Annotated in this window: 90 protein-coding genes and 2 pseudogenes (2 of these 92 only partly in view); 44 read left to right on the forward strand and 48 right to left on the reverse strand. The window is 65.8% G+C overall.

From position 1 onward, the window contains the following. The 3 genes from ACEN9G_RS25435 to ACEN9G_RS25445 form a co-directional block, all read right to left on the reverse strand. Positions 1 to 2,976: the 5' portion of an OmpL47-type beta-barrel domain-containing protein gene (locus tag ACEN9G_RS25435; protein WP_483127150.1), read on the reverse strand. 1,737 nt of this gene lie to the left of the window's left edge; 2,976 of the gene's 4,713 nt are visible here — the first part of the coding sequence; the start codon lies at positions 2,974 to 2,976; its stop codon lies off the left edge, out of view. Positions 2,977 to 3,382: 406 nt separating this feature from the next. Then, positions 3,383 to 3,985 (reverse strand): NF038129 family PEP-CTERM protein, encoded by a 603-nt coding sequence (locus tag ACEN9G_RS25440; protein WP_483127151.1) that lies wholly within the window; start codon positions 3,983 to 3,985, stop codon positions 3,383 to 3,385. Positions 3,986 to 3,996: 11 nt separating this feature from the next. Beyond that, entirely contained in the window at positions 3,997 to 8,007 is a 4,011-nt protein-coding gene (locus ACEN9G_RS25445; protein ID WP_413339573.1) for an OmpL47-type beta-barrel domain-containing protein, read from the reverse strand. 268 nt (positions 8,008 to 8,275) lie between these two features. Here ACEN9G_RS25445 and ACEN9G_RS25450 point away from each other — a divergent pair, with 268 nt between their 5' ends. Together ACEN9G_RS25450 and ACEN9G_RS25455 are read left to right on the forward strand one after the other, a co-directional pair. Next, positions 8,276 to 9,934 carry a glycoside hydrolase family 43 protein gene (locus ACEN9G_RS25450; RefSeq protein ID WP_413339572.1) on the forward strand — a complete coding sequence of 553 codons (1,659 nt, stop codon included), beginning with the start codon at positions 8,276 to 8,278 and terminating at the stop codon, positions 9,932 to 9,934. A 69-nt stretch (positions 9,935 to 10,003) separates the two neighbouring features. Continuing rightward, on the forward strand, positions 10,004 to 11,017 hold the full coding sequence (locus ACEN9G_RS25455; RefSeq protein ID WP_413339570.1) for a diguanylate cyclase domain-containing protein: 1,014 nt from the start codon (positions 10,004 to 10,006) through the stop codon (positions 11,015 to 11,017). A 273-nt stretch (positions 11,018 to 11,290) separates the two neighbouring features. On the opposite strand, the gene ACEN9G_RS25460 is transcribed toward ACEN9G_RS25455, so the two are convergent. After that, a complete protein-coding gene (locus ACEN9G_RS25460) occupies positions 11,291 to 11,776 on the reverse strand; it encodes a hypothetical protein (RefSeq protein WP_413339568.1) in 486 nt (161 codons plus the stop codon). Positions 11,777 to 12,262: 486 nt separating this feature from the next. Further along, complete coding sequence (locus tag ACEN9G_RS25465) at positions 12,263 to 13,066, reverse strand: hypothetical protein (protein WP_413339566.1); 804 nt, start codon at positions 13,064 to 13,066, stop codon at positions 12,263 to 12,265. Between the two features lie 154 nt (positions 13,067 to 13,220). Here ACEN9G_RS25465 and ACEN9G_RS25470 point away from each other — a divergent pair. Then, positions 13,221 to 14,216: pseudogene (locus ACEN9G_RS25470) on the forward strand (IS481 family transposase). A 102-nt stretch (positions 14,217 to 14,318) separates the two neighbouring features. Here ACEN9G_RS25470 and ACEN9G_RS25475 read toward each other — a convergent pair. The 15 genes from ACEN9G_RS25475 to ACEN9G_RS25545 form a co-directional block, all read right to left on the reverse strand. After that, positions 14,319 to 14,900, reverse strand: coding sequence for a hypothetical protein (locus tag ACEN9G_RS25475; protein WP_413339564.1), 582 nt, complete (start codon positions 14,898 to 14,900; stop codon positions 14,319 to 14,321). A 17-nt stretch (positions 14,901 to 14,917) separates the two neighbouring features. Further along, positions 14,918 to 16,450, reverse strand: coding sequence for a LysM peptidoglycan-binding domain-containing protein (locus ACEN9G_RS25480; protein ID WP_413339562.1), 1,533 nt, complete (start codon positions 16,448 to 16,450; stop codon positions 14,918 to 14,920). Between the two features lie 14 nt (positions 16,451 to 16,464). Then, entirely contained in the window at positions 16,465 to 19,329 is a 2,865-nt protein-coding gene (locus tag ACEN9G_RS25485) for a type VI secretion system Vgr family protein (protein WP_483127152.1), read from the reverse strand. A gap of 12 nt (positions 19,330 to 19,341) precedes the next feature. Then, positions 19,342 to 20,268: a hypothetical protein gene (locus tag ACEN9G_RS25490; protein WP_413341647.1), complete on the reverse strand. Its 927-nt coding sequence runs from the start codon at positions 20,266 to 20,268 to the stop codon at positions 19,342 to 19,344. A 15-nt stretch (positions 20,269 to 20,283) separates the two neighbouring features. Next, positions 20,284 to 20,889, reverse strand: coding sequence for a hypothetical protein (locus tag ACEN9G_RS25495; protein WP_413341646.1), 606 nt, complete (start codon positions 20,887 to 20,889; stop codon positions 20,284 to 20,286). Continuing rightward, on the reverse strand, positions 20,886 to 21,110 hold the full coding sequence (locus ACEN9G_RS25500; RefSeq protein WP_413341644.1) for a hypothetical protein: 225 nt from the start codon (positions 21,108 to 21,110) through the stop codon (positions 20,886 to 20,888). Before ACEN9G_RS25500 ends, ACEN9G_RS25495 begins: the two co-directional genes overlap by 4 nt. Positions 21,111 to 21,120: 10 nt before the next feature. After that, positions 21,121 to 21,669, reverse strand: coding sequence for a hypothetical protein (locus ACEN9G_RS25505; RefSeq protein WP_483127153.1), 549 nt, complete (start codon positions 21,667 to 21,669; stop codon positions 21,121 to 21,123). A gap of 33 nt (positions 21,670 to 21,702) precedes the next feature. Then, positions 21,703 to 22,713: a PoNe immunity protein domain-containing protein gene (locus ACEN9G_RS25510; protein WP_483127154.1), complete on the reverse strand. Its 1,011-nt coding sequence runs from the start codon at positions 22,711 to 22,713 to the stop codon at positions 21,703 to 21,705. 80 nt (positions 22,714 to 22,793) lie between these two features. Further along, entirely contained in the window at positions 22,794 to 23,735 is a 942-nt protein-coding gene (locus ACEN9G_RS25515; protein ID WP_413341639.1) for a hypothetical protein, read from the reverse strand. Further along, positions 23,725 to 25,851 carry a hypothetical protein gene (locus ACEN9G_RS25520; protein WP_413341637.1) on the reverse strand — a complete coding sequence of 709 codons (2,127 nt, stop codon included), beginning with the start codon at positions 25,849 to 25,851 and terminating at the stop codon, positions 23,725 to 23,727. The genes ACEN9G_RS25515 and ACEN9G_RS25520 overlap by 11 nt, the downstream gene beginning before the upstream one ends. After that, the gene (locus ACEN9G_RS25525) at positions 25,851 to 26,384 is read right to left on the reverse strand and encodes a carbapenem self-resistance protein CarG family protein (RefSeq protein WP_413341636.1); all 534 of its coding nucleotides are present in this window, start codon (positions 26,382 to 26,384) and stop codon (positions 25,851 to 25,853) included. The genes ACEN9G_RS25520 and ACEN9G_RS25525 overlap by 1 nt, the downstream gene beginning before the upstream one ends. After that, a complete protein-coding gene (locus ACEN9G_RS25530) occupies positions 26,356 to 29,313 on the reverse strand; it encodes a type VI secretion system Vgr family protein (protein WP_483127155.1) in 2,958 nt (985 codons plus the stop codon). Before ACEN9G_RS25530 ends, ACEN9G_RS25525 begins: the two co-directional genes overlap by 29 nt. Before the next feature lie 26 nt (positions 29,314 to 29,339). Next, a complete protein-coding gene (gene tagF, locus ACEN9G_RS25535; protein ID WP_413342329.1) occupies positions 29,340 to 30,326 on the reverse strand; it encodes a type VI secretion system-associated protein TagF in 987 nt (328 codons plus the stop codon). After that, positions 30,326 to 31,675 carry a hypothetical protein gene (locus ACEN9G_RS25540; protein WP_483127156.1) on the reverse strand — a complete coding sequence of 450 codons (1,350 nt, stop codon included), beginning with the start codon at positions 31,673 to 31,675 and terminating at the stop codon, positions 30,326 to 30,328. Before ACEN9G_RS25540 ends, tagF begins: the two co-directional genes overlap by 1 nt. Positions 31,676 to 31,711: 36 nt before the next feature. Further along, on the reverse strand, positions 31,712 to 31,975 hold the full coding sequence (locus tag ACEN9G_RS25545; protein WP_259449561.1) for a PAAR domain-containing protein: 264 nt from the start codon (positions 31,973 to 31,975) through the stop codon (positions 31,712 to 31,714). A 211-nt stretch (positions 31,976 to 32,186) separates the two neighbouring features. Between ACEN9G_RS25545 and ACEN9G_RS25550 the strand changes: the two genes are divergently transcribed. The 14 genes from ACEN9G_RS25550 (at position 32,187) to ACEN9G_RS25615 (ending at position 50,755) form a co-directional block, all read left to right on the forward strand. Continuing rightward, entirely contained in the window at positions 32,187 to 34,991 is a 2,805-nt protein-coding gene (locus tag ACEN9G_RS25550; RefSeq protein WP_483127749.1) for a type VI secretion system Vgr family protein, read from the forward strand. After that, complete coding sequence (locus ACEN9G_RS25555) at positions 34,988 to 35,869, forward strand: DUF4123 domain-containing protein (protein ID WP_413341427.1); 882 nt, start codon at positions 34,988 to 34,990, stop codon at positions 35,867 to 35,869. Before ACEN9G_RS25550 ends, ACEN9G_RS25555 begins: the two co-directional genes overlap by 4 nt. After that, positions 35,866 to 36,441 carry a DUF3304 domain-containing protein gene (locus ACEN9G_RS25560; RefSeq protein ID WP_413341425.1) on the forward strand — a complete coding sequence of 192 codons (576 nt, stop codon included), beginning with the start codon at positions 35,866 to 35,868 and terminating at the stop codon, positions 36,439 to 36,441. Before ACEN9G_RS25555 ends, ACEN9G_RS25560 begins: the two co-directional genes overlap by 4 nt. Then, the gene (locus ACEN9G_RS25565) at positions 36,422 to 38,425 is read left to right on the forward strand and encodes a phospholipase effector Tle1 domain-containing protein (protein ID WP_413341423.1); all 2,004 of its coding nucleotides are present in this window, start codon (positions 36,422 to 36,424) and stop codon (positions 38,423 to 38,425) included. Before ACEN9G_RS25560 ends, ACEN9G_RS25565 begins: the two co-directional genes overlap by 20 nt. A 109-nt stretch (positions 38,426 to 38,534) precedes the next feature. Further along, complete coding sequence (locus ACEN9G_RS25570; protein WP_483127158.1) at positions 38,535 to 39,119, forward strand: hypothetical protein; 585 nt, start codon at positions 38,535 to 38,537, stop codon at positions 39,117 to 39,119. Beyond that, entirely contained in the window at positions 39,116 to 40,144 is a 1,029-nt protein-coding gene (locus tag ACEN9G_RS25575; RefSeq protein ID WP_413341419.1) for a hypothetical protein, read from the forward strand. The genes ACEN9G_RS25570 and ACEN9G_RS25575 overlap by 4 nt, the downstream gene beginning before the upstream one ends. Positions 40,145 to 40,321: 177 nt before the next feature. Then, entirely contained in the window at positions 40,322 to 41,374 is a 1,053-nt protein-coding gene (locus ACEN9G_RS25580; protein WP_413341418.1) for an acyl-CoA dehydrogenase family protein, read from the forward strand. A gap of 131 nt (positions 41,375 to 41,505) precedes the next feature. Continuing rightward, on the forward strand, positions 41,506 to 43,110 hold the full coding sequence (locus ACEN9G_RS25585) for a methyl-accepting chemotaxis protein (protein WP_440962579.1): 1,605 nt from the start codon (positions 41,506 to 41,508) through the stop codon (positions 43,108 to 43,110). Between the two features lie 31 nt (positions 43,111 to 43,141). Continuing rightward, the gene (locus ACEN9G_RS25590) at positions 43,142 to 43,552 is read left to right on the forward strand and encodes a hypothetical protein (RefSeq protein WP_413338366.1); all 411 of its coding nucleotides are present in this window, start codon (positions 43,142 to 43,144) and stop codon (positions 43,550 to 43,552) included. 12 nt (positions 43,553 to 43,564) lie between these two features. Beyond that, entirely contained in the window at positions 43,565 to 44,659 is a 1,095-nt protein-coding gene (locus ACEN9G_RS25595) for a hypothetical protein (RefSeq protein WP_413338364.1), read from the forward strand. Positions 44,660 to 44,739: 80 nt separating this feature from the next. After that, positions 44,740 to 46,152 carry a DUF3943 domain-containing protein gene (locus ACEN9G_RS25600; RefSeq protein WP_483127159.1) on the forward strand — a complete coding sequence of 471 codons (1,413 nt, stop codon included), beginning with the start codon at positions 44,740 to 44,742 and terminating at the stop codon, positions 46,150 to 46,152. Between the two features lie 70 nt (positions 46,153 to 46,222). Then, on the forward strand, positions 46,223 to 48,454 hold the full coding sequence (locus ACEN9G_RS25605) for a glycoside hydrolase family 3 N-terminal domain-containing protein (protein WP_413338360.1): 2,232 nt from the start codon (positions 46,223 to 46,225) through the stop codon (positions 48,452 to 48,454). A 185-nt stretch (positions 48,455 to 48,639) separates the two neighbouring features. Continuing rightward, entirely contained in the window at positions 48,640 to 50,172 is a 1,533-nt protein-coding gene (locus tag ACEN9G_RS25610; protein ID WP_413338358.1) for a sensor domain-containing diguanylate cyclase, read from the forward strand. Between the two features lie 16 nt (positions 50,173 to 50,188). Further along, complete coding sequence (locus ACEN9G_RS25615) at positions 50,189 to 50,755, forward strand: nitroreductase family protein (RefSeq protein WP_413338356.1); 567 nt, start codon at positions 50,189 to 50,191, stop codon at positions 50,753 to 50,755. A 3-nt stretch (positions 50,756 to 50,758) separates the two neighbouring features. Here the strand turns inward: ACEN9G_RS25615 and ACEN9G_RS25620 are convergent, their stop codons facing one another. The 7 genes from ACEN9G_RS25620 to ACEN9G_RS25650 all read right to left on the reverse strand — a co-directional run bounded on the left by ACEN9G_RS25620 (position 50,759) and on the right by ACEN9G_RS25650 (position 61,041). Next, positions 50,759 to 51,505 (reverse strand): peptidylprolyl isomerase, encoded by a 747-nt coding sequence (locus tag ACEN9G_RS25620; RefSeq protein WP_413338354.1) that lies wholly within the window; start codon positions 51,503 to 51,505, stop codon positions 50,759 to 50,761. A 9-nt stretch (positions 51,506 to 51,514) separates the two neighbouring features. Then, on the reverse strand, positions 51,515 to 52,198 hold the full coding sequence (gene narI, locus ACEN9G_RS25625; protein WP_413338352.1) for a respiratory nitrate reductase subunit gamma: 684 nt from the start codon (positions 52,196 to 52,198) through the stop codon (positions 51,515 to 51,517). Beyond that, positions 52,195 to 52,854, reverse strand: coding sequence for a nitrate reductase molybdenum cofactor assembly chaperone (gene narJ, locus ACEN9G_RS25630; protein ID WP_413338350.1), 660 nt, complete (start codon positions 52,852 to 52,854; stop codon positions 52,195 to 52,197). The genes narI and narJ overlap by 4 nt, the downstream gene beginning before the upstream one ends. 1 nt (position 52,855) lies before the next feature. Then, positions 52,856 to 54,412 (reverse strand): nitrate reductase subunit beta, encoded by a 1,557-nt coding sequence (narH, locus tag ACEN9G_RS25635; RefSeq protein WP_413338348.1) that lies wholly within the window; start codon positions 54,410 to 54,412, stop codon positions 52,856 to 52,858. Between the two features lie 20 nt (positions 54,413 to 54,432). Continuing rightward, positions 54,433 to 58,242, reverse strand: a complete 3,810-nt coding sequence (locus tag ACEN9G_RS25640) for a nitrate reductase subunit alpha (RefSeq protein ID WP_413338346.1) — start codon at positions 58,240 to 58,242, stop codon at positions 54,433 to 54,435. A gap of 146 nt (positions 58,243 to 58,388) precedes the next feature. Beyond that, on the reverse strand, positions 58,389 to 59,753 hold the full coding sequence (locus ACEN9G_RS25645; protein WP_413338344.1) for a NarK family nitrate/nitrite MFS transporter: 1,365 nt from the start codon (positions 59,751 to 59,753) through the stop codon (positions 58,389 to 58,391). Positions 59,754 to 59,781: 28 nt separating this feature from the next. Beyond that, on the reverse strand, positions 59,782 to 61,041 hold the full coding sequence (locus tag ACEN9G_RS25650) for an MFS transporter (protein ID WP_413338342.1): 1,260 nt from the start codon (positions 61,039 to 61,041) through the stop codon (positions 59,782 to 59,784). A 185-nt stretch (positions 61,042 to 61,226) separates the two neighbouring features. Between ACEN9G_RS25650 and ACEN9G_RS25655 the strand changes: the two genes are divergently transcribed. Then, positions 61,227 to 63,542, forward strand: coding sequence for a response regulator (locus ACEN9G_RS25655; RefSeq protein ID WP_483127160.1), 2,316 nt, complete (start codon positions 61,227 to 61,229; stop codon positions 63,540 to 63,542). Here the strand turns inward: ACEN9G_RS25655 and ACEN9G_RS25660 are convergent, their stop codons facing one another. Genes ACEN9G_RS25660 through moaA form a run of 4 tightly spaced genes read right to left on the reverse strand, consistent with a single transcriptional unit; the run spans position 63,543 to position 67,414 of the window. Next, positions 63,543 to 64,241, reverse strand: coding sequence for a response regulator (locus ACEN9G_RS25660; RefSeq protein ID WP_413343862.1), 699 nt, complete (start codon positions 64,239 to 64,241; stop codon positions 63,543 to 63,545). A gap of 17 nt (positions 64,242 to 64,258) precedes the next feature. After that, positions 64,259 to 66,211 (reverse strand): type IV pili methyl-accepting chemotaxis transducer N-terminal domain-containing protein, encoded by a 1,953-nt coding sequence (locus ACEN9G_RS25665; RefSeq protein WP_483127161.1) that lies wholly within the window; start codon positions 66,209 to 66,211, stop codon positions 64,259 to 64,261. Further along, positions 66,208 to 66,438 carry a carbonic anhydrase gene (locus ACEN9G_RS25670; RefSeq protein ID WP_495605468.1) on the reverse strand — a complete coding sequence of 77 codons (231 nt, stop codon included), beginning with the start codon at positions 66,436 to 66,438 and terminating at the stop codon, positions 66,208 to 66,210. The genes ACEN9G_RS25665 and ACEN9G_RS25670 overlap by 4 nt, the downstream gene beginning before the upstream one ends. Position 66,439: 1 nt before the next feature. After that, positions 66,440 to 67,414 carry a GTP 3',8-cyclase MoaA gene (gene moaA, locus ACEN9G_RS25675; RefSeq protein WP_413343868.1) on the reverse strand — a complete coding sequence of 325 codons (975 nt, stop codon included), beginning with the start codon at positions 67,412 to 67,414 and terminating at the stop codon, positions 66,440 to 66,442. A gap of 170 nt (positions 67,415 to 67,584) precedes the next feature. Between moaA and ACEN9G_RS25680 the strand changes: the two genes are divergently transcribed. Next, a complete protein-coding gene (locus ACEN9G_RS25680) occupies positions 67,585 to 69,135 on the forward strand; it encodes a methyl-accepting chemotaxis protein (protein WP_483127162.1) in 1,551 nt (516 codons plus the stop codon). Between the two features lie 117 nt (positions 69,136 to 69,252). After that, positions 69,253 to 69,480 carry a hypothetical protein gene (locus tag ACEN9G_RS25685; protein WP_413346684.1) on the forward strand — a complete coding sequence of 76 codons (228 nt, stop codon included), beginning with the start codon at positions 69,253 to 69,255 and terminating at the stop codon, positions 69,478 to 69,480. Between the two features lie 35 nt (positions 69,481 to 69,515). On the opposite strand, the gene ACEN9G_RS25690 is transcribed toward ACEN9G_RS25685, so the two are convergent. The 8 genes and pseudogenes from ACEN9G_RS25690 to ACEN9G_RS25725 all read right to left on the reverse strand — a co-directional run bounded on the left by ACEN9G_RS25690 (position 69,516) and on the right by ACEN9G_RS25725 (position 75,762). Next, positions 69,516 to 69,728: a hypothetical protein gene (locus tag ACEN9G_RS25690; protein ID WP_483127163.1), complete on the reverse strand. Its 213-nt coding sequence runs from the start codon at positions 69,726 to 69,728 to the stop codon at positions 69,516 to 69,518. Next, positions 69,721 to 69,969: a heavy-metal-associated domain-containing protein gene (locus ACEN9G_RS25695; protein WP_056125087.1), complete on the reverse strand. Its 249-nt coding sequence runs from the start codon at positions 69,967 to 69,969 to the stop codon at positions 69,721 to 69,723. The genes ACEN9G_RS25690 and ACEN9G_RS25695 overlap by 8 nt, the downstream gene beginning before the upstream one ends. A gap of 89 nt (positions 69,970 to 70,058) precedes the next feature. Further along, on the reverse strand, positions 70,059 to 72,521 hold the full coding sequence (locus tag ACEN9G_RS25700; protein ID WP_413344547.1) for an adenosylcobalamin-dependent ribonucleoside-diphosphate reductase: 2,463 nt from the start codon (positions 72,519 to 72,521) through the stop codon (positions 70,059 to 70,061). 55 nt (positions 72,522 to 72,576) lie between these two features. After that, positions 72,577 to 72,975, reverse strand: a complete 399-nt coding sequence (locus ACEN9G_RS25705; RefSeq protein WP_483127164.1) for a putative zinc-binding protein — start codon at positions 72,973 to 72,975, stop codon at positions 72,577 to 72,579. Between the two features lie 18 nt (positions 72,976 to 72,993). Beyond that, positions 72,994 to 73,389: pseudogene (gene ubiT, locus ACEN9G_RS25710) on the reverse strand (ubiquinone anaerobic biosynthesis accessory factor UbiT); the annotation flags it as partial. Then, the gene (ubiV, locus tag ACEN9G_RS25715) at positions 73,386 to 74,273 is read right to left on the reverse strand and encodes a ubiquinone anaerobic biosynthesis protein UbiV (protein ID WP_483127165.1); all 888 of its coding nucleotides are present in this window, start codon (positions 74,271 to 74,273) and stop codon (positions 73,386 to 73,388) included. The pseudogene ubiT and the gene ubiV, both read right to left, overlap by 4 nt. Before the next feature lie 20 nt (positions 74,274 to 74,293). Beyond that, complete coding sequence (ubiU, locus tag ACEN9G_RS25720; RefSeq protein ID WP_483127166.1) at positions 74,294 to 75,304, reverse strand: ubiquinone anaerobic biosynthesis protein UbiU; 1,011 nt, start codon at positions 75,302 to 75,304, stop codon at positions 74,294 to 74,296. Positions 75,305 to 75,369: 65 nt separating this feature from the next. Continuing rightward, the gene (locus tag ACEN9G_RS25725; protein WP_413345504.1) at positions 75,370 to 75,762 is read right to left on the reverse strand and encodes a ribonucleotide reductase subunit alpha; all 393 of its coding nucleotides are present in this window, start codon (positions 75,760 to 75,762) and stop codon (positions 75,370 to 75,372) included. Between the two features lie 166 nt (positions 75,763 to 75,928). Between ACEN9G_RS25725 and ACEN9G_RS25730 the strand changes: the two genes are divergently transcribed. After that, positions 75,929 to 76,600: a Crp/Fnr family transcriptional regulator gene (locus ACEN9G_RS25730; protein WP_413345502.1), complete on the forward strand. Its 672-nt coding sequence runs from the start codon at positions 75,929 to 75,931 to the stop codon at positions 76,598 to 76,600. On the opposite strand, the gene ACEN9G_RS25735 is transcribed toward ACEN9G_RS25730, so the two are convergent. The 4 genes from ACEN9G_RS25735 to ACEN9G_RS25750 are packed head-to-tail and all read right to left on the reverse strand — an operon-like array spanning position 76,588 to position 81,633. Further along, on the reverse strand, positions 76,588 to 77,691 hold the full coding sequence (locus tag ACEN9G_RS25735) for an acetate/propionate family kinase (protein ID WP_483127167.1): 1,104 nt from the start codon (positions 77,689 to 77,691) through the stop codon (positions 76,588 to 76,590). The genes ACEN9G_RS25730 and ACEN9G_RS25735 overlap by 13 nt on opposite strands. Beyond that, positions 77,688 to 79,094, reverse strand: a complete 1,407-nt coding sequence (locus tag ACEN9G_RS25740) for a bifunctional enoyl-CoA hydratase/phosphate acetyltransferase (protein ID WP_483127168.1) — start codon at positions 79,092 to 79,094, stop codon at positions 77,688 to 77,690. Before ACEN9G_RS25740 ends, ACEN9G_RS25735 begins: the two co-directional genes overlap by 4 nt. A gap of 3 nt (positions 79,095 to 79,097) precedes the next feature. Next, the gene (gene fabI, locus ACEN9G_RS25745; protein ID WP_413346180.1) at positions 79,098 to 79,859 is read right to left on the reverse strand and encodes an enoyl-ACP reductase FabI; all 762 of its coding nucleotides are present in this window, start codon (positions 79,857 to 79,859) and stop codon (positions 79,098 to 79,100) included. Positions 79,860 to 79,893: 34 nt separating this feature from the next. Next, positions 79,894 to 81,633: a PHA/PHB synthase family protein gene (locus ACEN9G_RS25750; RefSeq protein WP_483127169.1), complete on the reverse strand. Its 1,740-nt coding sequence runs from the start codon at positions 81,631 to 81,633 to the stop codon at positions 79,894 to 79,896. A 197-nt stretch (positions 81,634 to 81,830) separates the two neighbouring features. On the opposite strand from ACEN9G_RS25750, the gene ACEN9G_RS25755 reads away from it, so the two are divergent. Both ACEN9G_RS25755 and ACEN9G_RS25760 read left to right on the forward strand, forming a co-directional pair. Then, positions 81,831 to 84,002: a phosphocholine-specific phospholipase C gene (locus tag ACEN9G_RS25755; RefSeq protein ID WP_413343938.1), complete on the forward strand. Its 2,172-nt coding sequence runs from the start codon at positions 81,831 to 81,833 to the stop codon at positions 84,000 to 84,002. Between the two features lie 13 nt (positions 84,003 to 84,015). Further along, on the forward strand, positions 84,016 to 84,762 hold the full coding sequence (locus tag ACEN9G_RS25760; protein ID WP_483127170.1) for a PEP-CTERM sorting domain-containing protein: 747 nt from the start codon (positions 84,016 to 84,018) through the stop codon (positions 84,760 to 84,762). Here ACEN9G_RS25760 and ACEN9G_RS25765 read toward each other — a convergent pair. The 4 genes from ACEN9G_RS25765 to ACEN9G_RS25780 are packed head-to-tail and all read right to left on the reverse strand — an operon-like array spanning position 84,673 to position 88,876. Further along, complete coding sequence (locus ACEN9G_RS25765; protein ID WP_495605469.1) at positions 84,673 to 85,923, reverse strand: hypothetical protein; 1,251 nt, start codon at positions 85,921 to 85,923, stop codon at positions 84,673 to 84,675. The genes ACEN9G_RS25760 and ACEN9G_RS25765 overlap by 90 nt on opposite strands. Then, entirely contained in the window at positions 85,923 to 86,138 is a 216-nt protein-coding gene (locus tag ACEN9G_RS25770; protein WP_483127172.1) for a DUF2249 domain-containing protein, read from the reverse strand. The genes ACEN9G_RS25765 and ACEN9G_RS25770 overlap by 1 nt, the downstream gene beginning before the upstream one ends. Beyond that, entirely contained in the window at positions 86,135 to 86,539 is a 405-nt protein-coding gene (locus ACEN9G_RS25775; RefSeq protein WP_413385704.1) for an RrF2 family transcriptional regulator, read from the reverse strand. The genes ACEN9G_RS25770 and ACEN9G_RS25775 overlap by 4 nt, the downstream gene beginning before the upstream one ends. Positions 86,540 to 86,560: 21 nt before the next feature. Then, positions 86,561 to 88,876: a nitric-oxide reductase large subunit gene (locus tag ACEN9G_RS25780; protein ID WP_483127173.1), complete on the reverse strand. Its 2,316-nt coding sequence runs from the start codon at positions 88,874 to 88,876 to the stop codon at positions 86,561 to 86,563. Between the two features lie 239 nt (positions 88,877 to 89,115). On the opposite strand from ACEN9G_RS25780, the gene ACEN9G_RS25785 reads away from it, so the two are divergent. The 17 genes from ACEN9G_RS25785 (at position 89,116) to ACEN9G_RS25865 (ending at position 112,975) form a co-directional block, all read left to right on the forward strand. After that, positions 89,116 to 90,303: an NnrS family protein gene (locus ACEN9G_RS25785; protein WP_483127174.1), complete on the forward strand. Its 1,188-nt coding sequence runs from the start codon at positions 89,116 to 89,118 to the stop codon at positions 90,301 to 90,303. A gap of 12 nt (positions 90,304 to 90,315) precedes the next feature. Beyond that, the gene (hemN, locus tag ACEN9G_RS25790; RefSeq protein WP_483127175.1) at positions 90,316 to 91,701 is read left to right on the forward strand and encodes an oxygen-independent coproporphyrinogen III oxidase; all 1,386 of its coding nucleotides are present in this window, start codon (positions 90,316 to 90,318) and stop codon (positions 91,699 to 91,701) included. 135 nt (positions 91,702 to 91,836) lie between these two features. Continuing rightward, positions 91,837 to 94,401 (forward strand): EAL domain-containing protein, encoded by a 2,565-nt coding sequence (locus tag ACEN9G_RS25795; RefSeq protein ID WP_483127176.1) that lies wholly within the window; start codon positions 91,837 to 91,839, stop codon positions 94,399 to 94,401. Continuing rightward, positions 94,398 to 95,222 carry an HDOD domain-containing protein gene (locus tag ACEN9G_RS25800; RefSeq protein WP_483127177.1) on the forward strand — a complete coding sequence of 275 codons (825 nt, stop codon included), beginning with the start codon at positions 94,398 to 94,400 and terminating at the stop codon, positions 95,220 to 95,222. Before ACEN9G_RS25795 ends, ACEN9G_RS25800 begins: the two co-directional genes overlap by 4 nt. A 46-nt stretch (positions 95,223 to 95,268) precedes the next feature. Beyond that, on the forward strand, positions 95,269 to 96,618 hold the full coding sequence (nosR, locus tag ACEN9G_RS25805; protein WP_413345701.1) for a response regulator c-di-GMP phosphodiesterase, NosR family: 1,350 nt from the start codon (positions 95,269 to 95,271) through the stop codon (positions 96,616 to 96,618). Further along, positions 96,596 to 97,117 carry a response regulator gene (locus ACEN9G_RS25810; RefSeq protein ID WP_483127178.1) on the forward strand — a complete coding sequence of 174 codons (522 nt, stop codon included), beginning with the start codon at positions 96,596 to 96,598 and terminating at the stop codon, positions 97,115 to 97,117. Before nosR ends, ACEN9G_RS25810 begins: the two co-directional genes overlap by 23 nt. Before the next feature lie 142 nt (positions 97,118 to 97,259). Beyond that, positions 97,260 to 98,231, forward strand: a complete 972-nt coding sequence (locus ACEN9G_RS25815; RefSeq protein ID WP_413345899.1) for an HDOD domain-containing protein — start codon at positions 97,260 to 97,262, stop codon at positions 98,229 to 98,231. Positions 98,232 to 98,631: 400 nt separating this feature from the next. Continuing rightward, positions 98,632 to 99,042, forward strand: a complete 411-nt coding sequence (locus ACEN9G_RS25820; protein ID WP_495605470.1) for a chemotaxis protein CheW — start codon at positions 98,632 to 98,634, stop codon at positions 99,040 to 99,042. Further along, on the forward strand, positions 99,029 to 100,327 hold the full coding sequence (locus ACEN9G_RS25825; RefSeq protein WP_483127180.1) for a CheR family methyltransferase: 1,299 nt from the start codon (positions 99,029 to 99,031) through the stop codon (positions 100,325 to 100,327). The genes ACEN9G_RS25820 and ACEN9G_RS25825 overlap by 14 nt, the downstream gene beginning before the upstream one ends. Continuing rightward, a complete protein-coding gene (locus ACEN9G_RS25830) occupies positions 100,324 to 100,929 on the forward strand; it encodes a chemotaxis protein CheW (RefSeq protein ID WP_483127181.1) in 606 nt (201 codons plus the stop codon). The genes ACEN9G_RS25825 and ACEN9G_RS25830 overlap by 4 nt, the downstream gene beginning before the upstream one ends. Before the next feature lie 15 nt (positions 100,930 to 100,944). Beyond that, positions 100,945 to 102,579, forward strand: coding sequence for a methyl-accepting chemotaxis protein (locus ACEN9G_RS25835; protein ID WP_483127182.1), 1,635 nt, complete (start codon positions 100,945 to 100,947; stop codon positions 102,577 to 102,579). A gap of 7 nt (positions 102,580 to 102,586) precedes the next feature. Continuing rightward, entirely contained in the window at positions 102,587 to 103,048 is a 462-nt protein-coding gene (locus tag ACEN9G_RS25840; protein ID WP_495605471.1) for an Hpt domain-containing protein, read from the forward strand. After that, complete coding sequence (locus ACEN9G_RS25845) at positions 102,948 to 104,753, forward strand: hybrid sensor histidine kinase/response regulator (protein ID WP_495605472.1); 1,806 nt, start codon at positions 102,948 to 102,950, stop codon at positions 104,751 to 104,753. The genes ACEN9G_RS25840 and ACEN9G_RS25845 overlap by 101 nt, the downstream gene beginning before the upstream one ends. Next, the gene (locus ACEN9G_RS25850; protein ID WP_483127184.1) at positions 104,750 to 105,808 is read left to right on the forward strand and encodes a chemotaxis protein CheB; all 1,059 of its coding nucleotides are present in this window, start codon (positions 104,750 to 104,752) and stop codon (positions 105,806 to 105,808) included. The genes ACEN9G_RS25845 and ACEN9G_RS25850 overlap by 4 nt, the downstream gene beginning before the upstream one ends. Next, entirely contained in the window at positions 105,805 to 108,939 is a 3,135-nt protein-coding gene (locus tag ACEN9G_RS25855) for an EAL domain-containing protein (protein ID WP_495605473.1), read from the forward strand. Before ACEN9G_RS25850 ends, ACEN9G_RS25855 begins: the two co-directional genes overlap by 4 nt. Positions 108,940 to 109,054: 115 nt before the next feature. Beyond that, complete coding sequence (gene galB, locus ACEN9G_RS25860) at positions 109,055 to 111,580, forward strand: beta-galactosidase GalB (protein WP_483127186.1); 2,526 nt, start codon at positions 109,055 to 109,057, stop codon at positions 111,578 to 111,580. A 123-nt stretch (positions 111,581 to 111,703) separates the two neighbouring features. Further along, complete coding sequence (locus ACEN9G_RS25865; RefSeq protein WP_413343254.1) at positions 111,704 to 112,975, forward strand: ATP-binding protein; 1,272 nt, start codon at positions 111,704 to 111,706, stop codon at positions 112,973 to 112,975. A 3-nt stretch (positions 112,976 to 112,978) separates the two neighbouring features. Here the strand turns inward: ACEN9G_RS25865 and ACEN9G_RS25870 are convergent, their stop codons facing one another. After that, a complete protein-coding gene (locus ACEN9G_RS25870) occupies positions 112,979 to 113,293 on the reverse strand; it encodes an MgtC/SapB family protein (RefSeq protein ID WP_413343252.1) in 315 nt (104 codons plus the stop codon). A 226-nt stretch (positions 113,294 to 113,519) separates the two neighbouring features. Between ACEN9G_RS25870 and ACEN9G_RS25875 the strand changes: the two genes are divergently transcribed. The 4 genes in view from ACEN9G_RS25875 to ACEN9G_RS25890 are tightly spaced (each overlapping or abutting the next) and all read left to right on the forward strand, a layout consistent with a single transcriptional unit that may run on beyond the window. Next, a complete protein-coding gene (locus ACEN9G_RS25875; RefSeq protein WP_413343250.1) occupies positions 113,520 to 113,960 on the forward strand; it encodes a type IV pilin protein in 441 nt (146 codons plus the stop codon). Continuing rightward, positions 113,948 to 114,583 carry a pilus assembly FimT family protein gene (locus tag ACEN9G_RS25880; protein ID WP_495605474.1) on the forward strand — a complete coding sequence of 212 codons (636 nt, stop codon included), beginning with the start codon at positions 113,948 to 113,950 and terminating at the stop codon, positions 114,581 to 114,583. The genes ACEN9G_RS25875 and ACEN9G_RS25880 overlap by 13 nt, the downstream gene beginning before the upstream one ends. Further along, complete coding sequence (locus tag ACEN9G_RS25885) at positions 114,580 to 114,993, forward strand: prepilin-type N-terminal cleavage/methylation domain-containing protein (protein WP_413385725.1); 414 nt, start codon at positions 114,580 to 114,582, stop codon at positions 114,991 to 114,993. The genes ACEN9G_RS25880 and ACEN9G_RS25885 overlap by 4 nt, the downstream gene beginning before the upstream one ends. Next, positions 114,990 to 115,343, forward strand: the 5' end (the start) of a protein-coding gene (locus tag ACEN9G_RS25890; RefSeq protein WP_413385726.1) for a PilW family protein. Its footprint extends 816 nt past the window's final position; only the first 354 of its 1,170 coding nucleotides appear in the window; it begins with the start codon at positions 114,990 to 114,992; its stop codon lies off the right edge, out of view. Before ACEN9G_RS25885 ends, ACEN9G_RS25890 begins: the two co-directional genes overlap by 4 nt.

Genomic DNA, 115,343 nt, shown 5'->3' on the forward strand with positions numbered 1-115,343 from the left:
GATGTCGAGCAGGTTGCCGATGTAATCCTTCTGGTCGGCGATGAACAGGGTCGACGAATCGGTCGTGAACAGCACGGGTTCGGCGGCGGTGCCGTCGGCGGTGTTGTAGTTGAGCAGGAACTTCACCGGGCCCGGTGCCGTCGTGGCCTTGACGACCGTCGTCGCCGTCCAGTTCAGGTTGTCCGTGGTGGTGACGGTGGCCGGCTCGCCCTGGATCATGGCGCTCACGTTGTTGATCGGCTCGGTCGACTGGAACGACACCTTGATCGTGTTGCCGGGCACGACCCGGTTCCTCAGCGCCTGGTCGGAACCCAGCGACACACCGGCCAGCTTGTTGACCGTTTCATAGCGGGTGCCGAAGATCCGGAATTCGGTCATCTCGAGGATGTTGTATGACCACAGCAGATCGATCATGGAGATCTTGAAGAAGCGGTAGCGCTGGGTGCGGAACTCGTCCGCCACATTCAGCGTCTGCATCTCCTCGACCATGCGCGTCTCGTCGGGCGTGATCCGCGTCCAGTTCACGAGGTCGTTGGATGCGAAGACGGTCGTGCCGCCGATCCGTTCCGGGAAGCTGCCGGGCGGCTGGAACTGGAACGCGGTCGCCGCCACCTTGAAGCTGGGGCCGAAGTCTATCGTCTGCGTGCGATTGCTGTCCGTGGCCGTGCCGAACGGGATGTTGGTGCCGTCGGTGTTGTCGATCCCGTTGGCGGCAAAGCCGCCGAAGTTCGTCACCAGGTTCGTCTTGAAGAACAGATTGGGGTAATTGATGCTGCCGTCCGGTAGCAGCGGGGTCAGTTCCTGCAGGCCCGAGACCGCGGTGCGCAATGCCGCCAGCTTCTGGAAGTAGGTGTCGTCGGTGCCCGAGCCGATCGTGGCTTGCATGTCCGCGTAGACGCCATCGTAGGCCGCCTTCGTCGACGTGACGTACAGCGTGTCCGGCTTGACCGCCGCCGTCACGGCCGTCACCACCGCCTGCCGGTCGGCACCCACGACGACGATCACGCGCTTCGTGGTCACCGTGGTCCCGTCCGAGGCCTCGACGATGAGCGTGTACGTGCCGGCCTGCGTCGGCTTCCACGAGAATGCGCCCGTGCTGGTGTCGAACGATGCGCCCTGCGGCAGGTTGTCGATGTTGTAGGTCACGACGTCGCCCGCGGCCGGGTCGGTGGCGGACAGGTCGAGCGTCACCGGGATGGTGGCGCCGGCATACGTGTACGCGGTCGTGTCGCCGTTGCCGGACTTGAAGGCCGGCGGGCTCAGCAGGGTGCTGGACTGGATATTGATGTGGTCGACGTCGACCGTGGTACCGTTGCCGGTGACGGTGAGCGTCAGGAAGTCGGGCATGTTGAACGGCACCACCACGTAGCGCCACTGGCCCCGCGTGTTCGGCAACGTGATCGACGTGCCGTTGAGGTCCATCGTCGCCTGGCCGTTGGTACGCACGCGCAACCCGATCGACGTGGTGGGCCAGCCGTACGTGTACACGGCGTAGCGCGTGCCTTCCGGTGTGGCCGTGGTGCGCACGAAACCGGTCGAGCCTTCGGTCTGCGCCACTGAATTGCCGTCGTACGCCGTGAACCGGTCTTCCACTTCGCGATAGGGATCGACGATGGGGATGCCCAGGTATTTGCTGCCTTCCGCTTCGGCGGCCTTGGGAATCGTCAGCCAGAAGTCGCCGCCGCCGTCGGTGCCATCCCAGTTGTAGGCCTTGCGCTTGGCGAAGATCGTCGTGTAGTTCGGGACGAGGTGTTCCACATCGAGACCGCGCACGTATTTGTAGTAGTAGAAGGCTTCCCAGGTGTTCTGGGAGAGCCGGCCGCGATACGCCGCCGACACGCCGTCGTACATCGCGCGGATGCTGCCGTCCGGGTTGACGCTCATGGCGACAGGCACCCACGGGATGTCGTAGCCGACCATGTACGTGCCCCACAGCTCATGGACAGCCAGCAGGCGGTCATCCATGAACTCGTACGGGCCGACGGCGTTGGATGCCGTCGACGGCGTGCCCGCCACGGGATCGACCTTGGTACCCTGCGCCAGCATCAGGCGCGCGAGGATTTCCGAGTTCGTGAGGTCGCCCGCGCCGTGCGCCTGGTCGCGGCCCATTTCGACGTGCTGGATCTGCGGCGGAATCGCTTCGCCGGTGGCGTCGTTTTTCGTCACCGTCCGGAACAATTGCTTGATCGATCCGGTCCATGCAGGGTCGGGGGCATCCTTGTTGACCATGAACCACTCGACGGCCTGGTTGTACCCGTCCCGGTCGCCCATGAAGATGGAACCCGACATCTTGGCGATCGTCGTGTACAGGTGCTGGTTCATGAAGCGGCAGTTACAGTTGTCGAAGGTCTCGATCACCGGCGTGATCAGGTTCCTCGAAAAGTTGACCGTGTCGTCGTCCGTCCATGCGAGCGCAGGCGTCTGCGTGCTGGTGGCGCGCAGGATTTCGGCCGCGGTCGTCATCCGCTGCAGTGGAATGCCGGTATGAATGTGCGAATCCGTGTAATACGCGTATTGGGCGGGATCCATCTGCGAATACAGGCGGATGATGTGCATGGCGTTGCTGCGATAGGTGTCGTCGCCGGTCACGAGATACAGGACGGCCTGGGTATACACGGTACCCGCATCCGCGATGAAGTTGCCTTCCAGCCCTTGCGACGTCAGGCCGTAAAACGCCGGCTTGGTGGGATCATTGCCGTTCATGTTCCTGATCCGCGGCGTACGCGAGGCGGAGGCCGAACCGAGCATCATGTTGAAATGCGTGTACCACGGCTCCTTCTTCGCCAGGATCTGGGCCCGTGCGTTCTCCAGCATCTCCTTGGTCAGCCCGACCCCGGGATGCTTGAAGCCGTTCGCGTCGATCGTTTTCGTGATCACCGGCTGGTAGCTGGTCACCAGCGTATCGATCGGATCCGCCATCGCGACCTGGCCCGGTAAAGGTACCAGCGTCGTCGCGATGCCGACTGAAAATGCCATGGCGACGATGCGCCTCAGCGCATTGTCGAATCTATTTGTTCTCATGTCTGTCCCCCCATTTTTAACCTCTTCGTATTTAGGTTACCGATAACATCTTTGACCGGAGGCGGACCGGAAAAGCAGGGCGTGGCAGCGCCGACTGCATACCCGAACCGGGCTCCAGGGGTTTTTAATAAATGAAGTACTTCTTGGTCACAGCTGTATCGACGGTTGTGCCAGTCCCGTCCCGTGCTGGATGGTGATCGCGCTGCCGCCCCGCACTGGATGGGATTGTACGTTATCGATACCATAAAATTGTAGACCTAATTTCAACAGGTGCGTTCATATTTTTCGCCGCGCTGGACAATGAAAAAACCCCAAAAGCCGGACGGAGGCTTTTGGGGTTCGGTGACGAAGTCAGGACGGATCAGAGCCGGCGCGCTCCTTGCCGGCGCCAGGCGACCAGCGCCAGCATGGCAACCAGCATCAGCGCCGCCGTCGACGGTTCCGGAACCTTCGTCACGCTGCTGACCGGGGTCGAGTGCGCCGCCACGAGGACCTGTTCGCCGACCGGAGCGAACGGCTGCAGGAACAGGTTGCCCAGGTCGCCGTCGGCGCCCAGGTAGTGCGTCGCATCGAACAGGGCCCAGCCGAACGCCGTGCCGATGTCGCCCGGCAGCATGGTGAAGCTGACGTCGAAGCCGAACTTGCCGCCCAGCTGGATGGCCTGGACCAGGTCACCGCCGCCGCCGGCATTGCCGAACACGAAGGAACCGGGCGCGGTGCCCGTGACCGTGCCCGTCAGGTCCGCCGCGCCGTCCAGCGCGCCCGCCAGGTTGCTCACGATGGCGGTCGCGGCCGGCGCGCCGTCCAGTCCCAGGAAGTACAGCTCCAGGAAAGCGGGCCCCGAACCCAGCGACGCCGTGTCGATGTCGACGTGATAGAGCGGGGTGGCCGCTGCCTGGCCGCAGGTGCCGGTCAGCGCGGCCGCGAGTGTGAGCCAGGATAAGAAGTGCTTGAAGCGAAACATGGCGATGTCCTTTACTGGATGCTGACGAGGGCCGGCGTATACGCGATGCCGGCTTTGTTCGGGTTGGAGAAAGTGGTCGTCAAGGTGACGCTCTGGCCCGGGGCCAGGCCGGCGACCGGCAGCGCCATGTACGGCACGCCATCCTTCACGCCGGTTTGCGTGTCCAGCGTGACGCCGGCCGTCAGTGCCTGCAGGCGGAAATGCAGCGGACCCGTCAGCGTCTGGCCACCGGTGTTCGTGATCGTCACCGTGCCCGTGTACTTGTTGGTGAAGCGGTTCACCGTCAGGCCCGAGCGCGCGATCGATGCGAAGGAGGTCACGTCCGCCGATTTGTCGATCGACACCGTCACCGCGTGCGCCTGTTCGGTGTTGCCCGCCCAGTCCTTGCTCCAGTAGCTCACCGTGTGCGTGCCGCTCGTGGTCAACGTGACGGAGTTGCCCGTCTGCTGCGCGCCGCCGTCGACCGTGTAATAGGTCGCCGAGACACCGGAACCGCCCTGGTTGTCCGCGGCCGTAAAGGTGATCGTCGCGTCCGTGGTCACCGTGCCTTGCGGCGCGGTGGCCGTGGTGCCAGGCGCGGTCGTGTCCGCGGCGTTCACCGTACCGTACAGGCGCAGTTCCGTCATGTTGCCGAACCAGGCGTTGGCGTTGGTCATGCGGATGTAACGGTATGGCGTGGTGCCGGTGATCTTCAGCGACTGCCACTCCGGCGTGTTCCCGGCGAAGGTCGAGATGTTGGTCCACGTCGCATTGTCATTGGAACCCTGGACGACGGTGCCGTTGATCCGGCCCGAGTACTGGTTCTGGGGACCGATGACGTCGACGCGGGACAGCACCGTGGTGACGCCGGGCCGGAAGTCGAACTTGACCCAGCCATTGTTGCCGCTGCCGTTGAGGCGCAAGTCGGTGTTCGTCGTCAGGTTGCTGTCGAACAGTAATTTTGCGTTCTTGATCACATCGGTTGCATTGCGGCCGTTGGAATCGGTGACGGTCGCGATGTCGAGCACGTTGTCGATGTAATCCTTCTGGTCCGCGATGAACAGGGTCGACGAATCGGTCGGGAACAGGACGGGTTCGGCGGCGGTACCGTCGGCCGTCCTGTAGTTGAGGAGCAGCTTCACCGGTCCCGGTGCCATGGTGGCCTTGACGACTGTCGTCGCCGTCCAGTTCAGATTGTCCGTGGTGGTGACGGTGGCCGGTTCGCCCTGGATCGTCGCACTCGCGTTGTTGATCGGCTCGGACGACTGGAACGTCAGCCTGATCGTGTTCCCCGGCACGACCCGGTTCTTCAGCGCCTGGTCGGAACCCAGCGACACGCTGGTCAGCTTGTTCACGGTTTCATAGCGGGTGCCGAAGATCCGGAATTCGCCGAGTTCGAGGATGTTATACGACCAGAGATCATGGATCATCGAGAGCTTGAAGAAGCGATAGCGCTTCGTGCGGAACTCGTCCGCCACGTGCAGCGTCTGCCAGCCCTCGATCCCGAGCGTCTCGTCGGGCGAGATCCGGGTCCAGTTCTCGTTGTCGTTGGAACCGAAGATGGTCACGCCGCCGACGCGTTCCGGGAAGCTGGTGCGCGGCTGGAGCTGGAACTTGTTCGCGGCGACCTTGAAGCTGGGACCGAAGTCCAGCGTGAACGTGTGATTGGTATCGCGGGCGATCGTGAACGCGATGAAGCTGTCGGTATTGTTGTCGACCCCGTTCGCCGCCCAGTCGCCGAAATTCGTCACCAGGTTGGTCTTGAAGAACAGGTTCGTGTAGTCCATGCTGCCGTCCTTCAGCAGCGGGGTCAGTTCACGCAGGCCGGCGACCGCGTTGCGCAACGCTCCAAGCTTCTGGAAGTAGGTGTCGTCGGTGCCCGAGCCTATCGTGTTCTGCATGTCGGCATAGGCGCTCTCGTAGGCCGTCTTCGTCGCGGTAACGTACAGGGTGTCCGGCTTGAACGGCGCGGCGACGGTCGCCACGGCGGCCTGCCGGTCCGCGGCAACTTCGACGATGACACGCCTGGTGGTCACCGAGGTGCCGTCCGATGCTTCGGCGAGGAACGTGTAGGTGCCGGCCTGCGTGGGTAGCCACGAGAACGCGCCCGTACTGGTATCGAACGTGGCGCCCTGCGGCAGGTCGTCCATGTTGTAGGTCACCACGTCGCCGGCCGCCGGGTCGGTCGCCGACAGGTCGAGCGTCACGGGGATGGTGGCGCCGGCATACGTGTACGCCGTCGTGTCGCCGGTGCCGGACTTGAAGACTGGCGGGCTCAGCAAGGTGCTGGACTTGACGTTGATGTGGTCGATGTCGACCGTCGTACCGGCACCGGTGATCTTGAGCGGCAGGAAATCGCCCAGGTTCATCGGCACCACGACGTAACGCCACTGGCCCCGCGTATTCGGCAACGCGACCGACATGCCGTCGACCTCCATCATGGCCTGGCCATTGGTGCGGATGCGGAAGCCCATGTTGGGGATGGCGGCCCCGTTATAGCTGTACACGGCGATGCGCGTGCCTTCCGGTGTGGCCGTGCTTCTCACGAAGCCGGTCGTTCCTTCGGCCTGCGCGACCGCATTGCTGTCGTATGCCGTGAACCGGTCTTCCACTTCGCGATAGGGATCGACGATCGGGATGCCCAGGTATTTGCTGCCTTCCGCTTCGGCGGCCTTGGGAAGCGTCAGCCAGAAGTCGCCGCCGCCGTCGACGCCATCCCAGTTGTAGGCCTTGCGCTTGGCGTAGATCGTGGTATAGCCCGGCGCGATCTGTTCCAGGTCGAGGCCGCGCACGTATTTGTAATAATAGAAGGCTTCCCAGTTGTTCTGGGTGAGCCGGCCGCGGTACGACGGATTCACGTTGTTGTACATCGCGCGGATGCTGCCATCCGGATTGACGCTCATGGCGACAGGCACCCATGGGATGTCATAGCCGATCATGTATTTGCCGAACAGTTCGTGGACGGCCAGCAGGCGGTCGTCCATGAATTCGTACGGGCCGACGGCGTTGGATGCCGTCGACGGCGTGCCCGCCACCGGATCGACCTTGGTACCCTGTGCCATCATCAGGCGCGCGAGGATCTCCGAGTTCGTGAGGTCGCCGGCGCCGTGCGCCTGGTCGCGGCCCATTTCGACGTGCTGGATCTGCGGCGGAATCTCTTCGCCGGTGGCGTCGTTTTTCGTGACCGTCCGGAACAACTGCTTGATCGATCCGGTCCAGGCCGGATCGGGGGCATCCTTGTTGACGGTGAACCACTCGACGGCCGTGTCATAGCCGTCGCGGTCGCCCATGAAGATCGAACCGGACATCTTGGCGATGGTCGTGTACAGGTGCTGGTTCATGAACCGGCAGTTGCAGTTGTCGAAGGTCTGGATCACCGGCGTGACCAGGTTCCTCGAGAAGTTGACCGTATCGTCGTCCGTCCATGCGAGCGCCGGCGTCTGGGTGCTCGTGTAGCGCAGGATTTCCGCCGCCGCCGTCATGCGGCTCAGCGGGATCCCGGTATGGATGTGCGAGTCGACGAAGTACACGTACTTCGACGGATCCATTTTCCCGTACAGGCGGATGATCCGCATGGCGTTGGCGCGATAGACGTCGTCGCCGGTCACGTAGTACAGGATCGCCTGCGTGTAGGCGGTCAGTGCGTCGTTGATGAACAGGCCGTTGGCGCCCTGGGAATCGATCCCCAGGATACGCGGCTGCGTCGGGTCGGCGCCGTTGACGTTCGAGATGCCCACTGTCCGCGACGCTTTGCCCGACTTGAGCATCATGTTGAAGTGGGTATTCCAGGGCTCCTTCTTCGCCAGGACCTGGGCCCGCATGGTTTCCAGGGTCTCCTTCGTGAGCCCGACCCCGGGATGCTTGAAGCCGTTCGCATCGATGGATTCGCTGATGACGGGCTGGTAGCTGGTCACCATCGTGTCGATCGGGTCTGCGGCCATGGCGACCTGGCCCGGGTAGGGCACCAGCGTCGCGGCGATACCGATTGACACCGCCATGCAGGCGATGCGCCTCGCCGCACGGTCGAATTTAATTGCCCTCATGTTTGTTCCCCCATTTTTCCACCTCTTCTCGTGTTTAGGTTACCGATAACATCTTTTGCCGGAGCCAGAGTCGGGAAAGGCCTAAATCTGCCTCCAGAGGTTTTTAATGTATGAAAAACGTCCGCGTCCGGACGGTATCGACAGCTCCAGCCTGTAAAATTGCCGCACTGGCTAGACAGAAATGTACGTTATCGATACCATACAATTGTAGACCTAATCCCCGCCAGCGGACACAAATTTTTAACGATCAGGACCATTTGCAACGGACATGCCAACCTTTCCCGAACATAAATTCTCCCGCTGGTGCGCCGTCGCACTGTCCGGCCTGCTGGCCGCCGCCGTCACGACCGGCCCCTGCCAGGCCGGGGAGGCCGTGGCCTGGGGTGATTGGGCCAAGTGGGGCGATCTCGGCAACGGCCGCTATCGCAATCCCGTCCTGCCGGCCGATTACAGCGACCTGGATGCGATCCGCGTCGGCGACGACTTCTACGCGATTACATCGACGTTCCAGTTTTCTCCGGGGATGGCGGTGCTGCATTCGCGCGACCTGGTCAACTGGCGCACGGTGGGCCACGCGGTGCCCGACCTCACGCAGATCTCGCCGGAACTGGACTGGACGCGGATGAACCGCTACGGCCGTGGCATCTGGGCCGGCGCCATCCGCCACCATGCGGGCCGGTTCTGGATTTATTTCGGCACCCCGGAAGAAGGCTATTTCATGACCAGCGCGGAACGGCCGGAAGGGCCGTGGACGCCGCTGCAGCACGTGTTGCGTGCAACAGGATGGGACGACTGCGCGCCGTTCTGGGACGATGACGGCAAGGGCTACCTGGTCGGCACGCACTTCAGCGACGGCTACAAGATCCATCTGTGGGAACTGAGCGCGGACAACCGCAGCCTCGTGCCGGGGACCGACCAGGTGATCTACCAGTCGAAGGGCAGCGAGGCCAGCAAACTGTACAAGTTCAACGGCACCTATTACCACTTCTTCAGCGAAGTGCAGGGCGACGCGCGCGTGATGATGATGCGGCGGGCGCCGTCGATCCGCGGACCGTGGTCCGAGAAGCGCCAGCTGATGCAGGCGGACCGCGCCGCCATGGAGCCGAACCAGGGCGGGATCGTCCAGGGCCCGGACGGCAACTGGTATTTCTTCACCCACCACGGCAGCGGCGACTGGGCGGGACGGGCCGCGAGCCTGCTGCCGGTCCACTGGATCGACGGCTGGCCGGTGATCGGGCAGCCCGACCGCGCCGGCATCGGCACCATGGTGTGGGAAGGACGGATGCCGGGCACGCCGTCCGTCCGCCGGTTCCCGCAAGGCGGCGACGACTTCGATGCCGGCGCGCTCGCGCCCGTCTGGGAATGGAATTACCAGCCGCGCATGGACAAGTGGTCGCTGTCGGCCCGTCCCGGCCATCTGCGCCTGCACGCCTTTCCCGGCCTGGACGGCGCCAACCTGCTCAAGGTGGGCAATGTGCTGACCCAGCGCGTCGTGCGGACGGGCAGCCAGTCGTTCGCAGCGCGGATAGAACTGGCGGGGATGGCCGAGGGCCAGCATGCCGGCCTCGTCCACTTCGCGGCGCAGCCGCGCGCCGCCAATCCCGCCGAATCCACGGCGTCCGCGGGCATCGTGATGGTGGAGGGCAAGCGTTACCTGGAAGTGTCCCGGGACGGCAGTTACACCCGATTGCAGCCGTGGAAGCACGATGCGATCTGGCTGCGCTCGACGTGGGGGCTGGATGGCAAGACCACCCTGGCCGTCAGCGCGGATGGAGCAAGGTACGAGACCGTGCTGCCCGACTTTTCGTTGACGTGGGGCGCGTATCGCGGCAGCCGTGTGGGCGTGTTCACGTTCAATCCGGCCGGAGAACATGGCTACGTGGACGTGGACAAGGTGGATTATCGCATCGACAACCGTCAGTATTAACTTGTCAACAAGAGGCAAATGGTCCACACTGGTTGTGTGATTATTTGTGATATTTCTCTTTGACTAGACATGAGCACCATCACGCTGGACGCGGCCGTACTGCTGGACATCATCGACATCCAGACCGAGATCGCCTGCCAGGGCCTGGATCTGGGCGGCGTCATGCAGTTGGTCAGCCAGCGCGCCGCGACGCTGTGTCGGGCCGAGGGTGCTGCGTTGGAATTGGCCGAGGGCAATGAGATGGTGTACCGCGCGGCAGCCGGGCTCGCCCGGGCGCAGTTGGGGTTGCGCCTGCGGCGCGAAGGCAGTCTGTCCGGCCTGTGCGTGGACAGGAATGAAATCCTGCGTTGCGACGACGCCGAGCTCGACCCGCGCGTGGACCGTGCAGCGTGCCGCAAGGTCGGCCTGCGCTCGATGCTCGTCGTGCCGCTACGCCATGACGAGCATTCGGTGGGCGTGCTGAAAATCGTGTCGTCGTCGGTGAACGCCTTCGGCACCTGGCATGCGCAGGTGCTCGGCCTGCTGTCGACGCTCGTCGGCGCGGCGATCTACCACGCGGTGCAGAATGCGTCGAACGACCTGTACTACCGCGCGACGCACGATGCCCTGACGAGCCTCGCCAACCGGGCCCAGTTCTACGACAGCCTGCGCCAGCAGCTGGCGCGGGCGGCACGGTGCCATGGACACATCGCCGTCCTGAACATCGACATGGATGGGCTGAAAGCGATCAACGACAACCTCGGCCACCGCGCCGGCGACGCGGCGCTGTGCGAAGTGGCCAGCCGCATCGGCGCCGAACTGCGCGCGGACGACATGGCGGCGCGCGTCGGCGGCGACGAGTTCGGCGTGATTCTCGTCGGCGTGCGCGACCGCTGCAGCGTCGCGAACAAATGCCAGGCATTGACGACGGCGATCGGCGCGCCGTTCGAGTTCGAAGGGCGCGCGCTGCCGCTGGGGGCGAGCGTCGGGTTTGCGCTGTGGCCGGAGGATGGGGACGACATGGAGCGGCTGATCGAACTGGCCGATCAGGCCATGTACCGGGTCAAGCATGGGCGCCGTGCGGGTGTGGGCGCGGGCGCCTGAGTGTCATTTGTCGTCGAGTTCGGCCCTGTCGCGTCCGATAATCCGGAACGACGTGCTTGCATTGTTCGTCGGCGTCAAATCGATCTCCATCCAGGCGTTGCCGAAGATGCACTTTTCATTATCACGGCATGTGGCTGTTATCGAAAGTACCTGCGGCGGGGCTGCAGACACCGTCCCAATTATCATCATCAGGACGAATGTTGGAACCAGTCTGGGGTGATGGGGCATGTGTAGTGCTCGCCATAGTCGGGGAGACCGCCGGCGCTTGAGTCATCAAAATAATGAAAGATACACGAGAACTTTTCCGGATTGTTCGCACGAAAAACCGCTGACCTTGCGTCCGGATTTTTTTACATTTGCTTGATATGCGTGGCATCCGGCAGCTGTTGCGAGGTCGAGATTCGCGTTCTTGTTCTTCTCCATAATGTTTCGGAAATGGCTTGAAATCCATGGTCGCGCGGCTTCTGGAACAATATATACACTTTTGTCGTTCGTGCCGCTCGTGAAATTGTCGGCATTTGTACCCGGTTCAATTTCTGCAACTAGGGTCATATAATCCGTGGGGCCCGGTACGCCGCCTTCATATTCTGGCGTTCCGAACATTTCCCATCGAGCGGACTTCAGATCGGACGACAGATCGACGAGCTGTTGCAATGCCATGACATCATCGGAGGCTTTGAGTTTTTTATCTTGGGCCGAGCAACCGGAAATACAAAGAACCGCTGTGGTGGCAAGCATGGCAAACGCGTAGCCGGCCATGGCGGGCTTCTCAACGCACACGTTAGGGCTTTTGAACTGTTTCAAGCAACGGTCTATCATCTACGATTTCTCCGGCAATTTGTTCGACGAAGTACCACTTGCAGGCGCGCTCTACAAAGGCACGCTCGTTCCTCGATGAGATGTAATCGGCGAACTGCATCTTTTTGTATGCGTGGCACCAATTATCGAAGTACTCGTCGGTAGGTTCTACACGTTCCTTGTTTCGAGCGGCGTCATTCGGCGCCCCCCAGATCTTGTCACGCCCAACTATTGAGAGGTATTCGAGTGCCAAGTCGCTGAAGGTCTCGCAGAGATCGAGTGCACCGTACCGCTGACGCCTGCGATGTCATACCACTCGGTAGCACGCATCTGTTTTTGGTCCACAAGTGCACGCAGACAATCGTTCAACATTGGATGAGCGCAGGTTAACCAGTTTGCGGCAAGATGGCCTTCGGCCCAACCGTGAGCAACAAGCGAGAACGTGACCTAATTAACTTTGGGCACCGTGCTCCCCTCACACATCTCGTTCTCAACGGCACCTCCTTGTACTTTCATGTCGATACAAGCGAGGATCTGCTTGTTGTTCTCGACTTTTCGAACATATTTATTCCGAATGGTGGCTGGCGTTGTCGAAGAGCCGCCCGGGTGCGACCCTTTCCAATCGAAAAGATAGCCATTGTCAATAATTTTCATTGAAGGGGCTGGATCCGCTAGTGGTAACGGATCCTTGCTGCCGACAGCGCTCGCGCGCCAGATATCACGCATGGTGGCAGTCTGAACGTCATACAAGTAGTATGTGACGCCACTAAAGAATTTGCCAGTTCTATACTGAATTCGCGGGCAGCTTTTCTGTATTACCGCGTGCTTATCCGAAGCATCGACAATCTGAAGGTTATACTTTGGGCAAAGATTGTCCGGGACATTTGGCTCGTCAATTTTAAACGTTTGATTGGAAGAGGGTGTGTTGAAATACAGAAGCCCTTGCGCCGGTGCTAGTCGCATAGAGAATTTCGCACTCTTCGTTATCAATATTTCCAAATCTGACTTCTTCGTCGATGTGGAATAGATAGGAATTTGCCAGCGAGCCTGATCAGGTCCATCAGACTTTATTTTGCTCTGTTCCGCACGTGCCTCGCGTAACAACACATCTTGCGGGTCTTCTCCGGTAGCGGTGTTTCCACACGGCTTGCTGGTGCAACGATAGTGTGTTTCCGAAGCTTCTTGGCTCCATGCTGATTGGGAAATGCAGCCGAGCATGCCGATTGCCAGTGCGATGATGCTTATGCGCATGAGTGTCCTTTAGCTGTTTAGTTTCGTGCGATCATTTACCTCGTCGTAGCTGGTCTTTGTTCCGTGCAAAGGCTATGCTGGGCGACTTGATTGCTGGGTTCAGCAGTCCTGGCATTCAACCGCAACAGGAGCAGTCCGCAGCACGAGTTCACGCATCCATCCACAAGCCCGTACCACCCCGAAAATCCGGCAGGAGATCAAGGATTCGGGCCTGTCGGACCGGTAGGCCGCAAAGGTCTTCAATATCAGCCGCGCTACCGCCCGCAAATGGCTCCAGCGTGATGACGTACAAGACCGTTCCCATCGTGCCCATACGTTGCATACGACTTTGAGCGCGGCACAGGAAGCCATCGTCCTGGCGCTGCGCCAGTCACTCTATCTTCCCCTTGACGACCTGCTGTTCATCACGCGACAGCACATCAATCCAGACGTTTCCCGCTCGGGCATCGCGCGCCTGCTCAAGCGCGAAGGGATGTCGCGTCTTGAAGACGTGATCCCGAAAGCCGAAGGCGAAGCGATTCAAGCGAAGAAGACCTTCAAGGGCTACGAGCCGGGCTTCATTCATATCGATATCAAGTACCTGCCCCAGATGCCGGTCGAGACCTCGCGCCGCTACCTGTTCGTCGCCATCGACCGCGCCACGCGCTGGGTCTTCATGCACATCTACGGCGACATGACCGAGAACAGCAGTGTCGATTTCCTGCGCCGCCTGAAGCTGGCCTCGCCCATCAGGATCAGCAAGATCCTGATCGACAACGGCTCGCAATCCACCGACCGTTTCGCCACCAGGGACAAGAAGCCCAGCGGCCAGCACGCCTTCGACTTGGCCTGCGCAGCCCTGCCTGCCGAGCATCGCCTGGCGCCGCCACGGCACCCGCAAACGAACGGCATGGCCGAGCGCTTCAACGGCCGTATCAACGAGTTGCTGCAGCAGACCCGCTTCGACAGCAGAGCCGATTTGCAGGCTACATTGATGAACTATTTGAAGCTGTACAACCACCATATTCCGCAACGTGCACTCGACGCAAAAACGCCTATCCTCGCGCTCAAGGAATGGCAGCAGAAACGGCCAGAACTATTCGTTAAACGCGTTTACGATCAAACGGGACTCGACACGCCCGGATGCGCACCTGAAGGTCACGCGTCATAGTGGAGACGCTGTCCGGCAGACCGAGCCTACGACTGTCGGATAGGCGACTGTATTTAATTTCTGAAATATTTCAAAGATAAGTTAATTTTTAAAAAGGTGGTATCAATCGCCGATCGGACCTATCACTTCCCGTTGAGGGCGATATAAATAGCGCTGAGGTCCAGCTAAATCAATAAAGGTTTCCTGTTTTCCCCACTTGACTTTTTTCAGGTGTTCGCATATGTCATCGTCAGGATTGTAGGAGAACGGCTTAGATACAAAGGGCTTTGTGTCAGTAAAGTCAAGCATGATATAACGTCTCACGCAGTTACTCGTTGCGCCAACAGAAACGATCATCCTTTTCACATCACCCGGGCCGCTCTGATTACCTTTGCTGGAAGCCCAATCGATGACATTTGTGAAGCTGTCGAGCATGAGTGATTGTTCGGATCCTCCTTTGTCGGTAACGCCTTCTAAATTCACGATGGCTTTTCCGTTCAAGAGAATTTTGATTGCAGGGGTTCCCCGCTCGCCTGAACGGTCCAAAAACTCAAGCGTTCCGAGTCCGGTATGGTAAGAATAATAATCGGAGCCTCGTTCATCCAACAAAACTTTTTGTTGTGGGCCAATCGGCCTTTTGGCGTTTTCTGAGTGGCACAAACTTACGACGGTGCAAAGCATGATCGTAAAATAGAGCTTTTTCATTATTTATTGATGATTGATTAGCGAATAGCGATTGTAAGGTCAATAAGGTGGCGCGGAAGCGTGCCCTGTCTTGTACACATTTTGTCGGAAATGATGATCTTGTTGTCAATAAACTCGCCGAGCCAATTTCGATGGGCCTTGAGATAATCACCACCCGCCCGCTTTGCACGTATTTCCGCGCCTTCATCTTTGATCTGGGTTCTAAGAAGAAGCTCCGCTTTCTTTGCACTCATTGTATTATAAATGAAAGATATAGCATCATCTGCTCCGAGATGATGGGTTAAATAAATCACTTTCGCCTTTTCCCCGTCTGGAATGCTGTCTACTTTTACGCCTTTAGACTTCAACATCTCGAGGTTCTGAAGGCCATAGTCAACGGCTGTATTGATCGCGCATTCGGGATCATACCGCAAATCCAGGAGATTTTGAATATTCTTATCACTCGACGTGGCCCATTTCCGTATAAACCTACGTGAAGAAAGTAATCTATCGAGGCTGGATTTCGGTGCGGAAGTGATTACTGTGCCGTCAGCCAAGTTGAATTGAGGATATGTTTTCTCCACCTTGTCTTTACCTCGTTGCACGGTCTTTGTCTTTTCAGTAACCCATCCCTCGCGTTTAGCGCGTTCGTACAGGAACGTGCCCTTGGTGAGGGCCAGACTTATCCATGTGGCGTCAAGAAACTGTGTCATTCCTCTGGCAGACGATCTTGGATTCTCAGAACGAGGGTCCCACTCACCAGTGTCGTATGTTTGCTTGATAAATACTGGCGTGCCATGTGCGTCAGTTTTTTGTTTGCCAGTTTTTTTGTCAATAACTGGCAATTTTTTTACGTTTAAAATGCGAGCCGCTTCTGCGTTCATAATGGCAGCAATAGCATGAGGCGACAGTTTTGAACGTCGCGAGGCTCCAAGAATGATTTCGCGATACTTATGGTTGGCTTCCAGCCTCAGATTTTCAGGATTCGGACATTCCAATGCGACCTGCTGTACAGGATGGCCGTTCTGGCTCCGAGTAAAGGTAGTGCTTCCAATCTCTTGTCGGGTTGTTTCGACAGGTTTGGCAGGTTGAGCTGGACCTTCATGCAATTTCTGTTCAGAAGTCCTTTTTATTTTTGGACTAACAACTCGCGCGTGTGTCGTGGGGCCCGCTGGCTTTACCTCGGAAATTGTCTTCCATTCACCGGCTAATGTCTTCACGGAAATCTTAATTTCGTCACTCGGCTCGAGGACGACAGCAGGGACGAATCCATCGCTGTCAGTCGAGTGATGCAATTTGTGTGCGCCAATCGTTAGATTGACATGCATACCTTCGATAGGCTCATTTGAGGCATCAATAAACTGGCAAGTAATAATCGAGAGATCATCGAGCTGCGGGAGTGGTAACGGACCGAGCTCTTCAGGTGTTACCTCAATAGCCGGACGCGGCAATATAAGTACTTGATCTATTTTAATGAGATTATGGTTGTGTATGTCGTTTAATGAGGCGAGTTCATATCGATCGACCTTTTCCCGGGCCGCAATACCGGTTAGGGTGTCGCCCTTTTTCACCACATATATCCTGTTCATTCTTCTGCCTCCAAATCCATCCAGTCGTCTGGTTCTAACGTCACGGGATCCTGATCGGCAGTTATGTCGGTAACCCAATTTCCGCTTCCGACAAGGACGACGAATTCTTGCGGACGTTCTTGATCGGTTAGTCGCTGCGTCCTGCCATCGCCTTGCGTAGTGCCGGTATACGCAACCTCGAAGCTTTCGGTGTCAAAGACGTCGACATCGACGCCTGCCGCCGGCTTACCCGTGATAGCCGATGTCGCTGTCCAGCGTATGCTATATGGCTGTAGTATTGGCGTAACAAGACGATGCGGGAGCTCTTCCAATCGTGCGGCACCGAATGAACCTTCATCAAATACTTGTTGCGCGCCTTTAACGGAAAACCTGCCCGGACAGGCAAACGTAATATCCTTGCCGTCCAGCGTCACCGACGCCTGCCCCGCCTGCAGCACGATCTTCTTGCTCGCCTTGACCTCGATCCCGTCATTGACCGAGATGACGGTGACTTCCTTGTCCGCCAGGATCTCGAGCTGGTCCGTATGCGCCTGCACCGACACCGGCCCGTTACCGGCGAACGCCTGTATGCCGCCCTCGTGCGCATACAAGGACGTCGCCTCGGCCGACACCGACGACGACGTGTACGCCGCCGTCATGTGCATGTCCGACTGCGTCGTCCAGTGCAGATGCTGGCCCGCGAACAGCACGGTCGACGCGGGCGTCGCCCAGTTGATGCCGGCCTGCGAATCCATCAGCACGACCGGCGCGCCGAATTTTTCGACGGGCGACGACGTATCGAGGTCGCGCGATCCGGGCGTCGACTTCGCGGCATCCTGGCCGTTCACCGGGCCGGCGAACTTGCCCTTGTCGGCCGGATCGATCTGCGCGAGGAAATCCTTCTGCGCTTGCGCGGCCGCGTTGCTGGTCAGCGCATGCTGTCCCGTCGCAGCGTCCAGCAGGGTGGTGCCGAGCGACTGCGCCGCTTTCAGGCTGTCTACCGCTTCGGCCGCGTCCATCTGCGTCGAGCTGACGCCGGCGCCTTGCGCGGAACGTGCGCGCGTCGTCAGCAGCACGCCTTCCGCGCCGCGTACGACGGCCCAGGCATCCGTGCGCAGTTCGAAGCCGCTGCCGCGGTAGTGGCCGCGCTGCGCGCCGCCTGGCGCCTGGCGCACCAGGTGGCCCAGGTTCAGCTGCGTGGCCGCCGTGCTGGTGGCGAGGCGCATGCGCAGCTGACCCTGCGTATCGTCCAGCTGCCACTGGTTCCAGCCGGCGCCGTCGAAGGTCTGCGTGTGGATGCCGGAGATCGTGCCCGCGTGGTCGACGCCGGAATCGACGCCCGCCGCGAACGGCGGCGCATCCGCGCCCGTGTACAGCTGCGCGACCACGATGGGGCAGTCGATGTCGTTGTCGATGAAGTCGACCAGCACTTCGGTGCCGATGCGCGGCGTGAATTGCGACCCCCAGTTCGGGCCTGCCAGCGATTCGGCGACGCGGACCCACGTACCCGAGCGGGCGTCGCCGGGCGCGCAGCCTGCGTCGTCGGTGTCGTGATCCAGGCCGCCCCGGTTCGCCGCAGCGCCGCGCTGCCAGGCGAACTGCACGCGCACCTGGTGGTTGCGGGTCGTGGTGGCGACGCTGTCCGGCAGGCCGACCACCAGCGCCGTCTGCGGGCCGAGCGCCGTGTGCGGCTGGGGCAGGGCGGTCGCAGGCGGCACGATGGCCACGGCGTCGCGCACGCAGCCGAACCGGTTGCGGTACGTGCCGGGTTCGACGCCGCCACGGTCCACGGCCGCGATCTGCGCGCCGACGTTGTTGCGCGCCTCGTGCTCGACCCACAGCACCTTGAAGGCGTTGTCGCCGTCGGGATAGCGGTCGTGCTGCGTCAGTGTGAACGCATGGCCCGGGGCGAGCCGGCGCGCGGCGCCTTCGCCTTCGAACAGCTTGTTGTCCAGTTCCAGCGCGTGCAGCATCAGGCGGCTGTGCAAGCCGGCCGCGCCGGCATCGGTGGCGATGCGTTCGCCGGCGCCGTCGTACACCGGCAGCAGCGGCAGCTCGCCGGCGTCCAGGATCGATTGCTGTTCGGCGGCGGGCGCGCGGACCTGGGCCGGATCCCAGCTGCTGATCGAGACGGCGTTCGCCTGCACGCGCCGGCGCGCGCTGAAGCCGTCGATGGCGTCGTCGGTGTCGGTGGCGCGCACGCCGTGAAAACGGATGGCCGCGTTGCCCGGCGTCGCGGGGAACTCGGCCGCGCTGTCGAAGATGATCACGCGGTGTCGCGCCTGGCCGTCGTCGGTCGTGAGGTCCTGGTCGTGCTCGAAGCGCCAGGACAGGCCCTCCGACGCCATCAGGCGCACGAAGAAATCGTAGTCGCTTTCGCGATACTGCGTGCAGATGGGGCGCGGCGGCAGGTCCTGCGTGATGTCGAAGTCGAAGCGCAGTTGCGGGTAGTCCGCGAACAGCTCGGTGACGATGTCGCGGACGTTCTTGTCCTGGAAGATGTAGCTGTCGCGGCGCAGGCGCAGCAGGGCCAGCGCGGGCTCCAGGCGCAGCCGGTAGCGCGCGACGCCGCCATCGGCACCCAGCCATTCAGCCGCGGTGCAGATGCCGTGCCACGCGCGTCGGCTTCCGTCAGGTTGCAGCAGGCCGACGGTCAGTTCTTCGCCGATGAAGTCCGCGAGATCGAGGTCGGTCGACGTGCTGAGGGCATCAACGTCGAAACGGTATAAATCATTTACGGCTTCGCGGCCGCGCACCCGTTCCGCGAGCGGGGATTGCGGCAGTGCGGCGTCGTGCGCGCTGGCCAGCGTGATGAGGCGGGCATGCTGGGACAGGCCGGTGCCGAAGCGGCGGAGTGCTTCGCTTAATGTTGCGAGGTCCATGTCAGAACGGTGTCATTGTCGGGTTGGCGGAGTTGGGAGGGCGCCCAGGCGTTGCGAGAGGGCGGCCCTGGCCGCCCTGATATCGCCGGTTGCGCCCGCGCCGTTGATGTCGGCGGACAGGCCTTTTTCGACCTTCAGCGTGCCGTCGTTCGCAATGGACGCGATGACGACCAGCTGCTTGCCGGCGACCGATCTGAACATGGAAATGTAGTACGTCGCGGCGGGCGCGGCCAGCCGAGTGGCAGCGAGGACGCCGGCGCACCCGGTCGTCGACGCCACCTCGGCCAGGTTTGCCGATAGCGGTTTGGCGCCGGCTTCCATCGCGAAATGGCAGGCGCGGGCGTGGCTGTCCTCGAAGGTGGCAAATGAGGACGTATCCCCCGCGATGAAGTCACGTTCCAGGAACCGCCATTGCGGGAACGTCTTCCGCATCATCGCCGCGCGTGCAAGCTTGATGCCGTCGGCTTCTTTCCAGGAGTCGGACGACGGGACCCCGTCGTTGAGCATCTTGTCGTCGACGAAGCCCTGGGCCGGATCATCGTACACGTAATGGAACTCGCGATACGTGTCGTCGCGCGTGTCCCGGTCCAGATATTCGATGGCAAGGTAATGCTTGTCCTGCAGGCGGAACGCCCTGATCGACGGTATCGCGACGCATTGCGGAAAGGTGTTGCCGCTGTCCGCATCAAGTATGTCGATATAGCGTGGCTTCGGCGCGTCGGGGACGGCAACGAGGAGGCCGCAGCTCGGCGCCACGCCGTCCTTGTCGTAGAACGCGACGGGTACCACCGCCGGGTTGGGCGAGCGCGCCAGCTGACGGAGTTCGGCCCTCTCGGCGCCGCGCTCTTTCAGGAATGCGGCGACGTTAACTGATTGGGCGGCGGCCTGGATACTGAATGTCGGGATAGCCAGAGCAACGAACGCTGTGATCATTTTCATGGTGGCAGTCGGGTCTCAATCTGCAAAGGTATCTTCCGACATCTCGACCTTTTTGCCACCGCGCGTGAACGTATAGATGATGCGGCCGGATGTCGTATCCGAGCGCGTCTGCATCGTCATCGGTACGCCATTCGCCGTGAACGATGCCAGGATCGTGGGCTTGTCGAATCGCGCGCCGACCACGGCTGCCGAGAACGGCGAGCCATCTTCCGGGTTAGCCGCAATTTGTGCGAGCGTCTTCATCACAGGCGTCCAGAGCTTCTTGTCGGATGTCGGAGCGGCCACATAGATGTATCGGTAGCCCTTGATGCTTTTCATCTGCGAGGCGAACAGGGGATCCTTGCCGTACTTCGCCAGTTCCGTATCGAGCGACGTCGGCGTGGTAGTTTTGACTTCATAGCAGCACGCGACGTCCAGGGTCGAGCCGGGGCATTGCAGAGCGTTGAAGAAAGTCGATCCGGACAACTTCTCGTCGGTGAAGATGTAGGTCGGACGGGCGGTTACGTGGCTCCCGTTTGCCAGAACAGGGATTTGTTCGACGATACCGACGATGGGAAGCCCGTCGGCATGACAACCGACGCAGGCTAATGCGATGAGCGAGAAGAAGAGCCGTTTTTTCATGGAGACTGGTCGGGAAAGATCAGGAAGAGGCTTTTCGGGTTGGATACCCGCTGGGCGTAGCCGATACTCGTGCTGACGACGCGCTTGCCCGGCTTCGCCATGTCGCCCGGATTGTTGGTGCGCCATGCGAAGGAGCCGCCGATGTACGGCGTTCCCTCGCCGTTTTCGTCGAAGTAGTGGACGGCCCTCTTCTCGCGATAATAGGTCGCACGTACGAACATCGATTACCCCTCAGCGGCCGAAGAATTCATGGTCGATAGCCTCGCGTCCATCCACGTATTGGCCTTTCGAGCGTTGCTTGCTGTCGCTCTTGAACAGTGGGATGTCCTCATTCTCGTTGAACCGGACGACTTCGAAATCGAAAGGCGTCTTGCGCGCGCCTTGGGCATCGGCGCTTGGCCCGACCTTCGTCGCCTGGACCGCGAACAGGTGATTGCCTTCGACGTAAAACGCGACGGCGTGCGTGTTGGCGTCGCCGGACTCGTAGTTGCGGAAGTTGTAGCCGAGGCCCTTGGGCGTGGTGGTCGTTACCTGCAGCCAGGGCTCGCCCGCGCTGTCCGGCACCAGGTACACGGTGAACGTATCGAAGCTGCTCGCCGTGCCGTTGGCGACCATCCCGCGCACGATGCGCAGTGACAACTTGCTCAGATTGACCTCGTTGACGCCGTAGCCCAGCTTGACCTCATGATGGGTCGACGCTGCAATCGCCGGTGCTTGTACACCGGCACAGAGCCAGGCGGCGACTAGGACACCTGCCACAACGTTACGCGCTATGTGCATGCTTTTTTTCATCATTAGGGCGAAAGCGCTCAACTACGCCGCACCGAGAAAGCGCCAGACAGTCAACCCATAGGGCGACTTCAGATCCTGCAAGGTCGCCCCCTTTGTATAGACCGCATCGTGGACGGGCACTCCGATCGATTGCCAGCGTCCTCCAATCGGGCATGTTTCGCCAGCCTTTGCACGAATTTCAGCGGTTTCGGTGCGCGGCGCACCTGCGGCACTTCCTGCCGTCGAGTTTCTGAGATGTTCGACGAGGTCGCGTGGGTAGAAAGGTAGGTCCCGATACGATTGGTCGTCGACATTCAAAGCAATCGTGATTGCTGCCGCTTCCCATGCCCAATAGCCCAAGAACGATGGGGCGCCGGTGTGAGCGTCGTAGTAGGGTTCGCGACGGCTCGCTTCGTACCAGTCCAGCAGATACGTCTTGATCAGTCCGGGGCGGTCGGATGGTTGCGCGTCGAAGATTGGCAACGCCTTATAGTACGGTAAATGACGCGTGCATTCATCAGGTAAAGGCGAGGGCCGCTGGCTGTAACACGACGCAATTCGTTCGAGCAGACCGTCGCGCATCGAATTGTTATAGTCGAGAATTGCCATGATCCGGGGGATCAATTTTGTATGCCCGAGCAAAACGGAAAAGCAGAGCAGCCGGTTTGCTATCTGGAATTCGACATCCTGCAGATGGATGACAGGCGAGTTGAGTCGCGTTCCTTCGTCAGTTCGATTGAATGCCTGGATATATAAAGCGAACTCCTCGAAATACTCGACGACGTGCGGGAAAAATCCTTGTAACTCCAAGATGTGCACGCCAGCCGAATAGCTGAGCGTCAACAGGTCGATCGCATAATCGGAACGTGCCCCCGTGAGACGCACCAGCGCGGCCACGTCTCGGCCGGAGAGCCATTCTGGATCGCTCAGTTTCTTTTGAGCGTTAGGAATTCGCCTTGAGATGTCTGCGGCTTCATCGCTGTAACCAGCGTAGTCGAGTAAAGGTTCTCGCTTTGCCTGTTTGAATTCGGACTCCGTCAGTATATGGATCATGGTTCCCGCAAGTTTTTTTCCGACGATCGAGCAAGTCGCCGCGGTGTTATTTCGGCCGGTATCTAATGATTCGCTTGTTGTCAATGTCGTTCGCAGTCTGCGATACAAACAAGTTTCTCTCGATTCTTGGCGACCAGCTCTAGCGTCATTTCGCTTTTGTCGGCGCTCATGACTACGTTATCGGGTACACGATACATCAACGGTTTCACCGGGTCGATATGACGTGCAAATGCGACTTCGCCGTTACCAAACCACGCTTGATCGTCATTTTTCTGCTTGTACTGGTCAGCGGGTTCCTCATACATTCTCTTGATTCCGGGCCAGCCAGGCGAAGTATTAACGGCACTCATGCAACTGTCGGCATTCTGGCCTGGACACAACGCGTTTAACTTTTCATTGTAGAAGTTAAGGAACAGCCAAGTCGCGTTTCTGCGACGTTTTGGATCGCCGGGAGCGAGGAAAACGGCATTTCCAGAAATAAACACTCGATCGCCTGTGGGCTTATGGCTTTTGGGGCTGATCGCTCTTCCTTCTGTGTCGAAAAGAACGTGGAAAAATATGTTCGAATACGCTGCAGGCGCAATCAGATAAGGATTCTTGTCGACGCTCTCGCGAAGAATGACTGCGTCTTCGCTGCCCGTACCCGGCGATCTGATATACAGCCAATAGCGAAATGCCCAAGTCGGCACCGGCATGTATTCTTCGGCGCTACGAAAATCGTCATGCTTGACCCATCCTCTGACACCGCTGACTTTGCATTGCGTCCAACCATCCGCGCTGTTTTTGATGCAAGGCTTGACGGCGCCGCGTTGATTTATCACTGGCTTGTCTTTCAGCGTAGCGATAGGGCTTGTGTCGCCTTTATTTCCGTATATGTTGAGCACGCCATTGACTGGAAAGATTGGAGCATCCAGGTCCATTCCAAAGTTAGTGTAATTTTGACTCCCTAACGCTTCGTCCGCAAGGATGCTTCCGGAAAAGAAAAACATGAACGAGAATAGAATTCCGATTTTAGTATCCAAGTTCAGTATCCCTCACGGTAATATGCAGATGGGTTCCGTGCAGTTTCTCATTGCCGGTAATGAGGTGGTTCGGTTGTGCTTGCGAATTGTCACGAGTGTTTAAATCCATTTCCCATGGATCAAATGTCTGCTTAACATCACTGTTCTCTCGCAGCTTATGAATAAAAGTGCGAATGGAGGTGCTGTCGCTGTTGCGAATCGCTATCGTCGCGGCTTCACGTTTATTTGCCTCTCGCGCCGCAAGTTGCTTGAGTTCTTGTTTTTCGTCCTCGGTAAGCGTCTTTTTTCCTTCAAGCCGATTTTTTTGCGTCAATAAATTTATGTATGCTGTGTCTGCAGAAGTCCGGCTGCGGCTTAGCTTCAAGTCATGACCTTCCACTAATATGCGGCTTACGTCCAGTCCCACGCCAACGCGATGCAAGACTGAACCAAGCATGGGGCGCCAACCCGATGCAATCTCAAGTGCCGTAGCGTCCAATTCGAACGCGGCCTTCAAGAATGCTTTATAAGTCTGAGGGTGAACGCGAGGAATAATTTCGGCTTTGGCTGCAGCAAGGTTCGTAATAGAAGGTATGTTTTGCCTGCAATTCTGAAATGCAGCCGCTTGCCACGTGATTACCATGTTTTTCTTGTTTGGTTTTACGACGCTCAGCGTTATAGCGTTGCCGCTAACGCTTGCATTTCCCCCAAAAATCTGTTGCAAGGCTGCTTGGAGTTCCGGAGGTTCGATTCGACTTTGTTCCAGGGCCTCATCCGCTGTGAATTTATGACTGAATTTTAACCAGGTCGTCCCGAAAAGGCTTGCAGAATAGACTTTTTTGGTTCCTGTCGAGACTGGGTCCGACGGTAGTTCATCTGAAGGGTCATAAGCCGTACCCTTGATTTCGGAAATCTTCACTACCACGTCACTCAGCCCTTCTTCCGCACGCACGCGATAAAGCGGGGTAGTGCGATATTGAACCTTTGCATCATTGCCAAGGTACAAGGCGACCTCTTTGCCAAACGGAACTTTTTGTCGAATTTTGTTGTTTTTCATTAACAAAAGACCTTGCCCCTTCATCAGGGGTTTGCCTTGATCGCCCGACATCTCAGCAATAAAATACGGCAGTTTTTCCAGTTTCTTCTCAGAGCCACGCTTGGTATCGAATTCCCACGTAACATACACGCCAGCTTCTTTTATGACATCTTGTACATGGTTCTCAGACTTTTTCTTCGTACCGGATAGCTGAACTGCGCCAGCTTGCTTAACGGTCGACAGAGGAGCCGGTGGAGACAAAGGCGCCTCCTGGAGCTCTTGATGTCCAGCGTCTAAGTCGTTTTGGCGTGGTGATTCGTCATGCTTGCTGTCTTCGCCAGCAACTGCTTGACTGAACGCCTGGCTGTACCATGGTTTAGTCGTGACCTCGGCAGCGACAACCGTTTTTCCTTTGGCGCCTCCCACTTTTTTTTGCAGCGGTTTTAGAGACTGTCCGGGGTCAGGCCGAGGTAGATGCAATTGTACGGTAGTTCGGGTGGCGGTAACGGCGGTGACGGTCTTGCCGTCCGCGCTTGTTTCGCCTTCGATTTTTTTCTGCTCACCATCGCCGGTGAAGTAGGAAAGTAAATAGCGTAGACCTCCCAGCGGCTTTCCATCAATGCCTTTTACGAGAAATTGCTTGGCATGGGGAATTGGCTCAGTTTTTCCCTCTTTCCAACCTTCCACGCGCATGATTGCTAATTTAAATTCGTCCAGCTCTTCCTTGGTGAGAGATCCAATAGTCCGAGCGGCGTCCAGGCCGGTCATTTTTCTGACTGTGGCTGCATATTGCTCCGGATCGTTATGGTCGGTGGCCGGGGCATATTTTTTAAAAACCTTATCCAGTTTGATATCGGAATAAAAATTCTTTAAAGAATACTCCAGGGCCGCAAATCCATCCTCCTGACTCGCAAATGCCGCAAAGCTGCCGCCGCGTCCGATCGATAAACCACTCTTTTCGGCGGCAACAAGATTCCCTGGGTTGTTATTTCGCCAGGCACGAGTGCCTCCGGACCGTAAGAATTCCGTGCCGTCTGCGCAAACGTATATGACACTGTTTTTTTCGCCATCACGCGCTTGGATGAATTTCTTCTCAGCCATTATTCGATCCCTTTGATAGGTGACGCCTCACTGTCGATAGCACGATTGACATCACAGTATGCTTTTTTCGAGCTGTAGACTTTACGCTCTTTAAAATAGCGTAGTGGCGTGCCAGGGGCGCCCTCATCATTCTTCGTCAGATCGAATTCCTGGAATTTTACGGAGTTTTTTTCAGACCACTGGCCCTTCCGGCTCGCATAAACGACACGAATTTTCTTTCCGTCCTGAAACGCGCGCATTCCAGAGATCGCGCAGTCGGCGCCGGAACGCAATGTCAGGGAAGCTTGATAGTCGTCGTTTATCTCGAACGGAATAGCTTCAGCGGCTCCACGCGGATTTCTTATCAGAAAACTGACCGTTTCCAGCGCATGTGCATTGTTCAGGTCAATGATCGTGTGCAAAGCCACGACTTCACCGCTGGCGAGTTTGATCGGCGTCATGTCACCACGCAATACCACTGGGAGCGTCTGGGCCGTCGCGGAGAGGGCGGCTATCGCCAAGGCGCTAGCACTCGCTATGGCTCGAATTTTCATCGCTTTCCTCTTCACAGATCCATTGCAAATCACGGTCGAACAAGATGTAGGTCGTCTCAGGGTTTTCGGTGTCGACATACGCCGTCATGCCATGCGGATCTGTCACACCCTTGATCTCTTGTTGGTCCGCTACGTATATCGTGTAGGCCTGATCTGCCAGCGGTGTGCCAAGCGTGTCCTTGAGCCTGAAACGTTGCCCAAACTGATGGCTCAGCTGCGGCATGGCTGGTAGTTCGAATTGTGCGCACGCCGGGCCGGTGAGCTCCTTCATGCTCGCCTTGAATTCGATCTTCCCAGGCCCATGCACTTCGATGTCACCTCCCGAAAGCCGGATGTACGCGCCTTGCGCAGTCAACAGCACATGCTCCTTCGCTGCCACGTTCACGCTCTTCGCGATGCTCGCCACCGTACACGTCTTGTCGGCTGTCAGCCGCGTCTGGCCACTTTGGCTTTGCATGCTGACTTTGCCGCTGGCCGCATGCATGCGGATGCCGGTTTCCTGATTCGGTTTGTTGCTGCTCGTCGCCTTACCGTACGTGAACAGGCTGACCCCGGCGCTGACCGAGTGAATGGTATTGCCTTGCGAGGCAAAGCCGATGTCCTGTCCCGCCGTGATGTTGGTGGTCGTGCCTGACGCAATGACGGTCGATGCTGGCGTGAGCGCCGCGATGCCTGCAGGTGTGTAGAGTTGCAGCTGCGGTTCGCCGTAAGCGGTGGCGTCGCCGTTCGCTGACGTCGCGGTCAGTGTATCGCCGGCCCTGGCGAGCGCTTCGGTTGCCGGCAACTTGTCTGGAGACGTGCCTCCCGCCAGCATGGCGTTGTGCTTGCCAGCCGTCTCGGCCAGGCTGTGTTGAAGTGTATGGCTTTGTTCGATCTGTGATGCCGCTTGTCCGGATTCCAGCGCGCCCGCATCGGCCGACGTCCGCTCGGTCGCAACGAGCAGGCCGCGCGCGGCGCGCACCGCCACCCCATGCTCCGTCTTCAGCTCCGCCCCCAGCCCCACGGCCCCCAGCCGCTGGTTATCCGTCTGATGCACCAGATGCCCGAGATTCAGCTCCGCCGTCCCCCGATGCGCCTTTGCATGCCGCTGCAACGCCACGCGCGCCTGTTCCGGCGTGTCGTCGAACACGAGCTGGCTGTACGCGCCGGCCCCGTTGCCGCTGGCCCGCATGGCCTGGCTTTTCAGGCCGGACAGCACGGCCGCGTGCGCGTGCGCGCCGGCCGCGCCGGGGAACCAGGCGCCCGCGTTGCCGGTGGCCGCGCCCGCGCCGCCGGCTGCCGTGTTGTGCTGGGCGTCGTCGGCACCGGCCCCGTTGTAGACGGCGCCGATGACCACCGGCCGGTCGATGTTCCCGTCCAGGAAATCGACCAGCACTTCCTGGCCGACGCGGGGCAGGGCGTGGCTGCCCCAGTTGGCGCCCGCGACCGGCGCGAGCGGCGTCGCCACGCGCACCCACGTGCCGGCGCGGTCGTCGGCCGGGGCGCCCGTGTGGCCGTGCGGTTCGGGATGATCGAGGCGGCTGTGGCTCGCTTCGCCGCGCTGCCAGTGGAACTGCACCTTGATACGGTGGTCACGGTCCGTGTGGATCGCGGTGCCGGTCGGGCCGACGACGATGGCGGTCTGCTGGCCCTGCACCGTCGGGCGCGGATGCAGCAGGCGGCCGTGGCCATCCAACTGGCTGTCGCGGTATGGCGTCGCGGCGGGGATCGCGTCGAAGCTGTTGCGGTACACGGGGCGTTCCGCGATGCCCTTGCCGCGCGCGTGCAGGCTCGCCGACAGGATCTCGTCATTGAGCGCCGCGACCGGATCGTGGCCCAGGTGGCGGGCGAGCGTCGACGCGGTATCGGCGTCCAGGTTGTTGTGCGCGAGGTGGCGCACGCGCACGAGCAGCAACGGGTCGGCCGCGCTGTCCCGGGCGCCATGGTCCGCCAGGGTGAACGTCGTCCCCGGCGTGAAGGTACGCACGGTGCCGGCGCCCACGTGGACGACCTTGCCCGCTTCCAGTGCCTGCAACTGGCGCTCGGCGATGCGCGCGCCGTGTTCGCGGCTCGTGTACGCGTACACGCCGGGGATGTCGCGGCTGGCCAGTTCGACCGGATCCTGTCCGGCCGCGACGGCGGTCCGCACCTGGCGTGCGCGATAGTCCCAGCTGCGCAATTCGACGGCGTTCGTCGCGAGACGCGTCTCGGTGCGCCAGCGGTCGATGCTGTCCTCGCGCATCACGGCGCCGGATTGCGTGAAGCGCACGAGGGCCTGCGTGTTCGGCTTGAACGCGTCGTTGCTGTCGGCGATGACGAGCGTGTGCGCGCCCAGTGTCGCGCCGTCCGGGTCGCCCTCGTGCTCGAAAAAGCCGAACAGGCCTTCCTCGCGCATCAGGCGCCGCACGAACGCGAGATCGCTTTCCTGGTATTGCGTCGTCAGGCTGCGTCGCGGGTAGAGCGAGCGGTCGACCTGGAAGCGCCAGGCCGGCGCCAGCCTGCCCTTGCCGTCGTACGCGGAAAACACCGTGTCGATGATGTCGACGATCGTCTTGTCCTGGAAGACGCGGCTGTCGCGGCCCAGCGCGAGGAACGCGGTCCAGGGTTCGATCGTCAGCGTGTACCGGGCCAGGCCGCCGTTCGCGCCCGTCATCTCGGCTGCCGTCACGTGGCCGTGGAAAGGACGCACGCCCTGGAACGGCCCCGCCAGCAGCTCGAGCAGCACGGGCTGGCCCAGCAGCGATTTGAGCGCCAGCCCCGCATCCGTCGACAGGGCCGAGACGCGCAGCCGGTAGCCCGTCGCGATGGCTTCCTCGCCATGCAGCGATTCCGCCAGCAGGACGTCGCTGCCCAGCGTCGTATGCAGGCGCAGCACGCGGCTCGACTGGGTGAAGCGCGCCACGAGCGCCCGGATCGCCTGGGCCGTCAGTGGAAGAGAGGGTGTCAGCATACGCGGGGTTCTCGTTGTCGCATGATTCAGGTGCCGATGAATGCCGCGCACAACGCGTCCAGCGCGGACTTGAGCGAGACGTCGGGCCGCTTCAGGTGCCTGGACACCTTGTCGACGGCATAGTCGGTGTCCACCTGGTCTTCGACCCAGTCCAGGTCATCGAACGCGATGTGGCGCTCGCTGGCTGCCTGCGGATCCATGATCGCCTGCAGCGTGTGCGCCGACGCGCCGCCGAAGCCGAGCACGAGGCGCGGCTGCTCCCCGATGCGTGTGACGAACAGGGCGAGCTCGAAATCGGCGCGTGCGAGGAACGGCGCGATCGCATGCATCCAGTAGGCGCCGACGAGGCCGCGGTACAGCGGGTCGGCCGGCAGCGGCAGCACGAGGCTTTTCTCCAGCCGGCTCGTGCTGCTCGCCAGCACGGGCTGCAGCAGCAGCCCGAGCGCCAGCAGCACCCGGCGCACCGAGCCCGCGTAGCCGGCTTGTGCCAGCAGCGCCTGCAGCGTGTCGAGCGACTGCAGCTCGATGAAGTCGGCGAACGCCGCCGCGTGGGCGTTCGAGCGCAGGTCGAGTTCGACGACCTGGCCGGCGGCGGCCTGCAGCAGCGCGTCGGCGTCGGGCGCCGTCACCAGTCCCTTGCTGAGCGCTTCCAGGCGGCTCCACAGGACACCCAGCATCTGCGGTGCGGACGGGACGAACGCATCCGGTTCGGCCACGTCGAGCATGCCGGTCATGAGGAACGGGAAACGCCGTCCCGACGCGTCACTGCTGGCCACGATATGACCGGCGATCGCATGCCGGCGGCGCGGACCCGCGATGACGAAGTGCAGCGGGGCGACCGCGTCGTACCGCGATTTCCACCGCGCGTCGGCCATCATGAGGTCCATGGCGCGCGCGAGCCAGTCGTCCAGCAGCTTGACGAGCGCCGGGTTGTCGGAACCCTTGACGAAGTCGCCGCGGCTCGGGATCTTGCCGAAGTAGCCGATCGACACGTGTGTGGACGCGAGACTCATCAGACGGCGGCGGAAGCGGCGAGACCGGCCGGGCGGACCACGGCGACACTACGATGGACCGGATCGGCATTCCCGACGCACAGGACGGCGCCGGCGCCATCCAGCGCCTGGCGGCGGGCCAGCGCGAGCGTGGCCAGGAAGGGCACGGCACCCGACAGTCCGCAAGCCGGCCCGGTGGTCCTCACGTCGATGCCAGCATCGAGGTGCGGCAGGTCCTCGTGGGCCAGTGCCATCGCCTCGAGGACGCGGTTGCTGCGGTGGTCGGCATCCGCGAACAGCGCCGACACGGTGGATGCGTCGACGGCCGTTTCGGCCAGCACCCGTTCCGCCAGCCGGCGCAGGTCCGCGGCGTCGATGCGGGGCATGGCGTCGGCCGATGCGCTGCGCGTGGCGCTTGCCGCCTGCAGTATCGGCGCGGCGTACGCGGTATCGCCCAGCAGTAGTCCTGCGGCGCCTTCGCCCGGCACCAGACCCTGCGGATGGGCGGCGGAGAACAGGGCGCCGTCGGCCGCCATCCGGTCGACGACCGCCTGGTCGATGCGCGAATCGAAGGCGAGCAGGATAGTCAATGCCGGATCGTTGTTCGGCTGGCCGGCCAGCACCGACAGCAGGGCGCTGGCGGCGGCCGCGGGTTCGCCCGGCGGGGCGGGGCTGACGGTGACCTTGTCCGCGGCCCAGCCGCCCTGCGCGGCGACGTGGACGAACCACGCGCCGGCCGCCGTGCGCTGCGCGGTGGTCCAGTCTACAGGCGCCAGGGGCACGATGCGCAGCAACGGGTCGCCAACGGCGGCCAATGCCGCGGCGTCGGCGAGTTCGCTCACGACGGCGCTGGCCAGTTCGAGGGCGCGCCAGTGCGCATCTCCGAAGCGGACGTCCGAATGGCCCTGAGCTGCAAGCCATGGCTCGGCCTCGGTCCGCCACGCGGCGTCGCCGGCGGACGGCACGCGCACGGTCATCACGGGATAGCCGGCGTCGTCGACGAGCTCCGGGTCCAGGTCGGGGCGCGCGCGTTGTGCGTCGAGCGCGGCGGCCAGTTCGTCGATCGAGTCGCCGTGGCGCGTGCGCACGGCCGCATCGACCAGCGCCAGCGCGGGCAGGCGCGCCGCCGGGGCGGGAGACGGTGCGGCGGTCGTGGCCGGCGCGGCGGCATCGGCTGCGGGTTGCGGCCGCGTGAATCGCCGGACCAGCACGACGGCGGCCAGCACGGCGAGCGGCAGCGCGACCAGGTACGTGACCAGGTCGGACGTGGAAGGCGCGCGGTCGGTGCCGCGCCAGGTGAAGATGGCGCCACCCCAGAAGGCGCCGAACGTCAGCATCGTCAGGATGCCGCCGCGGATCCATGTGCCCATCAGGTCCGTCTCCGCATGTGGCTGCGGCGCTGCGGGTTACACATGATCTACCGTCGCCTGCTGGCCGGCGACCAGCGTGGCGCCGCAACCAGCCTTGTCGCCGTGCCGTGCGGCGGCCTTGCCGTCGACGATGAACGTGGTGTCGCCGCTGACGATGGGGGAGCGGCCGTGGCGCGGACATACGGTCATGTCGCCCACGCGCGCGATGCCCTTGCCGTCGCAATCGCTCAGCGTCGACGCTTCGATCACGCTGCCGCCGTGCGATGTCCTGTCACCCAATACGATCAATGGTCCTGCCATGCTTTTCTTCCGTCACCGTTACAAATGTGCTGCATGCAATGTTACATGCAGACAATATTTTGCCGCATTATAGCTGGGCAAAACCGTGTTCTTAATCACGGTTTGTAACAGTTATGCAGTTTCTTTCAGGCTATAGCGTGGCGCTCGCGATTAGCGTAAAGTTAAGTTTGTTAAGTATGGATGAGTTGGAGAGTGTGTCTTGCAGCAATCGATGACCCATGCGCTGGAAGCGCTGGCCGCACTTGCCGGATTCGACAGCGTCACGCGCCTGTACGCGTTGCGGATCGGGGATGGCGCTACGGATTTCCCGGGCGGTGAACTGCTGGTCGAGGCGTTCGTCGCCGACGATGCGGTTCAGGGGCTTGGCGTACGTGACGTGATCGCGCTGTCGACCAGCGCCGCGATCGAGCCATCCTCGCTGCTGGGCCGGCCGGCCGCCCTCGAAGTCACCCTGGCGGACGGCACGCGCGCCGACTTCGCCGGCGAGATCTGCGCGGCCGCGCAGCTGGGCAGCGACGGCGGCCTGGCGCGCTACCGCGTCCGCATCGCGCACTGGGTGTGGCGCATGGCCCACGTGCGCAGCAGCCGCGTATGGCAAGACAAGTCCGTCACCGACATCGTCGACGACGTCTTTTCCGCCTATGCACCCGACGCGCGCTGGCGCTGGAGCGACGACGTCGGCCCGTTCATGGACGGCGCCAACCCGCGCAGCTACTGCTGCCAGTACCGCGAATCGGATCTCGCGTTCGTCGAGCGGCTGCTCGCGGAAGAAGGCCTGGCATGGCGCTTCGAACAGGCCGACGACGGCCCGCGCATGGTGCTGTTCGCGGACAGCCGCGATGCATCCGCCGTGGCCGACGACCCGAGCATCGACGCCGGCGGCGCACGCTTCCACGGGGCGCACGCGCGCGAAAAAAGCGACAGCGTGCAGGCGCTGGCGGCGCTGCGCAGGGTCGGCGCATCCGCCGTCACCCTGCTCAGCTACGACTACAAGAGCAAGCAGGCCGTGGCCGCGAACTCGCCGTCGCGGCTGTCGAACGGCAGCCTGCCGTGGCTCGAATCGTTCGACACGCCGGGCCAGTACGCCTATGCCGACAGTGCGCAGGCCCGCCGCTACGCCGACCTGCAGATGGAAGGGCGCGAGGCGCGCAGCCAGTCGTGGCGCGGCCGCTCGACCCTGCGCACGCTGCGCGCTGGCACGCGCCTGACGGTGACCGGCGCCCCGGTGAGCGCGCTCGGCGCGGCGGCACCGTTCACGATCGTGCGCGTGACGAGCGTCGGCGTGAACAACCTGCCGACGCGGGCGCAGGATGCGCTGGCCGAGTTGTTCGGCCCCATCCCCGAACTGCTGGAAGAATCCCTGCGCGACGACTTGCCGGAAGACTTCGGCCTGGCGCTCGCGCAGGCGCGCACGGCCGGCTACGCGAACTGCTTCGAGGCCGTCGCCGCCGACGTCGTGTGGCGCCCGCAACTTGATGGCAGCGACGGCCGCAGCCACCCGCGTCCGACAGCGGCGGGCGCCCAGAGCGCGATCGTCGTGGGCGCCGACGGCAGCGACACGCCGCGCGGCGCCGACGAACTGTATTGCGATCGCCTGGGCCGCGTACGCATCCGCTTCCACTGGCAGGACGGCGGCGACGCGACATGCTGGGTGCGCGTGGCGCAGCGCCTGGCCGGCGGCGGCATTGGGAGCCAGTTCCTGCCGCGGATCGGGCAGGAAGTGATCGTCCAGTTCATCGAAAACGACATCGACCGCCCGATCATCGTGGGCGCGCTGTACAACGGCCAGGGCGAAGGCGGCGTGACGCCGACCCCGGGCGGCGAGCACCGCGACGCCGGCATCGATCCATTCGACGCCGCACACGACCACGCGACGTCCGGGCAGGGCAACCTCGCCGGCGGCAACAGCCCTGTGTGGCACGGCGCTTCGGCCGCGCTGGCCGGCCACCGCAACGCCGCGGCCCAGTGGGGCGTGCGCACGAAGGAATTCGGCGGCGCAGGCTACAACCAGCTGCTGTTCGACGACACCGACGCGCAGGGCCGCGTCCAGCTGCGCACGACGCACGCAGCGACGGAACTGAACCTGGGCCACCTGATCCACGGCGCCGACAACTACCGCGGGAGCCTGCGCGGCGAAGGCGCCGAACTCCGCACGGACGCCTACGGCGCGCTGCGCGCGGGTGCCGGTCTGCTGGTATCGAGCTATCGCATCGAGCACGACGCGTCGTCGCGCGACCCGGCGGGCGACAACGTGGCCGGCATCGCGCTCATGAAACAGGCCGTCAAATTGGGCGAGACGTTCAGTGAGGCGGCGGCCACGCACAAGACGGTGGGTCTGGCTGCGCACCTGGGTGCGGCGAAGGCCGGCGCCAGCGTGCTGGATGCGAAGGCGGCGCCGTTGCAGGCGATGTTGAATGCGGTGGCGGCGACGACGACGTTGGAGGGCGAAAAGCTGCCGCATGTGGCGGCGCCGGTGATCGCCATCTCGGCAAAGGCCGGGCTGGGTGTGACGGCTGCGGAGTCGGTGCAGCTGTCGAACGGCGAGACGGTCAGTTTGATGAGCGGTCAGGATACGCAGTTCGTCACCGGAGGCGCCTTGCGCCAGCACACCGGGCAGGCGATCGGCGTGCTGGCCGGCGCCGTGAAGGCGGGCGAGGGCGGCGTCGGGCTGCAGATGATCGCAGCGCAGGATGCGGTCGACGTGCAGGCGCAGGCGGGGACGCTCGACGTGCAGGCGCGCGACGACGTGCATGTCGTCAGTGCGAATGCGCACGTGGATTGGGCGGCGGCGAAGCGGATCAGTTTGTCGACGGCGGATGGGGCGAATATCACCATCGAGGGCGGGAATATTACGGTGCAGTGTCCGGGGAAGATTTCCGTACATGCAGGCAAGAAGAGTTTTGCGGGGCCGGCGCATATTTCGTATCCGCTTCCGGCCCTACCTACCAGTATCTGCATCGACTGCCTGCTGAAAGCTCGTAGCGCGGCCTCTCCTTTTGTATTGAGATCCGCATGACACGATTTCTTGATCTTCAGGATTTTGCTAAAGGCAGCATTGCGGAGAACCCCGCAAACTTATATTTTCTGCTGGACCACGGTGGATTGCCTGGGCTTTATCGTCAGTTAGCGAGAACGTCAACCACCTGGGTGAGCCTCTTCGAGGGTACGGCCGAGGTGAATAGTTTGGCTGTCGCGCCAATCCTTGTCCTCGCCGGTTCCGATGGGGCAGTGCGATTACCATTGGGCCTTTGCAAATGGATCAGTGAAAGCGGCACCTATTCGTCGTCCTTGATGATGTTGTCGTCTCCGCTGGAGATCGGGCAATTAAAGGATCGGCTGAAAGCGCGGCTCAACGTGTGCATATCGGGAGACATGGACGCGATGTTGAGGTTCTTTGATCCCCGGGTCTTTGAGTCGTTAATGGGAGTTCTTGATGCCGAACAGGCAAAGGTATTCCTGAGTGTCGCGCGAAAATGGTGGTACGTCGACCGTAGTGGGGCCATAAGATCCGTTGATTCGATGTTCAATGATGTGGCGAGTGCGGATGAGGCACTGAATCTAAGTGCTTCTCAGGAGTTCGCTTTGGTAGATTCATGCGAACCCGACCAGGTTCTCAATGGTCTACGAGAAAATGCATCCAGTTATCTTGAAAATCTGGATGTTGCTCGGCAGTATGAATTCGTCGTTTCAAATATTAACGAAGCAAAAAGCTTCGGGTTGCGATCGTTGAATGACCTCATTCTTTATAACGTCGCGGTCCTCACTGTGGGGAAGTCCCCTGCAAATGAGAGCCAATGGTCGAATTTGATGAATGCCGTGGAAATGGAACCCTCAAAATTTTCGGAATTGGTGATGTGTCTCGAGGGTGGTGCCGTCACGGAAGGAGTGAAATGAAGAGAAGTGCAAAATTTGTCTGCGTCTGCGCGCTGGCGTTGGTCGTGGGTGCGTTGTTGGTGTACTTGAATGCGTTCTCCGGGATGGTTGCAGTCGCCCAATCGCAGAATGCAACTAAAACTACAATGACACTCGACCTGGTTGGATATAACTATACCAATCATCATATCGAAGATTATGAGGTCGATAATCGCAATGGTGGCATTGTAAGAGTCAGTAGTCCTACCAGCGGAGGAAGCGGTTCGATGTGCTGCATTAACCTTTCGCCCGGTGAATCTGGGGCAATATTCGTGCAGGTTCGCTGGCAAATCGATGGCTGCAGCTACACCGAAAAAGACCCGCTAACTGGCAAAACGGAAGTGCTGCAACATTATCTGTACAAAGAAGAATTTGTAAAGGCGACACGGACTGATGCTGGCAAGCCGAATCATCTTGAGACCCACTTTTATCCGGATGGGTCGGTGCAAGTTCAAATTACCGAGGAAATGTCACTCCCGCGTTTGAGATTGAGCGAAGACCGTGTCGAAAAACTAAATTTCCCAAAGTGCAGCAATGACCAAAAACCAGAATAGCGACACTGTCGGGGACGTCAGAATGCCCCTGTTGCAGCCTACAGAGACCGGACTGCGCTTTGGGCCGGATCAGGCAGAAATGCTCAGTGCAGATCAGTCTCCGATCGTGCAAAAGCCTTCGCCACTCGGGACCTTTTCCCTGGCTGTGCGTCAAGTGGAGCTTAAGCCTGTAACAACCTGCAGGCAAACGCTCTGGTTTTCGTTCTTTTTCGACGGGACGGGCAATAACCTCTACGCGGATGAGGGGTTGCGTAAGCATAGTAACGTGGCGAAGCTGTTCCGTGTGCACAAGCCAACCGATCAAGTCAACGGTGTATATAGTTTCTACCTGCAGGGAGTCGGCACCTATTTTTCCGAGGTCGGTGATGATGGTGGTGACTTAACCGGACTTAGCTTTGGTCGAAAAGGATCGGACAGACTGGAATACGCGCTGAAAAAATTCGACGAGTCGATCAAACGTCATCTAGTGTTGGCGAATTCGCCTTCGAACGTTATTTCCGAGATTAATATTTCCGTGTTCGGTTTTAGTCGCGGTGCCGCGCTCGCGCGTGCATTCGTGAATTTGTTTCTAAAGGAGCGATGCATCCAATCGAGAGGTAAATGGGTTCTCAAGACGGGATCTTGGCCGTTGCGAGTTCGTTTCTTGGGATTGTTCGATACCGTCGCATCGGTTGGGCTCCCAATGAGCAACAATACGACAAGCAAGATCGGCACTGCGTTCTCTAGTCTGCGATATATTGTTAACGACCGTCTTGCCAGCTTTATCGGAACCCGGCCATCGAGCTTGGCTTTTTCACATAACGGAGTTGCTGGGGCGGACCCGGCACCTGGTATATACGATGGGCATAGCGATTGGGGGAACATGCTACAGATTGATCCGATGGTGGAGGAGGTGCGACACTTCATCGCGGCGCACGAAATTCGGAATTCTTTTCCTGTGGACAGTGTAAGCTTCCTGCGGGAGAACACAGCTTCAAAGCCAGCCCATTTTTACGAAACCGTTTACCCGGGCGTACACTCTGATGTGGGCGGTAGTTATGCTCCGGGAGAGGGCGCGCGTGCCACTTCGCCTTCCGAAAACTTGGGCGTTATACCGCTAATGCATATGTACAATTACGCATTGATAAACGGCGTTCCGCTACTGCCAGTGTTGAAATGGTCCGAAAAGAATAAAGCAGATTTCGCAATGGATCCGGATCTGCTGGCGACTTACAATCATTATGTGAAGGCTCTAGGCGCATCGACGAGTCTTGGTGAGCTCATGAATAAAAATATGAGGTTGTACTATGCTTGGAGGTTCCGCGCAATTCGCATGAAATTGAGTGGGAATAAGAGCGAGGCCGAGAGGGTCTCAAGGTGGAACGCGAAGTTCAAGGAAGACGAAGTCTTGCTCAACAAAGAGGTTGACGCATTAAGACAGAAAAAAGAAAAGGCCGCCAGAGAATTGGATTTATTGCTGCAACTTCGTTCTATTCGAGCGATGAACATGTCGAATGCCCAGTCAGCGCCGCCGCCGACGGCGGAGGACATTGATCAGGCGCGCAAAAAACTAGAAATTGCTCAGGATAAATTTTTAGCGGCAAAGTCACGCCTTGACGCGCTTCCAAACATGGCAAATCTTCAAAGCAGGCTCGATTTTTACGATGCTCAATTAATGGATGATGTGAAGTCGATTATGGGGCCACTTCGCGAACGATATCCAGGTCTACCGGCTCCAAACGTACTCAGGCGAAGTTTACGTCCGCATTACAAAGCATTAGTGACAGCCTATGAAGATGAGTTTGTGCACAACCGAGGGATGAATGACGAAAAATTAATCAAGTTTTTCGATAACTATGTACATGACTCTTTGGCTGGCTTTGCAAAAGATGCCACTCTTCCGTCGGATCCCCGCGTGGTATATCTCGGCGGCGATGAAAAATACGAATATGCCAGTATCGGAGGCAATGTCCGAGAGGCGGACCGACAGACCGAGACGGTTTAATTGAAACCCTTTTCATCCTGATGAGATCGTGCTCCTCGTGAGAATGACAGGTCTAACGAAACATCTTGTGCGCAGGCTTGGCGTTGTGCTATGTGCTACCGCTTTCGGCATGTCTCTTGCGCATGCCAAGCCGGACGAAGGTATACGCCAGGCGAATGCGGCGGAAGTGAACGCATTCACGGCGCGCGCAGCGGCGGTGTTCATGGGACGTGACGATGTCCCGGAGGAGCCGATCGCATTGTTGAAGCCGGAAAAGACGCTCTATTGGTCAGCGCGGCAAGGTGGGCATTTGCTGGCACTCGTCACCGTGCGGTTCAAAAGCATATCCAATGGCTCTTGCCGCCTGATGACGGCGGAGAACGAACAGGACGCCCCGGTCCTGATCGACCTTCCCGTGGATATCAATGCCGACAACTGTCGAGGCTTTCGTGACGTGCGCTACCTGGACATCAACGGCGACGGCAAGCTCGACATCGCCGCCAGCATGACCGTCAAGGCCAATTCCTTCGACGGCTACGTCGACGAGCCGGTCTTCTATTTATCCAATGCCGACAAACCGGGCGGCTACTGCTATTCGGCCTCCGCCCGCAGGAATCTCAAGCCGGCGGTGATGAGATCCACGGACAAAGTCAAGCAAGCGTTGGACCGCGAGCGCAAGCGGCTGAGTGGCGCGCAGTTCGATTGTGCGCAATGATGACGAGTGCACGCAAAAAAGCCGTCGAGCTTGGAATGTGTCGCGTGATCCTGGCCGCGCTGTCGTGTGGCTTCGGTGTAGTCTGCTCGCTGGCGTATGCTGCTGCGCCGAACGGAACATGGAAGTTCGACCGTTCCGCGGATTATGACGGACGAGTGCCGCCAGGTTTGGTGTCGCGATTCGATACGATTGTTGTCCGGGACGGTGAAGCCAGATTTTCAGCTGATTGCGCTGTTCGGTTCCATGAGGAGGAATATTTCTTCTCGGACGTCTTCCAATCGCTTACCAAGGCGGACGTGACCGAAAAGCAGGCCGACGCGTTTTTGAAGAAGAAACTGGGTGTGTCCCTGATCGGCGTGAAGGACGTCTATGTACTGGCGAACGCGCCCGCAACGTGCGCGCAGCCGGTCATGGAATTTTTTGCCATTGGCGATAGGTTACTCATTCCGTTCGGTGGCACGTTCTACAGCTACGTGAGACAACGAACTTCAAACGCTGAAACCTCTGCGGTAGCCGGTGCCATGCCAAGCCTGCTTTCGAACTACAAGGTTACGCGGCTGCCTTTGGACTATGACCGCTATTTGTCCCGGTGCCGCCCGAAGCTTCAAGGTCCGAACGGTCGCCCCAGGACAACCGATCGATGCGCCCCCGACTTTTATCCTTACGTCGCCGACCCGACGCGTCATGATCCACTCATGGATATCATCGGCAGCCACGACTATGCAATGAATGGGCAGCAATATACCGAAGGGTTTTCGCCGCCATTCCGACAAAAAGTGGCGGCGACATTTCTCGTGTTTCCGCCGATGAAACAGGTTGTGCTGGTTCGCGTTGACGACTTTGATATCGTACGCAACGAGGACCGCGACGTGATGTCCGGCGTGTATTTGTCAATCATTGACCGCAAGGTTGTCGACCAGATCGAGGGCTGCCAGTTCGATCGGGACTATGTGTGCCGTGTCGAGGGCACTGCGGTGGCCAAGCTGACCGATAACGGCAAGTTCGAGCATGTCTCCCACAAATAAGTCTCGTAACGTGGGCCGATCCCGTTCTGGCGGCACCACCGTGAACGTCAAACCACTGATCCTGTTATTCGCAACTGGCGTGGTGGTCCATGCGGGCCAGGCGTGCCGATGTATGGATCTTGACTTCGCCTAACATCGCTTCAGTTCGATTTCACAGGGGACGAAACGATGGTAAGAATGGATGAAGCGCTGCTTGCATGGCTGGATGCGCACGCGGAGGAACTCGACACGCACATGGCGCATGCCGACGCGTTGCCGGCCCATCTGGCCCAGGCCGGCCTGTTCGCGGTGGGGGTGCCTGAAAGCGAGGGCGGGGACGGGCGCGCCTTGAGTGCGGCCGTCGATGTCGTCGCGGGACTCGCCGAACACTCGCTCGGTGCCGCCTTCGTGTACTGGGCACAGCGTGCCGTCATCGCCTGCCTGCTGGCGAGCCCGAACCGGGACCTCGAGCGCAGGCTCGTGCCGGACCTGGTGCACGGCCGGCTCGCGGGCGCGCCCGGGTTGTCGAACGCGATGAAATTCCTGGGCGGCCTGGACCGGCTGCGCATCACCGGCACCGCCGTACCGGACGGCATGCGGTTGAACGGCACGGTGGCCTGGGCGACGAATGTGCGCAGGCAGGGATTCGTCGCCGCGATCGCTGTCGGCGACGAACATGGCGACAATCCGGCCGTGCTTGCGCTTCCCCACGACGTGCGCGGCGTGGTGCGCGAACCCGACTTCGATCTGCTCGCGCTGCGCGGCACCAACACGGCCGCCCTAAGGCTGGACGACGTCACGCTCGATGCGTCCTGGCAGATCCACCCGCAGGCGCGGGTTTTCCTGCCCTCGATCCGTCCCGTTTTCGTCGGCCTGCAATGCGGTCTCGGGCTCGGGCTCGCGCGCGCATCGCTGCGGGCAGGGCGCTCGGCGCTCGGTAACCGCCCGTCGGTCTTGTCCGGCGAAATCGACGCGCTCGATGCGGACATCGCAGCCTACCGGCAGACACTGTGCGCCGGCCTCGATGACGGCACCCTGCGCGACCAGCCGCGCGAGCTGCTGACGCTGCGCCTGCGGATGGTCGACATCGCGGCGGCTGCCCTCGCGCTGGAGTTGCAGGCGTTGGGCGGACGTGCCTTGCTGCGCGCGGAGAGCGGCGGCTACGCCCGCCGTGCGCGTGAAGCAGCGTTCCTCGCGGTTGTCACGCCGACGGTTGCCCAGCTCAAAGGTGACCTGGCCAGACTGGCGTAGTCCGGATTTCACACACTTCACAAATGTTGTCTATACGAAATTATTTTCTTGCCAGAATGAGTAAATACCAGATAACATTTGCCTGAAGTCAACCTTAAGGAGCCGGCCGACGGCTTCCGCGTGGAGTGAAGATGCTGAGCCGCCTGCCCGTGCTGTGGAAAGTCCTGTTGGCCCCGGCCATCGCCATGTTGTGCATGGCGGCTTACCTGATCTTCACGGCCATCGTCTTCAAGCAGAATAACGTGCGCCTGGCGGACGTGCGCGACGTGCAGTACCCGGTGCTCGATGCGCTGACGGAGAACGCGGGCGCCCTGGACAAGATCATCGACGTGCTGAATTCGGCGGCCGCCGCCGGCGAACCCGAGCAGATCGCCGGCGCCGACGCCCTCGCCGCGAAGGTGGCGGACAACTACCGCCGCGTGCGCGCGCTCGACAAGGTCCATGAGGCGGACCTGGGCCGGCTGGCACTGGAGTTCGACACGTATTACAAGACGGCCCGCGCGATTTCCGACGCCATGGCGAATCACAGTGGCATGCCGGCCAAGGACAGGCTGCAGGCGATGGCCACGGCGCTGGCGACCTATCGCAAGGATGTCACGGCGTTCCGCACGGCGGCGCGCGACCGCTTTACCGGCACGGTCGGCGCGGCGACCGACGCGTCGAACCGGGCGGTGCTCGGTGGTGCCGTCACCGGCGTGCTGGGCCTCGTCGTCACGCTCGCCTTCGCCCTGCTCGTCGCGCGCACGCTGGTGCGCCAGTTGAACGAGGCGGTGCGCGTCGCGGAAACCGTCGCGGCGGGCGACCTGACGAGCATGATCGCCGTGGATGCCCAGGACGAGACGGGCAAGCTGCTGCAGGCGCTGCGGGACATGAACGGCAGCCTCGTACGAATCGTCAGCGAAGCGCGCAGCGCCACCGACAACATCGCGGCCACGTCGGTCCAGATCGCGCAGGGCAATGGCGACCTGGCCGGGCGCACGGAGCACCAGGCGCAGGCCCTCGTGCAGACGTCGTCGTCGATGGGCGCGCTCACCGGCACGGCCAAGGAAAACGCGGCGAATGCCGCGCAGGCCAACGAGCTGGCCGGATTCGCCGCCAACGTCGCCACGCAGGGCGGCGCGGTCGTCGGGCAGGTCATCGCGACGATGGAAGCGATCCATGCGTCGTCGCGCGAGATTGCGGACATCGTCGGCGTCATCGAGGGCATCGCGTTCCAGACCAACCTGCTCGCGCTGAACGCGGCCGTCGAGGCGGCGCGCGCCGGCGAACACGGGCGCGGCTTCGCCGTCGTGGCGAACGAAGTGCGCAGCCTCGCGCAGCGTTCGGCCGCCGCGGCGAAGGACATCACGGCCCTGATCGGGCGCTCGGTCTCCCAGGTCGAACTGGGCACGACACTGGCCGACCAGACCGGCCGCACGATGGACGAGATCGTGAGTAGCGTCCGGCGCGTCACCGACATCATGGCCGCGATCGCCGAAGCGAGCAAGGCGCAGACCGCGGGCATCGAGCATATCAACGATGCCATCGCCCAGATGGACTTGGACACGCAGAGCAACGCCGGTCTCGTCGACGAGACCGCGGGCCTGGCGAGCGCGCTGCGCGAGCAGGCCGCCAGCCTGGCCGCCGTCGTGAGCGTGTTCACCCTGGCACGCCAGGACGGCTTGCCGCAGCCGGCCGCGCGCGACAGGCTCGCGCTGCCGGCATCGAACAGTCCCGTCGCGCGGCGCCGCGCCTGACCCGCATCCTTTTCAACACCACACCATCATCATGAAGAGAGTCCTTTCCGCTGCGGCATCCGCCGTGGCGTTCGCGGCGTGCGCCGTGGCGCCCGCGCACGCCGAGATCAGCATCATCGTGTCCGCCCACTCGTCGCTGGCGCCGCCCGTGACGCAGGTATGCCAGGCGTTCCTCGGCAAGATCAAGTCGCCGACCCCGATCAACCTCACGGAAAAGAACCCGTTGCGCGACGAGTTCTTCGCCAAGGCCTGCAAGAAGGACCCGGTCCAGGTCCAGGCCATGTGGGGCAAGCTGATTTTCACGGGCACCGGCACGCCGCCGGCCGAGGTGGACTCGGGCGCGGCCATGCGCAAGGCCGTCGCGGCCGATCCGAACGCCGTCGGCTACATCGACAGGAAGGACGTTGACGCCACCGTCAAGGTCATCGCCACCGCCAACTAACCGATAAAAAGCATGAAGAAACTGATGATCGCCGCGCTGTTGTCCAGCGCCGGCATGGCACAGGCCAGCGACTTGAGTATTTCGGGGTTCGCCACCGTCACCGCGGGCAAGGCCTATGGCGGTTCCGACGGGGAGTTCATGGGACAGCCGTGTCCCTGCTTCATCGGCAATTACGAGCACGGCGCCGTCTACCACGGCAACGAATGGAGCCTCGCGCGCGAATCGCTCGTCGGCCTGCAGGCCACGTACCGGTTCACCGGCAAGCTGTCCGGCACCGTCCAGGCGGTGGCGCGCGCTTCGGAACACGGCAAGCCGGAAGTCGACTGGGCCTATCTCTCGTACGACGTGGCGCCCGATACGACGGTGCAAGTGGGCCGCCGCCGGCTGCCGATCTACGCGTATTCCGACAGCGTCTACATCGGCTACACGCTGCCGTGGGCGCGCGTGCCGCAGGATATCTACGGCTGGGAAGTCGGCGCCTACAACGGCGTGAACGTGCGCCATTCGCGCAGCTTTGGCGACTGGGCCGTCACCGGCACCGTCTTCGCCGGCCAGGAGACCACGGAGAACAACACCGAACAGCGCAAGATCTATTACGGCTACCGCGTCGACGACAACTGGAAGCACATCCTGGGCGGCTACCTCGACGTGTCCAACGAGGTGTTCGGCGCGCGCCTGATCTACATGCAGAACTCGATCGACCTGTCGATGTATCCGCCGGGCGAAGACCCGACGTTCGCGCGGGGTACGCGCCAGCGGATCATCGGCCTGTCCGGCAGCATCGACTACGGCAACTGGATGGTGCGCGCGGAAGCCAACCGCTTCATGCGTCCCGCGCTGGACTACAAGTCGTCCAGCTGGACGGCGACGGTTGGCTACCGCATGGGCCAGTTCATGCCGATGGCCGGTTTTTCCTCGTACAAGGAAAAGCAGACCGCGACCTATACGGAAACGCAGAACGACAACACGCGTTTCGTCGGCGTGCGCTGGGACTTTCGCAAGAACATGGACCTGAAGGTGCAGTGGGACTCGGTGAAGGATTCGAGCGCGTACGACTTCACAAAGAACGCGAAGATGGTGACCGTGACCTGGGACGTACTGTTCTGACTCATCCGGTTCCGTGCGACATCGATCGTGAGCATTCGTTATATTTAAATTAACCATGCTCATTCGCTGTCGAGAGGAACATGAAGGTATCGAGGAATCGCTTCATGCCGCGCCGCTGCGCCTGCGCGGTCCTGCTGGCGCTGGCCGCCGGCGCCGTCCAGGCGGACGGCGATCCGCTGCCGGAACCCGGACATGGCGACGATACGCGTCCATACAAGAGCTATGGTGCCGCGGCGCTGGAAATCGCCACCTTCCAGCTCCTGCTGAACCGCGTGGATCACGCCTTCGTTCGTCCGGACGACTACGGCGTCAGCGTCGGTTCGTTCCGGCGCAACCTGCGCAGCAGCTGGGTCGTCGACCGCGATCCGTTCGAGATCAACCAGCTCGGCCACCCGTACCAGGGTTCCGTCTACTTCGGCCTCGCGCGCAGCAACGGCCTGTCGTTCTGGGAATCGCTGGGCTTCGCGTTCGCCGGCAGCGCCGTGTGGGAAATCGCGGGCGAGACGACGCCGCCCTCGCGCAACGACCAGATCACCACGAGCTTCGGCGGCAGCTTCCTGGGCGAATCCCTGTATCGCATGGCGAACCTCGTGCTGGAGCAGGGCTATGGCCTGTCGCCGCGTTGGCGCGAGGCCGCCGCGGCCGCGGTGTCGCCGCCGCTCGGCTTCAACCGCTACGTGCGCCCGGGCCGCGGATCCGGCATCTGGCCCAGCAACAGCCCGGACGTCTACGCGCGCCTGCAACTGGGCGCGGGTGGGGTCTCGCACCGGAACGTCGGGCCGTCGCAGGCGCCGCACCGCAACGAGGTCTCGGCCGACTTCGCGCTCGATTACGGCCTGCCCGGCAAGCCCGGCTACACGTACCGCCGGCCATTCGATTACTTCCTGTTCCGCCTGCGGCTGTCGAACATCCAGGGCATCGAAAGCCTCGCGTCGCGCGGCCTGCTGTGGGGAGCACCGTATGCGCCCGGCCGCAACGTGCGCGGCATCGCGGGCCTCTACGGCAGCTACGATTACCTGGCCCCGCAGCTGTTCCGCGTGGCCAGCACGGGCCTGTCGCTGGGCACCAATGCGCAGTGGTGGGTGGCCGACGGGCTCGCACTGCAGGGGCACGCGTCGGCCGGTGTCGGCTACACATCGACGGGGACCGTGCGCGCCAGCACGAGCGGCCAGTACAACTATGGCTTCGCACCGCAGGCGATGCTGATGCTGCGCGTGATTGGCGGCGAGAAGGTCGCGCTCGACCTGACGGCGCGCGAATTCTTCAACGGTAAACTGACCAGTCCCGAGACCAGCGGCACGGACCGCGTGTTCCGGGGCGACGCCACGCTGACATACCGTCTGACCGGTCGCCACGCCGTCTCGCTCAAGTACATCACGTCGCGCCGGACGTTCGCATTCGCCAACGTGCCGGAGCGGCAGCAGCGGCGCGATACCATCGGTCTTTACTACACCTGGCAGCCGTTTCGCGGCTTTGGCGCCGTCGAATGGTAGGGCGCTCCCCATCGTTGTAAAACGTTTTACTTGAGGTTATATTGCATCGGATAACCCAGGTGGAGACGACATGGAGAAAAAACGTTTTGCGCGCACGGTCATCGCCTGTGCGCTGATGGCGCTCGCGGGCGCGGCGCAGGCCGATGTGGGCCAGCGCGTGGAAGCGCTGCTGCGGCAGATGACGCTGGACGAAAAGGTCGGCCAGCTGAACCAATTGTCGGGCAAGGACTTCAGCACGGGTCCGGGCTCCGACAAAGTGCGCGACATCGAGCGCGACATCCGCGAAGGCAAAATCGGCTCCTTGCTGAACATCCGCGGCGCGGCCGAGACGCGCCGGGTGCAGGCGCTGGCGCTGCAGTCGCGCCTGCACATTCCGCTGCTGTTCGGGCTCGACGTCATCCATGGCTACCGCACCGTGTTCCCCGTGCCGCTGGGTGAAGCGGCGTCGTGGGATCTCGAGGCGATCGAGGAATCGGCCCGCATCGCCGCGCGCGAAGCCTCCGCGGCCGGCGTCCACTGGACGTTCGCGCCGATGGTCGACATCGGCCGCGATCCGCGCTGGGGCAGGGTGATGGAAGGCGCGGGCGAAGATCCCTACCTCGGATCGCGCATCGCCGCGGCCCGCGTGCGCGGCTTCCAGGGCACGAAGCTGGGCGGGCTCGAATCCGTGATGGCCACCGCCAAGCACTTCGCCGGCTACGGCGCCGCGATCGCGGGCCGCGATTACAACGCCGTCGACATGAGCGAGCACCAGCTGTACGAAACCTATCTGCCGCCGTTCAAGGCCGCGGCGGATGCGGGCGTGGCCACGTTCATGAACTCGTTCAACACGCTGAACGGGATCCCGGCCACCGGCAACGCGATGCTGCAGCGGGATATCCTCAATGGCCGCTGGGGTTTCAAGGGCTTCGTCGTCAGCGACTGGGGCTCGGTGCGCGAGATGGTCGTCCACGGCTATGCGAACGACTTGCCGGATGCGGCCGCGAAGGCCATCACCGCGGGCAGCGACATGGACATGGAAAGCGGTGCGTACGCGTCGTCGCTCGCGAAGCTCGTGCGCAGCGGACGGGTAGATGTGGCGCTCGTCGACGATGCCGTGCGGCGCGTGCTGACGAAGAAGTTCGAGCTGGGCCTGTTCGACGATCCATACCGCTTTTCCGATCCCGCGCGCGAGAAGGCGGCGCTGGCGGATCCGCGCCATCGCGCGGCTGCGCGCCGGATCGCCGCGGAATCGATGGTGCTGCTGAAGAACGATGGCGGCGCGCTGCCGCTGCGCAAAGGCGCGCGCTCGATCGCCGTGATCGGCCCGCTCGCCGACGCCCGCCGCGACCTCGAAGGCGGCTGGATCGTGGATTCCAATGCGGCCACGATGGCGAGCCTCGTCGACGCCGTGCGCACGCACGCGGGACCGGGCACACGCGTCGCGTACGCGGCCGGCTGCGACGTCGCCTGCCGCGGCACCGACGGCTTCGCGGCTGCGCTCGACGTCGCGCGCGCGGCCGACGTCGTCGTGCTGGCCGTCGGCGAAAGCTGGGACATGTCGGGCGAGGCGAAATCGCGCGCCGATATCGGCCTGCCGGGCCGCCAGGCGGAACTGTTCGACGCGCTGAAGGCGATCGGCAAGACGCCCGTCGTCGTGATCATGGCCGGGCGCCCGCTGATCTTCGAGAACGTCGCGGAAGGGGCGAACGCCATCCTGTATGCGTGGCACCCGGGCAGCGAAGGCGGTAATGCGATCGCGGACGTGCTGTTCGGCGCGGTGAACCCGTCGGCGAAACTCCCGATGACCTTCCCGCGCAACATGGGGCAGATCCCGATCGGCTACCAGCAATACCAGACGGGCCGCCCCGTGCTGGACAACGGAAACAGCGTCTACCGGTCCGCCTACATCGATTCGCCGAACACGCCGCGCTACGCGTTCGGGCATGGCCTGAGCTATACGACGTTCGCGTACGGCGACCTGCGTCTCTCCAGCACGCGGATGGCGCCGGACGGGAAGATCAGCCTCCAGTTCACGCTGACGAATAGCGGACGCGTGGCCGGCGCCGAGGTCGTGCAGCTGTACCTGCGCGACCCCGTGGCGTCCGTCGTGCGGCCGGTGAAGGAACTGAAGGGTTTTCAACGTATTGTGTTGAAACCGGGCGAGCATCGCACCGTCAGCTTCACGATCGACCGCGACACCTTGTCGTTCTTCGACCGCAAGCTGGCGTGGGGTGCGGAACCGGGAACGTTCGAGCTGATGGTCGGCAGCGCATCGGACGACATCCGGCTGCGCCAGGCCATCGAGCTGACGGGGCCGTGACGGTCCCGGTCCTGTAATGACGCGGGAGCGGCGCACAATGTAACGGCGGGTCACATTCGTTGTTGCGCGGATACATAAGCTGCCGGTATTGCATGGTATGACGACCCGCCGCCCGGGCGATCGCATACACTCGCCTGTTTGTCGAATCGTCGGGGTGGGTGTTGTTTCGCAAGGGAGCCAATGCGTTGTTGCAGTCGCAAGCCGGACAGGCGGCGCAGGATCGTGTCGACGCGCTGGACGCCGGCCGCCGGCCGCTGAAGGTCGTCACGATCGCGCTGATCGTCATGGCGTGCCTCACGTCCGCCGCCGTCATGGCGTGGAGCGGCTATCACTCGCGCGCGCTGGAATTGTCCGGCGCGTCCATCTCCGCATCCAACACCGCGCACACGCTCGCCAACCAGGCGAATTCGTCGTTCAAGATGGCGGACACGGTGCTCGTGTCGCTCGTCGACAAGGTCGAAGTGGAAGGATGGTCGGCCGCGAACATGGCGCGCCTGCGCGCGCTGATGATGAAGCACATGGCGGACATGCCGGCGCTGCAGGGCCTGTTCATCTACGACGAGAACGGCCGCTGGATCGTGAATTCCGCCGGCACGCGATTCGATGGCCGCAACAACAGCGACCGCGCCTACTTCCAGTACCACAAGCAGCACCCGGGGCAGGGCGTGCACGTCGGCGGCCCGATCGTCGGCCGCACCAGCGGCGCCTGGATCATTCCCGTGTCGCGCCGCATCGACCATCCCGACGGCAGCTTCGCGGGCGTGGCGCTGGCGACGTTCAAGATCGACTTCTTCCGCAAGGTCTATGAAGGCCTCGACATCGGCAGCGACGGCCGCATCCTGATGACGCTGGACGATGGCACCCTGTTGCTGCGCGTGCCGTTCGACACGGCCAGTATCGGACGTGACACGCGCAAGGCCCCCGTCTTCCGTCTGCGCGGACGCGACGCCGACATCGACGGCGAGACGTTCATCCATACCGAGTCGCGCGTCGGCGATTATCCGGCCCGGATCACGGTGCTGCGTTCGAAGGACGTGGCGCTGCGGCCCTGGCTGCACAGCGCGATCCTGTCGTACCTGGCGCTGTTCGTGCTGATCGCCGGCCTGCTGCTGCTCGGGCGGCGCGCCGTGCGCCAGATCGGGCTGCGCGACCAGCTGCAGCGCGACTTGCTGACGACGAAGGCGCTGCTCGAGACGGCGAATGCGTCGCTGTCGGCGATGGCCTATGTCGACGGCCTGACGGAGCTGTTCAACCGGCGCTACTACGAGCAGGCCTGGGAGCGCGAGCACCGGCGCGCGTTCCGCAACCGGGCGTCGCTCGCGGTGCTGATGATCGACGTCGACCACTTCAAGCGCTACAACGACCGCTACGGCCACCTGGCGGGCGACGAATGCCTCAAGGCCGTCGCGCAGGCGATGCTGCGCGGCCTGCGGCGCAGCGGCGACCTGGCCGCGCGCTATGGCGGGGAAGAGTTCGTCGTGCTGCTGCCCGAAACCGACCTGGCCGGGGCGCGCGAAGTCGCCGAAAAAATCCATGCCAGCGTGGCAGCCCACGCGCTGCGCCACGAGGCATCGCCGCTGGGCCTCGTCACCGTCAGCATCGGCGCGTACGCCGCCGTGCCGGAGCAGGCGGACGACCCCGATCGCGCGTTCGGCGCGCACGCGGACGCGGCCCTGTACCGGGCGAAGGAAGCAGGGCGCAACCGTACCGCGACCTGACCCTATAATGGGCTCCATGAACTCGGATTTGTGGAATACGCTGGCGGCGCGCCGCCATGTGGCCCTGCGCCGCCTGCAGGCGCCGGGTCCGGACGATGCCGCGCTCGCGCGGATGATGGACGCGGCCGCGCAGGCACCCGATCACGGCTGCCTGCTGCCCTGGCGCTTCGTGCTGATCCCGCCGGAGCGGCGCGCCGATCTCGGCGCCGTGTTCGAGGAGGCGCTTGCGCAGCGCAATCCCACGGCCGACGATACAGCGCGGGCGTCCGCGCGCGCGAAAGCCTTCCACGCACCGTGCCTGCTCGTGGCGGTCCTCGTCGACGCGCCCGGCACCGCCATCCCGGTCGAGGAAAAACTGGTCTCCCTGGGCTGCGCGCTGCAGAACGTGCTGCTCGCGGCGCGGGCGCTGGGCTTTGCCAGCGGTCTCGCGAGCGGCGGGGCGCTCGACATGCCCGCCATGCGCCGCCTGCTGGCGCTCGACGCGCACGAGCGCGCGGTCTGCTTCATCGGCATCGGCACGGGCGAGCCCAAAAAAACGCCCCGGGTGCGTCCGCAGCCGGGGCAGTTCTTCAAAACCTTGTAGGCGTTATTGCACGAGCGGCGTCGCGCTCCCTTCCAGCGTGATGCCCTCGATGCGCGCGCGGCCCACGAGGATCTGCAGATACTGGTGGATGCCCCGCTGCAGCGCGGCCGTCGCGAGCATTGCTGCGATCTGCGATTTTACCGTCTCGAACGGCAGCAGCGAGCCGTCGATGCGGCGCAGCACCTGGACGATGTGCAGGCCGAAGCGCGTCTCGATGGGGCGCGCGGCCAACTCGTTTTCCCCGAGGCGGAACAGCACGTCGTCGAATTCCGGCACGCAGTCGCCGCGGCTCAGCTGGCCGAGGCTGCCGCCCACGGCGCCGGACGGGCAGTTCGAATACTGCGCCGCCAGTTCGCCGAAGCGGTCCGGCGCGGCCCGCAGCGCCGCCAGGATGTCCTCCGCCGTTTCGCGCACGAGGTCCAGCGGCACGGTCGGCGTCACCTGGAACAGGATGTGGCGCGCTTCGACCATCGCGCCGCGGGTGAACCGGTCCGGATGGTTCCGGTAGTACGTGCGGCACGCCGCCTCGTCGGCCTGCGGCACGCTGACCTCCTGCGTCAGCAGCGCCTCGACGCGTGCGTCGTCGTCCATGCCGGCAATCCCGAGGCGGTCCGCTTCCTGCAGCAGCACGGTGCGCAGCACGACTTCGTGCACCGATACCTTCAGCGGGTTGGGGGCGTCCTTGTGGTGCGGCAGTTCCAGTTCGATCTGGCGGTCGTCGATCTCGACGCCGTTGACGGAGATACCCATGATGACTCCTTAGCGCGGACGGACCAGCTGGAAGGCACGGCCCAGGTAAGTCACCGCGCCGAAACCGCTCCAGATGTGGACGAGGCGGGTGAACGGGAAGATGACGAACAGCGACATCCCCATGAACAGGTGCAGCTTGAACACGAGCGGCGCATCAAGGATGAAACCGGCGGCGTCGCCGCGGAACGTCACGATGTGCTGGGCCCAGGTCATCAACAGGACCATCATGTGGCCGTCCAGGTGGCCGGCGGAGACTCCAATCGACGACAGGCCGAGGAGCAGGGTGCCGAGGATCCACAGCAGCACGATCTTGTCCTTGAACGTGGTGGCGGCGCGCAGGCGCTCGTTGCCGAGGCGGCGGGCGAGCAGCAGCAGGATGCCGACCAGGCACAGGGTACCCATCACGCCGCCTGCGGCCATCGCGAACAGCTGCTTGGCGCCGTGCGTGACGCCGAGCGTATCCCACACCCACACGGGTGTCAGCAGGCCGACGGCGTGGCCGCCCAGCAGGCCGATGATCCCGATGTGGAACAGGATGCTGCCCAGGCGCAGCTGGCCCTTGTGCAGCACTTGCGTGGATTCGGAACGCCACGTGTATTGCTCGCGGTCGAAGCGGATCAGGCTCCCGAGCAGGAAGATCGCCAGGGCGATGTACGGGTAGATCCCGAACAGGAATTGATTTATATAGTTCATGCTACCTCCTCCTGATGCACGGCAGGACGCGTGCCGGGCGGGTAAAAATTGATCGGTTGCGGGCCGGACGCTTGCGGCTTGAGCAGGGGCTCGACGCCGTCCGCGCCGGGGCCGAAGGTTTCCAGCGCCTCGTCCATGTCCTTGATCGGCGGCTCGGACAGTTCTTCCGCCGCGACCGGGGACAAGCCTTCCAGCACGTCGAACACGCTGGCATACGGGCTGCCGTTCGCGGCCAGCTTGCGGCCGATGAAGGCCAGCACGTGGACCGCGTCGCCCAGCAGGCGGCCGGCTTCCTCTTCGTCCAGCTGCGACAGGAACTCGAGGAACAGCGGCACGAAGTCCGGCAGCTCGTCGCCCTGCATTTCCAGGCCGTGCTTCTTGTACTCTTCCATCAGGTCGACCATGGCCTGGCCGCGGTCGCGCGATTCGCCGTGGATGTGCTCGAACAAATGCAGCGAGTGCGACGGCGTGCGGTCGAACGTCTGCACGTATTCCTGCTGCAGCGTGATCATGTCGTTTTCGGCCAGGTGCGCCAGCAGCGGCGCCACCCGGGCGCGCATTGGCAGCGGCAGGCCGTCTTCCAGCTCGGGCAGGGCGGCGACGAGGTCGCCCTCCGGGTACAGCAGCAGCGCGGACAGGATGCGGTAGTGGTTCATGTCAGGCTCCTTCCGTTTCTTTGTTCTTGCGCGATTTCGGCATCGAGACGAAGATCGTCGATCCCTGCTTCTTCTTGCCGAACAGCGAGGCGTCGCTGGTGCCGTCCGAGCAGCCGTTACCGAACGAGAAGCCGCACGAACCTTTTTCGTTGAAGCTGTCCTCGGCCATCTCCTTGTGGCTGCTCGGGATCACGAAGCGGTCTTCGTAGTTCGCGATGGCCATGATGTGGTACATGTCTTCCACGACCGCCTGCGACAGGCCCACCTGGCGCAGCACGTCGAGGTTCTCGACCTTGTCGACCGACTTCGAACGCATGTAGGCACGCATCGCCAGCATGCGGTCCAGCGCGTGCACGACCGGCGCTTCCTTGCCCGCGGTGAGCAGGTTGGCGAGGTAGCGCACGGGGATGCGCAGGCTCTTCGTGTCCGGCAGGATGCCGTTCATGCCCATCTTGCCGCTTTCGGCCGCGGCCTGGATCGGCGACAGCGGCGGGATGTACCACACCATCGGGAGCGTCCGGTATTCCGGGTGCAGCGGGAAGGCGATCTTCCACTCGACGGCCATCTTGTAGACGGGCGAACGCTTGGCGGATTCCAGCCACGAGTCCGGGATGCCCTGGCGGCGCGCTTCCGCGATCACGTCGGGATCGTGCGGATCGAGGAACAGGCCGAGCTGCGCTTCGTACAGGTCCTGCTCGTCGGCGACGGAGGCCGCGGCTTCGATCTTGTCGGCGTCGTACAGCAGCACGCCCAGGTAGCGGATGCGGCCCACGCAGGTTTCCGAGCACACGGTCGGCTGGCCGGCTTCGATGCGCGGGTAGCAGAACGTGCACTTCTCGGCCTTGCCGGACGACCAGTTGTAGTAGATCTTCTTGTACGGGCAGCCCGAGATGCACATGCGCCAGCCGCGGCACTTGTCCTGGTCGATCAGCACGATGCCGTCGTCCTCGCGCTTGTACACGGAGCCGGACGGGCACGATGCCACGCAGGTCGGGTTCAGGCAGTGCTCGCACAGGCGCGGCAGGTACATCATGAAGGTGTTCTCGAAGGTCGAGTACATCTCCTTCTGCACGTTGTCGAACAGCTTGTCCTTGCTGCGCTTGGCGAATTCGCCGCCCAGGTCATCTTCCCAGTTCGGCCCCCATTCGATCTTGTCCATCTTCTTGCCGGTCAGGACGGAGATCGGACGGGCGGTCGGCGGTGTCTCGGACAGCGGCGCGTTCTGCAGGCGCTCGTAGTCGTACGTGAACGGCTCGTAATACTCGTCGATCTGCGGCAGGTTCGGGTTGGCGAAGATGTTCGCGAGGATCTTCAGGCGGCTGCCCTGGCGCGGTTCGATCCTGCCGTCCGCCTTGCGTCTCCAGCCGCCGTTCCACTTGTCCTGGTTTTCCCATTCCTTCGGGTAGCCGATGCCGGGCTTCGTCTCGACGTTGTTGAACCAGGCGTATTCCACGCCGTCGCGGCTCGTCCAGACGTTCTTGCAGGTCACCGAGCAGGTGTGGCAGCCGATGCATTTGTCCAGGTTCAGCACCATGCCGATTTGTGCTCTGATTTTCATGTCTTTACCTCGTTATCTGTTCAAGCACCCTTCGGGCTGGCGGCGCGTGCCAGCGCGGGTTCGCGGTCTTCCGTCTCGTGCTTCGGCGTTCCTGCCGGCCGTGCCGGGGCGGGGCGGGTGGCCTGCTGGTCGCCGTTCGGACGCGATTCGTCGCGGGCGCCTTCCATCCAGTTCACGTCGCGCATCTTGCGGACCACCACGAATTCGTCGCGGTTGGAGCCTACCGTGCCGTAGTAGTTGAAGCCATACGACAGCTGGGCGTAGCCGCCGATCATGTGGGTCGGCTTGGTCACCGTGCGCGTCACCGAGTTGTGGATGCCGCCGCGCTTCTTCGACATTTCCGCACCGGGCACGTTCACGATCTTTTCCTGGGCGTGGTACATGAGCGTCATGCCTTCGGGGACGCGCTGGCTCACGACGGCGCGGGCCGTCAGGGTGCCGTTCACGTTGAACACCTCGATCCAGTCGTTGTCCACGATACCCGCCGCTTTCGCATCGATCTCGGACAGCCACACGTGCGGGCCGCCGCGCGACAGCGTGAGCATGCGCAGGTTGTCGGAGTAGGTCGAGTGGATGCCCCATTTCTGGTGCGGCGTGATCCAGTTCAGCGCCAGTTCCTTGTTCCCGTTCGGACGGCGGTTCATGATCGCTTCCGTGGTCTTGGTGTTGATCGCGGCCTTGTACACGCACAGTCCCTCGCCGAAGTCGCGCATCCAGACGTGGTCCTGGTAGAACTGCTGGCGGCCCGTCAGCGTGCGCCAGGGGATCAGTTCATGGACGTTCGTGTAGCCGGCGTTGTAGCTGACTTCCTCGCTTTCCAGGCCCGACCACGTCGGCGACGAGATGATCTTCCTCGGCTGCGCCTGCACGTCGCGGAAGCGGATGCTGTCATGCTCGCGCGGGATCGCCAAATGCGTGTGGTCGCGGCCCGTGATCTTCGACAGCGCTTCCCACGCTTTCACCGCCACGTGGCCGTTCGTTTCCGGCGCCAGCGTGAGGATCATCTCGGCGGCGTCGATCGCCGTGTCCAGGCGCGGCTGGCCTTTCGACACGCCTTCTTCCAGCACGGTGCGGTTGATGCCGCGCAGGACGTCCACTTCATGGGCCGTCTTCCAGTCGATGCCCTTGCCGCCGTTGCCCACTTTTTCCAGCAGGGGGCCGATCGACGTGAACTTCTTATGGATGTCGCGGTAGTTGCGTTCCACGACCGTCATCGACGGCATCGTCTTGCCCGGGACCGGCTCGCACTCGCCGAGGCGCCAGTCCTTCGGATCGAACGGCTGGCCGAGTTCGCCCGGGGTGTCGTGCAGCAGCGGCGTGAGGATCAGGTCCTTGCGCGTGCCCAGGTGGGCGCCGCCGATCTCCGACAGCTTGGCCGCGATGCCCTTGTAGATTTCCCAGTCCGACTTCGCTTCCCACAGCGGCTGCACGGCTTCGGACAGCGGGTGGATGAACGGGTGCATGTCCGACGTGTTCAGGTCGTCCTTTTCGTACCAGGTCGCCGTCGGCAGCACGATGTCGCCGTACAGGCACGTCGTCGACATGCGGAAGTCCAGCACCACGAGCAGGTCCAGCTTGCCCTCGGCGGCCGGGCGCACCTTCACGTCGCGCGGCTTGACGCAGGCGTCTTCGTCGCTCATCAGCGCGTTCTGGGTGCCCAGCAGGTATTTCAGGAAGTACTCGTGGCCCTTGCCCGAGCTGCCCAGGATGTTGGAACGCCACACGAACATATTGCGCGGGAAGTTCGCGGGATTGTCCGGATCGTCGCACGAGAAATTCAGCTTGCCGGCCTTGATCTGCTCGACCGCGTACTTCGCCGGGTCCTGGCCCGCCGCTTCGGCGGCGCGCACGACGTCCAGCGGATTCGTCTCCAGCTGCGGGGCCGACGGCAGCCAGCCCATGCGCTCGGCCTTGGCGTTGAAGTCGATCAGCGCCATCTCTTCCAGCTTGCCGTCCGCCGTCGGGCACAGGATCTCGGACGTGTGCAGCTTTTCGTGGCGCCACTGGCTCGTGTGGGCATAGAAGAACGACGTGCCGTTCATCTGGCGCATCGGGCGGTTCCAGTCCAGCGCGAAGGCGAGCGGGGTCCAGCCGGTCTGCGGGCGCAGCTTTTCCTGGCCCACGTAGTGCGCCCAGCCGCCGCCGCTCTGGCCCACGCAGCCGCACATCATGAGGATGTTGATGATGCCGCGGTACGTCATGTCCATGTGGTACCAGTGGTTCAGCGCCGCGCCGACGATCACCATCGACTTGCCGCGGGTGCGGTCGGCGTTGTCGGCGAATTCGCGCGCCACGGTCACGACATCCGCGGCCTTCACGCCAGTGTGCTTCACCTGCCATGCGGGCGTGTACGGGACGTCGTCGTCGTAGCTCTTCGCCGCGTTCGGGCAGATCCCGCGGTCGACGCCGTAGTTCGCCATCGACAGGTCGTACACGGTGGTGACGAGCGCGGTGGTGCCGTCGGCCAGCGTGATCGACTTCACGGGGACGTTGCGTAGCAGGAGGTCCTCCGCGTCCTTGCCGCCGAAGTAGGGGAAACCCACCGGGACGATACGGTCATGGTCGTCCAGCAGCGACAGCTGCGGATCGATCGGATTGCGGGTCGCGCCTTCCTTCTGTTCGAGGTTCCACTTGCCCGACTCGCCCCAGCGGAAGCCGATCGAGCCGCTCGGCGCGACGATCTTGCCGGTCGCCTGGTCGATGACGAGGGTCTTCCATTCCGGGTTGTTCGATTCGTCCAGGTTGTTCGCGAGGTGCGAGGCGCGCAGGAAGTAGTCGGGGACCAGCGTGCCGTCGCGCTCCTTCAGCATGACGAGCATCGGGAAATCGGTGTACTGCTTGGCGTAGTCGCGGAAGTAGGCGGATTTGCCGGTGGCGTGGAATTCCTTCAGGATCACGTGGCCCATGGCCATGGCCAGTGCGGCGTCGGTGCCCTGCTTGGGCGCGAGCCAGATGTCGCCGAACTTGGCCATCTCGCCGAAGTCGGACGATACGGCGACGGTCTTCGTGCCCTTGTAGCGCACTTCGGTGTAGAAGTGGGCGTCCGGCGTGCGGGTCATCGGAACGTTCGAACCCCATACCATCAGGTACGTGGAGTTGTACCAGTCGGCCGATTCCGGCACGTCGGTCTGCTCGCCCCACACCTGCGGGCTCGAAGGCGGCAGGTCGCAATACCAGTCGTAGAAGCTCATGGCGACGCCGCCGATGAGGCTCAGGTAGCGGGTGCCGGCGGCATAGCTGACCATCGACATGGCGGGGATCGGCGAGAAGCCGATGATGCGGTCCGGGCCGTATTTGCCGATGGTGTAGGCGTTGGCGGCGGCGATGATCTCGTTGACCTCGTCCCACTTGGCGCGCACGAAGCCGCCCTGGCCGCGTACTGTTTTATAGCTGGCGGCCTTCTGCGGATCGTTGGTGATGTAGTCCCAGGCCGCGACCGGATCGCGGGTGGCGCGCGCTTCGCGCCACAACTGCATCAGGCGGCCGCGCACCATCGGGTGCTTGACGCGCTGCGCCGAGTAGACGTACCACGAGTAGCTGGCGCCGCGCGGGCAACCGCGGGGTTCATGGTTCGGCAGGTCCGGGCGGGTGCGCGGGTAGTCGGTCTGCTGGGTCTCCCAGGTGATCAGGCCGTTCTTGACGTAGACCTTCCAGCTGCACGAGCCCGTGCAGTTCACGCCATGCGTCGAGCGCACGATCTTGTCGTGCTGCCAGCGCTGGCGGTAGGCCTTTTCCCAGGTGCGGTCTTCGTTGACGACGGCCCCGTGGCCATTCGAAAACGTCTCGCTCGGTTTGCCGAAAAACTTCAGGCGGTCCAAAAAGTGACTCATGGTTTCTCCAACGGCGCGCCGGGGCGCGCTCTCGATATTCGATGTTGTGCAGCTGTGTTCAGTCTACGGAGCGGACCGGCTGTGCGGTATTCGCAAGAAGTCGGTCCGGCCATGGATTAGGGAGTAGGCGATCTACTCCTTTATGACTAGCAAGTGATCTCGGCACCCTTGCGGGCATAGAACCACCAGGTGACGGCGATGCAGGTGACGTAGAAGCCGATGAAGCACCACAGCGCGGCGTCGGCGCTGCCCGTCAGGGCGATCGAGGTGCCGTAGCTCTTCGGGATGAAGAAGGCGCCGTAGGCGGCGATGGCCGAGGTGAAGCCGAGAACGGCGGCCGCTTCCTTGTTGGCGCTGGCGACGGCTTGCGCTTGTGCGCCTTCCGACTGGCCCCTGGCGGCGCGCTGGTGCAGGGTCAGGAAGATCACGGGGATCATGCGGAAGGTCGATGCGTTACCGACGCCGGTGCAGGCGAACAGCACGAGGAACATGCCGAAGAAACCCGCGAAGCTCCCTGCGTGCAGGAAGTGCAGCACGCCCAGCACTGCCAGGATCATGCAGACGAACGTCCACACGGTGACGCGGGCGCCGCCCAGCTTGTCGGCGATGAAGCCGCCGGCCACGCGGGCCAGGGCGCTGACGAGGGGACCGACGAACGCGTACTGCAGCGGGTTCACTTGCGGGAACAGGGTGCTGGTCAGCAGCGGGAAGGCGGCCGAATAGCCGATGAACGAACCGAAGGTGCCCACATACAGCCAGCACATGAGCCAGTTGTGCTTGCGCTTGAAGATCACGGCCTGTTCGGCGAACGACGCCTTGGCCGACGCGAGGTCGTTCATGCCGAACCAGGCGGCCAGCGTGCTGACGATGATGAACGGCACCCACACGAAGCCCGCGTTCTGCAGCCACATCTGCTTGGTGGCCGCGGCCTTGGTCCACGTTTGCGCTTCGCCGCCGAACAGGGCGAACGTGATCACGAGCGGGACGACGAACTGCACGGCGGAGACGCCGAGGTTGCCGAGGCCCGCGTTCATGCCGAGGGCGTAGCCCTTCTGCGCTTTCGGGTAGAAGAAGCTGATGTTGGCCATGGACGACGCGAAGTTGCCGCCGCCGAAGCCGCACAGCAGCGACAGCACGAGCATGGTCGGGTAGCTGGTGTTCGGGTCCTGCACGGCGTAGCCGATGCCGAGGGCGGGGATCAGCAGCGACGCGGTGGAGATGGCGGTCCATTTGCGGCCGCCGAAGATCGGCACCATGAACGAATAAAAGATGCGCAAGGTGGCGCCCGAGAGGCCCGGCACGGCGGCGAGCCAGAACAGCTGGTTGGTGCTGTACTTGAAGCCGATGGCCGGCAGGTTGACGACGACGACGCTCCACACCATCCAGATCGCGAACGCCAGCATCAGCGCGGGGATCGAGATCCAGAGGTTGCGGCTGGCCGTGGGCTTGCCGCGGCTGTGCCAGAAGGCGGGAACCTCGGGTTCCCAGGTCGAGATGAGGTAACGACTCACGATGTTCTCCTGTGATTTAATAAGTGAATCAGGCAGCCTTGCGCAGCGGCGTGACCGGCGCGGCGACAGGGGCTTTGGTTTGCGGTTTGAACGAGAAATGCATCCAGACGAGCGACACGCACACGGTCCCGTACAGCAGCATGAAGGAGCTGGAGCGGATGCCGGTGAGGTCGACGATGGCGCCGAACATGATCGGCAGGATGAAGCCACCGAGGCCGCCGGCCAGGCCGACGACGCCCGAGACGGCGCCGATGTTGTCGCTGAAATCGTCGGCGATGAAGCGGAACACGGACGCTTTGCCGATGGCCATCGCCACGCCGACGACGAACAGCAGCAGGGTGAAGATCACGGGGCCGAGGCCGATGTGCAGGTCCATCCCGCCGGAAACCGTCTTGACGCTCATCGTGGTCTGCGGATACGACAGGATGAAGAAGCACACCCAGCACACCCACATCACGTACCAGGTCACCTTGTAGGCGCCGAACTTGTCGGAGATCCAGCCGCCCAGCGCGCGCAGCACCCCGCCCGGCAGCGAGAAGCACGCGGCCAGCAGGGCGGCTTCCTTGAGGCCGAAGCCGTATTCGCCCACGTAGTATTTGGTCATCCACAGCGCCAGCGCCACGTAGCCGCCGAATACGACGGAGTAGTACTGGCAGTAGCGCCACACGCGCGGATCCTTCAGCACGCGCATCTGCGCGGCGAAGCTCTCGCCGGACGCGGATTTGTGCGACGGGTCGGAATAGGTGCCGAACCAGAACAGCAGGGCGGTGGCGACCATCGCGGCGGCGTACACCTTGGGCAGCGCCTGCCAGCCGAGGGCGGCGATGATGGCGGGCGCCACGAACTTGGTCAGCGCGGAACCGGAGTTGCCGGCGCCGAACACGCCCATCGCGAGGCCGCGGCGCTCCTTGCCGAACCAGCGCGCCACGTACGGCGTGCCGACCGAGAACGAGCCGCCGGCCAGGCCGACGAAGAGCCCCAGCACGAGGAAGTGCCAGTAGGCGGTGGCATGGCTGATCATCCAGATCGGCAGCGCGCAGGCCAGCATCAGCGTGAAGAACACGATGCGGCCGCCGTAGCGGTCGGTCCAGATGCCGAGGGGGACGCGCACGAGGGCGCCGCTCAGCACGGGCGTGGCGACGAGCAGGCCGAATTCCGTTTCGTTCAGGCCGAGTTTCGTCTTGATGGGGATGCCCAGCACCGCGAACATCATCCAGATCGCGAAGCAGATCGTGAATGCGAAGGTACTGCTGACCAGGACCGCGAGGGGCCGTCTGTCGGTGCTCATTCTTGTTCTCCCGATAAAAGCATGTGGTGATGCCGGAAGCGTACGTGGCGGGGCCCAGCCCAACCATTGGCCGGAGGGGTGTGCGCGGCAGCGCAATGGAGCTAGGCGGCCTAGTCATAAAGGTGTAGGTCCGTGTACGATGGCGCTTATTGCCCCTATCGCGCCCCAGTCGCACGGAACCGCCCATGCCGCACACACTCAGCCCCGAACAGCTCAGCAACATCATCGACATCGCCGAAAACGCCGTGATCTGCACGGACGAGCGCCAGAAGATCATCCTGTTCAACAAGGGGGCGGAACGGGTGTTCGGCTGGACCGCCGCGGAGGTGACGGGCCAGGACCTGGCGATGCTGATGCCGCCGCGCTTCCGTCCCGGCCATGCGGAGCGGGTGGCCGGCTTCCAGCACGGGGAGCGCACGGCCCGGCGCATGGGCGAGCGGGGCACCATCCACGCGGTGCGCAAGGACGGCAGCGAATTCCCGGCCGAGGCGACGATCTCGAAATCGGCGGCGGGCGGGCGCGTGATCCTCACGGCGATCCTGCAGGACATTTCGGAGCGCAAGGCCTACGAGCGCGAACTGGAATTGGCGCGCGACAGCGCCGAAGCGGCGATGCAGGCCAAGAGCATGTTCCTGGCCAATATGAGCCACGAGATCCGCACGCCGCTGAACGCCGTCATCGGCATGACGAGCCTCCTGCTGCACACGGACATCGACGACGAACAGCGCGACTACACGGAGACGATCCGTTCCAGCAGCGAGGCGCTGCTGGCCATCATCAACGACCTGCTCGATTATTCGAAGCTGGAAGTGGGGCGCCTCGACCTCGAGCGCCACGCGTTCGAAGTGCGCCGCTGCGTCGAGGAAGCGCTCGACCTGCTCGCGCCCAGCGCCAGCGACAAGAACCTGGACCTCGCGTACATGATCGAACCGGGCGTGCCCGCGACGATCCTTGCGGACGCCACGCGCCTGCGCCAGATCCTCGTGAACCTGCTGTCGAACGCGATCAAGTTCACGCACCACGGCGAGGTCGTCGTCAGCGTGTCGGGCGAGCCGCGCGAGGAGGGCGGCTACCGCCTCGTGTTCGCCGTGCGCGACACGGGCATCGGCATTCCGCCGCACCGCCTCGGCGACATCTTCCACTCGTTCACCCAGGTCGATGCCTCGACCACGCGCAAATACGGCGGCACGGGCCTGGGCCTGACGATCAGCCGGCGCCTCGCGGAGATGATGGGCGGCGGGCTCACGGTGGACAGCGAACCGGGACGCGGCTCGACGTTCAGCGCGGCCATCGTCGCCGACGCGTTCGACGACCAGCTGGCCGAACACGTGCTGCGCGACCGCGCGGCCACGGTGCGCGGACGCCGCATCCTGATCGTGGACGACAACGCGACCAACCGCCGTATCCTGATGAAGCAGGCGCTGTTGTGGGGCATGTCGCCGCTGGCGGCGGCATCGGCGGTCGAAGCGCTGGACCTCGTGCGCGACGGCCACCCGTTCGACGTCGCCGTGCTGGACATGCAGATGCCCGACATGGACGGCGCGCGCCTCGCGGCCGAGCTGCGCAAGCACCGCGACCGCGCCGCGCTGCCGCTCGTGCTGCTGACCTCCGTCGGCCAGCGCCAGGCAGGTGCCGAAGGAGAAGCCGTGCGCGAGTTCTCTGCGTGGCTGAGCAAGCCGATCAAGCCGGCCGCGCTGCTGGAAGCGCTGCAGCAGGTGCTGGGCGAGCGCCAGGCCGCGGCGCGGCCGGCGCCGGTGCCGGCCCGGGAAGAGACGGATCTCGCGATCCTCGTCGCCGAGGACAACACGATCAACCAGAAGGTGATCCGGCAACTGCTGCGCCACCTGGGCTACCGCGCGGACGTCGTCGGCAACGGTCTCGAAGCCGTGGCGGCGCTGGAGCGCCAGGATTACCCGGTGATCCTGATGGACATGCAGATGCCGGAAATGGACGGCCTGGAAGCGACGCGCCGCCTGCGCGAGCGCTTCCGCGGGGCCAACGCGCCGTACATCATCGCGATGACGGCCAACGCCATGCCGGGCGACCGCGAACGCTGCCTGGACGCCGGCATGGACGACTACGTGCCGAAGCCGATCGAGATGGACGTGCTGGACAAGGCGCTGGCCGCCGCGCGCGGCCACGTGGCGGCGCGCCGCGCAGGAGACTCCGTGCTGGACCCGGCCCGCATCGAGCAGCTGCGCACCATCGACGACGATACGTCACTGCTGGAGGACGTCGTGAATGCGTTCGTGGGCGAGGTGCCGCAACTGCTGCACAAGCTGGAACACGCCGTGCGCGAGCACGACGGGCAGCTGCTGGCGGCGACCGCGCACTACCTGTTGTCGAGCATCGATTTCGTGGGCGCGAACCGGATGCGGGTGCCGTGCACGAACCTCGAGCTGATTGGGAAGGCGGAGAACTTCGAGGATGCGGGGGAGCAGATGGCGCTGCTCACCGCCGCGTATGAGGACGCGAAAGAGGCGTTGCTCGCGCTGCGCTGATCAACCCTGCCGATCCGGCCCGCTGCCGAGCCCCTGCTCGACGGCGAACACCGCCGCCTGCACGCGGCTCGACAGGCCGAGCTTCTTGAGGATGTTCTGCACGTGGATCTTGACCGTACTCTCGGCCAGGTCGAGCACGCGCGCGATCAGCTTGTTGCTTTCGCCGCGGGCCAGGCACGCGAGGATCTCGCGTTCGCGCGGCGTCAGCCTGTCCAGTTCCGACGGCGGCGCGGCCGGCTTGGGTTCGCGCTGTTTCTGCAGCTGGGCCACGAGCTTGGCGGCCATCGATTCGGCCAGGACTGATTCGCCGCCGGCCGCGCGTTCGATGGCGCGCTGCAGGTAGTCGGCGTCGATGTTCTTGATCAAATAGCCCCGCGCGCCCGCATGCAGGGCGGTGGCCAGGTCTTCGCCTTCCTCGGACACGGTCAGCATGATGACCGCCGCCTCGGGCCAGCCCTGCAGGATCAGTTCCAGCGTCTCCACGCCGGTCATGCCGGGCATGTGCAGGTCGAGCAGGATCACGTCGGGTTTCAGTTGCATCGCCCGCTTCACGCCGTCGATGCCGTCGGATGCCTCGCCGACGACGGTGAAGCGCGGATTGCGCTGCAACAGCGAACGTACGCCGCTGCGGAACAACGTGTGATCGTCGACCAGCAGCACGCTGATCGGCTCGCGGGTGTCTTGCCCGATGTCTTCCATCCGAAACTCCATTCGATTCAAGCGGCCCGCCGGTGCGCGCTCGCGACGTGCAGGCGGACGGTGGTGCCGGCGCCGTTCCCGGATTCGATGGCCAGGTCGGCGTTGATATGCCGGGCCCGTTCGCGCATGATGTGCAACCCCACGTGGCTGTCGCCGGATGCGGGCACGGCGACGGAATCGAACCCGACACCATTATCGCTGATCGATAGCGAAAAGTCTTGACCGTCGCGGACCTGCACGAGCACCTTGTCGGCATGCGCGTGTTTACGGATGTTCGACAGCGCTTCCTGCACGATGAACAGGAGCTGCAGCTGCTCCTCGCGCGGGAACGGCAGGCCGCCGCCCCCTTCGGCCTTGAAGCTGGCCTCCACGCCCGTCTGGTCGCGGAACTTGCGCACGGCCTTGCGCAGCGCGCTGTTGAGGTCATCCTCTTCCAGCCGGCTGCGGAAATTCTGCAACAGTTCGCGCACGTCCTCGTAGCTTTCCTTGACGCCCGCACGCAGCAGCGGCACGATCGCGGCCGCATCCTGCTGCTGCCCGTCGTGCAGCGACTGTTCCAGCATCTGCACCTGCAGGTTCAGGAAGTTCAGGCCCTGGGCGATGCTGTCGTGCAGGCCGCGCGCCACCATGTTGCGCTCTTCCGAGATGGCCATTTCGCGCTCGCGCGCCGCGAGCCGCATGTTCTCGACGGCGGTGCCCAGCAGCCGGCCCAGCGTTTCCAGCAGGGCGGTCTCGCGCTCGTTGAACGATGTCTCGGTACGGAAATGCAGGCTGAATACGCCGAGGTGCTGGTCCTGGGCGAAAATCTGGAATACCGACACCGTCGCGAACCCCTCGCGCGCGCAGCGCGACACGTCGGGGCCGGGCACGGCGCGCAGCAGCCTCACGACGGGGTGCCTGCCCTGCGCCGCCTCGCCGCACAGGCAGTCGCCGACCGGCATGCAGCGTTCGGCCTTGACCATCTCGTCGGACAGGCCGGCCTGCACGATGAGGTGCACCTTGTCCGCGTTGGCGTCGATGAGCCGCACCGATCCGCCGTCCGCGCCGAAGTAGCGCATGATGCGCTCGACGAAGCCTTCGCACATCGGCTCCAGCGTCTGGCGCACCTGCAGGAACGCGGCGCTGTCGTACAGCAGCGCCAGTTCGCGGTTCTGGCCTTCCAGCGCGGCCGTCTTGTCGCGTACCTTGTCTTCCAGGCTCGCGTAGACCTGTTCCAGGCGGTCGGCCATCCGGTTGAAACCCGTCGCGAGCTGGCCGAATTCGTCCTGGCTCGCCACGTCGAGGCGGACGCCGAAATCCGTGTCGGCCATGCTGCGCATTCCGGCATGCAGGCGCTCGACCGGGTCGACGATGAGGCTGAACATCAGGTACACGAGGACGACGGTCCCGCCCATCGCCAGCGCCATCAGCGCCAGCTGCGAGCAGCGCAGCCAGAACGTGCGCACCTCGTTGTCCCGTTCGATCAGGCCCACGATGGCGTCGATCTGGGCGACGTAGCCATCGACCCGGCCGAGGAAGTCGCGCAGCGGGGGCAGGCGCTCGTCGCCCCGCGCCTGCAGCACCTGCAGCGCGAGCGGCCGCAGTTCGCGCTGCCAGCGCAGCGTGGCCATGGAAAAGCTGTCGCGGATGGCGGCCGTCGGCGGCAGGCCGAGGGGCCGCTGCGGGTCGCCGCGGTCGATCAGCGCCAGCGTCGCATCGATGGACGCGATCTGCGCCCGCGCGTCGCGCGCGTAGCCGCCGCCGGGCATGTGCACCTCGCGGCCGAGCAGCATCGCGAGCCGGTATTCCTGCTTGCGCACGCCGCCCGTTTCGTTGATGGCGGCCGCCGAGCCTTCCAGCTGCCACGACAGCCACAACGTCGTGCCGATGGCGGTCAGCGCCAGCAGCAGGAAACCGATCAGGGCACCGGCGATGCGGGTCGACAGGCGCAGGTGGCCCGGGATCGGCGGATAATCGGGCGTCGTCGTCATGCCGCGGCGTCCAGCGGCTGGACGAGGTTCGCGATGTTGCGGACGACGAAGATGTCGCCCGGGGCGCAGCCCGTCAGCAGGGCGGGGCCCACGCGCGCATCGCAGCAGCCGATGACGAGCGTGGACGGATGCTGTCCGTCGCGCAGCGAGGCGCGCACGACCGGCTCGCTCATGAAGCGCTGCTGGAAGCGGGAAAAGCCGCGGATGAAGCGTTCGATGTCCTGCATCTCAGCCTCCCGTCTGCGACATGAAGCGGACGATTTTCTCGGGCCGCGCGGTGAAGTCGTGCCGGTGGGGTTTCAGTTCGATGGCGTGGCGGATCGCAGCGTCGAGCTCCGCGTCGCTGGCTCCAGCGCGCAGCAGCGGACGGAATTCGAATTTCTCTTCCTGGCCCAGGCACAGGTACAGGGTGCCGTCCACCGCCAGGCGCACGCGGTTGCAGGTGGCGCAGAAATGCTGCGACATCGGCGTGATGAAGCCGATGCTGCTCCTGCCGTCGCGCGTGGCGAGGTAGCGCGCCGGACCGCCGCCCAGTTCCAGCGCCTGCGGCACCAGGTCGAATCGTTGCTGCAGGCGTTCGCGCACGGGCTGCAGGTCCATGTAGGCGGCGTTCTGTCCGGTCTCTCCCATCGGCATCACCTCGATCAGGCGCAGCACGAAGCCGTGGCCGATGCAGAACTCGGCCATGCGCTCGATCTCGCCGTCGTTCACGCCGCGCATCGCGACCATGTTGATCTTGATGGGATCGAACCCGGCCTCCTTGCCGGCCATGATGCCGTCCAGGATGCGCGCGTGGCTGTCGCGGCCCGTGATCGATTCCATGCATCGCCGGTCCAGCGTGTCGAGGCTGACGTTGATGCGTGCGACGCCGGCCTTGCGCAGCGCCTCGGCGTGGCGGCGCAGGGTCGTGGCATTGGTCGACAGCGACAGGTCGTCCACGCCGGGGATGGCGGCGATACGGCCGGCCAGGTCGGTGACATGGCGGCGCAGCAGCGGCTCGCCGCCCGTCAGGCGGATGCGGCGCGTGCCGAGGCGGGCGAACGCGCGCAGCAGGCGTTCGATCTCGTCGAACGTGAGCCAGTCCTCCGGTTCCTCGAACCCCTTGAAACCCGTCGGCATGCAATACGTGCAACGCAGGTCGCAGCGGTCCGTCACGGACAGGCGCAGGTATTCGATCGTTCGGCCGTAGCGGTCGCGCAACATCGCGGTTCTCCAAAGGGTTGATGGTGAAGATTGTAGAGACCGCGCGCCACTCTGGCAGTCGGCATGACGGATGACGGGAGCTAGTTCTTTCGGCGTATGTCAGGCCACGCGGCCTGCCGCTAGACTCAGTTTCCTATTGGCAAGAAAGTGTCGAAACGAAAGGAATTCATATGGCAATGTCAAATTTCAGGATCGGCACGCGCCTTGCCGCCGGCTTCGGCCTCGTGCTGGTGCTGCTCGCGCTTGTGGTCGCGGTCGGGCTGCAGCGCTTCCACGATGTCGGCCAGGCGACGGCGGCCCTGATCGACGACGACTGGGCCAAGGCGGAAGCCGCCGCCACCATCGACACGATGACGCGGGCGAACGCGCGCCGCACGCTGGAACTGTTCATCGCGCCGGACGACGGCTACCGCACCCGGGTGCGCGAGAAGATCGCATCGAACCGGCACGAGATCGACGGCGCGCTGGCCACGTTGCGCCGCCTGGTCGCCAGCGACGAAGGCAAGGCCGTGCTGGCCCGCGTGGCCGAGCGGCGCGAGGCGTACGTGGCCTCGTTCACGCAGGTGAACGCCCTCGTCGACGCGGGCAAGCGCGACGAGGCGCAGCAACTGGTGCTGGCGGAAACCCTGCCGCGCCTGGACGTGTTGCAGCAGGCCGTGCACGATCTCAACGTCCTGCAGAAGGGGCGCGCGGTCGATGCGGGCAAGGCCGTGCAGGACCGGATCGCGTCGGGCCGGGTGCTGATGCTGGCGCTGGGCGCCGCCGCGCTGGCCGTCGGCCTCGCGTTCGCCGTCCGCCTCGCGCGTTCGATCGTGCTGCCGCTGCGCAGCGCCGTCGCGGTGGCGCAGCGCGTGGCCGGCGGGGATCTCACCAGCCGGATCGAGGCGGGTTCGAAGGACGAAGTCGGCGAGCTGCTCGGTGCGCTGGCGGCGATGAACGCGAGCCTCGGCACGATGGTCGGCGAAGTGCGGCGCGGGACCGAGACGATCGCCACGGCGTCCTCGCAGATCGCGAGCGGCAACATGGACTTGTCGGCGCGCACCGAGATGCAGGCCAGCGCGCTGCAGCAGAGCGCCTCGTCGATGGAGGAACTGACGGGCACCGTGCAGCAGAACGCGGACAATGCGCGCGCAGCGAACGCGCTGGCGGCGGCCACGGCGACGATCACGGCCGAGGGCAGCGACGCCGTCGCGCGCGTGGCGGCCACGATGGACGAGATCAGCGACGGCGCGCGCCGCATCGCGGACATCACGGGCATCATCGATGGCATCGCGTTCCAGACCAATATCCTCGCGCTCAACGCCGCGGTGGAAGCCGCGCGCGCCGGCGAACAGGGCAAGGGATTCGCGGTCGTCGCCACCGAGGTGCGCAACCTGGCGCAGCGGTCGGCCGCCGCGGCGCGCGAAATCCGGCACCTCATCGACGATTCGACCACGAAGATCGCGGGCGGTACGGCGCTCACCGGCCGCGCGGCCGACACCATGCAGCGCGTGCTGGCCAGCGTGCGCCAGGTGACAGGCATCATGGCCGAGATCACGGCGGCCAGCGACGAGCAGCGCATCGGCATCGAACAGGTCAACCAGGCCGTGGGCCAGATGGACAGCGTGACGCAGCAGAACGCGGCGCTCGTCGAGCAGGCGGCCGGCGCGGCGCAGGCCCTGCAGGAGCGGGCGCATACGCTGAACGACACGATCCGCATGTTCAGGCTGGAAACGGCTTGAAGCGCCTGGCGCCGCCAACTCGACGGCGCCGGTGGCACCAGCCAGATTTTCGGGAATCAAGACAGGACGGCCTTGGACTATGTCGTATCTATCCCGAATCGAATGCCAGGAGGTTGAATGAAGCGCCTTGTCGTCCTTGCCGGCATCCTCGCACTTGCGCCTCTGGGCGCGTTCGCGAGCGATCCGGCATTGTTCCAGCTGTCCGTGAAGGATGTCCCAGTGGACTTCATTCCGACCCGTATTGCGGGCGAGGAGTCCGAGCGCTACACGGTAACGTTTCCCCAGATTGCGCCTGAACCTGGAAAAGGTTTCACGATGGCGCAATGCGAGTTGCTGCGGTACTGACAAGCGCCTCGCTTCAGCGCGTCCGCAGGGCGCTCCTAATGATCGTCACGACGCATCAGCGCATCGATGCCGGCCACCGTGCCGGCCATCGCCAGCGCCGCGACGCCGGCGCCGGCCCACGTGGCGATGCGGTCGCCGGCCGCCCACTCCTGCCACGCCAGCACGGCGGGCATCAGCAGCATCGGCGCCGTCATGGCGGTGGCGAGCCAGGCGTGGCGGCGCACGCCGCCGGACAGGCTCTCAGCCACCGCAGCACCCGCCGCAGCAACCGCCGCTCTTTTCCTTGCGCGCTTCGCCGTAACCGGCGCCCAGCAGCGCCGCGGTGATGTCCTGCGTCGACGTGGCGTCCTCGTCGAACTCCACGTGCATCTCGCGGCCGCCCGGTTCGAGGTCGATGCCGCGCACGCCGGGCAGGGTGCACAGGGCGCTCGTGAGGCGTTCGATGTCGGCGAAGGCGAGAGGGGCCGAGAACTGGAAATCGTGTTGCATGATGCTCCTTTTGCGTTGGGTCGTTGGTACACCGTCAGGGTAGGGCGGCCCGCCGCCCTTGTCCTTGAACCGGTTTCAGGTTTTACGAATCAGGCGCAGCCGCCCAGGTAGTGGCACGATGTGCAGCGCGTGCAGCCGTCGACCTTGCGCAACGTCCGCGCGCCGCATTCCGGGCACTTGGCGCCCGTCTCTTCGACCGCCGCGATGTTTGGTGCCGGCACCTCGTCCGGCGTGCCGCGCCGTGCCAGCAGGCGGTCCAGCGCGTCGGCGGGCACCTGGTTGCCGTGGGCGTCCAGGAAACCGCGCCGGATCAGGATCCGCTGCAGCATGAAGGCGATGGCCGCAACTTCCGAGTCGTGGTACATCGGCACCTGCACGCCGTCCGCCCGCGTCAGGTGGCCGCAGCGCACCGGCCCCTTTTCCCACACGACGGCGCGCATGTCGGCGAGCGCCTTGGCGATGGAGCTGCCGGCGCGCGCGGCCAGCGACAGCAGGCGCATCGTGGACGTGATCCACTGGTGGCCGTCGCTGCGCTGGTTCGCGGGCATGAAGAACTCGAACGGGCGCTCGATGGCGAGGTCGCGCCCGTTCAGCCGTCCTTCCACGCGCATGAAGCTGATGGTCAGATAGACCGTCTTCTTGCCTTCCTGGGTCGTGTATTCGACCTTCGAGGTGACCGATTCCAGTTCCCCGGCCGGGCGGCTCTCGAAACGGCGGCGCAGCGGATCCAAGTGGTACGGCACGCCGGCGTCCGGTGCTTCGGCGACAGGCGGCGCGACACTCAACACGCTGCCCGTGACGGCGTTGGGCCGGTACGTGGCGAGGCCCTTCAGCCCCGCGCGCCACGCCTCCGTGTACAAATCCTTGAAGTCGTCGAACGGGTAGTCGGCGGGCACGTTGACGGTCTTCGAGATCGCGCCGTCCACGTACGGCTGCACGGCCGCCATCATGCCGAGGTGGTCCTGCGCCGACATCTCCAGCGCCGTCACGAACTGCGCCGGCAGTTCGGCTACGTCGTGGCCGAGGTGGCGGTACAGGCGCCACGCGTGGTCGGCCACCTCGTAGATGCGCGTGCTGTCGTCCGGCATGCGCTTCTTGCGCTGGTACACCCACGAAAACGCGGGTTCGATGCCGTTCGACGCGTTGTCCGCGAACGCGAGGGCGATGGTGCCCGTGGGCGCGATCGACATCAGGTGGGAGTTGCGGATGCCGTGGCGGGCGATCGCTTCGCGCAGCTCGTCCGGCAGGCGCCGCGCGAACGCGCCGTCCAGGTAGCGTTCCGCGTCGAACAGCGGGAATGCGCCTTTTTCGCGCGCCAGCGCCACCGATGCATCGTAGGCGGCGTCCCGAAGTGCGCGTGTGACGTCGGCGGCGAACGCGCGGCCCTCGTCGGCGTCGTAGCGCAGGCCCAGCATGACGAGCGCGCTGCCCAGGCCGAGGAAGCCGATGCCGATGCGGCGCTTGTTGCGGCCTTCCGCCGCCTGCTGCGGCAGCGGCCATTCGGTGGCGTCGAGCGCGAGGTCGAGCATGCGCACGCCGACGGCCGTCACGTCGCGGAACGTGTCGAGGTCGAAGCGCGCCTCCGGCGTGAACGGCTGGCGCACGAACTTCGTCAGGTCGAGCGAGCCCAGGTCGCAACAGCCGTACGGCGGCAGCGGCTGCTCCCCGCACGGGTTCGTGGCCGCCAGCGTCTCGGCGTAGTACAGGTTGTTCTCGCCGTTGATCCGGTCCAGGAACAGCACGCCCGGCTCCGCGTGGTCGTAGGTGGAGCCGATCACCTTGTCCCACAGGTCGCGCGCCCGCACCGTGCGGTACACCCAGCGGCCATCCGGGCGCAGGTATGCGCCGTTCGCCCGGTCGTCCGGCCCCGGTTCGGCCGCATGCGTCAGCTCGACGGCGGCATCGTCGAGCACGGCGCGCATGAAGACGTCCGTGACGCCGACGGACAGGTTGAAATTGCTGAACGCGCCGCCGTCCTTGGCGGCGACGAACGCCTCGATGTCGGGATGGTCGATCCGCAGGACGCCCATCTGGGCGCCGCGGCGGGCGCCGGCCGATTCGACCGTGCGGCACGACGCGTCGAACACGGCCATGTACGACACGGGGCCGGACGCGCGCGAAGCCGTGCCTTTCACGAGACTGCCGGCGGGGCGGATCGCGGAAAAGTCGTAGCCGACGCCGCCGCCGCGGCGCATCGTTTCCGCGCTTTCCGCCACGGCGCCGTAGATGCCGGGGATCGCGCCGTCGCGGCCGCTGATCGCGTCGCCGACCGGCTGCACGAAGCAGTTCATCAGGGTGGCCTTCAGGCCGATGCCGGCCGCCGAGTTGATGCGGCCGGCGGGCACGAAGCCGTGGTCCTGCGCCCACAGGAAGCGCTGCTCCATCTCCAGGCGCAGCGGTTCGGGTTCGTGTGCGGCCAGCGCGCGGGCCACGCGGGCGCGCACTTCCGCGACGGTCGTCTCGTCGCCTTTCGCGTATTTCTCCTGCAGTACGTCGGCCGACACGTCCTGCGTCGGCATGGATGCGGCAAAGAGGGATTCGTTGGCGTTCATGTGATCCTCGGTGATAGTCAGGCGACCACTATCCCCGAGGCCCGCCGGCCCCGCCTTAAACTGGTTGAAGCAATCGGCGTTCGGCCGCAAGCAGGGCCACGTCGTCCGCCACCTCGCGCGCGACGGCGGCCGCTTCGGCCGGGTCGAACCGTATGTGGTAGCGCTTGCGCACGCCATGTTCGGCCAGCTGGACATGCAGGTCCGGCGTCACGCCGTGGCGCGCGAGGCAGTGGCGCGCACATTCGAGCGGACAGCCGTCGATGGCGACGACGGGCCGCCCGGATTTCGCCAGCTTGACGAGCGACGGCACGTCGCCGCCCACGCCGGCGATGCACGACATCTCGGCGACTTCCTCCCGGTCGAGTTCCAGCGCGATGTGGTTGGCCATCTGCGCCGCGCTGGAACATCCGGAGCAGGAATAGACGAGGGGGAAAACGGTGCGGTCACGGCCCATCAGGTTCTCCTTTCAACGGTCGATGGCGTCCAGCGTGTTCTTGATGAGCAGTCCCAGTTCCGTGTCGCCTTCCATGACCAGGCGGCGGCTGAAGAACAGCGTGTCCGGGTCCTCGCGGCGCGTGGCCAGCAGGCCCAGGTCGTACAGGGTCGCGCCGATGACGACGTCCGGTGCCGTTTTCGACGTCACGGCCGCGAACGAGCGCCCGTTCCACGCGACGTCGAAGGCGACGCCCGCGTCCAGCACGGCCAGGCGCAGCCGCTTGCGCAGCAGTTGCGCGCGCGATTCGTCGTCCAGGTGGGGCTTCAGGCCGGCGTTCAGGCCCGCCGCGAACAGCCACGCGCCGGGCCGGCCGGGCAACCGGGACAGGACGTGGCGGACGGGCGCCGGCAGGCGGTAGGGGGATGCGTTCATGCGGCGACCTCCTCGAGGCCGGGGCGGCCGTGCCAGAAGCCGTTGCAGGCGGCGCCCGGCATCCACGCGCCCATGCGCTCGCGCGCGGCGGCCCCGGTCAGGGCGCCCGTCAGCACGCCGTGCACGCTGGCGACGATGTCCGCCATGTGGGCCGACTGCGGGCTGAGACGTACGACGCCCACGCCCAGTGCGCGCATGGCGGGCAGTACGTCGACGAGGTTGTAGACCTTCGCGGACTGGGTCTGGATGCCGTTCAGGACGAGGAACGGCTTGCCTTCCTGCGTGTTCAGCACGAGGCCGTCCGGGTGCTCCAGGCAGCTGAAGCGGCAATCGTCCTTGGGCAGGTTGCGGTGGCGCGCCGTGAAGCAGCGCGCGGAAAACGCGAGCGGCATGCGGCCGTAGGCGAACACCTCGGTCTCCACGCCGGCCGGCAGGGCGGCCTGCATGGCGGCGAGGCTGGCGGACGGCATTTCCAGCGGCGCGACCCAGCGCACGGCGCCGGCACGCGCGAGCACGGCCAGCGTGGCCGGGTTGTACACGTTCAGGTGGGGGCCGGCGACGAAGGGGCGGCCGTCGACGCAGTGGACGGCGCCCATGTCGTTGGCCTCGACGAGGAAGCGGCCGTTGCCGCCCACGCGGCGCAGGGTACTCAGGTCGGATGGCGATTCGATCAGCACCTGGGTGGACAGCACGACGTCCTTGCCGGCGCCGGCCAGCCGTTCGGCCAGGGTGAGCCAGTCGGAAGGACGCAGCTCGTGCCGGCGCGAGCAGACCGTTTCGCCGAGGTAGACGATGTCGACGGGCGTTTCCGCCATCGCATCGTAGAACGCGAACACCGTGTCGCGCGGCCAGTAGTATTGCAGGGGCCCGAGGGCAATCTTCATGATGGTCTTCCGGTGCGGGGTCATTTCCAGGGGCGGTGGTAGGCACCCAGCGTGTGCTGGCTGCCTTCGGCGACGTTGTCCAGGCTCGTCATCCACTCGCGCCGGACCGTGTAGCGGCCGTGTTCCGCGAGGCAGGCGTCGATCGCGGCGCGCCACACCTTCGTGACCTGGGCCACGTACGCGGGGCTGCGTTGGCGGCCTTCGATCTTGACGGCGCGCGCGCCCACCGCCGCGAGCTTCGGCAGGATCTCGAGCGTGTTCAGGCTCGCCGGTTCCTCGATCGCGTAATACGTCTCGCCGTCCACGTCGAAGCGGCCCTTGCACAAGGTGGGGTAGCCGGCCTGCTCGCCGTCGGCGTAGCGGTCGATCAGGACGTCGTACAGGCGCGCCTCCAGTGCGCGCGGCGTCCGCGTCCAGCGCACGGCCTTCGCGGGCGAGCACACGCCATGCGTGTTGGGCGATTCCCCGGTGGCGTACGACGACAGCTGGCAGCGGCCCTCGGCCATCACGCACAGGCTGCCGAAGCCGAACACTTCGATCTCGACGGGCGAATGCTCGATGACTTTTTCCGCCTGGGCCAGCGACAGCACGCGCGGCAGCACGGCGCGCGCGATGCCGAAGTGGCGGTGGTAGAAGGCGATGGCGTCGATGTTCGTCGCCGATCCCTGCACGGACAGGTGCAGCCGCAGCTGCGGATGCACGCGCGCCGCGTAGTCCATCAGGCCCGGGTCGGCCAGGATCACGGCGTCGATGCCGTGCGTGGCGGCGCGGTCGAGCGCGCGCCGCCACGGGCCGTCGCCGCCCGGCTGCGGATACGTGTTCAGGGCGAGGAAGACCTTGCGGTTGCGGTCGTGGGCATAGCGGATGCCTTCGGAGATGGCGCCTTCGGAGAAATTCAGGCCGGCGAAGTTGCGCGCGTTGGTCGCGTCGCGGAAGCCGAGGTAGACGCAGTCGGCGCCGTGGTCGATGGCGGCCTTGAGGGCCGGCAGGCTGCCGGCGGGACAAACGAGTTCGAGGGAGGGAGAGGTCATGGCGGGCGGGTGAACGGTAACGCATGGAGCATAATGACGCGCCGCCTCTCTCGCCTTGAACGGGTTCAAGCAAATCGCACGGCGTGTCCGTCCGGGTCGAACGCGAGGAACCGTTCGATGGCGCCGCGGTGCACGGCGTCGATCATCATCTTGAGGCCGCGGTCGATGCCGGACGCCTGCTGTTCCCCTGCCAGCGCCGCGACGAACACCATGTCCCACGGCTGGCCCGTCGCGCGCGACTCGTCGGCCAGCACGCCGAAATCCGCGAGCTCGTCGAGGCCCTTGTCGACGCACATCACGGGCGCCAATGCGCCGCCGCGGCCTTCCTCGAAGCGGCGCGCCTGGCCCGGCGTGTGCGCCTGCGGCAGTTCGGCGACCGCGAAGACGAACAGCAGGCGCTGCGCCTCGGGCTGGGCGCGCGCGGCGGCGAGGAAATCGGAAAAATTCGAGAGCTGCATGGGGAAATCCGTGACAAGGAGGAGGATGGTCCGATTGTAGGCGGCTTCCCCGCGCGCGTAAGTCGGCACGATGGAGGACGCCGCCTAGTTCTTCCGGACTATCCCGCGCGGCGCCCGACCGCGCGAGAATGGCGGCATCCCGACCATTTCATGACGTCCCGCGACCGTGGCCACCATCGACCCTTGCACCTTCCTGCGCCGCCTGCCGCTGTTTTCCGACCTCGGCGAGGAGGAGCTGCGCGCCGTCGGCGCCGCGGCCACCGAGCGGCACGTCGACCGCGGCCGCACCATCGTCGAGCGGGGCGACCCGTGCGAGGGGTTTCACTCGATCCTGTACGGCCAGGTCAAGCTGGCCTTCATCTCGCCGCAGGGCCAGGAAAAGGTCATCGAGATCCTCGGCCCCGGCAAGACGTTCGGCGAGGCGGTCATGTTCATGGAAAAGCCGTACTTCGTGACGGCGACGGCGCTGGAAGACTGCCTGCTGCTGCACGTGCGCAAGGAAGCCATCTTCGCCGAACTGGAACAGAGCCCGGCGTTCGCCCGGCGCATGCTGGCGGGGATGAGCCGGCGCCTGCACGGCCTCGTCGCCGATGTCGAGGCGTACACCCTGCACACGGGCGGCCAGCGCGTCGTCGGCTATCTGCTGAAGGATGCGCCCGAATCCGGCGCGACGGTGCGGCTTTCAGTCAGCAAGCGCCTCGTCGCGTCGCGCCTGAACATCACGCCCGAGTATTTTTCGCGCGTGCTGAACGATCTCACGCGGCGCGAACTCGTGCGCGTGGACGGGCGCGACATCGCGATCCTCGACGCGGACGGATTGCGCGCCTACGAGGGATAAGCGTCCGCGACCCGTTTCGTCTCGCGCGCGATCACGGCTTCCTCGTCGGCCGGCAGCGCCCACACGGCGACGGCGCTGTCCGGCGCGTGCAGGCGCGGGCCGTGGGTGGCGTTGGCGTCCGCGTCGAGGCGCACGCCCAGCCACGCGGCCTGCTCGCACACGCGGGCGCGGATGGCCGCCGCGTGTTCGCCGATGCCGCCCGTGAACACGAGCACGTCGAGGCCACCCGCGGCCGCGGCCAGGGATCCGAGTTCGCGCGCGATGCGGTAGACGAACACGTCGACCGCTTCGCGCGCGGCCGGGTCCAGGCTCGCGAGCAGGGTGCGCATGTCCCCGCTGATGCCGGAGATGCCCAACAGGCCGCTGTCGAGGTACAGCAGGCGTTCCAGCGCGTCCGGCGTCATCCGTTTTGCGCGCAGCAGGTGCAGCACGAGGCCGGGGTCGAGGGCGCCGCAGCGCGTGGCCATCGGCAGGCCGTCCAGCGCGGAAAAGCCCATCGACGTCGCGACGCTGCGGCTGTCGACCATGGCGCACATGCTGGCGCCGCTGCCCAGGTGGGCGACGACGACGCGGCCACGGGCGCGCGGTTCGATCGCGGGCAAGGTGTCGGCGATGTGGGTGTACGACAGGCCATGGAAACCGTAGCGCAGCATGTTCTCGTCCGCGAGCGCGCGCGGCAGGCCGTACAGGCGCGCGACCCGCGGGTTCCCGAGGTGGAACGCGGTGTCGAAGCAGGCGACCTGCGGCAGGCCCGGATGCAGGCGCGCCATCGCGTCCATGCCGGCCACGGTGTGCGGCTGGTGCAGCGGCGCGAGCGGGGCGAGGGCCTGCAGCTCCGCCAGCAGGGCCGGCGTGACGAGCGCCGGTCCCGCGTGATCGTTCCCGCCGTGGACGACGCGGTGGCCGATGGCCGCGAGCCGGGCCGGCGCGAGGTGGTTCTCGACCTGGCCGACGACGGCACGCAGTTGCGCGGGGCCGTGACCCGCCACCTGGCCGTGCGCCGTCGCGACGAGATCCGCGCCCCGTTCGACGTAGACGGCGTACTTGATGCTGGACGAGCCGGCGTTGATGCATGCATATCCCTTGCTCATGATGATCCGATCACGGCGAGACCTGTCGAGTGGCGCACGAGCAGGGACGCGAGCGCGCACGACGCGAGCCGGGCCAGCGGGCCGTCCGCGCGGCTGGTGAGCATGATGGGCACGCGCGCCCCGATCACGATGCCGGCCACCTGAGCTTCCGCCAGGTACTCCAGCTGCTTGGCCAGCATATTGCCCGCTTCCAGGTCGGGCACGACGAGGATGTCGGCCTGGCCGGCCACCGGGGACACGAACCCTTTCGTGCGCGCCGCTGCTTCCGATACGGCGAGGTCGAACGCCATCGGCCCGTCGAGGATCGCGCCCTCGATCTGGCCGCGGTCAGCCATCTTGCACAGCGCGGCCGCCTCGATGGTCGACGCGATCTTCGGATACACCGTCTCGAGCGCGGACAGGATCGCCACGCGCGGCGCCGCGATGCCCAGCGCGTGCGCCAGGTCGATCGCGTTGCGGACGATGTCGCGCTTGTCCTCCAGCGTCGGGTAGATGTTGATGGCGGCGTCCGTGAGGAGCAGGGGACGCGGATACGTGGGCACGTCCAGCGCGAACACGTGGCTGATGCGGCGGCCCGTGCGCAGGCCGGTGTCGCGGGCGACGACGGCATGCATCAATTCGTCCGTGTGCAGCGCGCCCTTCATGATGGCGCCGACCTCGCCCGTGCGCGCGAGCGCCACGGCGGCATCGGCGGCCGCGTGGCTGTGCGCGGTCGGCACGATGCGGTACGGCGCGAGGTCGACGTTCGCCAGCTCGGCCGCCTGGCGGATCTTCGCTTCCGGGCCGACGAGCACCGGCGTGATCAGGCCCTCGCGCGCCGCTTCGACGGCGCCCAGCAGCGACACCGTATCGACCGGGTGGACGACGGCGGTATGCACGCGCGGCGCATCCTGCGCGGCCGCCAGCAGCGCGCGGTAGCGGCTGCCGCGCTCGCGCAGGCGGACTTCCGGCAGCGCGATACGGGGCCGCGCGACCTTCTCGGCCGGCGCGATGACCTCCGCCGTGCCGCTCGCCACCTGCTGGCCGTGCTGGTTCGTCACCGTGCAGTCGAGCGTCACGCGGTGCTTGTCCGGATCGAGGCGGGCGACGGTGAGCAGCACGGTCACGGTGTCGCCCAGGCCCACGGGTTTCAGGAAGCGCAGCGACTGGCACAGGTAGATCGTGCCCGGGCCGGGCAGCTGGGTGCCGAGTACCGTGGAGATCAGGGCGCCGCTCCACATCCCGTGCGCGATCACTTCATGGAACATGCTGCTGCGCGCGTATTCCTCGTCCAGGTGGGCCGGATTGACGTCGCCCGACATGACGGCGAACAGTTCGATGTCGGCGCGGGTCAGCGTGCGGGCGAGGCTCGCGCTGTCGCCGACCTTCAGTTCGTCGAACGTGCGGTTGCTGATGGTGTCCATCGGTCACCCCAGCACGTGGTAGCCGGCGTCGACGTATTCGACGTTGCCCGTCACGAGGCGCGCGCCGTCGCTCGCCAGGAAGGCGGCGAACGCGCCCACGTCGTCGAGCCGGGCCAGCATGTGCTCGGGCGCGCGCGACCAGGCATCGTCGAGGAGCTCGTCGAAGTGTTCCAGGCCGGACGCGGCGCGCGTGCCCATCGGGCCCGGCGACACGGCGTTCACGCGGATGCGCCGGCTGCCCAGTTCCACCGCGAGCGCGCGCACCGACGCTTCCAGCGCCGCCTTCACGGGGCCCATCAGGTTGTAGTGGGGGACGACCTTCTCGCCGCCGTAGAACGTGAACGTCAGCAGGCAGCCGCCGTGCGGCATCAGCGGCTCCGCCAGTTTCGCGCAGCGGATGAAGGAATGGCACGACACGTCCATCGCCAGCGCGAAGCCTGCCGCCGAGCAGTCGACGACGCGGCCCTGCAAATCGTCCTTCGGTGCGTACGCGATCGCGTGGATGACGACATCGAGCGTGCCCCATTCGGTGCGCACCGCGTCGAACACGGCCTCGAGCTGGCCGGGCGCGCGCACGTCGCACGGCAGCACGAGCGGACAGCGCAGTGTTTCGGCCAGCGGGCGCACGTGGGGTTCGGCGGCGTCGTTCAGGTAGGTCACGGCCAGTTCGGCCCCGCACGCGGCCATCACGCGGGCGCAGCCCCAGGCGATGCTGCGGTCGTTGGCGATGCCGAGAATGAGCCCGCGCTTGCCGCGCAGGTCGATGAGAGCGTTCTGCATGGGATTCTCCAGTGAGGGTTCAGCGTTCCAGCACGTAGCGGCCGGGTGCGGGGCCGAGCGAGGCGCCCGGCGCGGGCGGCGCGGTGCGGCCCGTGCTGCCGGCTGCCAGCCAGTCGGCCCAGGCGGGCCACCACGAGCCGTCGCGCGCGGGCGTCGCGGCCAGCCAGTCGTCCGGGGCGACGTACGTGGCGCCGTCGCTGCGGCGCGCGAGGCGGTAGTGCCGGCCGCGGTGCCCCGGTTCGCTGACGATGCCCGCGTTATGGCCGCCGCTCGTGAGCACGAACGTGACGTCGGCGTCGGCCACGAGGTTGATCTTGTAGACGGACTTCCACGGCGCCACGTGGTCCGATTCGGTGGCGACGACGAACAGCGGCGCGCGGATGTCGGCCAGCGCCACGGGCCTGCCGTCGATGCGGTACCTACCCTCGAACAGGTCGTTCTTCAGGAACAGCCGGCGCAGGTATTCGCTGTGCATCCGGTACGGCATGCGCGTGGCGTCCGCGTTCCACGCCATCAGGTCGTTCATCGGCGGGCGCTGGCCGAGCAGGTAGTCGTTGACGATGCGCGACCACACGAGGTCGTTGGAGCGCAGCAGCTGGAAGGCGCCGGCCATCTGGCGCGTCTGCAGGTAGCCCTGGCGCCACATGATATCTTCCAAAAAATCCAGTTCGCTGTCGTCGATGAACAGCGACAGCTCGCCCGGCTCCGTGAAATCCGTCTGGGCGGCGAGCAGCGTGAGCGATTGCAGGCGCGCGTCGCGCCGGCCCGCCAGGTACGCGGCGGCGATCGCGAGCAGGGTGCCGCCCAGGCAGTAGCCGGCGGCGTTGACGCGCCGGTCGGGGACGATGGCGGTGACGGCATCGAGCGCGGCGAGCACGCCCAGGTGCAGGTAGTCGTCCATGCCGAGATCGCGGTCCGCGTCGCCCGGGTTGTGCCACGAGATCATGAAGACGGTGTGGCCGCGCCCGACGACGTAGTTCACGAGCGAATCGTGCGGCGACAGGTCGAGGATGTAGTACTTCATGATCCACGCGGGCACGATCAGCACGGGTTCCGCATGCACGTCGGCCGTCGCGGGTGCGTACTGGATCAGCTCCATCAGCCGGTTGCGCAGGACGACCCGGCCGGGCGTGACGGCCACCTGGCGGCCCGGCACGAAGTCTTCGGCGCCGGCCGGCTGGCGGCCCGTCAGCAGGCGCCACCAGTCGTCCGCGAAGTGCGCCGCCCCCTTCGAGAAATTCATGCCGCCCTGTTGCGCCGTGGCCTGCAGCACCTCGGGATTCGTCGCGACGTAGTTCACGGGCGACATCATGTCGAGCAGCTGGCGCGCGACGAACGATACGACCTGTTCGTGGTGCGGCGCGACGCCGCCGATGCCGGTCGTGACGTTGTGCCACCACTGCTGGTTGAGCAGGAAGCCTTGCTGGATCACGTTGAACGGCCACCGCTGCCACGCGGCGCCGTCGAAGCGGCGGTCCTGCGGCAATGGCTGGATGCAGGGTGCCGCCGGTCCGGCGGCGGCACGCGCGGCGTAGTCGCCGAAACGGCCGGCCTTGCGCAAGGCCTTGTCGCACAGCCGGGCCCATTTTCCCGGCGATTGCGCCAGGTGCAGGCTCCAGTCCATCCACGCGAGCGCCAGCGCGGCGGGCGAAATGCCGGACGTCATGCGGCCCAGGGCCGCGTGCAGCAGGCGGTCGGTCACGGTAGGCGGTTCGATGTCGGCCCAGGGGTCGGCCGGCGGCGGGTTGAACTTGTCCATGGGCCCACCTTACCGGTTTGATCGAGGTGAGATCGTTGATCCAGATCAAAACTTCGAAAAATTAACTTGTCATCAACATTTCATCATCGATGCCTACGCTGAAGCCTTGTTGAGCATGAGGTGTATTTCCAATAATTAACCTGGAACATTCAAATGCAATCTTTCGATCTCGCGTTTCCCGCGCCGATGGTGCACGCATGAGCCGCCGCGGCTTCCTCCGCACGCTGGCGCAGGCCGGCGGCGCCAGTGCCGTCCTCGCTTCCTTCCCGCCCGCGATCCAGAAGGCGCTGGCCCTGCCGGCCAACCAGCGCACCCGCAGCCTGCAGGACGTCGAGCACATCGTCGTGCTGACGCAGGAGAACCGCAGCTTCGACCATTATTTCGGCACGCTGGAAGGCGTGCGGGGATTCGGCGATCCGTTCCCGATTCCCGTGATGGACCGGCGGAACCTCTTCAACCGCAAGACGGTCTTCGTGCAGCAGACCGTCGGCGGCGCGCCGGTGCCGGGGCGTCCGAACTGGCCGCAGAGCCGCGCCATCGCGCCGTTCCGCCTGAATACCGTGCAGGATTTCCCGGTCATGCGCGTGGCCGGCACGCCGCACGCGTGGCTGGATGCGCAGCTGGCGTGGGACCACGGCCGCATGAACGACTGGTGTACCGTGAAGCAGAACCATGCGCTGGGCTATTACGCCGAGGCCGACGTGCCGTTCCAGTTCGCGCTCGCCCGCGCCTTCACGATCTGCGATCACTATCATTGCGCGACGCAGACCGGCACCAACACGAACCGCCTGTTCCTGTTCACCGGCCATAACGACCCGCTGGGCGCCGCGGGCGGTCCGTCGACCGACAACAGCCACGACGATTTCAATCCGGACCCGAACACCGACTACCGCTGGACGACGTATCCCGAGCGCCTGGAAGCGGCCGGGATCAGCTGGCAGGTCTACCAGAACATGGCGGACAACTTCACCGACAATTCGCTGGCCGGCTTCCGTTCGTTCCGCAACGCGTGGTACCAGCGGCCGGGCTATTCGCCGTCGCTGCGCAGCCGCGGCGTGAGCACGCGCGATCTCGACCTGCTGAAGGCGGACGTGCTGGCCAACCGGCTGCCGCAGGTGAGCTGGGTCGTCGCCACCGCCGAAGGGTCCGAGCACCCGGGGCCATCGAGCCCCGCGTCGGGCGCCGACTACATCGCGCGGGTGCTCGATGCGCTGACGGCCAATCCGGAGAGCTGGAGCAAGACGGTCTTCATCATCAACTTCGACGAGAACGACGGTTTCTTCGACCACATGCCGCCGCCGGCCGTCCCGTCGTACACGACGTACAGCCCCGATCCGGCGCAGGCCCGGCTCGCGGGCGCATCGACCGTCGACACGACCGGCGAATACCACCACATCCTCAACGGCGCCGACGCGCGCACCTTGCACCGTCCGTATGGCCTGGGTCCGCGCGTGCCGCTGTACGTCATCTCGCCGTGGACGAAGGGCGGCTGGGTCAATTCGCAGGTGTTCGACCACTCGTCGATCGTCCGCTTCATCGAGGCGCGCTTCGGCGTGCGCGAGCCGCTCATCAGCCCGTGGCGGCGTGCCGTGAGCGGCAACCTGCTGTCCTGCTTCGATTTCGTGAACCCGAACGACAGCGCGGCCGCCTTGCCCGATACGGCCGCGCGGCGCGCGCTGGCGCTGAGCCTGGGCAGCACCAAGGTCCCGGCGATCCCGACGGCCCTGTCGGCCCCCGTGCAGGCCGCCGGCGTGCGGCCGGCCCGTGCGCTGCCGTACGAATTGCAGGTGCAGGCGCAGGTGTCCGCGACCGGCGGCCTGGTCGATCTCACGTTCGAGAATGCCGGTGAAGCCGGTGCCGTGTTCCACGTGTACGACCGCCTGGCCCTGGACCAGGTCCCGCGCCGCTACACGGTCGAAGCGGGCAAGCAGTTGACGGGCCGCTGGACGACGGGCGCCGGCTACGACCTGTGGGTGCTGGGACCGAACGGCTTCCACCGCCATGTCGCGGGCGACGTGCGCCGCACCGCGGACGCCCCGTTGCCGGAAGTGGTCGTGCGCGCCGACCGCCGGGCCGGAGAGCTCGTCGTCGACTTCGTGAACAACGGCGGCCAGCCATGCACCTTCCAGCTCATCGCCAACAAGTACACGACGATGCGGATCCCCGACGTGCGCGTGCCCGCGCGCTCGCGCAGCACGTTGCGCCTGTCGCTGGCGCAGACCGCCAACTGGTACGACTACGCGGCGCGTGTCAACGGCATGCCGGGCTGGCTGCGGCGCTTCGCCGGCCACCTGGAAAACGGCCTGCCGTCGATCAGCGATCCGGCGATGCGGGGCGCGGCGCAACTCGACCAGTATCGTATCGTTTGATCAGGAGATGTCCATGCATGTTCGCTTCCTCATGGCCGCCGCGCTGCTCGCGGCGGCATGCAACGGCCAGGCCGCCGTCGTCTACGGCAGCAACCTCGTCGTCAACGGCGATGCCGAAGCCGGCCTCGCCGGCTGGACCGGCTACGCGGGCTACAGCGCGTTCCAGTCCGTGGACTACGGCAGCAACTGGGTGCTGCCCACGCAGCCGGGACCGGCGGACCGCGGCAACAGGATGTTCGCCGGGTTCGGCCAGTATGCCGTCGGCTGGCAGACGCTGGACTTCGGCACGGCGACGTCCGGCACGATCGCCTATTCGCTGACCGGCTGGCTCGGCGGCTGGCAGGACCAGGGCGACAACGCGCTGTTCTACGTGCAGTTCCTCGACGAATTCGACAACGAAGTCGGGAACTCGGTGCTCGGCCCCGTGACGCCGCAGGACCGCAACGACCAGACCGGCCTGATGTTCCGCGAGACCGACGGTTTCGTGCCGACGGGCACCCGCAAGCTGTCGTTCTGGCTGTCGATGGAGCGGCTCGTCTCGGGCGACAACGATGGCTATGCGGACAACCTGTCGTTCGTCCTGCGGGCGCCGCCGGCGGGCGACGTGCCGGAACCCGGCATGGCGGCGGTGTTCGCGCTGGGCCTCGGCATGCTGGGCTGGTCGCGCCGGTCAAGACGCCCAGCGATGCCGCAGCACGGGCGCCGCGAGGTCGAGCCCCAGCCGCAGGCAGGCCAGGGCCAGCAACAGGCCGCCGGCTGACGCCAGGGGCGGCACCGCGCACGCGGCGAGCAGCACCGCGACGGCCGCGGCGTGCCAGCGGCATTGCGTGCGCAGGCGGCTCGGGGCGATGAGTTCCGCGAACTTCGGCACCGGCACGTGCGGCGGCAGGCCGGCGCGCAGGTGGTGCCACACGAGGAACGGGACGATCCGGTACAGCATGCCGTTCACGGCTGACATCGCGCAGCCCGCGAGGAAGCAGACGCCGACGAGGGCGTCCGATGCGCCGCCCGGCCAGGCGAACAGCCACGCGGCTCCGGTCAGCGCCGCGAGCGACAGCAGCCAGTAGGGCGTGCCGGCCGCCGTGCGCGTGCGTTTGCGCCGCAGCAGCAGGGAAGCGGCCAGGCCGGCATAGGCGGTGACGAGCGCGGCGCCGGCCAGCGCGGGCACGGTGCGCCAGGGCGCGTCCAGCCAGCGGCCCGCGATCCATCCGGCCGATGCGAGCAGCACCAGCGGCACCAGCACGCGTGCTGCGAGCGGCGGAAACGGGTCGGTCGCCTGGAACATCGGGATCACCTGGAACGACACGGCCATCACGAGCGGCACCACCCAGCCGGCCAGGCCCAGCGCCGCGTGGGTGTCGACCAGCGGCAGCACGGGGACGGCCGGGCCGCCCGCGAGCCAGCCGGCGAGGAGCAGGCCGGCCACGACGCACGCCAGCAGCGCCGCGACGGCGGCGCGCATGCCGCCGGCGATGTGGGCGGTGGCCGCCGCGGCGCGGGTCCGTTGCCACAGCGAGGGCAGCAGGCAGGCCAGCAGCACACCGAACGCCGCCAGCAGCACGGCGCCCGCCAGCGCGAACAACAGGGGATGCCCGGACAGGAACGCGGCCGCGAGCAGCGCCGCGCCGGCACCCAGCAGCGGGCAGCTCCAGGCGGCGACGCTGGACGTCCCGCGCAGCGGCAGGCCGGCCACGGCGGGCACCATCTGCAGCAGCGAGCCGGCCATCGTCATCGTCAGGAAGCCCAGCGTGACGAGGTGTACGGCGGCCAGCGCCGGCGCGGCCGTGTTCGCGTCGCGCTGGTCCGCGCCGTGCCACGCGACGACGACGCCCGCCGCCACCCCGAACCACGGCGCCGCGAGCAGGAACGCGAGCGGCACGGCGGGCGGCGGGAGGCGGGTAGTGTCGACGGCGCGCCGCATCAGGCGTTCCGCGCGATGGTCACGAGGCAGCCGTCGTCCTGCCACTCGGATTGCCAGCGGTAGCCGGTGCGTGCGAGGATGCCGTACAGCGGGTGCGGCTCGCGCGCCAGCAGCACGCGCAGCCGCGCGCCGTCGGGGAGGGCATCGAGCGCGGCCAGCACGCGCTCCATGGGTTCGGGGGCGGGCAGGGCCCGCAGGTCGAGAAGATCGTTCATGATGGTGCGATGAGGCTGGACAGCGCAATGCCGTCCAGCGACTCGAGAAAACAGGCCGTCGCGCGGCACAGCGCCCCTTTCAGCACGCACGCCGGCGCGAGCGGGCACGCGCGGGCGCGGCCGTCCAGGCAGGCGACGAGGTTGAAATCGCGCTCGGTGTGGCGCACGACGTCGCCCACGGTGATGTCCGCGGGCGCGCGGGCGAGGCGGATGCCGCCGCAGCGGCCCCGCACGGTCTCCACGAACCCGGCATGTCCCAGCTCGTTCACGATCTTCGTCAGGTGATGATGCGAGATCCCGTGCAGGGCGGCCACCTCGCCGGTGGTGGCGAGGCGACCGCCGTTGGCGCCCAGGTACATCAGGACGCGCAGGGCATAGTCGGTATGTTCGGTGAGACGCATGTCCGCTCCGGCGCCCGTGGTTCAGGCCTTGGTGGAAACGCGGGCCTTGGCGGCGGGCCGGCCGGCGATCTCGATCGGCACCTCCACCGGGACCGTGGCCGGGCGGGCCGGACGGCGCATCACCCGCAGCACGAACAGCGCGAGGAACAGGGTGCCCAGCGCGAACACGATGTCGCCCGGCACGCGCAGCCACACCATGTTCTCCATGAACGGGGAGTGGATCACTTCCGGCGAGCGCGCGAACCACATGCCCTTCGAGATGCTGGCCCAGGCCTGGTAGATGCCGGCCGGGACGAGCGCCATGAACACCATCATCGCGAGGCCGATGTTCAGCAGCCAGAACATCGGCTTGAGGAGGGCGTCCGACCAGGCCAGGCGGTCCGTCAGGCCGCGCAGGCAGAACAGCATCAGGCCCACGCCCAGCATGCCGTACACGCCGAACAGCGCGGCGTGGCCGTGCGCGGCCGTCATGTTCAGGCCCTGCATGTAGTACAGCGCGATCGGGGTGTTGATCGAGAAGCCCAGCAGGCCCGCGCCGACGGTGTTCCAGAAGCCGACGGCGATGAAGCACAGGATCGCCCAGCGGTAGCTCGCCACCCACGGCGCGGCCTTCATGCGCTGGTAGTTGCGGTAGGCCTCGATGCCGATCATCGACAGCGGCACCACTTCCAGCGCCGAGAACATGGCGCCGATCGCGATCACGGCCGTCGGCGTGCCGGTGAAATACAGGTGGTGCAGGGTGCCGAGGATGCCGCCGAACAGGAACACGATGGTCTCCAGCACGATGGCGGCGTTGGCGCTGGCCGCGCGGATCAGGCCCAGGCGGGTAAACAGCAGGGCGATGACGGCCGTGGCGAACACCTCGAAGAAGCCTTCGACCCACAGGTGCACGAGCCACCACCTCCAGTACTCGACCATGGCGTAGTGCGTATGCTGGCCCCAGGTCAGCGACGTGGCGTAGAAGCCGCCGATGCAGACGGCCGCGAGGAACACCATGGCGATCAGGCCGCGGCTCTCGGACGGCTTGCGCAGCGCGGGCCACAGGCCGCGGCCCAGCAGGAAGGCCCAGAACAGCAGGCCGACGAACAGCAGGTATTGCCACACGCGGCCCATGCTGGTGAATTCCAGGCCCTGGTTGCCGAGCCAGAAGCTGAAGTCGACGCCGCGGTGCTGCAGCGTGCCGAGCCAGCCGCACGCGGTCGAGCCGGCGACGATGAACAGCAGCGCGTAGAACAGCACGTTCACGCCCAGCGCCTGGAACTTCGGCTCATGGCCGGAGATGGCGGGCGCGATGTACAGGCCCGTCGCGAGCCACGCGGTGGCGATCCACAGCACGGCGAACTGGGTGTGGATCGTGCGGCTGATCGTGAACGGCAGGATGTCGCCCAGCGGGATGCCGAAGAAGCTGTGGCCTTCGACCGAGTAGTGCGCGGTGATCACGCCCATGCCGACCTGGGCGAGGATCAGCGCGACGACGACGGCGAAGTACTTGCGCGTGGCCTTCATCGACGGCGTGGCCTTCAGCTTGAACAGCGGATCGTCCTTGGGCGGCTTCGGATCGGCTTCTTCTGGCTGCGTGGAGTGGAAGAACACCATGCCGGCGATGGCGCCGATCATGACGATGATGCTGGCGACCGACCAGATGCCGGCGCCGGCCGTCGGGGTGTTGCCGACGAGGGGCTCGTGCGGCCAGTTGCTCGTGTACGACAGCGCGGTTTCGCCCGGACGGTCGGTGGCGGCCGCCCAGGACGACCAGAAGAAGAAGCCGGTCAGCGCGGTGCGGTCGTCCGCGGCGGGCAGGGAGCCGGCGCTCATCGCGTACTGCTCGCGCAGCTTGTCGAGCTTCGGATCGGTGCCGAACAGGCCCGCGTAATGGCTGGCGACGGCCGCGATGGCGGCGGTGCGCTCGGCGCTCAAGGTCAGGGTGCCGGTGGCGGCGTCGTACGTGTTGCGGCGCAGGGCGTCCTTGACGAGGGCGTCGATGCCGCCCCGTGCGGCCGCATCCAGCTGCGCGTACGGCTTGCCGTGGCCGCGCTGCGCGAGTTCGTCCTGCAGGGCGACGGCTTCGCGGTGCAGCCAGTCGGCCGACCAGTCGGGGGCGACGTAGCTGCCGTGGCCCCATACGGTGCCCAGCTGCTGGCCGCCGGCGGCGAGCCAGGCCTGCTGGCCCCGTGTGATCTGGTCGCCCGTCCAGATGACGTGGCCTTGTTGGTCGAGGACTTGCGCGGGGATCGGCGGGGCCTTCAGGTAGATCTCCCGGCCCACGAACAACAGCGTGCCGAAGGAGAGTACGCAGATGATCGCCAGCCAGGTCCATAGTCTGCGTGTAGCGTGCATGGCTTGTGTTCCTTCACTGTGATTGATCGGTGGCGCAGCGGGGCGCCTGGACCGCATTGTGCGGCGAAACACCGCAATAGTTGCATCGCAAATGCAGCTTTATTTGAAATGCTTGACCCAGTTTAGGAAACGGCGCGGGACACGCCCATCGGCACGGCGGACTAGTCACTTTGGCCGATTGTCCGGCGCCCCGGCGGCTCATAACATGCAGCGTAGATACCACTTATAAGGAGGCCGCCATGGCCCTCATGACCATCGAAGAAGCCCGGCCGGCGCCCGCACCCGGCCACGGCGCGCCGCTGTTCGCCCTCGGCTTCCGCCCGTTCTACCTGCTGGCCGCCGCGTTCGGCGCCCTCGCCGTGCCGCTGTGGATCGCGGCGCAGGCGGGCGTGCGCCTGCCCGCGCGCATCGACATGTTGTGGCATATGCACGAGATGGTGTTCGGCTTCGCGCTGGCCGTCGTCGTCGGCTTCCTGTACACGGCCGGCTACGCCTGGACGAAGCTGTGGACCCCGCGCGGCAAGGCCCTTGCCGCCATCGCCGCCGTGTGGGTGGCGGGGCGGATCGCGATGCTGGCCGCGCCGCCCGTCGTCGGTGCCCTGGTGGACGCCGCGTTCCTGCCGGTCGCCGCGTGGCCGCTGTTCCGCGTGCTGAAGCAGTCGGGCAATATGCGCAACATGTTCCTCGTCGGCCTGCTCGCGCTGCTCACCCTGGCGAACGTGTGCTACCACGCGGCCGCGCTGGGCTGGATCCGCGTGAATCCGCTGGCGCCCGTGCACGCCGCGATCCTCCTGATCGTCGTGATCGAAATCGTGATCGGCGGCCGCGTGATCCCCATGTTCACCCGCAACGGCGCGCCGGGCACCCAGCCCGTGCAGGATGCGCGCCGCGACAAATGGGCGCTGGTGCTGACCGTGCTGGCGGGCCTCGCGTGGATCGCCGGCCTGCCGGCGCCCGCGACGGCCAGCCTCGCGCTGTTCGCCGCCGTCGGCCAGGCCATGCGCCTGCTCGGCTGGCAGCCGTGGCGCACGTGGCGCAACCCGCTGCTGTGGATCCTGCACGTGTCGTACTTCTGGATCCCGTTCGGCTTCCTGCTGCTGGCGCTGGCGCAGTACGGCGTCGTCACGGGCAGCGCCGCGCTGCACGTGCTGACGGTCGGCGCGCTCGCGGGCCTGATCATGGGCATGATCACCCGCACGGCGCTGGGCCACACGGGCCGTCCGTTGAAGGCCGGCCGCGGCGAGACCGCGATGTTCGTGCTCGTGCAGGCGGCTGTCGTGCTGCGCTTCGCCGCCGGCGTCGTGCCGGCCTGGCGCGACACCGGCCTGGTGCTCGCCACCGTGTGCTGGAGCGCCGCCTTCCTCGCCTACCTGGCGGTCTATGTGCCTTACCTGACGGCCGCCCGCATCGACGGCCGCGAAGGCTGAACCGGAGTGACCATGCATCCCACCATCGAATTCGACGCCGACCTGATCGCCCGCATGACCCAGCGCGGTCCGCGCTACACGTCGTACCCCACCGCCGACCGTTTTACCCCCGCGTTCGGCGCCGGCGAGTTTGCCGCCGCCGCGCGGCCGGGCAGGCCGCTGTCGCTGTACGTGCACATCCCGTTCTGCGAATCGCTGTGCTACTACTGCGCGTGCAACAAGATCATCACGAACGACCACGGCAAGGCGGTGAAGTACCTGGGCTACCTGCTGCGCGAGATCGACATGCAGGCCGCGCTGTGCGCGGACGGCGCCGTCGTCGAGCAGCTGCATTTCGGCGGCGGCACGCCGACTTACCTCAGCGACGCCCAGATGGGCGACCTGCTGGGCCATTTGCGCAGCCGCTACGCGTTCGCGGCCGACGACGCGGGCGAGTTTTCGATCGAGATCGACCCGCGCACCGTGGACGCCGCCCGCATCCGCACGTTGCGCCGCCAAGGCTTCAATCGCCTGTCGCTGGGCGTGCAGGACTTCGACGAGGGCGTGCAGCGCGCCGTCAACCGCATCCAGCCGGAAGCGCTGACGCGCGACGCCATTACCGCCGCGCGCGAGGCGGGCTTCCGCTCCATCAGCATCGACCTGATCTACGGCCTGCCGCTGCAGAACGTGACGACGATGGCGGCGACGCTCGACAAGGTCGTCGCCGCGGCGCCGGACCGCATCTCGGTCTACAACTATGCGCACATGCCGCAGCTGTTCAAGTCGCAGAAGCTGATCCGCGACGAGGACCTCCCGGACGGCGCGACGAAGCTGGCGATGCTGGGCCTGTGCATCGAGCGGCTCGGCGCGGCGGGTTACGTGTACATCGGCATGGACCATTTCGCAAGGCCGGACGACGAACTCGCGCGCGCGCAGCGCGACGGCACCCTGCACCGCAATTTCCAGGGTTATTCGACGCACGCGGACATCGACATGGTCGCCTGCGGCGTGTCCGCCATCAGCGCCGTGAACGGCACCTATGCGCAGAACGAGAAATCGCTCGAGCGGTATTACGCGCGCATCGGCCGCGGCGAGCTGCCCGTGGCGCGCGGGCTGGCGCTGTGCAGCGACGACCTGTTGCGGCGCGACGTGATCCAGAAGCTGATGTGCGACTTCGCGCTCGACCTGCGCGGCCTCGCGGCGCGCTGGGACGTCGCCGTCGCGGAGCATTTCGCGCCCGAGCTGGCGCGGCTGGCCGACCTGGCGCGCGACGGCCTGCTGACCGTGACGCCGGACCGCATCACCGTCACGCCGAAGGGCCGCCTGCTGGTGCGGAACATCTGCATGGTGTTCGATGATTATTTCGGCAAGCCGGCCGCCGTGCCGTTGCAAAGGATGCAGTATTCGCGTACGGTGTAGCGTTGCCAGAGCGTCCAGACTGTATTCGCAGAGACACAGTTTCCGCAAATATGTGAACATTCCGTGCGGCAATGTTCTATATTCTCGACATAAGGCTTGATTCCTCTCAAGCTGATCGAGTTTTGCCAAACTGCCATGAATGCAGCCACCTTACATCTTCCCGCGCCCAGGATGGCGCCGACGCCGCCATGCCCGGAGGGCTATGTCGCGCTCGAATGGCTCGAACATGCGCCCGGTTTCGTCGCCTTCCTCGTCGGTCCCGACCTCGTGTTCGCCCATGCGAACGACGCGTACAAACAGCTGGTGGGGCGCAGCGACCTGATCGGCCTGCCGATGGGCGACGCACTGCCGGAAGTGGCGGAGCAGGGCGTCGCGGCACTGTTGAAAGCGGCGCTGACCACCGGCGAACCGGTCGTGCACCGTGCCTGGCCGGTCCAGCTGGCCGGTCCCGGCGGCGCGCTGCAGCTGCGCTACGTCGACTTCGTGGCGCAACCCGTGCCGCACAGCGCGGCGCAGGGCGGCGCCGGCCTGCTGATCCTGGGCAGCGACGTGACGATGGAGACGGTGTCCCAGCGCGACCTGCAATTCAGCCTGACGCACGACATGCTCACGGGCCTGCCGAACCACGCGCTGTTCCGCGACCGCCTCGAGCACGCGCTGCGCCGTGCCGCGCGGGCCCAGCGTCCGCTGCAGGTGGCGGCGCTGCAGCTCGACCTGTTCAAGCGCGTCCACGCGCTGGTCGGCCACGCGGGCGGCGAGCGCATGCTGGTCGAGATCGCGCGGCGCATCGAGCGCGCCGCCGGGCCGGAGGTGACGGTCGCCCGCGACGGTGCCGACAAATTCCTGTTGCTGCTGGAAGGGACGCAGCAACCGCAGTTGACGGCGCGCATCGACGAGATCATTCGTACCGTCGCGGCGCCGTTCGAACACGCCGAACACGCCGATCACAGCGTGTACGTGACCTGCTGCGTGGGCGGCGCCGCGTTCCCCCTGAGCGGAGGCACGGCGGAAGACCTGCTGCTGGCCGCCGACCGCGCCCTCGCGTGCGCGCAGGAAGCGGGTGCCGGCACCCAGCGCTGGGACGATACGCTGCCCGCCGACGGTGGCCTCGACCGGCTGCGGATCGGCTTCGCGCTGCGCGAGGCGCTCGCGGGCGACGGCCTGTCCCTGCGCTACCGGCCGCGGGTCGACCTCGTCAGCGGCGCGATCTGCGCCGTGGAAGCGTCGGTCTGCCTGCACCACGACGGCGCCGCGGTGCCGTCCGCCACCCTGCTCGGCGTGGCCGAAGAGTGCGGCCTGGCCGGCGCGCTGGCCGACTGGGTGCTGCGCCACGCCGCCGCGCACGCGGCACAGTGGCGCGCGCACGGACACACGGCGCTGCGCGTGGGCGTCAACCTGTCGGCGCGCCAGGTCTCGATGTGCGACCTGGAGGGGACCATCCTGCCCGCGCTCGCGGCCGCGGGCGTCCCGCCGAGCTGCCTCGACCTGGAGCTGGCCGAGCACCTGCTGGCGGACGACGCCGGCCGGCTCGCCGACTGCCTGCACGCGTTGCGCAACGCGGGCATCCGGCTGTGCCTCGACGGCTTCGGCACCGGCTCGTCGAGCCTCGTCAACCTGCAGCGGCTGCCGATCGACGTCCTCAAGATCGACGGCTCCTTCATCGCGCGCGTGCCCGACGGGGACAGCGCGGCGGCGGTCGTGGATGCGATCGTCACGATGGGGCACAGCCTCGGCATGCGCGTCGTCGCCGACGGCGTCGAGCGCGAAGGGCAGTGCGACTTCCTGGCGCGTCACATGTGCGATGCGGTGCAGGGCGATTTCGTCTCCGCGCCGGTGCCGTTCGACGCGCTGACCGCGCTGCTGCAGACCGGCCCCGGCCTGGCGCCGCGCCTGCTGCGCTTCAACCGCACGCAACCCACGCTGCTGCTCGTCGACGACGAGCCGAGCATCGTGTCGTCGCTGCGGCGCCTGCTGCGCGGCGACGGCTACCGCATCCTGACCGCGAACAGCGGCAGCGAAGGCCTGAAGCTGCTGGAAGAACATACCGTCGACCTGATCGTGTCCGACCAGCGCATGCCCGAGATGACCGGCGTCGAATTCCTGCGCAAGGTGCGCCAGCTGTACCCGGATACGGTGCGCATCGTCTTGTCCGGCTACACCGAGCTGCAGACGGTGACGGACGCGGTGAACGGCGGCGCGATCTACAAATTCCTCACCAAGCCGTGGGACGACGAGCAACTGCGCGGCCACATCCAGGAGGCGGTCGCATACGGCGCGATGGCCAACGAAAACCGCCTGCTCACGCTGGAAGTGCGCACGGCGAACCAGAAGCTCGCGGCCGTGAACCGCCAGCTCGAATCCGTGCTGGCGCGCCAGCGGAGCGACATCGAACAGGGCGAGATCAGCCTCGACATCGTGCACGAGGCGCTCGACAACGTGCCCGTGCCGGTGCTGGCGGGCGACGACACCGGCACCATCGTGCTGGCCAATCGCGCGGCGCACGGGCTGTTCGCGGCGCAGGGGCCCGTGCTGGGATGCGCGCTGCGCCAGCTGTTCCCGGGTTTGCCCGAGCCGCTGCCGGACGGCGCGAGTTTCGCCTTCGAACACAAGCTCGGAGAGCAGCGGCTGCATGCCCGCGCGCAGCCGATGGGCAACGGCTCCCAGTCGCGGGGCTGGCTGATCGTGATCGAGCCGGCATGACGACGACCGTGGTGGAACTTACCCAGGTGGTGCAGCGCCTGCGCGACCTGCCGGCGCTGCCGTCCATCGTGCTCGACCTGATCAGTTCGTTCGGGCGCGAGGACGTCGACGTGACGACGCTGGCGGAAAAGATGTCGCGCGACCAGGCGCTGGCCGCGAAGATCCTGCGCCTGGCGAATTCGTCGTTCTACGGCCTCCCGGCCAAGGTGAAAACGGTGAAGCAGGCGATCGTCGTGCTCGGGTTCGACAGCGCGCGGGCGCTGGCCGTGGCGAGCACCGTCATCGACCGCTTCGGCGGCGCCGGCGGGCCCAGGGTCGACGTCGCGCACTTCTGGCGCCATTCGATCGCGACGGCGCTGTGCGCCCGCAGCCTCGCGCGCCAGGCGGGGCTCGACCAGGATGCCGCCTTCATCGGCGGCCTGCTGCACGACATCGGCCGGCTCGTGCTGGCGATCAGCTTTCCCGAACAGTATGCCCGGGTGATCGCCGAGTACGAAGACGTGGGCCTGTCCGCGGTGGAGCGGCGCGTGCTCGGCGTGGACCACGAGCACGCCGGCCAGCTGCTTGCCGAGGCGTGGAAGTTCCCGCCCGTGATCCAGCGCGCGATCGGCCGGCACCACGCGCCGGCCGCGGCCGACCTGGCCGACATCCCCGGCGTCGTGCACGTCGCGAACGGGCTGGTGCACGCGCTCGATCCGAACGGGCGCATGGCCGGCGTGGCGGCGGCCAACCTCGGCCTGTTGCCGGAACAACTGCAGGCCGTGTGCCGCGAGACGGAAGGGCAGTTCGAGGAAGCGTGCCGCCTTTTGATGCAAGATTAGCCATGAACGACATTATCGAGAGGGCTGGCGCCATGGAGGCTCAGTCATGAACATGTTTTCCGCCACCGCGCGCCCGGATGCGCCCGCGGCCACGATCCTGTGCGTCGACGACGAGCCGAACATCCTCGCCGCGCTGCGCCGCCTGTTCCGCCGCGAACACTACAAGGTCCTCGTCGCGGGCAGCGCCGCGGCCGGGTGGGCCGTGCTGGAAGAAGAGCACGTCGACATCGTGATCTCCGACATGCAGATGCCGGAGGTGAACGGCACCGAATTCCTCGAACGCGTGCGCCAGCGCTGGCCGGATACGCTGCGCCTGCTGCTGACGGGCCACGCCGACCACGAGGCCACCGTCGGCGCGATCAACCGCGGCGAGGTCTATCGCTACATCACGAAGCCGTGGAACGAGGAGGCCATCCTGCTCGTCGTGCGCGACGCGCTGGAACGCCAGTCGCTGCAGCGCGAAAAGATCCGGCTCGAAGAACTGACGCGCCAGCAGAACGAGCAGCTGCGCGACCTGAACGCGAACCTGGAGCAGCGCGTGCGCGAACGGACTGCGGAATTGTCCGCAGCCCAGAAATCGCTGCAGGCCTCGCACGAACGCCTCAAGAACAACTTCCTCACGCTCATCAAGGTGTTCTCGAGCATGGTCGAGACGCGCGCCGGCGCCGTGCCCGGCCACGGCCGCAAGGTCGCCGACCTGGCGCGCCGCATCGCCATGCGCATGGGCCTGACCGCGCGCGAGGCGCAGGACATCTTCGTGGCGGGCCTGCTGCACGAAATCGGCAAAACCGGCTTTCCCGACGGCCTGATCGGCATTCCGGAATCCGTGCTGAAAGGTGACAATCTCGGGCTCTACCGCACCTACCCGCACCTGGGCGAACAGCTCCTGATGCCGCTCGAGGAATTGCGCGAGGCGGCACGCATCATCGGCGCCCACCGCGAGCGCTTCGACGGCGCCGGCTTCCCGGAAGGCATGGCCGGCTTCGACATTCCGCTCGGGGCGCGCATCCTGGCGGTGGCCCACGATTACGAGGCGCTGCAGCGGGGCCTGCTCGCGCAGCGCCGCGCGGATGCGGCGCAGGCGACGGAACTCGTCGCGGAAAGCCGCGGCAAGCGCTACGACCCGGAAGTCGTCGAAGCGTTCTACGATATCCGCACCGGGCGCAGCGTGGCCGAGGTGATCGCCGAAGTCGCGATGGGCACGGCCCAGCTCAAGCCGGGCATGGTGCTCAGCCGCGACCTGCTGTCCCCGGAAGGGACGCTGCTGCTGTCGGCCGACCATGTGCTGTCCGACCGGATGCTGAAGCAGCTCACCGAATACGAGCGCCGCTCGTCGATCGAATTACAACTTTTCGTGAAGTCAGGGTCTCCCGATGCGCCGCATTCTCATTCTTGACGACGAACCGTCCGTGCTGAGCGCGTTGCGGCGCACCCTGCGCGCGGCATTCCCGGCGGACGACGTCGTGATCGAAGCGTTCGACGAGCCGGAAGCGGCCGTGCTCCGTGCCGGCGAACAGGACTTCGACGTCGTCATCTCCGACTACCGCATGCCCGGCCTGAACGGTGCCGACGTGCTCCAGCTCATGAAAGGCCTGCAGCCGGAAGCGGTCCGCATCGTCGTGTCCGCGACGAAGGAAATCCTCGAGGTGGCCGACGCCGTGAACCGCGCCGAAGTGTTCCGCTACCTGGCCAAGCCGTGGCAGCAGGAAGAACTGGTCGCGACGGTGCGCGAAGCGTTCGCCCGCCGCGACCGCCGCGCGCCGCCGCGTCCGGCGGCGGCGGCGGCGGCGGCGGCGGCCGGCGGACACGACGACGTGTTGCGCCGTCTCGAGCAGGACGAGCCCGGCATCACCCGGGTCGACTGGGACGAGGACGGCAATATACGCCTGTTCTGACACGGCATCCTGTCCGGATCGGCGGGAAACAGTGCTCCCGTGCCGTAATATCCGTCATATTATGTGGATTGAATTGCCATAAGGCAATTTATTTGACACAATCCCGCCCATAACGATATTTACATGGGCACGGAGGCATGTCATGGGTTGGATTTCACGTTTGATGGGCGGTTCGGACGGCGGCGCCAGCCCGTCCGCGGCGGCGGCCAAGGCCGGCGAGCAGAAACTGGAGCAGGCGCGCGAAGCCGAACGCATCGGCCACGACATCGATGCGGCGTATTACCGCTGGCTGACGGGCTCGGCCCGTTTCGATGCGGCGCCGGACGTGGAACAAGGCATCCTCGACGAGGTCCGGGCGCTCGCGGCCCGGCCCGGCGATGCGGCCGGGCTCGTGCCGCGCGTCCCCGAAGTGATCCCCCAGCTGCTGGGCAGGCTGGGCGCGGAAGACGTCTCGACCACCGACCTGTCGCGCCTCGTCATGCAGGATCCCGTGCTCGTGGCGGAAGTGATCCGCGAGGCCAACAGCGCGTTCTACCGCCCCATGACGAAGGTCGATACCGTCGAGGCCGCCATTAAGCTGCTGGGGCAGAACGGCCTGCGCATGGTGCTGGCGCGCGTCGCGTTCCGGCCCGTCATCAACATGGAGTCGGACGGCTTCGCGCGCCGCGTCGCGCCGCGCGTGTGGGACCAGTCGGAGCGGTGCGCGCTGGCCGCGAGCCTCATCGCGCCGGGCATCCCCGCCGGCGGCTTCGAAGCGTACCTGGCCGGCCTGATGCAGAACGTGGGCCTGATCGTCGCGTTCCGCCTGTGCCCGGACCGCGCCGTCCCCGGTTCCACCGGGTTCAGCAGCCAATTGCTGGCGCTGGGACGGCAGCTGTCGGCCGGCATCGCGCGCCATTGGGAATTTCCGGCGGAGGTGACCCTGGCCATCGAACAGGCGGGCGCGCCGGACGCGTCCAACCTCGCGCGGGCGCTCGTGCAGGGCGACCGCATCGCCAAACTGCGCCTGCTGATCGACGCCGGCACCGTGCCCGAGGACGATGCCCTCGTCACGGATGGACTCGACAGCTTCCAGCGCCGTTGCCTCGGCAAGCTGGCCCACCTCGAGACCTGATCACATTACCCACACTCGTTGTGAGGAATGTCAATTTTTAGCAACAATATAACGATAACCGCTGTCGTTTAATTTGCGACAGAATTATCGAATTTGCGGTATTTTAAGATGCGCGTGGGCGATTTATTGCTAGAAATTTCATGAAATCCCTAGGTTTGGCCATTCTTGCTGCATGCCGAGCCTGTACATACGTCCATGCCACGCGCGATGGGACTGACACGCCGGCCGCAAGGTCCGCTAGGATCAGGCTCATGCGAAGAATGCCAGCGGTCGCCTGGTATCGCATCGACAGGAGATGAGCATGAATCCCTCCGCTTTTGCGCCCGAAGCGGCGTTGCCGGCCCGGCAACCGGCAGCACTGCAGGTTCTTGAATTCGATTGCCGGGGGCGACGCTTTGCCGTGCCGCTGGCGTCCGTGCGGCGGGCCGTGCTCAGTGCGCGGCCGGTGCCGCTGCCGGGGGCGTCCGACATCGTGCTCGGCGTGCTCGACGTGGGCGGCGAGACCGTCACCGTCGTCGATTTCGCCCTGCGCGCCACCGGCCGCCCGACAGTCATCACGCCTTCCCAGCAATTCCTCATCGTCGAGATGGACGGGGTCCTGTGCGCGCTCGTGGTCGACGCGGTCGTCGGCCCCGCCACCGCGGTGCCGGACAGCGGCTGGCCGGACGCCGCGGGCGCGGCCGATTACGTCGACGGCGTGGTGCGCCTGCCGGACGGCCTGTGCCTCGTGATCGATCCGGCCCGGTTCCTGTTCGAGCACGAACGGGTGCAGCTGACGCGAGCGTTGGGAGCGGTGGGTGAGCGCCATTGACGATACCGTCGTCGCCGACGTGTTCGACCTGGCGGCGCAGCGGGTCGAGGCCGCGACCGGCCTGACGTTCACGGGCCTGCGCCGCCGCCAGTTCGACGCCGCCCTGGAGCGGATGGCCGACGCGCTGGGCCTGCCGGGCGCCGCGGCCTGCGCGTCGTGGCTGCTGGCCGGGCCGTGGGACGATGCCCTCAGCGCCCTGTGCGCGCGCTTCCTCACCGTCGGCGAAACGTATTTCCTGCGCGAGCCGCGCGCCTTCGACCTCGTGTGCGACCAGGCGCGCGCCCTGCTGGCCCGGGGGGCGGCGCGTCCGCTGCGCATCTGGAGCGCCGGCTGCTGCACGGGCGAGGAACCGTATTCGATCGCGCTGGCGCTGCGCCGCGACGTCCCGCAACTGCCGCCCGAACGCGTCGACATCCTCGCCACCGACCTGAACGACGCCTTCCTCGACGTCGCGCGTGCGGGCGTCTACCGGCGCTGGTCGTTCCGCCGCGCCGACCCGGCCGAACTGGCCCCGTTCATCCAGCCGCTCGGCGACGGCCGCTTCGAAGTCGACGCCGTGCTGCGCGCCCAGGTCCGCTTCGCGCAGATGAACCTGGCCAGCGGCACGTATCCGTCCGCCATGGACGTCATTTTCTGCCGCAACGTCCTGATGTACTTCGGGCCCGAGCAGTCCGCGCGCGTCGTCGCGCGGCTGCGCGCCGCCCTCGTCGACGGCGGCTGGCTCGTCGTGAATGCGAGCGAGGCCTCGACCCGGCTGTTCCAGGGCTTTACCGCCGTGTACCTGGAGGATGCCGTGTTCTTCCGCAAGGACGCGCTGCCCGCGCCGGCGCCGGTGCCGGTGGAGCCCGCACCAGCCGCGAGCCGACCGGCGCCGGCGCCGCGCCCCGAACCGTTGCCGGCCGCGGCGCCGACCGCGCCGGTGCCGCCGGACGATGCGGCCATGGCGCGCGTGCACGCGCTCGCGCAGGCGGGCGGGCGCGAGGAGGCGCTGCAATGCCTGCGCCGCGCGGTCGAGGCCGAGGCGCTGTCGGCCCCGTTGCAGCAGCGTGCCGCGCTGTTCGCGCTGGAGCAGGGCGACCCGGCCCTCGCGCGCCATTGCGTGCGGCGCCTCCTGTACCTCGAACCGGACAGTGCGTTCGGCCACTACCTGTGGGCGCTGATCGAAGACGCCGCGGGCCGGCGGCCGCGCGCGCGCAGCCTGCTGCGCGACTGCCGCAGGCTGGCCGGCGCCGCCGACGCCGAACTGGGCGGCGCGGCGGCGGCGTGGCTGGAGCGGATGTCATGACGGCCGCCTTCGACTGGGAAGCCTTGTCGCGCCGGCTCGAAGCGGCCGCCGCGGGCCTGGACGCGCTGGACCGCATCGAGCCCGGCGCCCGCGAGCGCGTGCTGGCCGCGCGTGCCGCCGCGCTGGCCGCGGCGGGCGCCGCGGCGGTCGCGGCACCACCGGCTGGCATCGAGGTGCTGGCCTTCCGCTGCGGCGGCGAGCGCTACGCGTTCGACGCGGCCTGGGTCGCGCGCGTGCTGCCGGCGCTGCCGCTGACTACCTTGCCCGGCGTGCCGGACGTCATCGACGGCATCACGATGTGGGAAGGCGACGTGCTGGCCGTCGTCGACCTGCGCGTGCTGCTCGCGCTGCCGCTGACCGAACTGGCCGACCCCGGCGCGCTGATCGTCCTGCGCGGCGAGGAGAGCCGGTTCGCCGTGCTGGCCGAGGCGATCGACGGCACCCGGCGCTTCCCGCACGACTGCCTTGGACACGACCTGCCGATGCTGGCCGACCCGGACGCCAGCTACCTGCTCGGCGTCGCCCCCGACCGCACCGCGCTGCTGGACGCGCGGCGCCTGCTTGCCGATTCCACGCTGATCGTGAATACGGACCACCAATAACAAGAGGAGATTCCCATGCGCGCCCTGGCCGACTTTTCCACCCGCGCGAAACTGATGCTCGGTTTCGCATTGATCGTCGTGGCGATGGCGCTGTCCAGCTTCTCGTCGTGGAACGGACTCGCGCGCCAGCGGGCGTTGCAGCAACGCCTGTACAACGACGACCTGGCGATCACGATGAACGTGCTGGAGCTGCGCAGCGCCATCAACCGCGAACGCGTGGCGCTGCTGTCGACGCTGGTTGCGGGCAGCACCGTGCAGGCGGGATTCGGCCGCCAGCTCGAGGCCGAGGAAGGTGCGATCCGGAAGCTGCTCGGCGAGCTCGCCGCGCACAAGGACGCCGACCAGGCGTTTGCCGCGGACTACGCGCGTCTCGTCAACGCCTACCAGGAATACGGCGTCGTGCGCGACAACGACGTGCTGCCGCAGGTGCGGGCCGGACAGCGCGCGGCCGCCGGCGAAGCGGCGACGGGACGCCTGCAGAACACGTTCGACCGGCTCAGGACCGTCGCCGACGAGATCGCGGCGAAGCAGATGCAGGAAGCCCGGACCCGGATGCGCGATGGCGAGGCGCTGGTGGAAAGCGCGGGCGTGACGCTGATCGTCCTGAACCTGGCGGTCGTCCTGCTGGCGTTCGTGAAGACGGTGTGGCTCAACCGCGCCATCGCGGTTCCCCTCCGGGAAGCGACCACCGTGGCCGCGCGCATCGCGACGGGCGACCTGCGCGCCGACGTCCCGGCCGGCACGAGCCGCGACGAGGTCGGGCAGATGCTGCGCGCACTGGGCGACATGGTGCAGTCCTGGCGCACCCTCGCGGCCGAGACGACGCGCGGCGTCGCCACGCTGACCGGGGCCGCCGGCGAGATCCTGTCCAGCACCGCGCAGGCGGCGGCCAGCACGGCCGAGACGGCGGCCGCCGTCAGCCAGACCACCGCCACCGTCGAGGAGGTCAAGCAGACCTCGCTGCTGGCGTCCGAGAAGTCGCGCGCCGTGTCGGACGCGGCGCAGCAGGCCGCCCGCACGGCCGCGGAGGGGCGGCGCGCACTGGAAGACAGCATGAAGGGCATGGAATCGATCCAGGAAAAGATGGAAGCCATCGCGTCCACCGTCGTGCGCCTGTCCGAGCGCAGCCACGCGATCGGCGAGATCACGGCGACCGTCGCGGGCCTCGCCGAGCAGTCGAACCTGCTGGCCGTGAACGCGGCCATCGAGGCCGCCAAGGCCGGCGAGCATGGCCGCGGCTTCGCCGTGGTGGCGCAGGAAGTCAAGAGCCTCGCCGAGCAGTCGCGCCAGGCCACGCGCCAGGTGCGCGAGATCCTCGGCGAGATCCAGAAGAGCGTGGGCGCGGCCGTGATGATCACGGAGCAGGGCGCCAGGACGGTGGCGCAGGGCGTCGAGCGGGCCGCGCAGGCCGGCGAGGCCATCCGCGGGCTGACGGACAACATGACGGAGGCGGCGCAGGCGGCGGTGCAGATCGCCGTCTCGAGCCAGCAGCAGCTGGCCGGCATGGACCAGGTGGTGCTGGCGATGGAGAACATCCAGCAGGCCAGCACGGAGAACGCGGCGGGCACGCGCCAGGCGGAGGCGTCCGCGCGCAACCTGCACGCGCTGGGGCAGTCGCTGCGCCAGACCATGACCCGCTTCCAATTCTGATTCCGCGATGACCGACGAAGCATTCCGGGAGCGGCTGCGCGCCATCTTCGGCGAAGAGGCGCGCGAGCACCTGGCCCAGATCGACGTGGGCCTGGTGGCGCTCGAACAGGCGGGCGGGGGCCAGCGCGACGTCCTGTTCGAACGCCTGCTGAAGGTGCTGCATACCCTCAAGGGCGCGGCGCGCACCGTCGACGAGATCGAGCTGGAGCGCCTGTGCCATGCGCTGGAAAGCATGCTGGGCGCGGCACGCGCGGCCGGCGCGGCGGGTTTGTCGGCGACGGCCGAACAGTTCGACCTGCTGCACCGGGCCGCCGCCGCGGCGCCGAGTCGTCGACGCGCCCGCCCTGCGCAGCCGCAAGGTGGCTGGCATGCTGGCGGCGCAGCTCGAGACCGCCGCGGCCGAGATGCCGGCGCAGGCGGCCGAGGCGCCCGCGCAGGAAGCGCCGGCGGCGTCGGAGGTGCCGGATGAGCCGGATGAGCCGGACCCGCCGGCGGACGAGACGGAGCAGAACCGGACGGACGAGCGCATCCGCGTCGACGGCCGCTGCATCGACTCGATCCGCGCCCACGCGGAGGGCCTGCTGCCCGTCGAACTGAAGCTGCGCCACCACGTCGACGAATTGCACGCTCTCGCGGCCGGGATCGCGACGCGGCGGCGCGAAGGCGTCGCCTCCTTCGACGACGAAGCGGCGCGCCTCGAGCTCGCGTGCGCCCAGCTGGCCACGGGGCTGGAAAACACGGGCAAGGAATTGCATGGCGTGCGCGCGCGCCTGTTCGAGGCCGTGCTGGAAACGGCGCTGGTGCCGGCCGCCGCCGCGTTCGGCGAGCTGCCCGCGCTCGTGCGCAACCTGGCGCGGGGCCGCGGCAAGCAGGTACGGCTGGAGACGCTGGGCGCCGACGTGGACCTCGACCGGCGCGTGCTGGGCGTCGTGCGCGAAGCGCTGAACCACCTCGTCACCAATGCCGTCGACCACGGCATCGAGACGCCCGACGAGCGCGCGCGCGCGGGCAAGGATCCGGCCGGGCGCATCGAGATCGCGGTGACGCAGCGCGACGCGCGCATGGTGTGCGTGCGCGTGCGCGACGACGGCGCCGGCATCGACGCGGACGCGGTCGCGCGCCGTGCCGGCGTGGACGCGGCGGAACTCGCGCAGATGAGCGAACAGCAGCGCCTGCAGCTCGCCCTGCGGGCCGGCGTGTCGACCCGCACCGAGGTCACGTCCGTGTCGGGCCGGGGCGTGGGCCTGGCCATCGTGGCGGACAAGGTGGCGGCCAGCGGCGGCCAGCTGGTCGTGGGCACCGTGCCGGGCGCCGGCGCGTCGTTCGAACTGCTGCTGCCGGTGGGCGTGGCGAGCCTGCGCGCGCTGGTCGTGGAAGTCGACGGCCACCGCTACGCGCTGCCGCTGGCCGGCCTGGAGGCCGTGCGCAGCGCGGCGCAGGCGGCCGTGCGCACCGTCGAGGGCCGCGAGACCGTGCTGGTGGGCGGGCGCGTGCTGCCGCTCGTGCGCCTCGCCGCACTGTTCGGCACGGCGCGGCCCGGCACCGACGGCGACCAGGGCGTCGTGATCACCGCGCAGGCGGGCGGCCAGGCGTTCGGCGTGCTGGTCGACGCCATCGTCGCCGAGCAGGACCTGCTGCCCAAACCCCTGGGGCCGCTGCTGCGGCGCGTGCGCTGGTTCAGCGGTGCGGCGCAGCTGGGCGACGGCACGCTTGCGCCCGTGATCGCGCTCGAGGACGTCGCCGGGCGCGGGCTCGCGGGGGCCGCCGCCGCGGCCGCGCCGGCGCCGGCGGCGGGACCGCGCAAGGTGCTCGTCGTCGAGGATTCCGTCACGTCGCGCCTGCTGCTCAAGCACATCCTCGAAGGCGCCGGCTATGCGGTGGACACGGCCGTCGACGGCCTCGACGCGCAGTCGCGCCTGCGCACCGGGCGCTACGACGTGGTCGTGAGCGACGTCGAGATGCCGAACATGGACGGCCTGGCGCTCACCGCCAGCATCCGGGCGACGCCGGCCACCGCCGAGCTGCCCGTGATCCTGGTGACGTCGCTGCAGACGCCCGAGCAGCGCGAGGCCGGCCTGCGCGCGGGCGCGGACGCGTATTTCACGAAGGGCAGTTTCGATCAGGACCGCCTGCTGGCGACGGTGCGCCGGGTGGCGGGGATGGAGGCATCATGATCCGGGTACTGGTGGTGGACGACTCGAATTCGGTGCGGGCGCTGCTGATGCACATCCTCGGCACGGCCCCGGGCCTCGCGGTGGTCGGGTGCGCGGCGGACGGCGAGGAAGCCGTGAAGCTCGCGCGCGAGCTGCAGCCGGACGTGATCACGATGGACCTGCACATGCCGCGCATGGACGGCTTCGAAGCCATCCGCCGCATCATGCGCGAATGCCCCACGCGCATCGTCGTCGTCAGCGGCAGCGACGACCGGGCCGAGGTCGACGCCAGCTTCCGCGCGATCGAGGCGGGTGCGCTGGTGCTGGTGCGGCGGCCGCTCGGCATCGGCAACCCGGCGCATGCGGACAGCGCGCGCGACCTCGTGCGCACGGTGAAGGCGATGGCCGAGGTGCGCGTCGTGCGGCGCTGGAGCGATGCGCGCCGGGCCGCGCGGCCGCTGCAGGGGGCGCCGCGGCGGCTCGTGGCCGTCGGCGCGTCGACGGGCGGACCGACGGTGCTGCGCGACATCCTGGCCGAACTGCCGGCCGACTATCCGCTGCCGGTCGTGATCGTGCAGCATCTCGCGCCCGGCTTCATGGACGGCCTGGCGACGTGGCTGGGCGAGGCCAGCGGCTACCCGGTGGAGGTGCTGAAGGATGGCGCCCCGCTGGCGGGCGGGCGCGCCTGCCTCGTCCCGGAAGGCTGGCAGGCGACGCTGGGCCCGGGGCTCGTCGGCCGGCTCGTGCTGGCGCCGCCGGAACACGGCATGTGCCCGTCCGTGTCGCACCTGTTCCGCGCCATCGATCCCGAACTGCGTCCGGCCACCGCGGCGGTCCTCCTGACCGGCATGGGCAAGGACGGCGCGGCCGAATTGAAGCTGTTGCGCGAGCACGGCGCCCTGACCATCGCGCAGGACCGCGCGAGCGCCGTCGTCTACGGCATGCCCGGCGAGGCATTGCGGCTGGACGCCGCGATGCTGGTGCTGGAGCCTGCGGAAATCGGCAAGGTGCTGGCACGCCTGCCGGTCGAGCCGTTTCCGTCATCCGTATTTCCAACCCTTGGGGACCTTCCATGAGCACGTCTCCCGACAACGTCGTCGAACGCGATACCGTGGCCTCCCACGAGATCGAAATCCTGGTGGTGGAGGACAGCGCCACCCAGGCCCGCCAGCTGGCGCAACTGCTCGAAACCGTGGGCTACCGCGTGCGCATCGCGTCCGACGGCCGCGCGGGCCTGGAGGCGGCCCGACAGCGACCGCCGACGCTCATCGTCACCGACATCAACATGCCGCGCATGGACGGCTTCGAGATGTGCAAGGCGATCAAGCAGGACCCGCACGTGCGCGACGTGCCGGTGATCCTGCTCACGTCCCTCTCCAGCCTGTACGACGTGATCAAGGGCCTGGACTGCGGCGCCGACAACTTCATCCGCAAGCCGTTCGAGGCGGACTACCTGCTGGGCCGCATCCGCTTCATCCTCGCCAACCGCGCGCTGCGCTCCAACGAGCGGGTGCAGCTGGGGATGAAGATCAACCTGGGCGGCCAGACCCATTTCATCACGGCGGAACGCCAGCAGATTTTCGATCTCCTGATCTCGACGTACGAGGAAGCGATCCACATGACGGAGCAGCTGCGCGCCCAGCAGGAGCGCATCGCCCATTCGTACCAGTCGCTGGAAGGGCTGTACCGGGTCGCGGAGGCGATCAATCCGGTGCTGTCGGAGCAGGACGTGGCCGAGCGCGCGCTCGACCGCGTGCTGGACCTGCCGGGCGTCACCGGCGCGACGATCCGGCTGCACGACCACGACGGCCGGCCCACGTTCGCCGGCGCGCGCGACGGCACCGGCGCGGTCATGGAGCCGTGCACCTGCGTCATGCCGGCCGGGGCGCAGCCGGCGGCCGTGATGCGGTCGACGTGCCGCGGCTTTCCCAGCCTGCGCGTCCCGCTGTCGACCGGCACGCGCAGCCGCGGCATGATGTGCCTGACCGTCGGCGACGGCCCGCTGGCCGAGGACGACCGCCAGGTACTGGAGACGGTCGGCAGCCAGATCGCCGTCGCCGTCGAGCGCGCGCACCTGTACGGCAACATGGAGCGCCTGGTCGACGAGCGCACGGCGGCGCTGGAATCGGAGCGTGCGCTGCTGGCGGCCGTCGTGAACCTGTCCGGGGCGCTGGTCTGCGTGGTGGACGGCGACGGCAGCATCCGGCTGTTCAATCCGGCCTGCGAGCAGACGTCGGGCTGGCGTGCGGAAGAGGTGCTGGGGCGGCCGTTCCGCGACCTGTTCCGCCGCGCCGACAACGCGCCCGTGGAATTCAATGCGTCGCCGGCCGGGACGATGCCCGTGCAGCAGAGCGGCGAATGGGTCGCGCGCGACGGGTCCGTGCGCTCCGTGATCTGGTCGTCGACCATGCTGCCCCGCGCCGACGGCAGCGTGCAGTACGTCGTCACGGCGGGCATGGACGTGACGGAGCTGCGCCGCGCCGAAGAGAGCCTGCGCTATCTCTCCAACTTCGACCGCGAGACGGGCCTGCCGAACGACGTGCTGCTGCGCGACCGCGTGCGCCAGATGCAGGCCCGCGTCATCGACGGCAAGCCGCTGCTCGGCTACATGCTGCTGCGCCTGACGCGCTTGCAGGTGATCCGCGCCAGCGTGGGCGTGGAAGCCGAACAGGCGCTGCTGCGCCAGGCCGCGACTCGCCTCGGCGAGCTCCAGGACGCCGACCTCACGGTCGCGCGCACGGGCGAGCGCACGTTCACGCTCGCCGCCCTGCGCGCGAACGAGGCGGAGATGGCCGCGCTGGCGCGCCTGGTGCTGGAGCGCATGGACCAGGCGTTCGTCCACGACGGCGAGGACGTGCACCTGGACCCGTGCATCGGCATCGCCCTGTTCCCGAACGACGCCGACGACTACGACGGCCTCACCCAGGACGCCGAGGCGGCGCTGCAGCGTGCCCTGGCGAGCAAGGACGAGCGCTACGCGTTCTACCGGCCGGAACTCAACGACGGGGTGTACGAGCGCTACCGCTTCGAAAACGCGCTGCGGCGCGCGCTCGAACGCGACGAGCTGATCGTGTACTACCAGCCGCAGGCGAGTCTCGCCACCGGGCAGCTCATCGGCTTCGAGGCGCTGCTGCGCTGGCAGCATCCGGAACTGGGCCTGATCCCGCCGGGCCGCTTCATCGGCCTGGCCGAGGAGACGGGCATGGTCCTGCCCATCGGCGAGCGGGTGCTGCGGCTGGCCTGCGAACAGTCGATGGCATGGCAGCGCGAGGGCCTGCGCGCCGTGCCGGTCTCGGTGAACCTGTCGGCGCGCCAGTTCTCGGAACGGATCGTCGACACGGTCGCGAAAACCCTCGCCGCGACTGGGCTGGAACCGAAGCTGCTGGAACTGGAGCTGACGGAAAGCGCGTCGATGGAAGACCCGCAGAAGACCGTCGACATCCTGTGCAAGCTGAAGGAGATGGGCGTGCGCCTGGCCATCGACGATTTCGGTACCGGGTATTCGAACCTGAATTACCTGAAGCGCTTCCCCGTCGACCGCCTGAAGCTCGACCAGTCGTTCGTGCGCGACCTGACGTCCGACCCGGACGACCTGGCGATCGCGCGTGCCGTGATCGCGATGGGACACGGCCTGCGGCTGGACGTGATCGCGGAAGGCGTCGAGACGGAAGGGCAGCTGGCGCTGCTGGCGCAGCACGGCTGCGACGAGGTGCAGGGCTACCTGTTCGGCCGGCCCGCGGCGCCCGAGGATTGCGGCCGCATGCTGCGCGAGGAAAAGTCGCTCGCCCTGGACAAGCTGCAGCCGCAGCCCTACCACCGCACCCTGCTGTACGTGGACGACGAAGTGAACCTGCTGGCGGCGATCCGGCGCGCGATGCGCCAGAGCGGCTACCGCGTGCTCGTCGCGAGCAATGCGCGCGAGGCGTTCGAGATCCTCGCGACGAACGAGGTGGGCGTCATCGTGTGCGACCAGCGCATGCGCGGGATGAGCGGCACCGAATTCCTCGCGCGCGTGAAGCAGATGTATCCGCTCGCCGTGCGCATGGTGCTGTCGGGGTACACGGACCTGCAGTCGGTCACGGAGGCCGTCAACCGGGGCGCGATCTTCAAGTTCCTGACGAAACCATGGATCGACACGGAACTGGACGAGGCGGTGCGCGAGGCGTTCGCCGAATTCGAGTCGAAACGGCTGCACGGGAACCCGTGAAGGAGGCTCTGCTATCGCGCTTTTGGATACCGGCCCGGCCCATTTCATATAGCTGGGCGCGGGGAGGCTGGCTCATACTTGGGGTTTCCCTTCTCATAACCATAACGACGAGACTATGACGCTTCTTCCCCGTTCCCTCACCATCGTTGCCCTCGGCGTCGCCATGCTGTGCGGCGGCGCCCATGCGGCCGACGTCCGCGAACGCCAGTCGTTCGACGCCGGCTGGCGCTTCACGAAAGGCGATCCGGCCGGCAGCGCGGCAGCGGACGCCGCCTCCCAGCCGGCCTTCGACGACGCCGCGTGGCGCAAGCTCGACCTGCCGCACGACTGGGGCATCGAAGGGCCGTTCAGGCAGGAGTACCCGGGCGAGACGGGCAAGCTGCCGTGGTGGGGCGTCGGCTGGTACCGCAAGCACTTCACCTTGCCGGCCGGCGACGCGGGCCGCCGCGTCTACCTGGACATCGACGGCGCCATGTCGCACGCGAAGGTCTGGGTGAACGGTCAATACGTGGGCGGGTGGCCGTACGGCTATGCGTCGTGGCGCGTGGACCTGACGCCGTACGCGAAGCCGGGCAACGACAACGTCGTGGCGATCCGGCTCGACAATCCCGAGAAGTCGTCGCGCTGGTATCCGGGCGGCGGCATCTACCGCCACGTCTGGCTCGTCAAGACGACGCCCGTGCACGTGGCCCAGTACGGGACGTTCGTGACGACGCCGCAGGTGTCGAAGGCGCAGGCCACCGTCTCCGTGCAGGCGACGGTGGAAAGCAACGGCCGCGCGGCGCAGGTACAGGTCGCGACCGAGATCTACACGCTCGACGCGGCCGGCAAGCGCGGCGCCGCGCCGGTCGCGCGCCAGGCGGCCACGAAGGTCACCAAGGTGGAGGCGGATCGCCAGGCCCAGCTCACGCAGACGCTGACGGTGCCGCAGCCGAAGCTGTGGAGCATCGCGAGCCCGCAGCGCTACGTGGCCGTCACCACCGTCACGGAAAACGGCCAGGTGACGGACGTCGTCGAGACCCCGTTCGGCATCCGCAGCGCCGTGTTCGACGCGAACAAGGGCTTCCTGCTGAACGGCCAGCGCGTGCCGCTGAACGGCGTGTGCATGCACCACGACCTGGGCGCGCTGGGCAGCGCGATCAACGAGCGCGCCCTCGAGCGCCAGCTCGAGCTGCTGCGCGAGATGGGCACGAACGCGATCCGCACGAGCCACAACCCGCCGGCGCCGGAGCTGCTGGACCTCGCCGACCGCATGGGCTTCGTCGTGCTGGACGAGGCGTTCGACATGTGGCACGAAAAGAAGACGCCGAACGACTACCACACGTCGTTCGACGAATGGCACGAGAAGGACCTGCGCGCGCAGATCCGGCGCGACCGTAACCACCCGAGCGTGATCGCCTGGAGCACCGGCAACGAGATCCCGGAGCAGGGCAAGCCGGAAGGCTGGAAGCTGGCCGCGCACCTGGCCGAGATCGCGCGCGGCGAGGACCGCACGCGCCCGATCACGTCCGCATACAACCACACGGATTCCGGCTACAACGGCTTCCAGAACGTGGTCGACATCTTCGGCTACAACTACAAGCCGGGCGAGTACGGCAAGATGCATGCGTCCGCGCCCTACCTGCCGATCTACGGCAGCGAGACCGCGTCGACGATCAGCTCGCGCGGCGAATACTTCTTCCCGGTCAGCGACGACAAATCGAAAGGCGCCGCCAACTTCCAGGTCAGCAGCTACGACCTGACGGCGCCGCCGTGGGCGACGTCGCCCGACGTCGAATTCAAGGGGCAGGACGACAATCCGTTCGTGGCGGGCGAATTCGTGTGGACCGGCTTCGACTACCTGGGCGAGCCGACGCCGTACAACGACGACACGACGAACCTGCTGAACTTCACCGATCCCGCCCAGCAGGCGCGCGCCGCGCAGGAACTGGCGACGCTGAAGAAGATCGCGATGCCGTCGCGCAGCTCGTACTTCGGCATCATCGACCTGGCCGGCTTCAAGAAGGACCGCTTCTACTTGTACCAGGCCCGCTGGCGTCCGGAACTGCCGATGGCGCACCTGCTGCCGCACTGGAACTGGCCGGAGCGCGTGGGCCAGGTGACGCCGGTGCATTTGTACACGTCCGGCGACGAGGCGGAGCTGTTCCTGAACGGCAAATCGCTGGGCCGCAAGAAGCGCGGCCCGCGCGACTACCGCCTGCGCTGGGACGACGTCGTCCACCAGCCCGGCACCTTGAAAGCGGTCGTGTACAAGAAGGGCAAGCGCTGGGCCGAGGACACCGTCGCGACGACGGGCGCGCCCGCGAAGCTGCTCGTGTCGGCCGACCGTGCCAGGCTGCGCGCGGACGGGAAGGACTTGTCGTTCGTGACGGTCACGATCGCGGACAAGGATGGCCGTCAGGTACCGCGCTCGCATGACCGCATCACCTTCAAGCTGTCCGGGCCGGGCGAGATCGTCGCGACGGACAATGGCGACGCGACCGACCTGGAAGCGTTCCAGTCGCCGCAGCGCAAGGCCTTCAACGGCCTGGCGCTGGCCATCGTGAAGACGAAGGCGGGCGAAGCGGGCAAGCTGACCCTGACGGCCAGCGCCGACGGGCTCGAAGGGGCGCAGGTGACACTGGACACCCAGGCGCAGTAAGGCCGACTGTTGTAATCAGGCGATAGCGACCGAAACTCTTGCATGCAAGAGTTTCAAGAAAGCCCCCACGCTCGGCGTTTCCTCCGGATAATGGAATTTCCGTAAATATGTCGAGCCATCGCCATGGAATTTGAAGTTTTCGAATCGCTATCGTCGAGTCCCGCGCCGGCCGAAGCCGCGTCGCCCCTGGTCCGGCTGCAATACCTGATCGACAACACGCCGGCGATCATCTACGCAACCGTGCCCAGCGGCGACTTCAAGATGACGTTCGTGAGCAACAATGCCTACAACGTCCTCGGCTACCGGCCGGAAGAGATGCTGGCCGATCCGAACTTCTGGTTCGACCATCTCCATCCGGACGACGCGCCGAGCATCTTTTCCAGCCTGGCCCAGCTGTTCGTGGAAGGCGAGCGCACATACGAATACCGGTTCCGCACCGCGAGCGGCGAGTTCGTGTGGATGCACGACCGCCTGCGCCTGATCCGCGACGAGCACGGCACGCCGGTGGAAGTCATCGGCTCGCTGACGGACATCACCTCGCGCAAGAACATGGAGCAGAAACAGCAGCAACTGATCGCCCGCCTGAGCGAGGCGCACGAGCAGCTGCTGCAGTCGGAAAAGATGGCGTCGATCGGCCAGCTGGCGGCCGGCGTCGCGCACGAGATCAACAACCCGATCGGCTTCGTCAACTCCAATATGGGGACGTTGGGGCACTACGTGGACACGCTGCTGAACGTGGTGGACGCGTACGGCGAGGCGGTGCAGAAGGCGGCGCCCGGCTCGGCGCTGACGGCGCAGATCGAGGCGATCAACCGCGAGGCCGACCTCGGCTACCTGAAGGACGACATCGCCGACCTCGTGAGCGAGTCGATGGACGGCCTGAAGCGCGTGAAGGACATCGTCCAGGCGCTGAAGGATTTTTCGCACGTCGGCCAGAACGACTGGCAGTACGCGGACGTGCACGCGGGCCTGGACACGACGCTCAACATCGTCGCCAACGAGATCAAGTACAAGGCGACGGTCGAGAAGCACTACGGCAAGCTCCCGGAAATCAAGTGCCTGGCCTCGCAGCTGAACCAGGTGTTCATGAACCTGCTCGTGAATGCCGCCCAGGCCATCAAGAACAAGGGCGTGATCACGATCGCCACCGGGGCGAGCGAGGGCTGGGTGTGGGTGAAGATCAGCGACAACGGCTGCGGCATCCCGCAGGACAACCTGAAACGCATCTTCGAACCGTTCTTCACCACCAAGCCGGTGGGCAGCGGGACGGGCCTCGGCCTGTCGCTGTCGTACAGCATCGTCAACAAGCACGGCGGGCGTATCGACGTGGCGTCGAAGCCGGATGTCGGCACCGTCTTCACGATCAAGCTGCCGGTGGTGCCGCCGGCGTCCTGACGCTCATTCCTCATGCAGGCGGATCGCCTGCTTCTCCTGTTCCGGCTTGTCCAGCCAGCGCCGGTGCAACGCCCGCTCGATGGGCTTGCCGCACACGAACAGGACGAACACGAGGACGAGGGCGATCGCGGCGATCTGCCACGAGCCCATGCCGCACAGGATGCCGAGGATCGCGGTGATCCACACGCAGGCGCCCAGGCATACGAGTCCCAGGGTGCGGATGCCGGTGGGCTTGCCGTGCAGGTTGCGGTCCAGGCCGATCATGCCGCCGACAAGGACCGAGACCGTCAGGCGCAACAGGATGTCGAGGTAGTCCATGCGTCGCGTTGTTGTCGAGAGAACACTATCCTGCCACCTCGATGCCAACCACGCGGAGCGCCTTATGGATCTGATAAATCCTGTTAAAACATTCGTAATTTCTCGTATTACATGCGAAAAAAACTGTCTCGTTCCCGTCCAAAAAGCCTGGTTTCGTCGCTTTTTTACGACCACGTCGTGCGAGGTTGCGCTAATATTGACGCGCGGAAACTTTCACCCAATGTTTATGAAAACACGTTCCCTGACCACCCGGCGCGAACGCGGCTTCACGCTGATCGAGATCCTTGTCGTCGTCGCGATCGTCGGCATCCTCAGCGCCATCGCCGTCCCGACCTATCGCGACTACGTGATACGGGCGCGACTGACCGAAGCGTTCTCGGGCCTCGGCAGTGTGCAGATCGCCGCCGAGGATTACTGGAACAACGGCAGTCCCCACACGTACGCCGGCTTCGACCGGCTACCGCCGAACAGTGCCAGCTTCACGTTCGCGCTGAGCGGCGCGACCGCGTCCGCGTACACCGTGACGGCGACGGGTGCCGGTCCGGTGGCGGGCTTCGTCTACACGGTCGACCAGAACGGCAGCCGCGCGACGACGGCCGCGCCGACCGGGTGGGGTACGAGCACGTCGTGCTGGATCGACCGCAAGGGTGGCCAGTGCACCCAGTGACGCTCCCGCCGGCGGCGCGCGGCTTCACGCTGATCGAGGCCGCGGTGGTCGTCGCCATCATGGGCATCGTGCTCGCGGTCGGCTTGCCGTCCATGTCGGACTGGCTGCTGGGCCGCAAGGCGCTGGCGGCCGCCGTGTTTTACCAGGACGGCTTCACGCTCGCGCGCAACGCGGCGATCGCGCACAACAGCCACAGCCGGCTCGTGCTGACCGAAAACGCCGCCAACGGCAAGATGGACTGGCGCGTCGACATCTGCTTCCCGACGTCGGGCACGCCGTGCAACGACGTGACGGGCGGCTGGTCGACCGCCGCCGCGGCGGCGGACGGCGATCCCGATCCGAACCCCGTCTTCCGCTCGATCGCACGTAGCGCCCAGGCCATGCCGGGCGAGAGCGACCTCGCGCAGGCCGTGAGCCCGTCCGGCGCCACCGAAGTCTATTTCACGCCGCTGGGCTGGGTCGATACGGCCGTCGCGCCGTATCTCGCGCGGATCGACATGGCGCCGTCGCTCACGCGCGCGCACGCCTTCGCCCCGCTGGCCGTCGTGTTGACGCTGGCCGGCATCGCGTCCATCTGCGACCCGGCGGCGCCGGCGCACGACGTCCGCGGGTGCCCGCCATGATCGCACGCCGCCAGCAGGGCATGGCCCTGATCGAATCCATCGTCGCCGCCGTGTTGCTGGCGGTCGGCCTGCTCGGCGTCGTCGGCATGCAGGCGCGGTCGATGGGCGCCCTGGCCGACACCGGCATGCGCGCCGAGGCGACCATCGCGGCCGACCGGCTGCTCGGCATGATGGCCGTCGACCTGCCGAACGCGGGCGCGTACGCGCTGGCCGCGGGCGCGACGCCGAACGCGCGCCTGCAGCCGTGGTACGACGACACGCGTGCGCGTATCCCGAATGCGCAGGTGGTGATCGCCGTGACGCCCGCGGCCGGGCGCACGCGCGTGGCGATCACGATTTCCTGGACCCGCAAGACGGGGGCGGCACAGAACGCGCACCGGGTCGTGTCCTACCTGGCGGCGGCGACATGATGCGCGCGCCATCGCGCCGGGCAGGGGGCTTCTCGCTCGTCGAGCTGATGGTCAGCGTGGCCATCGGCCTGCTGGCACTCCTGTTTGCGCTGCGCATGGTGGGGGGCGCCGAACAGACGCGCCGCACCGCGCTGGGGGGCTCGGACGAAATGCAGAACGGGATGGTCGCGCTGTTCTCGCTCGCTAACGACGCGGGTAATGCCGGTTATGGCCTCAACGATCCCATCATCGCCGGCTGCAACACGCAGTTCAGCGACACGGCGGGATACGAGCTGGCGCCCGCGCCGCGCGGCACGGCGACCGTGACGCCGCTTGCGCCCGTCGTGATCGAGTCGCACGGTGCGGACGCG

The sequence above is a fragment of the Massilia sp. Masssp94 genome (assembly GCF_059491305.1).

Coding starts and splice junctions, on each gene's coding strand:
- ACEN9G_RS25810 (WP_483127178.1), top strand. CDS start 96,596: ATGCGCCGCATTCTCATTCTTGACGACGAACCGTCCGTGCTGAGCGCG.
- galB (WP_483127186.1), top strand. CDS start 109,055: ATGACGCTTCTTCCCCGTTCCCTCACCATCGTTGCCCTCGGCGTCGCC.
- ACEN9G_RS25605 (WP_413338360.1), top strand. CDS start 46,223: ATGGAGAAAAAACGTTTTGCGCGCACGGTCATCGCCTGTGCGCTGATG.
- ACEN9G_RS25885 (WP_413385725.1), top strand. CDS start 114,580: ATGATCGCACGCCGCCAGCAGGGCATGGCCCTGATCGAATCCATCGTC.
- ACEN9G_RS25850 (WP_483127184.1), top strand. CDS start 104,750: ATGATCCGGGTACTGGTGGTGGACGACTCGAATTCGGTGCGGGCGCTG.
- ACEN9G_RS25725 (WP_413345504.1), bottom strand. CDS start 75,762: ATGCAGCTCTCGAATTTTTCCGATTTCCTCGCCGCCGCGCGCGCCCAG.
- ACEN9G_RS25665 (WP_483127161.1), bottom strand. CDS start 66,211: ATGACGACGACGCCCGATTATCCGCCGATCCCGGGCCACCTGCGCCTG.
- ACEN9G_RS25750 (WP_483127169.1), bottom strand. CDS start 81,633: ATGGACAAGTTCAACCCGCCGCCGGCCGACCCCTGGGCCGACATCGAA.
- ACEN9G_RS25560 (WP_413341425.1), top strand. CDS start 35,866: ATGAAGAGAAGTGCAAAATTTGTCTGCGTCTGCGCGCTGGCGTTGGTC.
- ACEN9G_RS25655 (WP_483127160.1), top strand. CDS start 61,227: ATGCCGCACACACTCAGCCCCGAACAGCTCAGCAACATCATCGACATC.
- narH (WP_413338348.1), bottom strand. CDS start 54,412: ATGAAAATCAGAGCACAAATCGGCATGGTGCTGAACCTGGACAAATGC.
- ACEN9G_RS25650 (WP_413338342.1), bottom strand. CDS start 61,041: ATGAGCACCGACAGACGGCCCCTCGCGGTCCTGGTCAGCAGTACCTTC.
- ACEN9G_RS25455 (WP_413339570.1), top strand. CDS start 10,004: ATGAGCACCATCACGCTGGACGCGGCCGTACTGCTGGACATCATCGAC.
- ACEN9G_RS25865 (WP_413343254.1), top strand. CDS start 111,704: ATGGAATTTGAAGTTTTCGAATCGCTATCGTCGAGTCCCGCGCCGGCC.
- ACEN9G_RS25830 (WP_483127181.1), top strand. CDS start 100,324: ATGACGGCCGCCTTCGACTGGGAAGCCTTGTCGCGCCGGCTCGAAGCG.
- ACEN9G_RS25585 (WP_440962579.1), top strand. CDS start 41,506: ATGCTGAGCCGCCTGCCCGTGCTGTGGAAAGTCCTGTTGGCCCCGGCC.
- ACEN9G_RS25595 (WP_413338364.1), top strand. CDS start 43,565: ATGAAGAAACTGATGATCGCCGCGCTGTTGTCCAGCGCCGGCATGGCA.
- ACEN9G_RS25465 (WP_413339566.1), bottom strand. CDS start 13,066: ATGCGCATAAGCATCATCGCACTGGCAATCGGCATGCTCGGCTGCATT.
- ACEN9G_RS25845 (WP_495605472.1), top strand. CDS start 102,948: ATGCTGGCGGCGCAGCTCGAGACCGCCGCGGCCGAGATGCCGGCGCAG.
- ACEN9G_RS25680 (WP_483127162.1), top strand. CDS start 67,585: ATGGCAATGTCAAATTTCAGGATCGGCACGCGCCTTGCCGCCGGCTTC.
- ACEN9G_RS25795 (WP_483127176.1), top strand. CDS start 91,837: ATGAATGCAGCCACCTTACATCTTCCCGCGCCCAGGATGGCGCCGACG.
- ACEN9G_RS25685 (WP_413346684.1), top strand. CDS start 69,253: ATGAAGCGCCTTGTCGTCCTTGCCGGCATCCTCGCACTTGCGCCTCTG.
- ACEN9G_RS25695 (WP_056125087.1), bottom strand. CDS start 69,969: ATGCAACACGATTTCCAGTTCTCGGCCCCTCTCGCCTTCGCCGACATC.
- ACEN9G_RS25870 (WP_413343252.1), bottom strand. CDS start 113,293: ATGGACTACCTCGACATCCTGTTGCGCCTGACGGTCTCGGTCCTTGTC.
- moaA (WP_413343868.1), bottom strand. CDS start 67,414: ATGTTGCGCGACCGCTACGGCCGAACGATCGAATACCTGCGCCTGTCC.
- ACEN9G_RS25520 (WP_413341637.1), bottom strand. CDS start 25,851: ATGGCTGAGAAGAAATTCATCCAAGCGCGTGATGGCGAAAAAAACAGT.
- ACEN9G_RS25485 (WP_483127152.1), bottom strand. CDS start 19,329: ATGGACCTCGCAACATTAAGCGAAGCACTCCGCCGCTTCGGCACCGGC.
- ACEN9G_RS25755 (WP_413343938.1), top strand. CDS start 81,831: ATGAGCCGCCGCGGCTTCCTCCGCACGCTGGCGCAGGCCGGCGGCGCC.
- ACEN9G_RS25815 (WP_413345899.1), top strand. CDS start 97,260: ATGGGTTGGATTTCACGTTTGATGGGCGGTTCGGACGGCGGCGCCAGC.
- ACEN9G_RS25575 (WP_413341419.1), top strand. CDS start 39,116: ATGATGACGAGTGCACGCAAAAAAGCCGTCGAGCTTGGAATGTGTCGC.
- ACEN9G_RS25785 (WP_483127174.1), top strand. CDS start 89,116: ATGGCCCTCATGACCATCGAAGAAGCCCGGCCGGCGCCCGCACCCGGC.
- ACEN9G_RS25855 (WP_495605473.1), top strand. CDS start 105,805: ATGAGCACGTCTCCCGACAACGTCGTCGAACGCGATACCGTGGCCTCC.
- ACEN9G_RS25530 (WP_483127155.1), bottom strand. CDS start 29,313: ATGCTGACACCCTCTCTTCCACTGACGGCCCAGGCGATCCGGGCGCTC.
- tagF (WP_413342329.1), bottom strand. CDS start 30,326: ATGAGTCTCGCGTCCACACACGTGTCGATCGGCTACTTCGGCAAGATC.
- ACEN9G_RS25460 (WP_413339568.1), bottom strand. CDS start 11,776: ATGGCCGGCTACGCGTTTGCCATGCTTGCCACCACAGCGGTTCTTTGT.
- ACEN9G_RS25450 (WP_413339572.1), top strand. CDS start 8,276: ATGCCAACCTTTCCCGAACATAAATTCTCCCGCTGGTGCGCCGTCGCA.
- ACEN9G_RS25705 (WP_483127164.1), bottom strand. CDS start 72,975: ATGGGCCGTGACCGCACCGTTTTCCCCCTCGTCTATTCCTGCTCCGGA.
- ACEN9G_RS25590 (WP_413338366.1), top strand. CDS start 43,142: ATGAAGAGAGTCCTTTCCGCTGCGGCATCCGCCGTGGCGTTCGCGGCG.
- ACEN9G_RS25835 (WP_483127182.1), top strand. CDS start 100,945: ATGCGCGCCCTGGCCGACTTTTCCACCCGCGCGAAACTGATGCTCGGT.
- ubiV (WP_483127165.1), bottom strand. CDS start 74,273: ATGAAGATTGCCCTCGGGCCCCTGCAATACTACTGGCCGCGCGACACG.
- ubiU (WP_483127166.1), bottom strand. CDS start 75,304: ATGACCTCTCCCTCCCTCGAACTCGTTTGTCCCGCCGGCAGCCTGCCG.
- ACEN9G_RS25775 (WP_413385704.1), bottom strand. CDS start 86,539: ATGCGTCTCACCGAACATACCGACTATGCCCTGCGCGTCCTGATGTAC.
- ACEN9G_RS25440 (WP_483127151.1), bottom strand. CDS start 3,985: ATGTTTCGCTTCAAGCACTTCTTATCCTGGCTCACACTCGCGGCCGCG.
- ACEN9G_RS25510 (WP_483127154.1), bottom strand. CDS start 22,713: ATGATCCATATACTGACGGAGTCCGAATTCAAACAGGCAAAGCGAGAA.
- ACEN9G_RS25800 (WP_483127177.1), top strand. CDS start 94,398: ATGACGACGACCGTGGTGGAACTTACCCAGGTGGTGCAGCGCCTGCGC.
- ACEN9G_RS25570 (WP_483127158.1), top strand. CDS start 38,535: ATGTCTCTTGCGCATGCCAAGCCGGACGAAGGTATACGCCAGGCGAAT.
- ACEN9G_RS25660 (WP_413343862.1), bottom strand. CDS start 64,241: ATGGAAGACATCGGGCAAGACACCCGCGAGCCGATCAGCGTGCTGCTG.
- ACEN9G_RS25740 (WP_483127168.1), bottom strand. CDS start 79,094: ATGGACACCATCAGCAACCGCACGTTCGACGAACTGAAGGTCGGCGAC.
- ACEN9G_RS25500 (WP_413341644.1), bottom strand. CDS start 21,110: ATGTTCGTACGTGCGACCTATTATCGCGAGAAGAGGGCCGTCCACTAC.
- ACEN9G_RS25780 (WP_483127173.1), bottom strand. CDS start 88,876: ATGCACGCTACACGCAGACTATGGACCTGGCTGGCGATCATCTGCGTA.
- ACEN9G_RS25525 (WP_413341636.1), bottom strand. CDS start 26,384: ATGAAAATTCGAGCCATAGCGAGTGCTAGCGCCTTGGCGATAGCCGCC.
- ACEN9G_RS25475 (WP_413339564.1), bottom strand. CDS start 14,900: ATGAAAAAGCTCTATTTTACGATCATGCTTTGCACCGTCGTAAGTTTG.
- ACEN9G_RS25580 (WP_413341418.1), top strand. CDS start 40,322: ATGGATGAAGCGCTGCTTGCATGGCTGGATGCGCACGCGGAGGAACTC.
- ACEN9G_RS25620 (WP_413338354.1), bottom strand. CDS start 51,505: ATGGGTATCTCCGTCAACGGCGTCGAGATCGACGACCGCCAGATCGAA.
- ACEN9G_RS25735 (WP_483127167.1), bottom strand. CDS start 77,691: ATGAGCAAGGGATATGCATGCATCAACGCCGGCTCGTCCAGCATCAAG.
- ACEN9G_RS25565 (WP_413341423.1), top strand. CDS start 36,422: ATGACCAAAAACCAGAATAGCGACACTGTCGGGGACGTCAGAATGCCC.
- narJ (WP_413338350.1), bottom strand. CDS start 52,854: ATGAACCACTACCGCATCCTGTCCGCGCTGCTGCTGTACCCGGAGGGC.
- ACEN9G_RS25540 (WP_483127156.1), bottom strand. CDS start 31,675: ATGGGCACATGGATCCGCGGCGGCATCCTGACGATGCTGACGTTCGGC.
- ACEN9G_RS25670 (WP_495605468.1), bottom strand. CDS start 66,438: ATGCAGGACATCGAACGCTTCATCCGCGGCTTTTCCCGCTTCCAGCAG.
- narI (WP_413338352.1), bottom strand. CDS start 52,198: ATGAACTATATAAATCAATTCCTGTTCGGGATCTACCCGTACATCGCC.
- hemN (WP_483127175.1), top strand. CDS start 90,316: ATGCATCCCACCATCGAATTCGACGCCGACCTGATCGCCCGCATGACC.
- ACEN9G_RS25550 (WP_483127749.1), top strand. CDS start 32,187: ATGACCCATGCGCTGGAAGCGCTGGCCGCACTTGCCGGATTCGACAGC.
- ACEN9G_RS25495 (WP_413341646.1), bottom strand. CDS start 20,889: ATGAAAAAACGGCTCTTCTTCTCGCTCATCGCATTAGCCTGCGTCGGT.
- ACEN9G_RS25445 (WP_413339573.1), bottom strand. CDS start 8,007: ATGAGGGCAATTAAATTCGACCGTGCGGCGAGGCGCATCGCCTGCATG.
- ACEN9G_RS25765 (WP_495605469.1), bottom strand. CDS start 85,923: ATGCGGCGCGCCGTCGACACTACCCGCCTCCCGCCGCCCGCCGTGCCG.
- ACEN9G_RS25875 (WP_413343250.1), top strand. CDS start 113,520: ATGAAAACACGTTCCCTGACCACCCGGCGCGAACGCGGCTTCACGCTG.
- ACEN9G_RS25760 (WP_483127170.1), top strand. CDS start 84,016: ATGCATGTTCGCTTCCTCATGGCCGCCGCGCTGCTCGCGGCGGCATGC.
- ACEN9G_RS25490 (WP_413341647.1), bottom strand. CDS start 20,268: ATGAAAATGATCACAGCGTTCGTTGCTCTGGCTATCCCGACATTCAGT.
- ACEN9G_RS25700 (WP_413344547.1), bottom strand. CDS start 72,521: ATGAACGCCAACGAATCCCTCTTTGCCGCATCCATGCCGACGCAGGAC.
- ACEN9G_RS25770 (WP_483127172.1), bottom strand. CDS start 86,138: ATGAACGATCTTCTCGACCTGCGGGCCCTGCCCGCCCCCGAACCCATG.
- ACEN9G_RS25615 (WP_413338356.1), top strand. CDS start 50,189: ATGAACTCGGATTTGTGGAATACGCTGGCGGCGCGCCGCCATGTGGCC.
- ACEN9G_RS25840 (WP_495605471.1), top strand. CDS start 102,587: ATGACCGACGAAGCATTCCGGGAGCGGCTGCGCGCCATCTTCGGCGAA.
- ACEN9G_RS25545 (WP_259449561.1), bottom strand. CDS start 31,975: ATGGCAGGACCATTGATCGTATTGGGTGACAGGACATCGCACGGCGGC.
- ACEN9G_RS25640 (WP_413338346.1), bottom strand. CDS start 58,242: ATGAGTCACTTTTTGGACCGCCTGAAGTTTTTCGGCAAACCGAGCGAG.
- ACEN9G_RS25555 (WP_413341427.1), top strand. CDS start 34,988: ATGACACGATTTCTTGATCTTCAGGATTTTGCTAAAGGCAGCATTGCG.
- ACEN9G_RS25600 (WP_483127159.1), top strand. CDS start 44,740: ATGAAGGTATCGAGGAATCGCTTCATGCCGCGCCGCTGCGCCTGCGCG.
- nosR (WP_413345701.1), top strand. CDS start 95,269: ATGAACATGTTTTCCGCCACCGCGCGCCCGGATGCGCCCGCGGCCACG.
- ACEN9G_RS25505 (WP_483127153.1), bottom strand. CDS start 21,669: ATGCACATAGCGCGTAACGTTGTGGCAGGTGTCCTAGTCGCCGCCTGG.